Source organism: Planctomicrobium mucosum, assembly GCF_051466335.1.
Lineage (GTDB): Bacteria > Planctomycetota > Planctomycetia > Planctomycetales > Planctomycetaceae > Planctomicrobium.
Genome location: NZ_CP195793.1, coordinates 634,388 through 749,730 on the forward strand (window position 1 = coordinate 634,388; position 115,343 = coordinate 749,730).

Here is a 115,343-nt window from a genome sequence, read left to right on the forward strand (position 1 = left end):
TCTGAAACCAGACCCAACCTGCGGTCCCTAATGCCAACAGAGACAGAATGCCCCAGCGATGGCGCAGTCCAGCCTCCTCCTGTCCTTTTGTGCTGACAAGAAAAGGGCTCGCCAGAAACATGAAACAGGTTGTCGCCAGCAGAATGATTTCGGGAACGATCAGACCCGCTGCGTTGTTGATCTGTTCAATTGCCGTTGCCACTGAGCGAACTCCTCTTAGCCATCATTGTGTCTTGTGCCTGTGCGGCAGCCACGGTGTTTTCAATTGTGTTGTGCAATCGAACGCTGTCACGCGTCGGAGCATCTGTGGATGCCTGCTCTGTCGCTGCATCTGGCAGGTACAGGTTCGAAACAGCGACGATATCCGGCTTAATCAGATTCACCAGTGGTGCGGGTGTCACACCGATCCACAGGCAGCCAATTGCCAGAGGGAGGATTGCAAAGAACTCGCGAAGTGACATGTCCGAAGGACCTGCGTCATTCTTGGTGGTCTCTTTGAGTGGACCAAAGAACATCGTCTGAACCGCGGTCAGAAGGTACCAGGCAGCAAGAATGACTCCGGTTGTTCCGAGGATCCCGTAGAGAGCATGTTGTTTGAACATCCCAGCCAGCGACAGAAATTCGCCGGTGAACCCGTTGAGTCCAGGAAGTCCGATGCTGGCCATGGTAATGAAGACCATTGCGCATCCTATCAGTGGAAGGCGTGCTGCCAGTCCACCAAGGTCGCTCAAGCGAAGGGTGTTGTACCGTTCAGCGATCATTCCCACGATCAGAAACAATGCTCCCGTTGCCAGACCGTGATTCACCATCTGAAGTACGCTCCCTGTGACCCCTTCCGCGTTCAACGCAAAGAGACCGAGAGTGCAGAAACCAAGGTGAGCAATACTGCTATATGCAACAAGTCGTTTCAGATCATTCTGCACGAGGGCAGCGAGTGATCCGTAGATGATCCCGATGACGGAAATCGCACCGATCAACGGCACGCCGACTTGGAGACAAGCATCTGGAAACATGGGCAGGCACAACCGGAGGAAACCATAAGTTCCGAGCTTTGCCAGAATTCCGGAAAGAAGCACTGTGGCGCCGATTGGAGCTTCGGTGTAGGCCAGCGGCAACCATGTATGAAACGGGAATACGGGGACTTTGACCAGAAATCCGGCCGAAATCGCGAGGAACAATCCAGTCTGCATTTCCACGCTGAGCGGATTGGCTTTCAGGAACTCCGCAATCGCTGGGATTGATGTCGGAGTTGCCAGACCATGACTTGCAACATGTGTGATGAGTGTCACGACACCCAACAGCGTGATAAAGCTGCCAGCGAGTGTATAGAGGAAAAACTTAACGGCAGCCTGGCGTCCCGCATTTCCACCCCAGATCGAAATCAGGAAGAACAGCGGAATAAGCGTCAGCTCAAAGAAGGCATAAAAGAGGATCACGTCGAAGGCACTGAAAACACCAACAAGTCCTGCCTCGAGCACCATGATCGCCGCGAAGAACTCTGGAGATCGGGTTTTGACTGAATTCCATGAGATCAGAACAGCGGAGAGGATCAGCAGAGTTGACAATGCGATCAAAGCAACGCTGACTCCGTCTAGTCCGAAGTAAAATTCCAGTTTGACTGGTTCTGCTGCTTCTGATGCATTCGCTGTGTTGAGTGTCAACCACGAATGCTTGTACTCCACCTGTGGCTGGATCGGGCCGTTGCCGAGGTACGACTTGGGGAGTGCTGAATAACCCGTCACTAATTGGGTTGCCATCAGCGTAGTCGCAATGGACCCTGCGAGCGCGACCCAGCGGGCATTGCTGCCTGTCAGGGAGCTTCGAAATAGTGTGAGTGCTAACGCTGTCAGGAGCGGAATACTCAGGCAGAGAAACAGGATACTGACCATTGTTATGAAAACCTGTGTTTCAATCGCAGCGAAGTGAATTGTTCCCGGGGTACGGACCTGTCAGGGCTTAACGAATAATGTTCAGCATAATCAGGACACACACAATCACTCCCCCGAACATGCACAAGGCATACGTGGGAACAACACCATTCTGCAGCAATCGAGGCAATGTACTGAAGGCCCGTGGAATCATTCCGACGATGTCCACGATTCCGTCAATCACATAGCGATCAAGATAGCTAAACGCTTTTCCAGCACCTCGAAGTGGGAGCACAATGGCCCCGTGATAAATTTCGTCGAGGTAAAATTTGCTCAGTGAGATCTCATGCAACGGTCGCAAGTTGGTTTTCAAGCTGGTCGCAGTTTTTGGAGACTTGGCATACATGAACCAGGCTGCTGCTATTCCAGTCAGTGCAATGATAGTGCTGAGAAGCATGATGCTGATGTGCATTCCATGAGATTCAACATGTCCCAGACCCGGCGTCTGCTGGAAATAACCGGCGAAAAGGTGGGTTGGCCCCAATACCAGCCCGATGCCGATTGCGCAAACCGCCAGAATTCGGAGTGGCCACGCCATGATTGGAGTTGCTTCGTGAGGATGGTGCCCCGCTTCTTCCGGGAACTTTTCAGGACCCCAGAAGGTCATGAAGTATGCACGGAAGGTGTAGAATGCGGTCAGCAATGCAGTGAAGCTGGCAACAATCAGGATGGTCAGGAAGAACTGTCCATTGCCGCGGTGATGGCTTGCTTCGCTTAGGACAGCGAGAATTTCGTCCTTGCTCCAGAATCCAGCGAGAAGCGGGAATCCAGCCAAAGCTGCAGCACCAGCGAGGAAAGTCCAATGGGTGATTGGCAGTGCCTTGCGGAGACCGCTGAAGCGTCGCATGTCGATCACATCACCCATCGCATGCATCACACTTCCTGCCGCGAGGAATAGCAGCGCTTTGAAGAATGCATGTGTGAACAGGTGAAACATTCCCGCTGTGACAGCAGGTGTGACGAGTTCAGGAACACCCGCGCCAGCACCCAGAGCCATAAACATGAATCCAAGCTGGCTGACAGTTGAGTAAGCCAGAACACGTTTGAGGTCGTATTGTGTCAGTGCGATCAGGGCAGCGAGAAGTGCGGTGGCTGCTCCAATAGTTGTGATTGTCATCTGCACCGTCGGCGCCAATGCGAACAGCGGTGTGCAACGGGCGACAAGATAAACTCCCGCCGTCACCATCGTGGCGGCATGGATCAATGCACTGACTGGAGTTGGTCCTTCCATCGCATCTGGCAACCAGACGTGAAGTGGAAACTGAGCAGACTTGCCCATTGCTCCAAGGAACAGACACGCACAGATCGTGGCGATTGTTCCTGGGTTTTGAGCTGCAACTGCCGAAAGCAGTTCCGGCTGGAACAGGACAGTGTAGAAGTCGACAGAGCCGAAAGTTTTCCAGATCAGGAAGATTGCAATCAGGAGTCCAAAATCACCGATTCGGTTCACAACGAATGCTTTCTTGGCGGCTGCAGAAGCGCTCGGACGCTTGTACCAGAAGCCAATCAGCAGGTAGGAACAAAGTCCAACTGCCTCCCAGAACGCAAACAACATGACGAAGTTGCTCGAGAGAACAAGCATCGTCATGGAGAAAACGAACAACGACACCGCTGCAAAGAATCGAGGATATCCAGCATCCCCTTTCATATATCCGGATGCGAACATTGCGACGAGCAAGCTGACACCGGTCACCATCGTCAACATGATGGCAGCCATCTGGTCTGCACGCAGATCGATTCGTACGCTCATTGACCCGACTTCCAGCCATTGGTAGCCGGAAGCGATCACATTAGTGAAATGCGAATCGGCTTTGGCTGCTGCCGGAACGATGGATGTCAACAGGATGACCGAGCAAACGAACGACACGGCCAGCGCGATCCAACATGGGAGGTGGCTGGACGCTCGAAGGATTTTCGGTCCAAGGAATGCTGTTACCAAGGCTGCCAGAAGTGGGGCAACCGGGATCAGCCACAGGATGAGATGTTGAATCGATTCGGACATGAATGATCTTTGCCGATGCCTGGAAAGTGCGATCGTTTATTTTGTCGCATCTGATGCGGAACGGATATTCTTCGGGCGGGAGCTCAGTGGACCGGATGGGCCGGTGTCGCCGAGCGCCTTGTCGCCTTCAGACAATACAGGGGCACGTCCTGCAGGTGCGAGTGTTGGGAAACTTTCAGCAGGTGCTGATGGTGTTAGAGAAGGTGAATCTGGCGTTGGTGGAGCAACGTCCGCTTCACGGATCGATGACCAGAGATCAATGTCCAACGAGTGGTTCTGGCGGTACAACGCCAGGATTAATGCCAGTGCCAATCCCGCTTCACTTGCTGCAACTGTCAATACAAAAACAGTAAAGGCTTGGCCTTCAAGTGTGTTGTGCATTCGACCAAATGTCAGCAGCGACAGGGAAATCCCGTGCAGCATCAATTCGGATGATAGAACAATCATGATCAGGTTTCGGCGTGTGAGGAAGCCAATTGCTCCCAACACGAAAAGTGCAGCGCCGACGGCCAGATAGCGATTCAAATCCCCCGTCATAGTGTTCCCTGCTCCTTCCGCGGTGCCATGATGATTGCCCCGATACTGGCGATCATCAGGAGCGTTCCGCCCACTTCAACAAAATACAGGTAATCGCTGAAGAGTGCGCGACCCACCCCTTTCAAAGTTCCCAGTGGCTGATCAGCTTCCGGGTGACTGTATGGATTGGTGACAACTTCTTCAGTGTCTGCAACGAGAGTGCTGTCTGTCACTTTCAACTGCAAGGTTTCAATCGTCGAGAGCAATGCTCCCAGCAGAATGAATCCAGCAACGACTGCCAACAATGGATGGCGTGCTCGTGAATCGTAGATTGAAAGGCCACTCTGCTGTGACAGCATAATCACGAACAGGAACGTCACGATGATCGCTCCGGCGTAAACGATGATGGTCGCAGCGGCAATAAATGGAGCACTCTGGAGCAGGTAGAGTCCGCAAGAGGACAATGTTGCAAGAGCGAACCAGAGCGCGCTGTATACGGGATTGTGGCTGGTGACCATCAATACGGCACCGAGCAAGGCCCCCGTAGCGAAGACGTAAAAGAGGATGTCTTCAGTGACGATGGCTTGTTGTGGAGCAAAGTGAACTGCGAATGCGAGACCTCCAGCGAGTGTCAGCAGGAGTCCAGCCAGACGAGGAATCTTCAATGGCTTGGGAGCCATCGCAAAGATCCCTGCGGCGCTGAGAACCAGCGCGATCGTCAGCACAATGTTTTGTGAAACCCATTCCATTATTGAGCCCCTTCCGCACGTTGAGTTGGAGTCGGAGCAATGACACCAGCGGTCGGTGCTTTGGCAGCCCGGTCGTATTCGGCGACCTGAGTCGCAGGACTGAGTGTCGGCAGTTCAACAAACTCGGAAGCCGGTCCCAGTTTGCCGCGGGCAGTACGGATCGGGTCTTTCGGATTGTCTTTAGTCTGATCGTAGATGCTGAGGAGCTTCTCACGATCGAATGTCATTGATTCGCGAGAGTGACCGGTCATGTCGTAAATGTGAGTCAACTCGATGGCGTCGACAGGACAGGCCTCTTCGCACATTCCACAGTAAATGCAACGGAGCTCATCCAGGACGAACGACTTTGGAAACTTGTCGCGGTCTGGCCATTCAGGTGGAGCAGGGGATGCTTCAATCGTGATGCAGTGAGCGGGGCACACTGTCGCGCAGAGCATGCAGGCCACACATTTCACGCGGTCCTTCTCGTCTCGATTCAGACGATGAACTCCGCGGTACTGGTTCGGAAGGTCCGGTCGAACCTCCGGGTACTGTTGAGTGACCGGTTTTCGTTGCGTGACGTGACGAAAGGTGGTTTTCAATCCAGTCACAATGGCCGGAAGAAACATCGCTTCCCAGAAGTTCATCTCAGGTTCTTCAACCCAAGTCACGTCTTTGGATGAGATTGGCATGATCACTTAAACTGTTAAAGACCGGAGGCTCCGGACGTGATATTCACTGTAGCATCCGACTCTGTCAGGAGCCGGATGCTGCGCAGATCATTCGTTCTTTTAGTGTCCAACTAACTCTGTTGAGGGTGCCTGTCGGGCAGCATCATCAGTAGCTGATCGGCGAGTACGGACGGTGTTCGGCATGGAAGCCGGACGTGGACGCTGACTCATTTCATATCGCAAGGCGTTGACACTGATGACACCTGCGATGAGGACCAGTGCGAAAGAGCCTGGAAACAGCCACCATCGGCTGACGCCAAACTGCAAGACACTCATAGTCATCACAACGTTGGCGATGGACAGTGGAATCAAAACCTTCCATGCCAGACCCATCAATTGGTCGAAACGGAATCGTGGAATTGTCCAGCGAATCATCATGACAAGGACAATGACCAGCAGAACCTTAGTCAGCAGGACACCGATTTTCACGATCCATGCACCGAAGTATGCGGATGTCGGTTCGGCAATCCATGGGAAGTGCCATCCGCCGAAGAACAGGATCGCTGTCAAGAACGCACTGATGACAATGTGAGTGTATTCACCGATGAAGAACAGTCCGAACTTCAAGGCGCTGTACTCGGTGTGGAAACCCCCGACGAGTTCCTGTTCGCACTCTGCAAGGTCGAACGGCAGTCGGTTTGATTCAGCCAGAGCACTCACGAAGAAAATCAGACATGCCATCGGCTGGAACCAGAAGTTCCATCCCCAGAATCCGGCTGCAGATTGTCGCTCCTGAATGATTTCCAGACTGAGCGTGCTGTTGAGCAGAGCCAGGCCGATGATCGACAATCCAAGCGGAATCTCGTAGCTGACAACCTGTGCACTCGCTCGCAATGATCCGAGTGCCGAGTATTTGTTGTTCGACGCCCATCCTCCGAGAATCACCCCGTACACTGACAGGCTCGTGATTGCGAAGATGAAGAGCAGACCAATGTCGATGTTCGGTGCGATGATGAACCGGATCCAGCTGGGAGAGCTGTTGACGTCACCGAACGGGACGACTGCGAATGCGAGAAACGCAGTGAACATTCCGATGGTCGGAGCCATCACGAACAGAATTTTATCGACGTGACCGGGGATCACTTCTTCTTTGAAGAGGAACTTCAAGCCGTCTGCGATGGGCTGAATTAATCCAGCATATCCAAGGCGGTTTGGTCCCAGTCGGTCCTGCATCCAGGCAGAGAGCTTTCTCTCGAGCCAGATCAGGTAGCTACATGCTGTTAGAATTCCCCCCATGACGATACCGATCGCCAGGAGCGTTAACAGCGTGTCTTGTTGCATCAGACTTTGAATCAGTGTATTCACGCTTTCACCACCTGATTCTGAACTGCGGCCTGAGAAGGATTCAGCCGCACTCCCAGCTCACCAAGTTGTCCGGGGCGAAGTGCGACCAGACCAGGGATCGCTTCGCCGATTTCCTTTCGCAGATTCGCTGCGTGGAACAGGCCGGTACGACCTGTCAGCTCCCAAAGGATTCGACCATCTGGTCGGGCCTGACCCGGAGACCGAACCGACTTGTGGATTTCCTGTGCAAGACCTGCATGGTTTACGAATGAACCATCCCGCTCAGCGAACGACCCACCTGGAAGCAGATAAGCTGCCTCAGACGATACGGATGAAGGAAGCAAATCCTGAACAATCAGAGTCTTGACCTGCTTGAAAGCCCGCGCCTGTGAGTCATCGATCCAGCCTGCAGGGTCACCGCCGACGAGATACACGAGTTCGAAGTCGCCAGCCCCCGCTCGACCGACAATGTCCGAGAACGGAACGATTGTTTTGGCGAAGTGTTGGAGAACCTTCTCAACACCAACGCGGTTTGGAGCCTTCTCTGCACGGATCGTAAACTTCACCGGCTGAACAGGGCGACCGTGAACGTCTTTCGGATAGGTGTCATCCTCTCCCACGGTGTTGACTGGACCAAGGGCCAGAACAACGTCGTTTGAAACTCCCTTGAGCCATTTTGCCAGCAAATAGGCTTCTTCAACAGTCATCCACGGAGAGAGAACCGCCGCCACTTTTCGTGGTGTCTTCTTTGCTGTCTGCTCGACGGTAGAACGGAGCGATTTAAGGATCGAATTCCAGTCGCGTGAAACAGTTTGACCTGCTTCGCGATGCTCAGGCATCTTCAGGCGTTCTTCAGCTGTGAGATACTTCCAGCCGAATCGACCTTCGTCACACATGAACATCCCTTGAGCCTGCGGGTTTTCCCGTGGCTTCAGGCGATGGACAACATCATCGTTCTGGTCAATGTTGACGCTACAACCAGTGCTGCACCCGGGACAAACGCTCTTGGCAGAGTTCAACCACCAGACACGTTGTTTGTATAGGAAGTCCTTGCTGCACAGGGCACCCACCGGACAGAGGTCAACGACGTTGCCTGCCAGTTTGTTGTTAACAGGATTGCCGGGGAAGATGTCGATTTCTTCAGCGGAACCACGATTGATCACCAAAAGCTCAGATGTTCCGCTGATCTCTTTGGTGAAGCGGACACACCGTGTGCACATGATGCAGCGATCGGTGAAGAGGGTGATCTGTTCCCCGATGTAGTTCTTGTCGGGTTTGATGTTCTTCGGTTCTTGAAGGCGGCTGTAGCTTCGACCGTGTCGGAAGCTGTAATCCTGCAAGTAGCATTCGCCTGCCTGATCACAAGTTGGGCAGTCGAGTGGATGGTTCAGAAGCAGGTATTCCAAAGTCGCCTTGCGGGCTTCGATGACTTTGGGAGAGTTCGCAATGATGACGGTGCCATCTTTGACGGGAGTCTGACAGCCGGGAACGAGCTTCGGCTGCATGACAACAGTGCCGTCTGGCTTGGTGTCACCCACTTCGACCAGACACATGCGGCAGCTTGCCACCACCGACAATGACGGGTGGAAGCAGTATGCCGGAATCTCGACGCCACCCCGAGCTGCGACCTGAATGCAATTCAGCCGCTCGTCCGGTGCGATCTCGACGGGTTTATCGTTAACTAAAGCTGTGGGCATCGTGCTGATTTCAGTGGTTGGCCATCAGTTCCTGGGCGGGTGTGATCGACCGTCGACCTTCGCGGATGTACTCTTCAAATTCAGGGCGGAACTTGGCGATTGCATTCTTGACCGGCCAGGCTGCCCCGTCGGACAAGCCACAGATCGTGGTTCCGGGGATGATTCCCATTGAACCCGACACTTCTTTGAGCAGGTCTAAATCCTCAAGTTTGCCGTGACCAGACTTGATTCGATACAGGATTTTCTGCATCCAGCTTGTCCCCTCACGGCACGGGGTGCATTGTCCGCACGATTCATGAGCAAAGAAGCGGCATGAATTGAACAGGACATCGACCATGCTTGTTTGGTCGTCAATCACAACGATTGCTGCTGTTCCCAATCCCAGACAGCCAACGCGGCCTGGCCCAGCGAAGTCTAGCTTGGTGTCCAGTTCGTCTGCTGTGAGATATCCCATGCTGATTCCGCCTGGAATGACCGCTTTTACTTTGCGACCCTTCCAAACTCCTCCCCCGTGAACTTCGATGAGTTCACGAGCAGTCACTCCCAATGGGAGTTCGACACAGCAAGGATTGTTGACGTGACCGCTGATGCAATACAGCTTCGGACCGTAACTTCCAGCGTCTCGCGGATTGTTTGGATCCGGCGGAACTCCAATAGATTTGAACCATTCGCCGCCACGTTTGAAAATTTGCGTGACGCAGCAAAGTGTTTCCACGTTATTGACGATTGTGGGCTTTCGGAACAGACCTTCGATCGCCGGGAACGGCGGCTTGATTCGAGGCCAGGCCCGTTTTCCTTCCAGACTTTCGATTAGTCCGGTTTCTTCTCCACAGATATAGGCACCCGCTCCACGATGAAGCTGGATGTCGATATTCTTGCCAGATCCGAAAACGTTCTTACCGAGAATCCCCGCAGCACGGCACTCTTCAATGGCTGCCTTCAGGATCCGGTAGCTGTCACCGTACTCATATCGAATATACAGGTATGCCTGCTCAGACTTGATGGCATGAGCAGCGATACAGATCCCTTCGATCAACTGGTGCGGGTCCTTCTCCATGAGGATCCGGTTGTTGAACGTTCCGGGTTCGCTCTCGTCTGCATTCACGCAGAGATAGATCGGTCCGGGATGGTCTTTGGGAAGGAATGTCCACTTCAGACCTGTAGGAAATCCTGCACCTCCGCGACCACGCAAACCAGCGTCAATCACGTATTTGGCGACATCAGGCGGGGCCATCCCGAGTGCTTTTTGATAGGCCTCGTAACCACCATCCGCGCGGTAGCTTTCCAGCGATGTGGAATCCGCTTTGTGAATACGGGCCAGAAGGACGGGTTCAAATTCAGGCATGGACCGGGAGTAACCTTAATCAAGGGCAAAGCGGGAATCGGTCTGGGCAAGTTTGGCGTTCAATCGCCTGTCTCGAGTTCCCTGAAGCTGCTTTTGCTCCAGTATGTATGGTTGTTGTGCTACAGTGTTTTGATCAGTGCTGATGCCGACTCTTCAGTTAAATTCATATGACACTTGTCGTCCACCAGAATGCATGGAGCGCCTTCGCATGCTCCCAGGCATTCAGCGTATTCGACTGTGATGCGACCGTCAGCGGTTGTTTCGCCGGGATGCACACCCAACTCTTTGCACATGCTGCCGAGCACTTCTTCTCCACCTCGCAACATGCAGGAGATGCTGCGGCAGAACCAGACTCGCCGTTTTCCGTAGGGATTTTCTTCAGTGCGGAAAATGCCGTAAAACGACATGGTGTCCTGCACTTCAGACGGATGAAGTTCGAGGATCTCTGCGATTTCCCGGATTGCGGGAATCGACACCTCGTGAAGCGCATGATGCACAATATGCAACGCTGGTAGTGTCACAGCGCGCTTACTGGGATAATGCGGGATCTCTGCCCGAATCTGATTACGGATTTCTTCACTAAGCACTGGCATCTGCGATTCCATTTATCGATCGAGTTCCGCTGCGATGATGTTCAGGCTTCCTAACACCGCGACAACATCACTCAACATGTATCCGCGAATCATATGCGGCAAGAGTGAAAAGTGCACAAATGAGGGTGGACGAGTCCGTGCCCGATATGAACGAGTCGTCCCATTACCGACGATATAGTAACCCAGCTCACCGTTTGGAGATTCTGTGGCTGCGTAGATTTCTTCGAGAGGAACGTCGTAACCGCGGTTTGGCATCAACACCTCGAAGTGCTGAATCAAACCTTCAATACTGCGGTAAACAGCAGGTTTGGCTGGCAATGTGATGTCGCTGGCAGCGTCAATGTTCACTGGACCAGCAGGCAGGTTTTCAATTGCCTGCTCGATGATCTTGATGCTTTCCAGCATTTCACGCATGCGTACCAAGTACCGTGCGTAGCAGTCGCCTCCCTGCGAGCAGATGACATTGAAGTCGTAGTCTGCATAGGCGAGATACGGTTCATCTTTTCGTAGGTCGCGAACCACACCACTCGCGCGAGCGAGCGGGCCCGTCGCACCCATGTTGATCGCATCTTCCTTCGAGAGAACTCCGATTCCTTTGGTTCGCTCGATGAAAATCCGGTTGCGGGTGAGCAACTTGTCGAGTTCATCGTAAACAGGGTGGAACCCTTTGACGAACTTTCGAACTTTGTTGACCCAGTCGAGGTTCACATCGAACATCACTCCACCGACACGGGTGTAGCTCGTGTGGTATCGCTGTCCGGAGGCGTATTCGACGATGTCGTAGATGTGTTCACGTTGTTGGAACGCGTACAGGAATGCCGTGAAAGCACCCAAGTCCAGTCCGGTGGTACCGACGTTCAACAGATGGTCGTGAAGCCGCATGAGTTCTGCGAGAATTGTTCGCAGGACTTTACAGCGAGGGGTGATTTCAATCCCCAGGAGTTTTTCGACGGCATGATGCCACGAAATCTCGTTCGCCAACGGGGAGATGTAATTCATCCGGTCGACGATGGTGACGTATTGATTGAAGTCGAGAGACTCGCCAAGTTTTTCGAATCCGCTATGCAGGTAGCCGATGTCCGGAACCGCATTCACGACACGTTCACCATCCAGCGTGATCACAACGCGCAGAGTTGTATGCGTTGCGGGATGCTGAGGACCAAAGTTCAAGGTCCACAGGAAATCCTGCTGTGACGATTCAGGTGGTGCAGTGTCGAGCTGAGTGAGGGGCATTTCTGGTCAACTCTCTGCTCGGGTGATCACAGGGAAATTATGACGTTCACCCACTCCCTTGAGTGGATAGTCCTTTCGCAGTGGAAACGCTGTGAATTCTTCAGGCATCAAAATTCGTCGCAGGTCGGGATGACCACTGAAGACGATTCCGAACATGTCGTAAACTTCGCGTTCCAGCCAGTTGGCTGCTTTCCACAAACCGAACACCGATGTCAGTGTTGGATTAGGGAGGTTCACGAATGTCTTCACGATCAGACGTTCACTGGTTTCACTGTTGACGAGCACATAAACAATACCGAATCGATCGGTTGCGTCTGGATACTCGAGGTAATCGACGGCTGTTAAGTCCATCAGCGAATCGAACCCGCTGGAAGTTTTAAGAGCTTCCAAAACAGGAAACACGATGTCGACCGGAACGACCAGACGTCGATTGTCACGAAAAGTGGATTCAACAATCTTGTTGCTGAACTGCTCTTGGAGAGGATCAAGATCAAACATGTTTCGCTCCCGGTTCGATGACTGATGAGAAGCGGGGAGGCTGATAAACCTGCAGGTCGACCAGCGGTTGCGATTCACGGATTCGACGCAGTTCGTCGAGATCGAACGGTGCCGGTCCGTTTGGTGTATTCTGGGCAGCAAATTCGCGTCCCATCACCGACCCGGTATTCTTCACCTTTTGCTGCATCTCGATGATCGCAGCTAGAAGTTGTTCTGGTCGCGGTGGACACCCTGGGACATAAAGATCGACAGGGATAAAGCGGTCGACGCCTTGCACGACAGCATAGGTATCGAACACACCACCGCTGCAGGCGCAGGCTCCCATTGAGATGCACCATTTTGGCTCTGGCATTTGCAACCAGATTCGCTGCAGGACCGGAAGCATCTTCATCGCCACACGACCAGCAACGATCAGAAGATCGCACTGACGCGGACTGAATCGCATGACTTCTGCTCCGAATCGAGCCAAGTCGTGCCGCGATGCTGCTGTCGCCATGAGTTCAATCCCACAGCATGCAGTCGCAAATGGCATTGGCCAGAGACTGTTTGAGCGTGCCCAGTTGGCAGCCGCATCAAGTTGAGTCAGAAACACATTTTCCGGAAGGCCTACCGCCATCGAAAAACCCCTTTCCGCCACGCGTACGCGTAAGCCACCACCAAGGTTCCCATGAACACGAGCATCACACCGAAAACAGTGTTGCGGAGTTCAATGGGAATGCCAGCTTCGTCGAAGGCGCTGACTGCCCAGGGGTAGAGAAACAAAAGCTCGACGTCGAATACCAGAAACAGGATTGCGACGAGATAGAATTTGACATCAAACGGTTGACGAGCATTGCCGACAGGGTCCATTCCGGACTCATAGGGCATTTGCTTGACCGGTGTCTTTTTGCGTGGACCGATTCCGTGCGCAAGCAGCAGATTTGTGATCACAAATCCGATCAGGATGACCACGTAAATCAGGAGAGGCGGGATCGAAATCATGCTGGTTTGCACCGCTCATCACGAGCAAGTTGAGGACTGGTTTCGAGTGACTTTGATGGTCGTTCAGTTGGAAATCAATGGCTTATTCATGTCGAATATTCACATCATTTCAGCTCGAGATTTTCTCTAAGGTGATGTGATACAGAAACTAGTGATCCCTGTGAACGATGGTGTACGAGAGATTCTGCGTTCGGAAACTACTGAGACACAGTCTCAAGTTTGAAAGCAGCAACTGCCGATGTGTTCTCGCCGTACGAACTTCGGTCGAGCAGAATTTGCTAGTCCGATGGTCACCGGATACTCGCCGAGTCGCGACCCAATCTGAGACAATCAACCGCATCTACAGGGTGAAAAGCAGGACTTAGCGCTTTCACGGATGCTGTCAAATCGTCCCTGACTGACAAGGCAACACAAACAAGTCCGGTTTGATGGAGTCCCAGCGCCTCATGAGGGTCATTCCGCGCAAGTATTCACACCATTCGCAACGATGATAGGAGTCAACGTCCGAAGCATCAAGTTAGAGTTTATGGCGAGAATGGAACTGTGGTATTTACCGCATTTTCGGCCGTAACTTTTAAATTTCAATTACGTTACGGAATTCCAAATTTAGAGATTTTGGCAGCGGTCTACACCGAACTGGAATCCAGGCAAGTGATGATTTCTTTGCAGACAAAGCAGGGAGGATTCTTCATTTTCGGGGGTGTTTGCCAATGAGTTCCGACGCTTTGGGTGAAGCGGGTGGCTAATTGTGAGGAATCTGCGAAACATCCGTTCTGGAAATAGGTTGCGATTGATTGATCTGGAGAATATTTGTCCAGTATTCGACCGCGTTTGTCCAAGCAATCGGGTGATCGACGCAGACGGGGAATTCCCCGATAACCGTGTTGACCCCCGAAAGAGTCATTAACGCCTCAAGTCCGGCTCTGAGGATTGCTTGATTTTCAGCGTCGAGGTCCAACATCCATCCAGCGGGTTGGATCGATCCGAGGAGCTGTCCGTCGACGAGTTCCCAGATCAACTTAGCGGGGTGGTTCAAGCGGTCAATTCGAGTCACTTCCGCTTCAATCCGATTGGTGGCGGCGTACACGGAACTCACGATGAGACGGGTTTCAGGGAGAAATCGGGCTTCTTCGAGGAGATTGAGAAGTTCACGTTCGACAAAATGGTGGATCGCTTCCTCGATGTGAAGAATTCCAGCCCTCTTTCTTTGAATCTGACTTTCATCGATCGCAGCGCGTTTGCGAGTCAGCCGACGGAGTTTTGTGTATGCCTTGGGGAGCGTTCCCGAATGGAACCCCGGCCGAAGCAGGCGTAGCATTGTTTCGCCGTGACTTCCAATCGCTTCAGGTCCCAGCGTGCGTCTGCGATTCGCCCCATAGAGTCGCCAATTTTCTTTGAGTTCCCACACCAAGAAACCAAAAACCCCGGGGATCAGAAAAATCGTGATCCCTACGACCGACTGCGCCATTTTGCGGCCGAGGTAGGGGGTGAGTTGTGTGACGAATACGGGGAACGCAGGCAAAATCAGTTTGTGTGAGACCGTCACCACTGGAAAGTGCTTGATCGGATTGATCTGAGGTTCAACCAGCAAAGTGAAGATAAACACGATGACGTAAGAGACAAAGAACCAGACGACACCCATCGCCAGTTTAATTCCTCGCGTGATCGTGTTGTCGCTCGTTCGAAATCGAAGCCATTCATCGACGGTGTAAACGACCCGCTCCAATGAAATCATCAGCCATTCGAACGCGTCCAGAATCCATTGCACGACCGCTGCGAAGATGTGCATCTTCAATTCTTGCCACGCTCGAACGAGGAAGTCGATCGCCATTTCAGAGGCATATCGTCCTGCCGGAGAATTCCACAGCAGTGCGATGACCAGTAAGACTTCCATCGCTGTTCTGAAACTCCAGATGTTGTCACCCCATAACAGGGAGAGCGGAGTCAGAAGACAGACGAACAGGACCGGTTCAAGAACGTAGCTTCGCAGCACCGCAAAAGTGCGGCTCCCGAAGATGCGCTGCACGTATTCCGAGTTCAACAGGAACGAGGGAAGGTCAAGTACCAGTCCTCGCAGGAACGACCAGGCCCGTGACAGGACCGCTACGTTCCAGGCTCGAAAGTCTGAACGTTGGATGAGAAGAGAAATCCAGATTCCTAAGACCAGCACTCCGGTCCAGAGAGCCAAATCCGGTCCTGAGCTGACCTGTTCCACGACATCGTTGATGTGCGGCACTTCAACAGGATGAGGTGCAATTTCCAGTTCCGTATGAAGGGGATCATCAACGATAAAATGGTGAGGATCTTGCCCCTCAGGATGGCCAACGATCATCGCCTTCAAGTGATGAAGAAACTCCAGTATCAGGTAGGCTCCCCCGAATGGGATGAAGACATGCTGCGTCAGGAGTCGACCGACATTGGTTCCAAAGACGAGTGAACTGAGTGTTTGTGGCCAACGCAGGTAAATCGTGCCTCGGCGGTAAATTCCGTCGAGTGCAGTTTCGAGCTTGCGATCCGCCTGCAACATACAGTCACCAAATGCCAACTCCTTCAGCGAGGTGACATCGTTCAACTTCATGTCATTCTTGGAGATCGAGTCTCGCAGGTCTCCCAGATTGAAATAGCTTCTCTCGACAATTCGATCGAGAAGCTCTTCGACAATCTTTCGACGGGCTACTGTTTCAAGAATGTTCCTTGCGACAAATCCGACTTCATCGAACACGTTTTCGATGATGCCACGCATTCGATCGCGGGATCTGTGTTCGACTCGAGGGAGCACCCCTTCGAGAAGTCTGGAAAGTTTGGATTTCTCAGCGGGCGTAATCGACGCCGTTCCGAGTCGCCGTTGAACAGTTCGCAAATGGCGAAGTGTGAGCACGTCCTGCATCAGTGGAAGCGGTCGGCGAATGGGACGTTTTCCAAATGAACGAACCCATTCCACCAGATCGAGTCGATAGATTCCCCGTTCCTGTTCGGCACAGACCTTCTGCAGGTCGTAAAGCAATCGGGCTTCGTTCGACCAGAATCCTTCGGCGGCAGGTGCAAGAAGTGGCCGTAATGCATCTCGCCAGTGCTCTGCCTCTTCAGCAGAAAGGCTAAACACTCGTTGCAGCCGTTGTGCAAATCGAGCCAGTTCCAGTTCTGCGGCGTCGAGTGCTTCCTGCTCGTAGCCGATGGGGGCTCGCCTAGCTGTCCGCAGGTAGGAGAGGGACGCTTTGACCCCGTTTCCGGTAGCAGCTTTCGATTCCGCCTTTGCCATCAGCACTCTGAAGGCAGGAACGCTGACGTTAGTGCTTGTGAGTCGATGGAAACTTTCGGTGGGCGATGTTTGAGAGGTCGTTGAGCTCGACTCCGCTGCGATTTCGTCCAATATTGGATGAAATCGCTCGAAGAGTTGCTGGTGATCAATGTCGGTACTCAAGCTCTGGTCGACAAAGTCCCAGTCGCGAACTCCTGGGAAATAGATCGGTCTCAGGTGCGGGGCGAAATACTTTTGTTCGAGCGCCACCGATGCGAATTCGACATAGGTGTCCACTTCGTTGATCGGCTGGAAGAGCAGGTTCTCTCTCTGGAGGACTTCGCGTATTTCGCAGAATTCCACCGGGCCAATCTTCGCGATTCGCTCAATAGACCATTCTTCGTCGGCCGAAATCCGAGCGAGTTGGCGATCGAATGCGAGATGCACACAGGAATGGAACAGATAGCTCAGGTATCTCTTGCGGATCTTCGGCCAAAGAGATTGATCGAGTAAATCTTCTTCATCTGGCTGAGAAAGTAGAATCACCCGCCGAGGAAGATCGATCTCCGGATCGACATTGAGTTCGTTGAGTTCGGCGAACGCCAGCAATCGATCTCGGTCGATCGTGTAGCTGAAATCGTGTGGGATCGCGAAGCGAATTCCCTGCAGTCGACGGTCCAGGCGAACAACACGTCGAAGGACCCGGGGCTCGACGAGATGAGCTGCCGGTTCAATTGATTGCAACAGACGCTGTAATTCGCCTAAAGGCATTTCTATCCGTGACTACCGACCTGTCGACGCCGAATGGCTGAGATTGGATGACCAAGTAAATTATGACGAGTATGACGGGGTGCCGACTAGTCGCAATCAATTGGTTTGTCGAGTCTCCATCTGGTTTGACGAAAGCATACTCTTTATCAAAAGGGACTTCGGGAAATTTGGAAGAGATTTTCCCGGGTGAAGCGGTTACGGCAGAATGGTGCCGGAAGATGAAGCTGGAAATAAAGAAAGCCGAGACAAAAGTGTCTCGGCTTTGGATTCATGCGCGGATCAAAGAATAGACCGTCACATTAAGTGGCGGGGGCCGGATTCGAACCGACGACCTCGAGGTTATGAGCCTCGCGAGCTACCGGGCTGCTCCACCCCGCGTCATGAGATTCCCATGGTATCGAAGGATTGAAAATTGTCGACCCACTTTTTCGACGGAATTTTCGGCATCAAACGGGACTGATCGGTGAGGCCGTACAGCACTGAAAATCGCTTCGACTGCTACTTCTAACGTTGGAGAGTCCAACGTCTCGATGTGGAATGCCCTCAGAGCGTCGGCGACTACGGTTTGAGTTGTCCCTTGATGGTATGCAGCTTCTGGAGAGCAGCGAGCGGAGTCAATTCGTCGATGTTCAAGCTGCGCAGCTCGCCGAGTAGTGGATGTTCCGGTTCTTCGAAGAGGTTGAGCTGGCGTGAGTTCTTCTGCTTGCGTTCAGGGATCGTCACTTTGCCCACTTCGTCGTGATGATCGGATTCGAGAGTTTCGAGAATGACTCCCGCTCTGGCAATGACTTCTTTCGGAACCCCAGCAATTCGGGCAACATGAATTCCGTAGCTGCGGTCTGCGGCGCCGGGAATAATCTTGTGCAAGAAGACGACGTCTCCATTCTGCTCGTGGACCGCCACGTTCCAGTTGCAGACGCGTTTGAGAGTTTGCGGGAGTTCTGTCAGTTCGTGGTAATGGGTCGCGAACAGGGTTCTGCAACCGGACTTGTCGTGCAGATATTCTGTGATTGCCCAGGCGAGCGAAATTCCGTCGTACGTACTGGTTCCCCGACCGATTTCATCCAGTATGACGAGGCTGCGACTGGTCGCGGAATTCAGAATTCTCGCGGTTTCTGTCATCTCGACCATGAAGGTCGATTGTCCTTTACCAAGTTCATCGCTGGCGCCGACGCGTGCGAAAATACGGTCTGCGATGCCGATTGTCGCGGATTCAGCAGGGAGGAACGATCCCATCTGAGCCAGAATTGTGAGCAGCGCTGCCTGTCGAATGTAGGTACTCTTACCCGCCATGTTCGGACCGGTGATGAGGGCCATTACGGGTGGCGCACTCGACTGATTTTCTGACATCGAGACGCCAAGAATCACGTCGTTGGGAACGAATTCCCCGGATGGCTTCATGCGATCCAGAACAGGATGGCGTCCATTGCGGATGTTCAGGACCGGCTCATCCACAATCTGTGGTCGACAATAATTCGCGCTCACTGCAAGGGTGGCCAGGCTCGCGAGCACGTCCAACGTCGAGAGGACTTCCGCTGTCTGCTGAAGCTGTCGACAGTTTTCAGCCACATTGGCTCGCAGCGTGATGAAGAGTTCTTGTTCGAGGGCTTTAGACTGGTCCTCCGCGCGAAGAACTCGCTCTTCGTACTCCTTAAGCTGCGGAGTTATAAAACGTTCTTGGTTCTTCAGAGTCTGCTTGCGGATGTAGTCTTCCGGAACCTTGTGCATCTGAGCAGCGGTCACTTCGAGGTAATACCCGAAAACTTTATTGTAGCCGACCTTCAGTGTGGAGATTCCCGTACGTTCCATCTCCTTCGTCTGGTATTCAGCAATCCATTTTTTTCCGCCGCGTGCCAGATCTCGCAGCTCATCAAGTTCCGAATTCCAGCCTGGACGGATGATGTTGCCGTCCGTCAATGAAAGTGGCGGTTCATCACTGAGTTGCTGTTCGATGTCCTGTCGAACGTCCGCGCAAAGCTCTAGTCGGGCCTCTAGCATGGAAAGCAGATTTGAAGATCGCGCTGTCAGTTTGGCTTTCAGTGCAGGGAGAATGGCCAGAGTCTGCGCCAATGCCGAGAGATCGCGAGGAGTCGCCCGAAACGTAGCGACTCGAGCGGACAACCGTTGCAGGTCGTACGCTTCTTTGAGCAGGTCGCGAATGTCGCGACAGAGTTTGTTGTCGCGAACCAGTTCTTCCACAGCATCCAGCCGCCGTTCGATGGCGGAACGATCGGTCAGTGGATTCGAAAGCCAGTCTGTCAGAAGACGGGCCCCCATCGGAGTGCATGTTTCGTCCAGAATGCTGATGAGAGATCCGTCACGCTGCGCTTCGCGCTGGGTGCGAACAAGTTCGAGACTGCGACGAGTTGTTTCGTCGATCAATAAGCTTGAACCGCGCCGATAGGGTTCGAGTTTGGCAATGTGGCCCAGTGCGGAGCGTTGGGTTTCCTGAACATACTCCAGCAATGCGCCCGCTGCCGTGACGCATGCAGACTCATCATCTGTCAGGTCGAAACCTTCGAGCGTTTTCGTCTCGAAATGTTTGAGGAGGACTTCGCGACAGTGTTGTGCTGCGAACGACCAAGCAGGACGTTCGGTCACAATCGTTCCGTCCAGCTCCATCACGGTCGTGAAGATGGGCTGCGATCTTGCAGAATCGGGCATCAGGCATTCAGCAGGGCGAACACGTGCCAGTTCGTCCATGAATTCCGACTGCGGTCCAAATGGCCCAGTCTGGTCCCCGCTGGAAACTTCCATGCACTGAAATGTCCCCGTGGAGAGTTCCAGCCATGCAATTCCAATGCGATCCTTGATCGGGCAAACCGCTGCCAGAAAGTTGTTCTCTTTGGGATTCAGTAATCCTTCGTCCGTCAGAGTCCCCGGAGTCACAATGCGAGTGACTTCCCGTCGAACCATTCCTTTCGCGGTTTTAGGGTCTTCGACTTGATCGCAGATCGCAGCTCGATGGCCCGCTGCGATCAGTTTGCGAAGATACCCCTCGAGCGCATGAAACGGAAAGCCCGCCATTGGGACAGGATTACTCGACCCTTTATCCCGGCTGGTGAGTGTCAGTCCCAGAATCTTGGCAGCGATTTGAGCGTCTTCGTGGAACAGCTCGTAAAAGTCCCCCATGCGAAACAGCAGGATCGTTCCCGGCGTCTCTGCTTTGACCTCCAGATACCGTTGCATCATGGGAGTCAATTTTGCGTCGGAAGCAGACATCGTGCAGAGACTTCAGGGTAAGAGGGACAGCTGAACTGAAAGGGACTGGAACGCAGAGGGCGGTGATCGTTGCAAGAACTGCTTTAGTGCGAAGCGTCGTTCGAGTCTTGGTAGTGTGGGCTCAATTTTGAAAAGTGAATCAGCCAGTACACTGCCGCCACAAACACACCACCGATTAGGGTCGCTGCAGCCCAAATCGCTGGACCGACAAATACATTTCCCGGTCCCCCATACTCAGCTCGTTTGCTCGCAGCTTGATACACACCGATGCAGAAAGCGATCTGAATAATGAAGAGGCAAATGCTGGTAGAAATTGAAGTGACTAGCGAAAACAAACTGAATATGAACAGGTCGGGGCTACCCACGACGATTCCTCCTAGGAGCGGGAAGAGAGTCATTTCGCGTTCTGTTCGTTAAGGTGAATGGCAGTGAGGCAATGTCGCACTATTCCGCGAGCACGGGTGGAGTGATTCCAAAATCTTCAATTGTGAGCAGCGACTGGAATGGAATGTTGCGGGCAGCAAAATTCTTCGCACCCCCTTCCATGCGGTCGATAATCGCGAGAACCTGAATCACTTTGCATCCGAATTCTTCGACGCGATCAACTGCGAGTAGAGAGCTCCCGCCAGTGGTGACGACGTCTTCGACGATGGCAACCTTCATCCCGGGCTGAAGCGGACCTTCAACGAATTTGTTGGTGCCGTGCCCTTTGGATTCTTTTCGAACGAGGAATCCGAGGAGATCGCGGCTCTTGTCAGCAGCAGCCGAGAGGACGCCAGCCACAATCGGATCGGCACCAATTGACATTCCGCCGACAGCGTCAATTTCACCGGAGTCGAGCAGTTCCAGCAAACCTTCGCTGACCAGTTTCAGCCCGCGGGCGTGGAGAGTGATCTGCTTTCCATCCAGGTAATACGTCGCCTTTTTGCCAGAGGCGAGGGTGAAGTCACCGAATTTAAGCGCACGCTCACGGAACAGGTCGCACAAAGTTGCTTTATCGTACATGGTTCGAATCTCGTTCATCTGGGTGTCAATTGCGGCTTCATGCTAACGCGTTCGAAGCGAATTGGAAGTGGTCGATTTCAGGGAGAAGGCTCTTCGATTTTTCGATTTTGGGCGGGATATAAATCGATGTGCATGCCATCAATCTGGTAGGCAAGCCCTAGTTGTTCGCAGGCAGTCGTTAACAGATCGTCGATTGAAGCCTTTGAGAGTTCCAGCGAGATCGCTTGATTGAGATCAATGTTTGCCTCTTTGGTGAGGGCCTCGTGTCGATCGAATTCGATTCCTTGTTCGGAAAGTTTGTCGATCAGTTCCGAGAAAGGGCGGTTGACGATTTTGATGGTGAATTGTCGTTTGGAAAGGGCGGTGTCGATGAGAGATCCGGTCACTTTGCGCGCAGGACGATTTCCCAATTCGATCGCGAGTTGGTCGTGGTGGTCGAGAGTCGTTGTGACTTTCACTCGATCGCTCAAAGCGGAGAATTTCGCATCTGGGATTTGTTTCTGAATCAGGTCAAGGACTTCCTGTTTCTTCTTTCCTCTGTAAGCGTGTTCCTGCTCGATTCGCGGACCTAAGGTCTGCGGGACAATTCTGAGCTTCTCGCCGTTCACCCATTCAAATTCCAGGTCGTATTGTGAGAGAAGGATGAGCAGCCTTGTTGCTAAACTTCCACTGGTGACGCTTCCTGCTGCCACGAGGTCGTGCGGAATCGCTTCCGGGTTCTCAATAGTGACGCGATCTCTCGCTGCTGTACCGCTGAGGATTTCACGAGGGGAATCGAGATCATTCCATCTGAGTGAAGTGCGCGACAGGAGTTCTGCTTGCCGAGTAGCGGGGATCTTCTTGTTTTTTCGAAGCTCCTGCTCTGCGAGTGCAATTCGTGTTCGAATCTCAGCTGCATTATCAGGTGTGGTGACAAACAGGGTGTCGCCGGTTGTAACTACTTCGGCGGGAACGGGTTTCAGTAGTTCATTCAGTCCTGTGTCGAGGAATTCCGACTGGATATTGGAACTAATCAGAAATTGAGGGTCGATTCGTCTGTCAAGCAGAATAGCGACGTTTCGATCCTTGGAGATCGACTGCAGCAACGCTCGTAAAGGAGTGAAATCTCGGCTGAGGAGGAGCGGTCGATTGATCACCTTGGCGAATTCGACTCCGGCCCGGAAATTCACAGGTGGGGCAGAGAATGCTGACCACGTCAGGGTCAATACGACGAGAATAGTGCACGCGAGTGGCACCGGTCCGACAGGATCCGAGAGGTACCGAATGAGCTTCGACAACGGGTGTGGATTCGTACTGGTCAAGGTTCGACGACTCCCTGCCGCTTGGAATGTGATCTGCGAAACGGTACAGTTTCCGGAATTCTCACAGCCTATCCCGTTGAGCCGTTCTGAAACAAATGTCTGACGAAAGTTCAGCCGACATCCCCCGAATCCTGATTCTCTCTGGCCCCGCTGGTGCTGGGAAGACGTCGATTGTCAAAAAACTGATGGAAGCCTGTCCGGTTCCACTGGAAATGTCAGTTTCCGCGACAACCCGTCCTCCGCGTCCTAACGAAGTCGACGGGAAGGATTACTACTTCCTCGCTCGAGAAGAGTTTGAGACTCGCCGGACAAAGGGCGATTTCATTGAATGGGCGGAAGTCCATCGCAGCGGACACCTTTACGGCACGCTCGGTTCTGAAGTCGAACGAATTCAGAATGCCCAAAAGTGGGTGCTGCTGGAAATCGACGTCGAAGGGGCGCTCAGCGTCATGGACTTGTATCCAGATGCACTCTCCGTTTTTCTGCAAACTCCTTCCATTGAAGAATATGAGTCACGATTGCGGAGTCGGGGGACTGAATCGGAGGAAGTGATTCAGCGTAGGTTGCGGACTGCACGGGAAGAGCTACAATACGCAGTTCGCTATCAACACCGGGTGATCAACGATGATCTCGACCGCGCTGTCGATTCTATTCGGCAATTGCTCGCGTCGAGGGAGGCTGAACTGCATGCTCAATGAGCTGAAAGAAGACTCACTTGCCAAGAAAGTCGGCGGACGGTTCAAACTGTCTACGCTGATTCAGAAGCGGCTTGTCCAATTGAACCGAGGATCGCCACCACTGGTCGAGACTCAGGGCAAGCCTTCGATGGCAACAGTGATCGAAGAGATTCTGACAGATAAGATTTATCTGGATGCGAGTCAGAATGTCGTCATTGCCAAAGACGATGCTCCAGATTTGAATCGCTTGATGGAAGACGGTCCAGATCTGGACTAATTTGAATCGGATTTAATGCCTTGTTGTGTAACTTGTTATGCAGCAAGGTGTTTTTTCTAGGGTGTGACTCAGGTGATGTTGTCCGAAAGGCATCGTTACTTTCGAGTCTTTTTTGCTGCGCGACTGGCTGCTTCAGTCATTTCTTATCGCAACGTCACTTTGATCATCAAATCGGTCTAACTCTGTCGATGACTTCGTCCTTCGAGACATGAAACTCTTTGGATGAACTGATCGTTGCTTCAACAGCAATCATGTTGTCCTTGTTCTTCATCGCAATCGTTTCACCGACGCGATTCGTTTCCACCGACAGATAGGCAGAAAAAGAGCCCGGAATTTGTCTTTCCGGGCTCTTTTTATTGCTCAAGTGGAATTGCTTACGGTTCCTATTCAGGCAGTTCCTGGCCACGAGTTTCGGGTAGGAACGGCAATACAACCAAGCCGAGTAGAAACACACATGACATCGTCACCCCTGCGTATCGAGCGGTGTCGATCGTAGAAGCGTTTGGGAACACTGAGATAAAGAACGCGGTGAGTTGAGCCTTGGCGATCGGTCCTAAAGCAGCGACGAAACGTCCGACGTTGTAGCAAAAACTCGTGCCCGTCGAGCGTAGGCGTGTGGGGAACAATTCCGGGAAATAGATCGCGTATCCAGCGAAGAGTGAGAGCTGGCAGAAGCCCATAATTGGAACCATCACCCAGATTTGCCAGAAGTCTTTGAGGAACCAGAAGACGCTCGCTGTGCTGAGAAAGGCTGCGAGGAAGGCCAGAGCAAACGTTGGACGTCGCCCGATGCGTTGCGAGAGGACTCCGAACCCAAACATTCCGCAGAAGGCACCGATGTTAATGGCGACGGAACTGTAGCTTTGGAATCGCGTTGCTCTTCCTTTGATCTTCTTCGAGATCGATTGATGCTCTTCCCGAGTCGCGTCATCGAATGACTGAATCGCTGTCGCGTCGTCATGAACTCCCTTCAGGTAGTTCAAGCGATCAACGCGAGCTTGGTCACCTGCGGACTTGGCAAGTTCAATTTGCTCAGCGTATATCGCAGGAGCGAGTCGAGGGGCCTGGACAATTCGGATGAGGTCGGGAGTGTAGAAGCCGACGCACCAGAGTCCGACGATTCCGGAGCACCCGAGCACAAGTCCTAGGAGAGCATGTTTGCGGAGCTTCGGATCTCTGAACAAATCAGAGTACGATCCCAAATGCTTCTTGGTTGCTTCGTCCGTGCTGGCTCGCTTCCACGTATCAGGTTCCTTGAGGCGGCGACGAATAAAAAGTGCGAGGAGTGCCGGGACGGCCCCGATCAGGAACATGATTCTCCAAGGGCTTTCAACGAGTCCCTGTTCCTCGGCAATCCCCAGACTGAGGTTAATCATCGCGGCGCTGATGTTGCCGACAGCAGAAAGTGCCTGGAGCAGACCCAGTGTGTAGGGTCTGGCTTTCGTGGGCATCGCTTCTGCTACGAGAGCCACACCGACCGCGAACTCTCCACCCACCCCCAATCCAGTGAGGAAGCGGTAAAGGCAGAAATCCCAGATTCCGACTGCGAACGAGCTGAGTCCAGTGAAAAGCGAGTAGAGGAGAATCGTGAGGACCATGGTTTTTGCACGGCCAAAACGGTCTCCCAGAATTCCGAAGAAGAGTCCTCCAGTTGCCCACCCCGCCATAAAGATGGCTGTTGCATAGTCTCCGGCCTTGATTCGGGCCTGTTGTACCTGCTTGAGGTCGGGGAAGGAGTCTTTGGGGATCAACTCTTCCATGACTGCTGGACGTGCCAAGACGAACAGTTGCTGGTCGAGGCAGTCAAAGAGCCAACCCAAGGCAGCGACAACGAAGACAAACCAGTGGTATCGCGATAGCTGTAGATACCACGGTCGCGGGTCACTGAGCGAGGAGTCCTTTGAGGTGGAAGAGCTTGAAGAGTCAATATGCATACTCGGCGTCCATCTTCAGTGTCACCTGTCCGCGTTGATCTCGCACATCCATCAGGCTGGTTGCATGAGATGAGGAATGATCATTGTGACCTTTGATCAGTAATTCGCAATTCGCTGCACCAAGAAATCGAGGAAATCAAAGAATCTCTAGATTGCTGTGATGTCTCGGGATATCTGTCTGATTGACGTACCATTCGCACCTCTGCTGAGTTGTGAATTTCGCCTCGTCCAATCAGAATAAATCGATGTGAACGTCGGTTCAGATTGAACTGGATGTTGCGGGCCCACTATCAGCTTTGAAATTTGGATGCAGCACTTCATGCTTGCCAAACTTCTGACCTATTCGTTGTTTGGAATTGATGCGAGACCAGTAGCTGCCGAGGTGGATATCTCGCCCGCAGCGATGCCGAAAACCATCTTGGTCGGGCTCGCTGAAGCAGCGGTGAAGGAGAGCGTGCATCGCATTGAACGGGCCTTGGTCAATAGCGGGTATACGCGCCCGATTGATCGCATCGTGATCAATCTTTCGCCCGCCGATTTCCCCAAGGAGGCTGCCTCTTTTGATCTCCCGATTGCAATCGGAATTCTGGCTGCCAGCGGGCAATTGGTTTCTGATGCATTCGCCGACTATTCAGCTGTGGGTGAACTGGCGCTGGATGGAACCGTTCGTCCTGTTAAAGGGACGTTGTCCATGGCGTTGCAGGCACGAGCGGATGGTCGAAAAGGGTTGGTTGTCCCAGTTGAAAATGCCCGTGAGGCAGCGGTGGTGAACGGGATCGACATCATTCCAGTGGGAAGTCTGGCGGAGGCGGTCGGGTTCTTTTCGGGAGCCATCAACATCGATCCCGTCCCGTTTAGCTGGGAGGACACCGTCCGGGAACTGGGGAGCTATTCCATCGATTACTCGGATGTCAAAGGTCAGGAGATGGCGAAGCGGGCGGTGACGGTCGCCGCTGCGGGACGTCATCATCTCTTGATGATTGGAAGCCCCGGGACAGGAAAAACACTTTTGGCAAGTCGGTTAGGGACGATCATGCCCGAATTGACTGCAGAGGAGAGTGTTGAGACAACGCGGATCTACAGTGCTGTTGGTCGACTGGCAGTGGGTGAGTCGTTGTTGCTGACCCGCCCGTTTCGCTCCCCGCATCATACGATCAGTGAAGCGGGATTAGTGGGAGGAGGAACAACGCCGACTCCCGGTGAAATCAGTCTGGCGCACAACGGCATTCTCTTTCTCGACGAGTTGCCAGAGTTCAACCGGAAAACTCTCGAAGTGTTGCGTCAGCCATTGGAAGAGAGTCGAGTGACAATCTCCCGAGCAATCGGAAGTATGACCTTTCCGGCCAGTCTGATGCTTGTCGCTGCCATGAACCCTTGCCCGTGCGGGTTTCGGGGAGATCCGAAAAGGAGTTGCAACTGTTCACCGATGCACATTGAGCGGTACATGGCAAAGATCTCTGGGCCGTTGCTCGATCGAATTGATATTCACATCGAGGTTCCTCCGGTCCCATTTCGGGAGTTGTCGAATGAAGCGAACGGTACGGACAGTCGGTCGATCCGTGAACAAGTGGTGCAGGCTCGTGAGGTTCAGCGAGAACGATTCAAGGGTCAGAATGTCAGTCTGAATGGAACGATGGTTCCCAGGCAGATCCGCAAGTACTGCAAGTTGGCCAAAGAAGCAGAGGGGTTATTGCGAGTTGCGATGGAAGATATGGGGTTATCTGCCCGCGCCCATGACAAGATCCTTCGTGTCAGTCGCACAATTGCAGACCTCGACGGAGCGGAAACGATCGATGTTCCCCATTTGACAGAGGCAATCAATTATCGGGCACTCGATCGGTCATACTGGAGGACATGAAGAATCCTGGGGCGCTCCGGAGTCTGATGGCGGCACGTCTTCTTGGGTTGAGCACGACTCTTTCGAACAGCGGCCAGTCAGACGGAGGCGGTTCCTCGCGAAGAGTCCATAGCTTTTGTCCAGAAATTGTCGGATGCCGGGTAATCGCGTCGGTGCCATCGCCCAGCCGAAGCCGAGGATGGTGTAGACTCGACGAAAGACGTCGACTCCGGAGATGATTTTTCCATCCGGCAGGCGTCCATGGATTTCCGCCATTAGCTGCTCGAGGGAGTATCCGGTTGAACTGGCGTCAAAGCCCGGGGTAGAGATATCCGTCAGTTTGACGCGGCGGAGTCGATCCATTCGATTGATCATCGCTGCTTCGCGTTGGCAGAGTGGGCAGGCTCCGTCGATAAAGATTTCCAAGTCCTTCCCGTAGGGAAGTTTTTGGAGCGGTGCGGGAGAGGTTGGCTCTTGAACGAACTTCACCATGCTGGGACTCCTCAAAATCGTGAAGCGGCTCGCTATATTGATCTTAAGTGGTGATGACACGGTGTAGAGAGCGAAAACTCCGACAATCCGAAAAGACCGTGCTATTCGACCTCTGTGACGGTCAGAATTCCCTTCAGTCGACGGATCGCGCGCAAGTAGCGCATTCCAGCTGCCGCTTCGGAAAGGTTCAGAGTCGTTGCCACTTCGCCGTTACCGAGGTGCTCGATGTGACGCATCACAATGATCTCGCGATCCTGGTCCGCAAGCTTATCGAGGGCATCGACGAATCGCTGCTCAAGCTCTTTTCGAATGGACGCTGCTGCAGGAGTGATTTCATCATCGGGAAGTTGTGCGACGAGATCCAATGAGGATTGGTCGCCGAACTTCATTTGCGACGGTTGTTCGCGGTCGACAGTTCGCCGTTGTGCATGGTGCCGCCGATGGAGGTCGATCATCCGATCCTGCGCGAGTTGACGTAGCCAGAGATGGAACGGAATACGTGGGTCGTTGATGTAATCCTGAAGGCGTTTGTTCGCTTCGATGAGCACGTCCTGAACGACGTCGCTGGCATCGACTCGGCTGGAAATGCGTCGATCGAGTCGGAAGTGGACGAGCTTGCGCAACGCGTCACGATGTCGTTCGAGGAGAGCATTCCGCGCTTTCTCGCTCCCCTCTGCTGCAGCCAGCACAAGTTTCTGGGTCTTGTCGTGTTCAGGCCAGATCGAATTGTCGGACATTGCGAGAACATTCCTCAACTGCAAGGCGAAAGTAGAGGGAACTGCAGTAGTTGTGGGCGACCGATCCTTGAGGCTCTTTGTTGAACTCGAGAATGACTATCTCGAACTCATTGATTCTATCTATTCATTTTCAGCCGGAAGAAGAATTTTGTTCTGCAATGGAGGGAAATCAATCATCTTTAATGCGAAAACACTGATATTGCAGCATCGCCCGCTTGCCTTGATAGACCACTTCCAGCTCTGGAATGTTCTTTTGAATGTGACTCGTCCAGCTCTTGTCAATGTCCTCCCAGGAGCGAAGCGTGATCGTTTCCGGAATCGCAACTACTTCCAGAATTCCGGCGTCGATGAGGGATTTGATTCTCTCGGGTGTTACAAAGTCAGTGTAACCATATGTGGTTCGGTATCTTAAGATTTCGTTCCAGTTGACAAACAGGTGAGTAATTTTCTCCGATCGGAGTTTTTCCAGAATTTGCTCCGGAGAGTGCATTTTCCAAGTCCCATCGGATTCTAGATCTGACGTCCAGATTTCCAACAAGTTTTTGTCGAAGACTGTGTTGTATGCGTATGGGAACTTTGCATCGAACAGTTCTGCTTCGCCGACAAATAGAACTTTGGAGTTTTCTGGAAGATTCAGCCATTCGACGATTTTTACGGACTGGGTTTTTGTATCCGCTTCAGCTTTGGCGTAGGTCAAAAAGTAGGCGTTGTATCCGCACAAGCCAGATGAGATGAATCCAAAGTTGTAGAAGATGGCCCCTGCGATCAAGGCTGCGGGGAGCAAGCGAAGGACCGGGGACGGGCTCTCTTCGTCGAACACCTCTTGCTGCGTCGAAGTCCGTTTCTTGTTCGAAGACAGTTTCCGATTCGTATCGGTTTGAGAAGAAATCCTCAGCACTGCAGCGATTCCGATTCCTGCGAGTACCGCCATCACCGAATTCATGGGGACCCAGAAACGATCGAGACGGTGGGTCAGCACATACCAGCACGCAAATAGCACGATCGCGTAGCCAGCAATCGCAAAAGCCGATCGATTTCGGACCTTGAGGAAGGCGAGCGGAGCGAAGCCAAATAGAAGTGGTGACTGCCAGTCATTGCGATAGAAGACTCCAGCGAAGTCGCTCCAAGAACCGCGAAAGAGGCTCGCAGGATGAGCCGCCTGCCACTTTTTGTGCATCGCTTCGTTCCAGTCGATCCCCCCGAAGAGTCCGTAGAGCAGGGGATAGACGGGGTTTCCTGTTTCAAGCAGGTTTTTGGCCATCCAAGGACCAAATGCCACGACGACACCGATGCCGTATACAACCAGATGGGTGAGACTTGTTTTGAGTGACCGAGGCTTGCTGTTGAAATCAGAAACCAATACTGCGGCAGCAAAGGGAACTGCGACGAGTACCATTCCGGGATACTTGGTGCTCACTGCACTCCCAGCGAGAAGTCCAAGCACAAAGAGCAATCTGTTCCGTTTCTGAGATAAGATGCCGAGGTTTTGTTCTTCGTTCAGATTTGCCTTCCATTTGAGCCAGATCTGAAACGCGAGGACAGGCAGAATGACATAGCAGCAGAGAGCACCTTCCGTGTACGCGATAATGGAGATCCGGTATGTCCATGGAATCGTGATGTAAGACAGTGCTGCCAGCCAGCCTGCGATCGACCCAGCGACTCGCCGGGTGACGCAGAAAACACCCAATGTTGTCAGCGGTGCAAAGAACATGAGTACTGCCTGCCCCGCATAGGCTCCTCGTTGCCAGTCGCCTCGTATGACCATCCCCGTCAGCGAGAGCATTTCAGTGAGGAACGGGAAGCTGGTGTACACATCATGGGCAAGGAAGTGGACTTTCCCTGCCTGGAAGTATTCTTTAGGGCCACCGAGATGATATTCCTTCACATCGAAATCAGTCGGTGGCAACATCGAACCGAGGAGCATCGCACCGAGGAACGGTATGCCGACAAGTACGCAAATCCTCACCAACCATTTCGGAGCAGGTTCAGGCCATGTGTGGATGAAAGTTTGTTGCTTTTGTCGTCTGGATCGCAACGTGAGCCAGATCTCCCCGGCGATGAGAGCGATGAAGGTGAGTAAGTAGAACGGCTGGGAAAGCCAGCCAGCGAGTCCCGTTCCGAGAGCGAACAGAGACGTGGCCGCGAAGCCGATTCCGCCTGCAATCGCCAGTTCCTCTGTCCGGTCGAAGGAATTGTTCAGCTTCAATCCACGGAGAATCAGTCGGCCGAAAGCAAGTGATCCAATGACAATCAGCATTGCGACAGCGAGTACATCAATTCGCTCGATCAGATTGAAGATCGATGAATTTTTGTCCTGCGAGGGAGAGAGCAGGTTTTCGTACAGGTTTGGAAGCTCGAAAATCACATACAGCCGGTCGACTGTCTGTTTCGAGTTGGAAGCGTTTGGCAGTTCGGACGTGAAGAAAAGAACCCAGAAAAGCAATAGCCAGATCACGGCCAGCAAAGGGCCCAACCGTTGCAGTGGAGAATCGCTTCGGTGGAGCGGATCGGTTTTCATGAGGTTCGATTGTCTTTCAGTGTTGTTGGCCTCGCCAACGTAACCAGTGATCTGCAATCACAATGGCGACCATCGCTTCTGCCATTGGGATGAACCGCGGGAGCAGACAGGGGTCGTGTCGTCCTTTGGTGGAGATTGTCGCAGGATTACCTGCTTGGTCGACTGTGTCCTGTTCAATGGGCAAGCTGCTGGTTGGTTTGACGGCCGCACGCAGAATCAGGGGCATTCCGGAAGTGATTCCTCCGAGCATTCCACCGTGTCGATTTGTTTTTGTGATGATCTTGCGACCGTCGGATGGCTGATCTGTGCTTGTGAACACATCGTTGTGCTCACTCCCCTTCATTGTGACACAGCCGAAGCCGATACCGTACTCGACTCCGAGTACCGCGGGGAGGCTGAAGAGTGCTTTGGCAAGGTCAGCTTTGATCTTATCGAAGACAGGTTCACCGAGTCCGGCAGGAACTCCTGTCGCGACGATTGTGGCTGCTCCACCGATCGAGTCGCCCGCTTTGCGGCAGGAGTCGATCAGTTCGATCATTTTGCTGGCAGCGTCGTAGTCCGGACAGCGAACGATATTCGGTTCCCCATTGGGAAGAGTTTCGACCTGTTGCATCGAAACGTTCTCAGGTTGTGGAACCTCCGCTTGAATAGTACCGACTTGAGAGACGAAACCGATGACTTCGCCGCCGAAGGCTTGCGAGATCAGTTTCTTGGCGACCACACCGGCCGCGACGCGAACCGTAGTTTCACGAGCGCTCGATCGTCCGCCGCCACGATAATCCCGGAATCCATATTTGGCATCGAGCGTGTAGTCCGCGTGTCCCGGACGGTAGACGTTCTGAATATTGCCGTAGTCTTTGCTGCGCTGATCCTGATTCCGGATCAGAATGGCGAGGCTGGTTCCGGTCGTCCTGCCTTCGAAGACGCCCGACAGAATTTCGGGAAGATCATCTTCTTTCCGTTGCGTGACGATCTTGCTTTGACCCGGTTTTCTCCGATTCAGATCGACGAGGAGGTCGTCAACAGAAATGGGGATTCCCGAAGGGACGCCGTCAATAATGACGACATTTCCAGGGCCATGGCTTTCGCCGGCGGTTGTAATACGAAATGCTTGTCCAAATGAGTTTCCAGCCATGCCCGGATTATAGAGACCCGCGGAGGAAGGTTGAAGTTGACGACCCCTACGACTCGTGGAAGCGTGCATCGTTCTTAAATCGCCTTGGATTTTCCGCCTGGTGCAGAATGGATCCAGCGGATATCTCATCTTCGGTGTGGGTGCGATTGTGGCGATTGTGTCACTGGGGATGCCTTCGAGAGGCTGCTGTGAGAGTGGAGTTGGGTGTTGACGAAAGCCGTTGAGATCGGTTCAATGAGGATGTGATGTTTCGAGATATTTGAGGAGGTGAAATGAGAGTCTTCTTCTTGGTGTTCGCAGTCCTCGGCTTTTCGCTCTGTTCGATTTCACAGGGCGATGAGCGAATTTCATACGAACAAGGTGATCAGAGCGTCAAAATCCTCATTGGAGAGGACGTTTTTACGGTCTTTCATTACGGGACCGATCGGCGGAAGCCATTCTTTCTGCCAGTCACTGGTCCGGGCGGTTTTGATCTCCTTCGAAAAGAGCTTGAAGAAGCAGAAGCGGGTTCCATCTCTCGCAAAGTCGTGGTGGTTTCGGAACGGGTTGCATTGAAAGATGCAGCAGGTCGCCCAGCGGAATTGAAGTTCGGTGAGATTGTTGAAGTTTCCCAGATCGATGGGAATCAATTGAAGATCGTTGAGCCATCTGGGTGGCTTTCTCGATCGGATGTCGCTCCTCTGGGAGCAGTTGTCACCCGCTTGATCAGTGATGAAAAGAAATCCCCGACCGATCCTGTGACCGGAGATTCGTACGACCATCCACACCACAAAGGGATCTGGTTCAGCGTCGATGAAATTGACGGAATCCGCTATTGGATGGAAGGTGAACTTGTTCGTAGCCAAAGCGTGTTTGCAACCGAGCAGGACGGAAAGTCTGTGGTGCTGAAGCTGGAGAATCATTGGCTTGATCGAGAGGAAAAGCCTGTACTGATTGAAACGACCAAGGTCACCATCACTCCGGACCGGATGATCAGTTACGACGCGACGCTGACGGCAGCGAAGAATGACCTTCACATTGGAGACACGAAAGAGGGGCTCTTCGCAATTCGTCTCGCAGGAAGGATGTGCGAATCAAAAGGGGGCGGCCCGGTGACAACATCGAACGGTGTGACCGGAACACAAGATGCGTGGGGGAGGACTGCTGCGTGGATCAACTATGACGGTCCGGTCGATGGCAATGTGTTCGGCGTCACCATGATGGATGCTCCTGAGAATGCGTGGAAATCCCGTTATCATGTTCGCAACTACGGGCTGTTTTCAGTGAATCCGTTTGGCGATGCAGCGTACACATCAGAGTCGGGTTCGCCTCAACCAGCCCATTCCAGAACGCTGCAAAAGGGAGACTCTCTTCGCTTTCGTTATGGGCTTTGGGTGCACGGCCCAGATGTTAACGCCGAGAAGATTGAGTCGCAGTTCCAGTTGTTTGCCGAGTCGAAATGAGCAATAGACTTCGCAGCAGATTGGTAACCTGAAAAGACAAGCAGGGTGAGAGTTTTGGATTCTCTCAACCTGCTTGTCTTTCGATGATTCGCTTGTATTCAGTCTTAAGGACCGAACAAGGGAACGAGTGGATCTTCCAGCTTGATTGGATCCTGTGCGGGTGGAGCCTGTGCTGGTTCAGTGGGTACTGGATCGTTGCTTGACGTTGCTTCCGGATGAGTGAAGTACACACCGCCGACCGGTGAAGGGGACGCGAATGGCTCCGGGACCGTCTTCATAAGTCTCGACGTGTCGATTGCGTGTGCTCGGGCATCTGCTTGGTGTTTGGCGTCGCGATAGGCAGTCTGCTCCCAGCCACCTTCTGACATGTAAACAGAGTTGTGAGCCAGAATGGTTCCCTTGCGGAATTGCAGGTCGTTCAGCGACTTGTTGTATTGAACCAGGCTGTCGTAGTAGGCGACTTCCGCTTCAGCTTGTCGAAGCTGTGCTCGCAACAATTCATCGAGCAACATGACTCCCCCGCGGATGTTTGGTTCGAGAAATTTCACGTTCTCCCGAGCTGCGATCAAACGATTCATGTTCGTTTCAGCCGCTGCGTATGTTCGTGAGACCTCTTGAAACGCCACTGCTAATTCGTGGCTGATTTCTTTCTCTTGCTCGGCCAGCACCCGCTGCGATTTGGCGACGCGTAGTTCGTAGTTGCGTACTTGTGCCATCGCAGCCCGGAAACCGATCGCCCAATTGAAGTTCAAGCCGAGATTCCAGCCCGGTGTCTGACCTGCAGTCATGTTTTGAAAGTAGTTTCCGGTTGTTGGCTGGTTGTATCCGATGAGGTCGTCGCCGAATCCGTTGAGCTGATATCCCGAGACGAAGTTCAATTGTGGCTTGACCAGACTTCTGGCAGCATCCAGCTGGAGTTCCAAACTCTTAATGTTCCATTTTTGAGTGCGGAGCTCGACGCGCCGAGTCAATGCTTCTGTCAAGCTGGTGTACCAATCGGGAATCAGCTGCGCGGTTACGGGCTCGTCGAGCGGTCGCAGCGTCGATCCATCGTTGGCGCTCAGGCCAATCAATCGGCGCAAACGGATTTCGGTCGTGTAGATATTGGATCGAGCATTGATCGATGCCGCGTCGGTCATGAAGTACTGGTCTTGAGCTTGGGCGACTTCAGCTTTGGAACGGACTTCAGCTTCAAATTGCAGGTCGGCAATTCGCCAGGTCATAAGAGCTGATTCACGGGCGGTCACCGCCGTGTGGTAGGTTCGATACGCGTGGTAAAGATCCCAGTAGGCGTTCTCAATATCTCGTACTAAACCGTGAAGCTGGGTTTCGAATGTTGCGATGGAAATGTCTTCATTGATGCGAGCGATCAACACCCCCTGCGACACTCCGCTCACCCCTTGAAATCCTTGGCTGATCGGTCCAGCCACCCGGGTAAATTCAGTCCCGGCGCCTGCGAGCAATGGAAGCGAATAGCTGACTCCAGTCGCTCCAGCGTAAGAAGAGGGGTATCCAACGATCGGTGAGTTCGTTCCGAGATAGTTGATGTTCTCATAAAGAGTGATCTGGCCACCATTCGCCATCGTCTTCGAGAGTGCGGCCTGAAATGTCCCTGTCTCTTGAGTGATCACGGAGAACGGCGTGATCCCGAGATTGGAATTCTGGGTCAGACTGTTGCGCCCCCACACCATGCTGGAGTTGAGTTGTGCGTCGAACGCAGAAAGAGCCGCTTCAACACCGCGGTTGCCGAAGAGAACTCCAGACGCCTGAATTGCGGGGTCAAAAGCAGTCGGGGTGATGTTTGGATTGCTGAGTAGGCTATTCCCTGCCGTCAAAAACGCTCCTGCTGCGCGAATCACCTGGCTGTTTTGTAAACCGATCTGAATCGCGTCAGCGAGAGCGATTTCGCGAATCGGGATCTCGTCCGTATCCAGAATCGTCAGCGGCGGGGCAGTTTCAGTGACTTCACTTGGGAGCGGTTCATTGACTGTGGGGTAAGCAATGTCTGTTGCATGGGCGCGATACGCGGCACGTTTATCTTCACCGAGATACGTCACATCGTTTCGATCACGAACACACCCGGCCAGCAACATCGCTGTCATGGCTGTGATCGACGTGATCTTTTTCAAAATTTCGCAATTGCCCCTGCGCATCGAATGTCGCTCCTGGCGGCAAGATACCTTCAACACCTACAGGGACTATCGTCCTCCTGTGCGGCATTAGATGATCGATTCCTACAATCGCCAGGTTGGGTATTGCAGCAGCGTGTGTTGAAATTCATTTATTCTGCGCAGTCTTTTTATTTCATTTATTCTTTCTGCTCGTTGTTGTTTGATGCGCGTCGCGTCACTGGTTGGACGACGCTGGTGCGAATTGAATCGTGACGACGGACCAGCTGTTGTTTGGAGCTTCGACTGTGATTGCTGTTGCAAGATGAGGTTGGAAGCAGTCTTTTTTGCCGATTAATCAATTCGTGCATTGTTGTGAGTCGGTCACTCGGCTCAGTTCAAATCGCAACCAGATTTCTGAATGTCTAGTGCAATTAGTTTTTTGTTACTTCTGTCACACTAGTAGGTTGCATCTGAGTTGGTTTGTGGGTGATCTCGAAATTGGGAGATGGAAGTCGACGTTCGCTTGCCAGGGACGTTCTTTGATAAAATGTCGATGACGGTTTCTGATGCCAATTGAGCTTAACTTTGCAAAATCTGCAAAGTTATTGAGGACAAGGGCGTCTGAGCCGATGGCTGGGCTTTGCATTTGGTTAGAGCAACTCACGGTTATAAATTCACTGACACACTTAAGGCGTACGCGGCGATGGCTTCTGATCCAAAATTGATTGCGATGATTCCTGCTCGTTTAGGCAGCAAGCGATTGAAGCAAAAAAATCTTCGCGAAATTCAGGGGCGGTCGCTTGTCGAATTCGCTGTTGAACGCGCAATTCACTCTGGCGTTTTTGCAGAGGTGTGGGTGAATTCGGAGTCCGACGTGTTTGCCCCGAGTGCGGAGAAGCATGGCGCCAAGTTTCATCAGCGTCCGGAAGAACTCTCACGTGACGATGTGACGAGCGAAGACTTCGTCATGGAGTTTATCAACAAGCACGAATGCGATTACGTCGTTCAGGTTCACTCTATTACGCCGTTGCTGCAATCGAGTGAGATTCGTGAGTTCGCCGCCGTGCTTAAGGCGGGGAAATATAACACTCTTTTGAGTCATATCACGACGCCATTGCAGTCGTCGATGAATGATCAGCCTGTGAATTTTTCATACGAGCTGATGCCGATGACTCAAAACATCAGTCCAATTCAGATTATCACCTGGAGTATCACCGGTTGGAACGCTGCTGCCTATCGAGAGCGATATGAGTCCAAGAACTGCGCCACTTTCACTGCCCCAATTGGGTACTTCGAAGTGAAGAAATCGAGCGGATTAGTGGTGAAAACTGAGGAGGACTTCCAGTTGATCGAAGCAATTGCTCCGACAGTGAACGTATTTAACTAGAACCTGCAATGGACTAGAGCCTGTTATGAACTCTGGACGACGATCGGCGTGTATTTGAGCAGCAGTGTGACCATGGCCACCCAGTGCCATCCGGCCAAGACTTCTGCCAGTCGTTCGTAGTCACGTGCCAGCCTCCGTGATCGTCCTAGCCAGGCAAAGGTCCGCTCCACGACCCATCGACGTGGCAATAATACGAATCCTTTCTTGGCATAAGGGAGTTTCACGACGCGCAGTTCCACTCCCTGCTCAGCGGCAGCCTCTTCCGCGTTCTCGCCAGTATAACCTTGGTCCACATAGGCGACTTCAATGGCCTGATCAGTCGCCTCCTGCACAGCGACACATAAGTCGGAAACCTGGGCTCGCTCCTGTTCATTGGCTGGGGTCACTTTCAAGGCGAGAAGGTGCCCGAGCGTGTCAATGGCCACGTGAACCTTCGAGCCCTTCCGCCGTTTGCCGCCATCGTAACCGGCTCTGGCACCACTCTCGGGAGTGGATTGGATGACTCGCGCATCTAAGATCGTTGCTGAGGGGGGCTCATCGCGTCCCTGAGCCACGCGAGCCACTTCCCGCAGGTCATGAGCGATGTGCTCAAACACGCCAGCCTCCAGCCAACGGCGAGCCTGCTGATAGACCACGGGCCAAGGCGGGAACTCATGGGGCATGAACCGCCACTGCGCCCCGGTGCGTACCAGCCACCGCATGGCATTGAACACGGCTCGAAGGGAGTGAACCCGCTGCGGCGAGTCCTCTTTCACCAGCGCCAAATAGGGGGCTAAAAAGGCCCATTCGTCGTCCGTGACGTCACTGGGGTAAGGCATCCGGGGCTTGCTCATCCACGGAAACTACTTCAAAACCAACACTTAAGTCCATAACAGACTCTAGACGACGGTGAAACACCGAGTTTCTTGCGAATTTCAGGTTTGGCACGCCGTTTCGATGCTGTTGGAAGGCATCTTGCCAGCACACACAAACTCAAGATCGTGATCGAACGTTCAGAAATCGGGTTTTCTCGGCATTTCAGAGTTCATAACAGGCACTCGTGTCGCGGTGCCTGCTTACGCTGCTTGATTGTGATGTAATTTTGCAACATCAATATTGATGGTTGTTCGCAAGGGCTTTGTTAGTTTTTTGAAGAGCGTTTGAAGAGCGATTGTTTCTGATTGACATCGATCCTACGAGACCTTCCAATGAGAGCAGATCTGTTTTGGCCTCGTGTCACAGCGACTGACGAACTTAAGATGACAGGGGTTCTTTGTTTCTAATTTACGGGGTTTTGTTGGTTTCCGGTACCTTGAATTACTGGCGGAACCATGAATCCAGTGACTACGATGTCGGTGCAGGTGATATTTGATCTCCTGTGCCACACACACTCTGATTGCTGGATAGCGCCCAGTCTGGATCGAGTGAAACTTCCTACGTGAAGCACCGCAGAAAACCTTTGTTCAGCCGAGTTGTTCTGAATTCGGCTGGTTGGTGAAGTGCGGAGGCTCGGGTGAGGCAATTTCAAAATAATGAAGCAACTTGATTCCGGAGAGATTAGCCAATTTCTGCGATTAGCCACCAGAGCCGCCGAGAATGCGGGGAAATTGCTGCTCGAGCACCAAGGCCAATTCGAGGTACTTCGCTCAGAGGGGAAGGATCTCAAGTCGGCAGCTGATTTGGCTGCTGAAAACGCGATCTTTCAGGAATTGGATCCTACCGGAATCGTCGTCTTATCTGAGGAGACTCGCGCTGACGCGAACGCGATACTCAATGACCTCTGTTGGATTGTTGATCCACTCGACGGAACCCTGAATTACACGCGCGGGCTTCCGTTGTTTTGTGTGTCGATCGCTCTTTGGCGGAATGGTGCTCCCCTGCTGGGAGTGATTCACGATCCGATTACTTCGACAACGTATTCTGGAGTGGTTGGCTCAGGGGCGAGCGTCAACGGTCGTTCGCTGGCTGTGTCGGAAATCGCATCGCCTAGTCAAGCAATTCTTTGTACCGGTTTTCCTTCGGGAAGATCCTACAGTTCAGAGACGTTGCTTCCTTTTGTGGCGAGTGTTCAGCAGTTCAAAAAGGTTCGACTGCTTGGTTCAGCGGCATTGAGTCTAGCACATGTCGCAGCTGGTCATGTTGACGCCTATTGTGAAGACGACATCTGGTTATGGGATGTTGCGGCAGGTTTGGCGATCGTTCAGGCGGCTGGAGGAGAGATTCGCTTTGGCCCTTGGGGTAATGAGTTAAAGACCCGAGTTTATGCGACGAATGGGCAGCCAGGTATTACAAGTCTGTTCGTGACGTCTGGGAATTGAAAAGGGATCGAAATCGAGATGAAAGTGTGGTCCAATACAAATACCCTGGATGGGTATCTCGATGGTGTGGAATTCACCAAAGACAAGGCAGTCGCAGACGTTGCTCTCATCGGTGGAAAGCCGCTCGATCTTGTAGAATTCCCGGCTCTTAAAGGGATCTTTAAGACGGGTGTCGGAACAGACAACATTCCCTTTGAGGCAGCGAAGGCGCGAAATGTTGCCATTCGTCTTCCTTCCGCAGAGACCTCAGACTGGATTTTCGAAGAGACAGCGAATTTCGCTTGTTACCTGACTCTTCGCCTGATGTACGACTCAGCTGGTATTTTTGAAACTTGGACGAAGTTCCCTCGAACCAGCATTCGAAATCGAACTTTGCTGGTTGTCGGCGCTGGAAATATCGGTCGACGTGTCCGAGATAAGATGAGTGCGTTCTGCAATGTCATTACATATGACGCTGCGGTCGACCCGGCGAACGCGATGCAGGAACGATTTGCACAGGCGGATTTCATCTCGCTGCATGTTCCGCTGATCGAGCAGACGAAGTCATTGATCAATGCAGAAAAGCTGAGCTGGATGAAGCCAGGCGCAGCGATCATCAATACCGCCAGAGGCCCAGTCATTGATGAGCAAGCTTTGTTTGATTCACTCGTAAATGGGCACATTCGTGCAGCCATCGACGTTTACTGGAAAGAGCCGTACGAAGGAATTCTCAAGCAGATTCCATCCGATCGACTTTTAATGACGCCCCACATCGCAAGTACCTGTGATGAATTCTTGCAGGGATGTGCCAAAGATTTCCTGGAGTTCTGCAGTGAGTTCAAATAAATTCAAATGCGGTATCATTGGCTTTGGCAAGATGGGGCAGACCCGTGCTAAGGCGATTCATGAATCAGGCCACGGCGAGATTAAGAAGGTCTTCGATGTCAACCGTTTGCCCGACTGCGAATTTCCGTATGCCGACACGGAAGAAGAGATCATCAACGACCCGGAAATTGATGTTGTCTTCCTGTGTACTCCGAACTTCAGAATTCAGCCACTGACGATTGCTCTCCTTGAAGCAGGAAAGCATGTTTTCAGTGAGAAACCACCGGCCTTTAATGCTGCCGAAGTTGAAGAAGTCATCGAGGCTGAGAAGAAGTCCGGGAAGAAGCTGATGTACGGCTTCAATCATCGGCATCATGGTTCTATCAAACGCGCCAAGCAGATCGTGGACTCTGGCGAATATGGGCGAATTCTCTGGATGCGAGGCCGTTACGGAAAGAGCGTCGATCGAGACTTCTTCAAAGGTTGGCGTGCTGACAAAAATCTGGTCGGCGGCGGAATCTTCCTGGATCAGGGGATTCACATGCTCGACCTGTTCCTGCACTTTGCTGGTGACTTCCACGATGTTCAAGCGATGGTGTCTGACATCTACTGGAATGTTCCTGGGATAGAAGACAACGTTTTTGCCAATTTCCGTAATAACGAAACCGGCGTTGTGGCTTCGCTGCATTCCACGATGACACAGTGGCGTCATTTGTTCTCGCTGGAGATCTTCATGGAGAAGGGGCATATCGTCCTGAACGGCCTGAAGACCAGCAGTAATAGCTACGGCAACGAAGAAATGACGGTTGAAAGAAATCGTCATATCGGCCCAGCGATTGAATGGGGCGAAAAGCAGGTCTACTACTTCGAGAACGACACGTCTTGGCTGTCGGAAATTGCACACTTCTTCGACTGCGTTTCGAATGATCGTCCGATCCAGCAAGGCTGTTCGGAAGACGCGTTGCGTTTGATGAAGATTGTCGACCGAGTTTACGCTGAAGGAAATTGGTCGCGACAAAGTGGTGGAAATTAGCATTCCTGGCGGCATCGTGTTTGATCTGGAAATGAAACCGCTCCTGGGTTTGAAGTTGCCCATGAGCGGTCGCACACTAGGGCGTGCTCAAGTTCACGGGAGTAACGAATGAGATCGCTACTCGCGTTATGGAACTCTCCGACATTTACGACCTGGATGAACCTCTTTGTTCAGGCTGTCAATGTCCTCTTTATTATTCCATTGATTTGGAAGCAGTGGGGGGCGTTAGAGCTTGGTGTCTACATGATCATCACGTCGATTAACAGATTTAGTTATCTGTTCGCTGATCGGCTGGCGATTACCTTTTCGATGCTTGTTTCGTTTGTGGACGCAGGGTCGACCGATTTACGTCCTAAAGAGTTGCTTGAGAGCCGCGAATCGACTGTGGATTCGGATGAGAAGCCGGTTCGGGATTCCACGGTTTTCGGTCGTGTTTATTCGACTCTCGGCGTGCTGTTGTTGTGCATTTCGATCGTCGTTGGACTCGTTTCCAGCATTCTTGGATGGTTCTCGATACATCGCCTCGGAGAAAATTACGGTACCCTGCCTCGCGAGTGTGAGATTGCGTTCTGGCTTGGAATCATCGCAATTGTCTTTCGTTTGAATTTCTTTCGATACGAGATTCTGCTCACCGGTCTGAATAAGGTCGCTTTGCTCGCGAGATGGAATGCGATCTTTAATTTTGTGAGCGCGTCAGCGTGCGTTCTCGCTGTGATTGCGGGATTTAACATCGTTGTGTGGGCGTTGATCTTCAACGGGATGATTATCGCGAGTTGTGTGCGTAATTTGGTGCTTGCCAACACAACGACAAACGGTGAGATTCTGCGGTTCCCGCAGTTTCAGTTTCACCGGGAGGTGTTCGATGCGGTGTGGAGTCCCTTCTGGAGGGGACTGATCGGGCATGTTTCCTTTGTTGGCGCGGAACAGTTGGCAGTAACAGTTGCTCCTTTTTACTTGTCAGGTCTGAATGCGATTTCGTTTGGAGTCTACATTCGGTTCCTGTCGACGATGGGACCGATTGCTCAAGTTCCATTCACAAGTCAGATTCCTAGGATGGCGCGTCTGATTGCTCAGGGAAGTGTCGATCAGCTTCGTGCACTCGCGATCAAGCGAATCGCAATTGCAGGTTTTCTTGTGATTCTTGGTGGTTGGGCACTGGGGATGATGCTCCCTGTGCTGACAACAGTGCTGGCGAAAGACTTCGTGATGTTTTCGCCGCTCGCGTGGGGATTTTTGGTGTTTGTGATCTTTCAGGACCGCTTCCTGATTCTCTGCACTGCCACGATGGAGTCTGGGAATAAAGTTGTTTTGTACTGGAGTCGCTTCCTCTGCGTTCTCTGTAGTATCGCGATGTTTCCATTTGCTTGTGCTTACTTTTCCGTCTTTGGAGCAATTCTTGCGTTGTACATTCCTCGGGTCACTGTTGTGGCAGTGCGGCCGGTGATGTATGCAGCACAGTATTTGCAGATTTCCTGGGTTGATTTGATGACGAGGGCCTGGGCCCGTCCAATTATTCTTCACTTCGCGTTGTGGTTACTCGCGGTCTTGTTTGCGAATCCTGTCGCCAGCTTCGTGAAAGAGAGACTGTCGCAGTTTGTTTGAGCAACAGTTCATTGAGAGTGATGTCGTCGAGCTGTGGAGCGGCTTTGCTGATGAGGTCTGCATTGAAATTACTGTCGAGGTTATTTCTGTATCCGGAAGATACGTTCGACGCGATATTGTCTCGGACAGTTCTTCCACTTTTTCTGAGGCTTGATCCAAAGGTTCAGGTTGGAAGTGGTGTCACCTATGTTGGGCGCCCGATCATCACAGTTTTGAATCACGGCCGCGTCGTTCTTGGGGACAACGTTGTTTTGAATTCAAGACAGCAGATTTATCACACGCTCATGCCAAGTCGAGTGTTGCTCAGAAGTGTGCGCGGCGGTGTCATCGAGATTGGAGATGAGACTCGAGTTCACGGTTCAGCGATCACTGCTTACGAGAGCGTTCGGATTGGAAGGAAGTGTCTGATTGCCGGAGGTTCCATGATTATGGACTGCGGTGGGCACGGAATCTGCTTTCCGAACGTAGAAGATCGAATTCGCACTGGTGACAAAGACCGACAGCCAGATGTTGGGCGAATTTCCCCTGTCGTGATCGAGGATTGTGTTTGGATTGGAGCAGGCTGCATCATTATGCCGGGTGTAAAGATCGGTTATGGCAGCATTGTTGCCGCTGGTAGTGTTGTGACGAAGGATGTTCCTCCCTTGAGTATCGTTGGAGGGAACCCTGCAAGACTTCTCAGGAAGTACACAGAGCGGGAGGAGAGGGAAGTCTAGGCTTGCGAGTCAGGCATCGGAGCTCAAATAAGCAGCACAGCTGCGGTCGTTGATCACCGGTCTTCAGGAGAATGGGACAAGTAGAGGTGTGTTCGCTTCATGTTCAGTGATTGAATACACTGTGTGTATGGGCTCCTGAGTGATCCGTAATGCCGAACTGCTCTGGTATCTTTAGGTTCGAAGCATGCAGCAAATATTGACAATCTTGTTAGTCGGCTTTTTGGGAGGGATTCTCTATACCCATAAGGTTGGGCCGATCGTTGGTGTTGAGATCTTGCTCAGTTCGATCCTCGCGACCCCCTTCGTGGTGAGTAGCGTTCGGAGAAATCAGGTTTTCTATCTCGTTCTGATTTTTATTACCGCGTGTGCAGCGACGGCGGTCGCGATGTTCAGGTTTCCTGAAGCGAAGTTCGAGGCGGTGAAAAGCCTGCTTTCGTTTGCAGCATCGCTGTACTGCGGCTACATCCTGTTCCTCGTGATTCAGGGATTACCAAGGAAGCGAGTCTCGTCGGTATGTTTCTGGTTTGTTCTATACATTCTGGGGCTCTCAGTTGTTGAAGTGGCAGTCCCCGCTGTCCGTGAAATTTCACTCGAGATTTCGCGAACATCCTATGCAAGTGACGATTTCGTTAACTGGAATGCAATTCGAGATGAGAAGCTGCACGGAGGACTTCCCCGTCCCTTGATCGGATCTCAGGAACCGTCCTGGGTTGGGATCTCTGCTGGTCTCGCGATCAGTGGGTGGAACATGACACGGGCCAACTCGCAATACGGTCGTTTTGTTCTCATCTTTCTGGTTACGGCGGCAATGGCGATCATTCGTAGCCCATCCCTAATCATGGTGTTGCTGGCAGGGAACAGTTATTTCATCTTGCGGGAACTGCGCTACCCCAAAGCATGGAATGTGATTCTGGCAATCGTTCTGGTGGCCGGAGGGGCAGTTGGCGGGTATGCGATGAAGGATCGTGTTTTTCAAGTGATTAGAGGAGAAGACGGTAGCTTCAATGAACGAATTCGCTTGCCATTTGAGTTCATGATTTTAGCACTCAAAGAGACTAGCGGAATGGGGCTTGGCTTCATTGGGACACCCGGGGAGCTTGGTAATCCAGCTTTAGAGGGGGTACTGCCCATCGTCGTTGAAGCTGCAGAAAACGCGCAGGCATACGGAACTCTGGAGTTATTCTTTACTCGCGAATATCCGATTACAGCATCACACTTCCCTATGCTGACACATTGGTTTTTCCACGGGGTATTTTTTGGTGCGTTCTCTCTGATTTGGTGGTATTGTTTTTACGGTTCCATAGACCGAGACTTGGTTTTTTCTTTCTTCGTCTCCTTCGCAGTTGTTTCGTGCTGCGGTTATGCGTACGAATCGTTGCGTCTCTTTGTGACACAAATGTTCCTTGTTGGATTTCTTGTTAAATATCGAGAATCCGGTTATTCAGAGGTCATATGAAAGACAGTAGTAAGTTTCCTTACAACTTGCTGGTAAATCGGTTCTGGACACAGCAACTGCGATGGGTGATGCGGCGATTCCAGTTTCCGGAAATAGTGAGTCGATCTCGGGACTTCTGGAAAAGTAATAAAGGGATTTACAGCGGTCGCCGCGGCTTCATTATTGGGAATGGTCCGAGTTTACAGATGTCGGATCTGACTCAGCTAAAGGATGATGTCTGTATTGCATCCAATAGGATTTACCTCGCTTATCCTGAAACTGAATGGCGCCCGACGTATCTCACGTGCAACGATGGAATGGTGTGGCAGAAATTTGCTAAAGAGATGTGTGAGCATGCGAGTGAGGTAATTGTTACGTCAAACATTGATCCCCGGCTCGGCGACCCGGATAAGGCCATTTACTGCAGGATGCTTGGGCCGAGTATTCGTGCCAGGCACGGGTTCACTTTTGATCAGCTGAAAGGGGCCTATTTCGGTTGGACGGTGACCTATATTAATTTGCAGGTTGCAGCTCATCTCGGATTAAATCCGATTTATCTTATTGGCTGTGATCACTATTATGGTGGTGGACAGCATACTGGAACGCATACGGATCGATCTGGCGTCCCACATGACGGTATCGTCCGTCATTTTCATAAGGACTACCGCAAGCCGGGGGAGTTGGCAATCTCTGCGCCCATCGAGTTGATGAACGCCGCTTACGGAGTCGCTTATCGTGAAGCCAAAGCAAAAGGGATCGAGATCTACAACGCGACCCGTGGTGGCTATCTGGAAGAGTTTCCCAGAGCTGATCTTGATGAACTGCTGAATCAGACAGGCAAGTGAAACCGCGATGATAGAGTCGATTTCAAACACGGATGCTCTGAAAAAAACAATTGGGTATCTGAGTGATCAAATTCCGGATTGGGACGCATATCTTCAAAGTGATGGTCCCGGCCTGATTACTTTTTGCAACCCGTATTCCGTTCAGTGTATTCGCAAGTTCAAAGACTTCGAACAACTCATGGAACGGTTCGACCATGTGTTTGCAGACGGGATTCTTCTCGTCAAAGCGGCGCAACTGGTATGTCGAAAGGACATTGTTCGATTGTCCTTTGATGGCAATTCCCTAGCGTCGACGGTCTGGCAAATTTGCCGCGAACGCAATCTGGAGATCGCCCTCATCGGAGGTGTTGAAGGGATTGCGGATCAGGCTGCAGCCATTCTCCGTGCGAATGGAGTTCAGGTGGCACAGACTCACTCTGGATTCTTCTCCTCTCCAGAAGCGAGGCAATCGCTGATTGAGCGTCTGAAGGACTCGAACGTCAAAGTGGTTGTCGCGGGGATGGGAGCGCCCTATCAGGAGCGATTCGCCATCGATCTGGTCAATTCCGGATTTCAAGGGAAAGTCTTTACCTGCGGAGGCTATCTGGATCAGATGGTCAACGCTCAGGGGACTCAATATTACCCTGAATGGATCAATCGGTTTAACCTTCGATTCGTTTACCGTGTCTATCGGGAACCGAAGAGGTTGCTTCACCGTTACACCGTCGGCTATGCCGACTTCTATCGAGGCACCTTAGGGGCCTGTTTGAATCGTCGATAAGTGTTGCGGTGTTGTTAATTGAGTGTATAAGGCGAATTCAGAATGAGCAGCTCGAATCACTATCCAAGCCTAATTCGCGAAGTTGTGCTTTCAAATGGGAGGCGAACAACGAATTTTGGTTTTGGGTGTGCATCCCTTCTAAGGCTTGCATCAGGGCGTCAGCGTCGAGCCTTGATCGGTCGTGCATTCGGCGAAGGCGTGCGCCATTTTGATGTGGCTCGAATGTATGGGCTTGGAGCAGCCGAGCAGGAACTTGGATTTGGGCTCGGTTCAAATCGGTCTCAGGCGACAATCGCGACCAAGTTTGGATTCCCTGCAAAGGGAACCACGGCCATGCGGACCGCTGTTCAGTCGGTCGGACGGTTTGTGATCGGCAAGCTCAAGGGGTTGCGAAAAGGGGTGAAGAAAGGGTTTTCCGACCCTCCTCGCGATTATTCTTTGGCCGGTCTTAAGGAAAGTTTGGAGACATCTCTGTCTCAATTGAACGTTGAGCAAGTCGACGTGCTCTTCTATCACGAAGCCCGGAATTTCGCTGAAATGCCTGCGGAGACGACGGAGCAGCTGAAAGCTTATGTCCAGCAAGGGAAGATTGGTGGATACGGAGTCTCTACGTTTATCGATGAAGCCGGTCCGATTGCTTCGTTGGCGGAGACCTCTCCAGATTTTCTGTGGCAGGTAGGGATTCGTAAGCCGGGAGATTACTTCAACTCGCTTCCGGAGATGTCTACTGGCCCGTTTGGGGTCTTCGGCCTCATTGGAGGTCTTGCGCAGCCGGTGCATAAGCGTCTCAGTCTCTCTCCCGTAAGGCTCTCTGAGTGGTCAGAGCGGTTGGGGCTGAATCTCCGGGATTTTGAGGACTTCTCTATCTCAACGCTTGCGGTCTCGAGCGTTCTTTATCCAGAGTCGTTGATTATTTTTTCAACGACTCACCCGAAACGACTTAGTCAGACCCTTGGCTACTTGCAATCTCCGAAAGCATCCGAGGCGGAGTTCAAGGAATATGCTCAGTATTTGGCAACGTTGAGTGCAGGGGAGGCTGGGAAGTGAAGATCAGCTTGCATCAGGTCGACGCGATAGATCCGATCCAATGTGATGTTTGCATCATTGGTGGGGGAATCGCTGGGCTCGTGTTGGCTCGGGCACTCATCCATCGCAAAATTCATGTCACGTTGCTGGAAGCTGGCGATCTTGTTCCCACTCAGCAGAGCACTGATGTTTATCGAACAGTGCAGCATGTCGGGCGGTTTCATACCGGGACTCGTGAGGGACGATTTCGGGTTCTTGGTGGAAGCTCGACAAAGTGGGGAGGGCAGCTTTTACCGTATCCGGACGAGGTCTTCGAGGATTGGTGCGTTCAGCCGGAAGAGGTCTACGGATTTATTCCCGAAATTGAATCGATTATGGGGTGTAATCATCACCCGTATGATCGAAGTTTCGCTGCGGAGTTTGCCCCGAAAGCACTTCTGGATGTTCCAGACTGGTGTCGTATCAGGCATTCTAAGTTTGCTCCGTTTTCGAACAGAAATCTCGCAAACACGATCGGACCTGAACTTGACGCTTCGCCCTTCTGTAAAATTTATTACAACGCCAACGCTGTTCGGATGGACGGAACAGACGATCGTCGCGCTATCAGTCGAGTAATCTGCCGCGATTACGAACAGAGGGAAGTCGCGTTCGAAGCTAAGCAAGTTGTTTTGACAACAGGGACGATCGAAGCCTCGCGGTTATTGTTGGCGTCTGATGAAACAGCTTGTGTTAACGCCAATCAACAGGTTGGACGGCATTTTCATGACCATCTGCGATTTGTCGCTGGTCAGGTTGAAGACGCTGCGAATTCGACGAAATGGATTGAGGCGTTTGCTCCACGCTTTCTGCAGCAGACTCTGCATCCGGTGAAACTCGAAGTTGTGCCAGAGGTTGTTGCATCGAAACAGTGGTGCGATGTGATGTCGCATTTCACAATCGAAAGCGACGGGACGGCCATGGAGAAGGTTCGTCAATGTCTTCGTCTTCGACAGCAGGGAAAACCGTATTTTTCTGAACTCGTGTCGTTGGTCGCCAGTCCGAGTAACGTTGTTGACGCGATGCGAGTCGTTTCCGAGGCCAAAATCCGTCATCGACGTGTTCCGCCGAAAGGAGGGCGCGTTGATATCAATATCGAAGTCGAGCAGGTGTCGACACCGGGGAATCGTATTGAGCTGACCGAGAGGCGGGATTCTTTCGGAATGCCGACGGTGAAGCTGAACTGGAATATCAGCGATGTCGAGATTCGAACGATTTCTGAATTCTATGAGCTGTTGAAGTCAACATGGCGTCCCGCATGGGGAAATGTGAACTGGGAAGTGATGAATAATGGCTTGCCAATCGAGGACCGCTTCGTCGATGTCTATCACATGATGGGCGGGACAGTGATGGGGACTGACCCGGCGACGAGTGTGGTCGATTCCAATTTGAAGGTTCACGGTAAAGAGAATCTATTTGTAGCAAGTTGTTCAACATTTCCGAGCGGCGGTAGTTCAAATCCGACGCTAACCTTAATGTGCCTCTGCTTGCGGCTTGCGCAGCACCTTGCTCAGGGGCGAAATGAGATTAAGTTGGCAAATTGACGTTTTGAACCCTCTCAATTCGATTGATTCGATTCAGAACAGCAGAGCAGACGTTTCGGAAATTCACAAAGTGAATTTTACGGCGGCGATTGAGGAACTCCGATGAAAGTGATAATCACTGGTGGCGCGGGCTTCATTGGAAGCCACATTGTCGATGCTATTCTGAGGAACGGCCACATTCCGTTCGTCATCGATAACATGTCTTCTGGATCTCGAGACAACTTACCAGCCGGGGTCAAAGTTTACGAAGCGGACATCTGCGATCGGGATAGAATCGAGCAGATCTTCGCTGAGGTGAAGCCGGACGGCGTGAGTCATCAGGCGGCTCAGATGTCAGTTTCCCGTTCGGTCCGGGAACCACATTTCGACGCTGAAAATAACGTCATCGGTTTGATTAACGTGTTGGATGCGGCAGTTCAGCACGGGGCCAAGCGGTTTGTGTTTGCTTCCTCCGGCGGAGTTCTTTACGGAGACGTCACTGCTCCTGCTAAGGAAGATGCTCCTGCAAACCCAATTTCACCCTATGGTATCACGAAATGGGTCGGCGAGAAGTACCTTCAGTTTTACGCCAATGAATACGGAATTGACGCTGTTGCTCTACGCTATGCCAATGTGTTTGGCGAGCGTCAGAATCCTCACGGTGAAGCAGGCGTTGTCGCAATTTTTTCCGAACTGATGCTCAACGGCAAACAGGCGAAAATCAACGGTGACGGGCGATTTGATCGTGATTACGTCCACGTGTCTGACGTGGCCGCCGCGAACTTCCTGAGTCTGACTGCCCCTTTGAAGCAGAAGTTTCAGGCGTTTAATATCGGGACAGGCGTTAAGACTGACGTAAATCAGTTGGCCTCGAAGATTCGACAAGAGTGCATCAGGCTGTTAGCTGAAGCGAAGTCAGAAGTCGTCGTTCCGGAGCCGATTCATGGGCCGGATCGCCCTGGTGATCTTCGTTCCAATTTCTTGGACGCATCGATGATCGGGGAAACCTTCGGATGGAAGCCGACCATTCAGGTTGAAGAAGGGTTGGAAAAAACTGTTCAGTGGTTCGCGAACCGGGTTCTCACGAAATGACCGAATAGGACCGACTATCGAGGGATTTCAGATCCAATTGCTTGGTGTGCCTATTCGCAAGCAAGCGTCATGAGCACCTGGGAAAGGAGTCAAAAATTTACGCTTTATGGATTTGTGTTTTTGCGACTCTGTTCGTAGGGGCGATTGCATTCGTGCGATATGGAGCAGCAACGGCCTTGGGCATTGCAGTTGTTCTCTCGTTCGCTATTCCAACCTGGATTGAAGTTCCCGTTTTTGGTCTGCCAATGACTGCGCAGACGATTGTCGCCATCTTGGCACTGTTGGCTTTTGTTGTCACTTCACCTCGCGAGTTGCTGACGCCACTGACGATGTTGGATTTTCTCGTCGCTGGAATGGTGGGAATTCACTTCGCTTCTGATTTTCATCACGGATCCACTCCCTTGGTGGCTGGCTTGCTGGCCTATGGAGAATGGGTACTACCGTATGTCGCAGGGCGGTTTGCAGTCAGGTCCGAGAACGCAATTGAACCGATCGCCATGTGTGTTTGCGGCGTGCTGGTTCTTTTGGGAGTCGGTGGCCTCATTGAGATGATCGCGAAGATCAACCCGTGGGAGAGCTTGTTCGGAAATCGACCAGTGGAAGGGTTTATTCGTGAAGCGAGTCGTTTCGGATTCAAAAGATCTTTCGGTCCCACGACGCATCCAATTTACTTCGGGACGCTGATTTTGATTCTCACTCCTTGGCCGATTTCGTTTCTCTTTTGGGCCAGAAATGCTTCACAACGCACACTGGCAGTTGTCTATGCGGTTGCCTCACTTGGGATCTTCACAACATTGTCGCGAGGCCCGGTGGTCGGATGGGCAGCATTTTATGGTGTGATTCCAACCGTCTGGGTGAAATGGTATCGTTGGGTTCTGGGTATTGGGGCGTTGGTGTTAGTGATAGGTGTTGCAGCGAACTTTTCCAGCGTCTCGAAGCTTTTAGACGAATGGGGTGGCGAAAAGAGCCGCATGACCGAGTACACGCTCGATGGTGAGAAGATTGAAATTAGTACGTTTCGTAATCGAATAGTACTTCTACAAGTGTTCTGGCCTGCAATGAGCGAAGCAGGGTTTTTGGGTTACGGTTCCAAGGCAATGCTCACCTTTCCGCCGGATGTCCCTTACCTGCCTGCGGATGAACGAGCGCGTGAGTCGTTAAGGTATGTCGACAACGCTTTCGTGTTTTATGTGCTCAGATTTGGGTGGGGCGGTGCTGCAGTCTTCACAATTTTAATGCTCGCCGCGATCTTCACTGCGGTGTACATGTCGTGGGATCGCTCGATTGGAGTCTTCACTGGAGCAGCGGCATCGATGATTGTAGCGATGGGAATCTCGCTGTTATCCGTTTGGTTTAGTTACGACTTTGGATTTGAGCTTCTGTGGACGTATGGAATCCTCGCGGGACTTGCATCGAGTCGATGTTGATATCCAAGTGCGAGCATTGGGACTGACACGATCGCGACGAATAGACACATAAGTCGAAATGAGTCTGCGGTTCAACGAACTTTTATGATAATCCGGAACGAAAAGGGGAATGTCATGTATCATGAGCGGTATATTGAAAGTCTCGCATCCTCTCTTCGGAACACAGAGGTCAGCGTTTTTGATAAAGCTGTCAGCTTTGAAGAGGGAGTTGAATCGGCACTTTCGATCCTTCGAAATTTACAGAAATCCAACGGTAAGCAGCACATTGTTGGCAATGGTGCAAGCGCGGCTTTCTCCGAGCATATGGCTTTGGACTGGACCAAGAATGGGGGGGTCGCGACGACTTCCCCGTCGAGTTGGGTGCTGATTTCGGCGTTGGCAAACGATTTAGGTTTTGAAAATGCTTTCTCCACTTACGTGGATCGATATTCACATCCCGGTGATCTTCTCGTCACGATCAGCAGTTCGGGGAATTCCCTGAATGTGTTAAATGCCATTGACGCCGCCCGCACGATGGGTTGTCAGGTGATTACTCTTTCTGGTTTGAAAGAGGACAACAAGAGCCGTACTCGCGGAGATGTGAACTTCTATGTTCCAGCGAAAACGTACGGGATCGTCGAGTGTGCGCATCAAGTGTTGCTGCATTTGCTATTGGATGCGTTCATGGGAATTGAAGAGTGGAAGCGAGATGTTTGTCAGGATATGAACATCAAGTCGTTCCAGCTCTAACCCAGAAACCGAATTGAAAATCTGACAAGCTGCCTGAACGTCGTCGGTCGAAGTTTTCAGCGCTTCATCCGGCTCTTGCCCCTCATTCTTGTTAATGCGACCGCAGGTCGATGAGAATTTGTGAGGGTGTTGTTTTTGCGTTCGAATCTTTGTGAAATTTGACATGAGCATAATTGGGCTGTGCCGTTTTTACTTTATCCATGAGACTCCCGCAGACGTGCAATGCGGAATTGTTGTGGATGAGACACTTCATGTCATACCTCAGGTTGACTTTGCTGGTTTGACACTGACTCGGATCTGCGATTCTGAATCACCCATTGATACCGCTAAGGGACTTGCTGAGAGGTGCGAGAAGAGGCTCCCTCTCTCGTCGCAGGAAATCGCTTGGCTAAGTCCGTTTGAACGCCAGGAAGTCTGGGGAACAGGGATGACTTATCATAAGGATGTTGATCCAAGCCAAAGCGGGCTCTCTTTGTACGATCAATCGTATCTCTCGGATCGTCCTTTTTTCTTCTTCAAGTCTAGTGGGCACGCAACTGCGGGCTCTGGAGGAGTTGTTCGCGTTCGTCCAGACAGTTCCAACACGATTTCAGAGCCGGAATTGACAGTGGTGATCTCCAGTAAGAATCAGATCGTTGGTTACACCATCGGAAGTGACGTGACAGCAAGGGATATTGAGTGGAAGAACCCGCTTTATCAATCACTGTCTAAGAGTTACGACGGTTGCTGTGCCGCTGGACCTTGGATTCGTTTGTGCAGCTTTGAGGATCTTCGCAATTCCACCATACGGACGCGACAGGTGCGCGGGACTGAGGTCGTTTTTCAGGGCGAAACAAACCTGTCGAAGATGGTGAAGTCACCAGAAGTCATCGCCGACTGGTTCCTGAAAGGTGGAAGTCGAACTTATGGCTCAGCAATTCTTACCGGAAACGGTGTTGCGTTCCCAACTGATCTGACACTTCTTCCAGGGGATCTGATTGTTCACGAAATTGAGGGTCTTGGAATTCAGGAAACGAAAGTCGTCTAACGCCTTTTCTGGAGATTTGGGAGTTCGGACGGAATCCCAATGGTCGACTTCGTGCGAAGCCGGTTTTCTGAGATACCGGCTTCGTTTTTCTTTTCAATAGCTCATTCCTGAATGGCGTCATTCCGAAGTGGAATTTTCAAAAGGACTGAGATGGCCTGTGGATTCGAACTTCGGGTAGAAATGCCTATGATGTTGAGGTTTCGTCAGTTGTTTGAGATCCGGGGCGGTGATTCTGTACAGATCTGGGAATTCTGAGATCGGTGTCGATGCATCATTGACTTGCGAACAGCTTGCTTCCAGGGTGGTCATCGGCCTTTCGAAGCTGTCCGTCGTATCAGAGAGATACTGAACTGATTCTGGTTGAGAACGTAAGAGGTCTGTGGTTCATGAGGACCCGGGAGCGAGTCTGTGCGTAAAAAAGCATTCATTACAGGAATTACAGGACAGGATGGGGCATATCTGGCTGAGTTCCTCCTCAAAAAGGGTTACGAAGTTCACGGACTCCGTCGCCGCGTTTCGACCTTCAACACTGACCGAATTGACCACCTCTACAAAGACGCGACTGTTGACCATCGCTCTTTTCACTTGCATTATGGCGATCTGACTGATGCCACAAATCTGATTCGAATCGTTCAGCAGGTGCAACCAGACGAGATCTATAATCTGGGGGCACAAAGCCACGTCGCTGTCTCTTTTGAATGTCCCGAATATACCGCTAACTGCGATGCTCTTGGTCCGCTGCGATTGTTGGAAGCGATTCGGATTTTAGGGCTGGAGAAGAAGACTCGTTTCTATCAGGCGTCGACTTCGGAGCTTTACGGTCTGGTGCAGACCGTTCCTCAGAACGAGCAAACTCCTTTTCATCCGCGTTCACCCTACGGGGTCGCGAAGCTCTATGCATACTGGATTGTGAAGAACTATCGAGAGTCGTACGGGATGTTTGCATGCAATGGGATTCTCTTTAACCACGAGTCCCCGATTCGTGGAGAGACTTTCGTAACCCGTAAAATCACTCGCGCACTGGCCCGAATCAAGTTGGGAATTCAGTCCGTATTGACCTTGGGCAACATGGACGCGAAACGCGATTGGGGGCATGCCCGCGATTACGTCGAAATGCAATGGGCGATGCTTCAAATGGACGAGCCTGAAGACCTCGTTTTCGCGACTGGCCAACAGGAAACGGTACGTCGTTTTGTTGAAATCGCCGCAGCCTGTCTCGGCATGAACATTGCCTGGGAAGGAGTTGGCGTTGACGAAAAGGGAGTTGATCAAAACACCGGTAAAACAATCGTGCAGATCGATCCTCGTTACATTCGCCCAGCTGAAGTCGATACACTTCTGGGAGATTCTTCGCGTGCTCGTGAAAAACTGGGGTGGAAACCGAAGATATCCTTTGATGAATTAGTCAGGGAGATGGTCGAGGCCGATCTCGAATTGGCGAAACGGGATGACCTTGTCAAGCAGGCAGGATTTAAAGCGTTCGATTTTTTTGAGTGATTCAGTCATCGCAATTGTCGGTTCCAGCGAATCGGACTCTGGGATTGAACTCACTCTTTTATCTTCAACTCTGCTTGCGCCAACTCCATATCATGGTGAGTCATCATTTGAACGAGTTCTTTGAAACCGACCTGAGGGGTCCAGCTTAAATCCGTATTCGCTTTTGCTGGGTCTCCACAGGCAGCGTTTCGTTCGAAAGGGCGAAAGTGCTGTGAATCAATTTTGATGACCACTCTTCCCTGCGGGTCAACAGCCACTTCGTTGATGCCTGAGCCGCTCCATGTAATCGGGAGTCCGGCGTGAGCGAAGGCGAGTTCACAAAACTCCCGGAGCGAATGAGTTTTTCCAGTCGCGATGATGTAGTTCTCAGCTTTTTCGGTCTGAAGCATTCTCCAGAGAGCTTCGACGTAATCACCGGCGAATCCCCAGTCTCGACAAACGTCGAGGTTTCCCAATGATAAGTATTCCTGCTGATTGGTGAGAATGCGACCGATGGCACGAGTCACCTTGCGTGTGACAAATGCTTCCCCTCGACGTGGAGATTCGTGGTTGTACAAGATTCCACTGGCGGCAAACATGTCATAAGCTTCGCGGTAATTCATCACCGCGAAGTAGGCGTATGCTTTGGCGATTCCGTACGGGTTGTAAGGGTGAATGGGGGATTGCTCTGTTTGGCGCCCCTGTGTCGTCTTTCCGAAAATTTCGGCTGACGATGCTTCGACGAAGCGAGTGGGGAGTCGAAGTGTCCGAATCGCCTCGAGAAGTCGGACTGTGCCGAGTCCAGTGACATTACCGGTATGTTCTGGGGCGTGAATAGATTTCTGGACATGGGATTGTGCACCGAGATGGTAAAGTTCATCCGGTCGAGTCGTCTCGAGGACTGAAGCGAGCGAATGAGTGTTGCATAAATCGCCCAAAATGAGGCGAAGCAAGGTTCTGTTGGGGCCAGTTTGCTTCAGTAAGTGGCTGATTCGCGTTGTTTGCGATTCTGCCCGCACCATCCCCCAGACCTCGTACCCTTTACTCAGAAGCAGTTCTGCAAGATAAGAGCCATCCTGACCGGTGACACCAGTGATCAGGGCTCTTTTCGAAGAAGTGCTTTGAGTCGCTGTCAGATTGATCATGAAGGTCGGACAAGTTTAAGTTCGTGCTGGTTGACCCACGGTCATTGCGTATGGTCACACGAGTATCACGCGGTTGATGGATGGGTGCAAGTAGCCTTCATTGTTCAGTTGAACAGGCGGTGTCGATACGAAGTGTTTTGTGGTGCTTTGCTTTCAGCAGGACCGATAACATTGCGTTTTTTGTTTTCGTTCAGTGCGGGGATCGCCCGGGGAATGACCGGGACCGTTGGTGACTGTTCTCGTGTCCCTATTCACTTCTGTCACATCCTCTGAGAGGGGGAATCACGCTGTTGTTCCGGGATTGACGTTTACCGTCTATACTCGCTGGTTCGAACGAGATGCTCGCGGCCGATGATTTTGAACGTGATGGATCATTTCATGCCTCCACTGAATCCTGACGCTATTAATGTGATTCTTGCCACGGACTGTGGGAGTACCACGACCAAAGCGATTTTGATCGAAAAGATCGATGGCCATTATCGACAGACATATCGTGGAGAGGCCCCGACAACTGTTGAGGAGCCGGTGGCAGACGTAACCGTCGGAGTCATCAATGCGGCCCGGGAAATCGGAGAATTGGCTGGCCGAAGGTTAGTTGATGACGATGGCAACATCATTCGGCCTGCACGTGGGAAAGATGGCTGCGATCTGTACATCTCCACTTCCAGTGCGGGGGGAGGATTGCAGATTCTCGTGACCGGCGTCGTGAAAGAGATGTCGGCAGCCAGTGCGCAGCGAGCAGCCTTGGGAGCCGGGGCAATCGTTCTGGATTTGATCGCTTCAAATGATCGCAGAAAGCCACATGAGCAGATTCAACGTATTCGTGAATTGCGACCGGATATGGTGGTGATGGCCGGTGGAACGGATGGCGGAACAATCAAGCACGTGGTGCAGATGGCTGAGTTGATTGCCCCCGCGAAGCCGAAGCCAAGATTTGGTGTCAATTACCAGATGCCGCTGATCTATGCTGGAAATCAGGAGGCAAAAGAGGAAATCGCCCGGACGTTTGATGAATCTGTTGCTCTGTCTGTCGCTGAGAATGTCAGACCGACGCTGGAGAGAGAAAATCTCGCTCCTGCTCGCGATATGATTCATGACCGCTTCTTGGAACACGTCATGGCGCATGCTCCAGGGTATGACAAATTGATGGCACTGGCAGACGTTCCAATCATGCCGACGCCCGGTGCGGTCGGAGATATTCTTCAGGCGATTGCAAAGGCTCGAAACATCAATTGCGTTGGCGTCGACATTGGCGGTGCGACAACTGACGTCTTCAGTGTCTTTGAGGGAGAAGATGGAACTCCTGTTTTTAATCGAACCGTGAGCGCCAATCTGGGGATGAGCTACTCCATTTCGAATGTCTGCTCAGAAGCAGGGATGCCGAATGTGTTGCGGTGGGTGCAGCAGTCGATGGATGAACGGACGCTGCGGAATCGAGTGAAGAACAAGATGATCCGCCCGACAACCATTCCACAGACACAGGAGTCGCTGGAGTTCGAGCAGGCTGTTGCCCGGGAAGCGTTGCGTCTGGCGTATAAGCAACACAAAGAGTTTGCCACGACCCTCAAAGGGGTTCAGCAGCAACGTACTGTGGGAGATGCATTCTCACAGGAGAAGGGTGGGGAGTCGATCGTCGACAATATGAAATTGAATCTGCTGGTCGCTTCTGGAGGAGTGCTGTCGCACGCTCCTCGCATGGAGCAGACAGCCATGATGATGATCGATGCCTTCGAACCAGAAGGGATCACCGAGCTGGCGAAGGACAGCATCTTCATGATGCCTCATCTCGGAGTCTTGGCGTCAGTCCATCCTGAAGCTGCGATGGAAGTCTTTGAGAAGGATTGCCTGGTTACGTTGGGGACGGTGATCGCGGCAAAAGGAACGGGCAAGGAGGGGCAACCCTGTTTTCGCTACAGCGTGAAAAGTTCAACGCTCACTGTTTCGGGCGAAATGAAATTTGGTGAACTCGAGACGTTCGAGTTGCCGCTGCACGAGACTGCGAAAGTCGAGTTGACTCCGTCTCGGAATGTTGACTTGGGGCAGGGGAACGGGAGGCAGGTCGTTGCAGAGGTCCGTGGCGGAGTTGTCGGGTTGATTCTGGATGCCCGGGGGCGTCCGTTGTGGTGATGTTGCTGGGGTTGGTTTGTATCAAATTTACTCTCTCTTCGCTTTGTTGTGAGAGAGTTCAATTTGTGCTCGCGAGCGCAAGTCGAATCCTAAGAGTGCTTTGCTGGTCGTTTCTCGAATGGAAAACACAGTCTATGAGTTTCGTTTATCCACGATTTGTGGATTGTTTTCTTCGACTTGGCCTAGACGGTTTAGGGGGTGTTTATGTGTTCGGGTTTGCAGGGAACGCCTCCAAAAAGCAAAACCTTGACGAATTCCTTTCCATTGGGATGATTTGAATCTAGAATTCACCTGTCGCAATTCGACCTGAAGTTCACCGTCACGGGTGAACAGCATTTGAGCACAGACGTTCCTTCCCTGATTGTCACGCGATGGAAGGATGTTGCCGTTCCGATTCAGATCAAATCGAGTTTCTGAGATTCGTCATGACTCCCCGTCGGTGTTTGGCTATTCTCGGTCGTGATTGAACCGATCGTATCGGAAGGTAATCGAAGGGCGTGGTCGCCCTCATGAGTTGACCTTATTCAGTTCACGTGATGTTCCGTCGAACCTTATCCGGTCTGTGCAGCTCTTCTTGGCAAAATGCATGTCTCACGCTTCTACTTCGATTCATCTTCCCCATCCTGACGAAGCCCGACTCCTGTTTGGCCCAAGCGATTCCCACGTGCGCAAAATTCGCGATGCGCTCGGGGTGAGCATTGTGCTTCGCGGAGACTCGATTGTCGTCGAAGGGGGATCTGAAGAAGTTCGTAAATCGAACGAAATCTTTGGTCGCTTGCGAGAGATTCTGCGACGCGATGGTGTGATCAACGAGCACGCTGTGGTCCGTCTGTTGAATGGGACTTCGCAAGCGGGCGCTCCCACTGGTGGAACCGCAATTGATCTGTTCGAGAAGGCGAAGAAAGTTCAGGCCCGAACGCCAGGTCAGCAACGATACATCGATGCGATTCGCAAGCATGACCTGATCCTGTGTAAAGGACCAGCCGGATGCGGAAAGACTTACCTTGCCGTGGCAATGGCGGTGAACGCCCTTCGATCTGAGCAGGTCCGCCGAATCGTTTTAGTTCGCCCTGCTGTTGAAGCAGGCGAGAAACTTGGATTTCTGCCGGGCGATATGCTGGCCAAAGTGAACCCGTTTCTGCGTCCGTTGCTGGACGCCATGAACGATATGCTCAACTTCGAGCAGGTTCGACTTTACATGGAAAACGATGTCGTTGAGATCGTTCCACTCGCGTTCATGCGAGGTCGAACTCTGAACGACACATTTATCATTCTGGACGAAGCCCAGAACACTACAGTCACCCAAATGAAGATGTTCCTGACCCGTATGGGAGAAGGATCAAAGATTGTCGTCACCGGAGACGCAACTCAGACAGACCTGCCAGAAAACGTCCCTTCAGGATTCAATGATGCCATGAATCGTCTGCAGGGGATCGAAGGAGTTGTTCAGGTCGAACTGAGTGGCGAAGATATTGTTCGCCACCGGCTCGTTCGTGAGATTGTCAAGGCGTACGATCAAGGCTCCATCGCCGGAGCAAGTGGTAATCACCGTTGAGGGGGTTTCATCGTGCGTCCTGCATGATGGCCTGAATGACATGTTTGGGATAGGTCAGAAACGTTCTCGAATTCCTCGCTCAGTCACGTTGCGGCGTCCCGCGACAGTCTGGTCGAGGATGGTGGGGCTTATTCAGAACCGAGGGTTACAGCTCAGGCTTGGGATCGTCTTTGTTGCGATTCTATTGCTTGTTGTTGCACTTCAGAGTTGGCGAGCCCCGTTCACGTATCGACTCGGAGACTACGTTCCTCATGGGATCTGTGCGAAGATTCCATTTGAGCGAATTGACGATGACGAAACGGAGCGCGCCCGCGATAAAGCTGAGGACGCAGTCGCTTTCATCTTCCGCAATAACACCAGCCAACTTGCATCACTCCCGGTTGAGCTGCGCGCACAATTGGGGGATATTGCTCAGGCGGATTCCCTGGCGAAACTGGCGACCGAAACGCTTGAAGACTTCGGCCTGACCACCACGGTTCCAGCTACTGAAAAAGCAAGAGAAGCAGGTGAACGTTTCGGGACCACATCCCCCGAAGAACGTTTTCAGAAATTACGGGCGGCCGTCGTCGGTCCAGATATGAGCATGGCTCAGACTCGAATCGACGAAATGGTGGAAGAGTTCTCGCAGTTCATCGCACCGATTTACGAAAAGGGTGTGATCGATCCCAAGAAAGTTCCGCGCGGAGTCACCCCTGACAAGCTTCTGTTGATCGTACCTGAGAAACAGCAGGATGAAACCGGGAGTGAAGCACTACTCCCACAGGTTCGTCTGCAGGATCAGTTGAACGAAGCAGGGCAACTCGGAAGATCCTGGGGCAAGTTCCCCAGCCTGAAGAAGGACATTCAGCTGGCATTGTCCTATTGGTTGTTCAAGCGAGTGCAGCCAACACTCACGTTCGACCAGGTTGCGACAAAAAACGCGATCGCTAAAGCACGTGCGAATGTTGAAATTCGCATGGAACGCTTCAATGAAGGGGACACTCTGATTCGTCCCAAAGAGACGATCAATCCTGTCAATAAAACGCTATTGGCGGATGAGTATGAAGCCGCCGAAAAGGAAATCAGTATTTGGGCTCGGATTGCTCGAGCGGGAATTGTCTTCCTGCTGCTCCTCGTGCTGGCAGGCCTGAATTCCTATTACATTCTTTGGAACGAACCCAAGCTTGCAGCGGACGTCGGTCGACTCGTCACGTATTTGGCTGCGATTGTCATTACTGCGTTTCTGGGACGCCTCGTCTCATTTGATCCACTTCGAGCCGAAATCGTACCGTTGCTGACTGCGGTGCTGTTGATCGGCGTGGCTTACAACCAGTTTCTCGCAACCCTCACCGCGTTTTCGTTGTCCCTCGTCTTGACGATGTCGACCACTGGACGCCTGGAAGATTTCCTCGTACTCCTTGCCACATCTGCAGCGGCCATTATTCCGTTGCGTCGCGTCTCATCACGTGCAACTCTGATTAAAGTCAGCTTCTTCTCAGCGATCACTTACTTTGTGATCAGTTGTGGAGCGGCCGTGATTGAGACTCAGTCATTGACTGAAGTCTATTACAACACACAGTTCCTCGTGATGAGCGCCAAAGGGGCCTCATTGTGTCTGGTCGCTGGGTATCTCGTCGCTGGAAGCCTTCCGTTTGTGGAGAAACTCTTCGGCGTTGTAACCGACATGACGTTGCTGGAACTCAGCGATCCGTCTCATCCATTGCTGCAGGATCTCGTGAGGCTGGCTCCGGGGACCTACAACCACTCGGTCGCTGTCGCGAGTATCGCTGAAACAGCAGTCGAGAAAATTGGAGGAAATGGACTTCTGGTGCGTGTCGGTGCGTACTTCCACGACATTGGGAAGATGCTCAAGCCGCAGTACTTTGTTGAGAACATGCAGGACGGTTCTGTCAGCCGACATGCACAGCTAAATCCTGCAATGAGCACCTTGATCATTATTGGTCACGTGAAAGACGGCGTAGATCTCGGTGAGCAATACGGCCTGCCTGCACCCATTATCGACATTATCGAGCAACATCACGGGACCACTCTCGTTGAGTACTTTTTCCGTGAAGCAACCCGCATTGCAGAATGCACTCCGGACCATCGAACAGATGCTGAGGAATCTTCATTCCGGTATCCGGGTCCAAAGCCTCAGTCGAAAGAGGCTGGTGTTCTGATGATTGTGGACGCTTGTGAAAGCGCCTGTCGTACGCTGACAGAGCCAACCCCGAAACGCATTGAATCGCTGGTCAGCAATATCGTGATGCGACGATTGCTTGATGATCAGTTTGATGAATGCGATTTGCAGATGTCCGATATCCGGTCCATTCAGGATTCCGTGATCAAATCCTTGATCGCGGTGTATCACGGACGAATTCGCTATCCAGAAGTGACACGAGAAACGCAGACAGCTTGATGTACGAAATAGAAGTCTCCAACCGTCAGAAGTTGCTCAAAGTCGATTCGCAATGGATTCGGGAAATTGTCCAAAAAACGCTCGAAGCGGAGCAGGTCCATCGAGCTGAGATCGATGTGGCCATTCTGGATGATGCCGCCATTCATGTTGTGAACCGAGACCATCTCGAGCACGATTACCCGACAGACGTCATCAGTTTTTTGTATGACGCAGACGAGAGCCTTCATCCTGCGGATTCCGCACTTCGCGGGGCCGGTCTGGAGATCGAAGGAGAACTCGTTGTCAGCGCGGAGACGGCCATTCGGATCGCTGCAGAGATGAACTGGGATCCTCTGAATGAATTAACGCTTTACATCGTACATGGATTGCTGCATCTGTGCGGATACGATGACCTGACCGATGACGAACAGGTCATCATGCGGCAGAGAGAGCGGGAGATCTTGCAAATCTGGAATCTCACGCCACACTACTCTTATTAATGCTGTTTTGAGTGGTCGCTTTGCAGAGAGATCCGCTCGACTCAATGAGAATGACTCGTATCGCAGGAGATGAAGATTTCACAGCCAGGCTCATATTGCTACGTGGCAATTCCGAGCAACCTGTCTGGAGTAAAAGCGGCTCAAGGGCTGTCTCTCCGGTGGAGGTCTGTGAAATGGTCTGGGCAGGCTTCGGGATGGTTCCCGGATTGGAAGCTGTCGCTCATCTCGCTCCCTTTGATTGATCCGCAGGGGCATACCTCGTGACCTACGCAATTTTGGCGTCTGTCAGTTTCTTTGCATGTGCGTTTTTCGCGACAGTGTGTGAGTCTCTACGGAATTTCCTTCGCAGTCGACTCGCGTTCTACTGCCGACTTCATCGGAATGAAGTGAGATTCGGTCAGATCCTGCGAGACGATGATCCTGCACTGCAAATTTGTGAGCTTCTTAAAGTCGCTTCTTTTGTGTGTGCTCTCGTCCTCGGGACGGTTGCCCGATCAGCCTACTGGAGTGACCTCGCCCCCTATCAGATCTGGATCGATCTCGCCCTGGCCTTTGTTGCCTGCTGGTTGTGTTTCCGTGTCCTTCCCTGGACTCTCTCGAGGGTGGCGGCAGAGGCTGTTTTGTTTCACTGTTGGCCGCTGATTAACCTGTTCACGATTACGCTTCGGCCACTCCTGGGGATCGCGAGATTCATTGATAAGGTTGTCCATCGAATAGCTGGGAAGAGCGATCCGCGTACGGAAGATCTCGAAACGTTTGCGGAAGAGATTCAAAGCGTCGTTGATGAAGGGGAACGGGAGGGGATTCTGGAATCTCGCTCCGGTCGCATGATTCAGCGAGTGATGGAACTACGGGAGGAAGATGTTCGGTCCGTCATGACTCCCCGGACAGATGTTTCCGCCATTCAGGTTTCTTGTTCTCTGGAAGACGCGCGACGAGAACTGATCGAAGCGGGACACTCCCGGGTGCCCGTGGTCGATGGAAGTATGGATAACGTCATTGGTCTTTTGTATGCCCGTGACTTGCTCCAGTCGTTTGTAGAAGGTGAAACAGAAAAGAAGCTGAGCGAGATCGTTCGGCCTCCCTTTTATGTTCCTGAAACGACAACGATCAATTCGCTGCTCGATCGGATGAAGCTCGAACGGCTGCATTTGGCGATCGTGCTGGATGAGTATGGCGGTGTCACAGGGTTGGTGACGCTGGAAGATATTCTCGAAGAAATTGTGGGAGACATCGCTGACGAGTTCGATGAACGCCCGGAAGAGCTATTTCAGGTTATCGACGCGAACACACTTTGGGTCGATGCCAAAATGCATTTGGACGAACTGAACGAGGTGTTCGAACTGACGCTGCCAGATGATAAAGACTATGACACCATCGGCGGCTTTGTGTTCTCTGAAATGGGGCGAGTTCCCAAGCAGGGTGAGCAGATTGAATGGGAGCAGCTCCGGATCACCGTGATGGAAGTCACTGACCGCAAGGTTGTCAGGCTCGAGCTTTACAGCCCGGTTCCATGGCCAATTGATGTTTCCTCACAACGTCTTCCTGGACTCCGCAGCCCCGAATAAAGCGACTTCATCATTCGCGAGACTGTGGTTGAGGGGCAATTCAATGTCGATTCAATATAAAAGATCAGGCGTCCTTTCGAACGCCTGATCCCCGTTGACTTGGAGTGACAACTGACTTGGAGTGACAGCAGCGTGGTAGTGTTACGCTGAAGCCAGATCTTTCAGTTCTCCATTGCTGTCACCGAATTCCGTTGTCGGAATTCCCATATTGTTGATCATGGTGACAAACGCGTTGGCCAGTGGAGTGTCCTTCTTGTACTGAAGATGACGTCCGCCGACTAATTTTCCGTTTCCACCCCCAGCCAGCACGATGGGCAGGTTGTGGTGAGCATGTTCATCAGGGTCAGCCAGAGCGCATCCGTACATCAGCATGGAATGCTTCAGCAGGTTGCCGTCCCCTTCTTTTGTATCCTGCAGCTTCCCGAGGAAGTAAGCGAACTGTTCGACCATGTGTTGATCGATCTTTTGCAGAGCGCCGACTTTGTGTGGATCGTTCTGATGGTGGGAAATCTGGTGATGCCCTTCAGAGACGCCCAGTTCCTGGTAGGCTCGGCCGCTTCCTGAGTTGGCGAGCATGAGCGTAATCACGCGAGTCGTGTCCGTCTGGTACGCGAGAGCCATCAGGTCATACATTTGACGAACGTGTTCCGCGAAGTCCTTCGGAGCGCCTGGCTGAAATGGATATGGTGGAATTTCTTCGGGAGCCAGCGTCGATTGCTCGATTCGCTTTTCCACTTCGCGGACGCTGGTGAAGTATTCATCGACTTTGCGACGATCGTTCATCCCAAGCGATTGATTAATGCGTTTGGCGTCATCAGCGACGAAGTCAAGAATACTCTGACGGAAATGGTTCCGACGAGCGCTGGCTTTGGGATCAGACCCGTCACCAAACATTCGTTCGAAAACGGCCTGTGGCTTGGTTTCCTTGGCAACAGGAGTTGTTTCGGATGACCAGGCGATATTCGAAGAATAGATACATCCGTACCCAGAATCGCAGTTTCCTGCCATGCGGCTCGCTTCGAGACCGAGTTCCAGCGATGGCAATCGTGTCTGGTCACCGATTCGAGAGGCAATGTATTGGTCGACCGAGACGCCTGCCTTGATGTCAGAATCGGATTTCTTGGGATGGGTCGCTGTCAGGTAAACAGCTGAATCACGTGCGTGGTCACCCGGACCATCACCCAGGGCTCGGGCATTATTGTGCGCCAAACCGGAAGTGACGATCAGATTGTCGCGATAAGCTTCCAGTGGGGCGAGCGTTTTGGGAAGTGTGAAGCTGGTGCCGGTTTCCGTTGGAATCCAGTGCTCCATAATTGCCCCGTTTGGGCAATAGATAAATGCCACGCGATTGCGAACCAGCATTTCAGGTGCTGCCCAGGCAGCCTTGGGAAGCATGGCATCCAGAATCGGAAGTGAAAGTGCAGCGCCTGCCCCCTTGAGGATTGTTCGGCGTGAGATCGGTTTCATGGAAGTCTCCGTTGGGTCACGGGCTAAGGTTGGGGGACTGCCAGGGAGGCTGACAGTTACCATGAAATTAGGATGGATATTGGTTTTCGATTTTTCCCCGGAGTGGGTGTTTTCACCGGATCAGGGGAAGGCTCCGTAGTTGTTACCGTCTGCGGTCAGGGATTGCCTGAGACGGTCACTGGTGGGGCTTCGATCAATTTTCGGGACTGGAATGGTGCTGAATTAACGATCCCGTGGATGAGAACGGAGAACTGATCGCGCTGTTCCAGTTCAGAGATGATCTCGTCAATTTCACAACGATCATACCATTCAACACCTCTGCCAATCGCATAAGTCAGTAATTTTTCGGTCAGATTTCGCGAAAAATCGTTACGATTCCTACTTAGAATCTCAATCAGTTCATCTGGTCCGTTGAACTTCTCACCTGAAGGGAGTTCTCCAGAGGTGTCCAGGAACGACTCTCCATCCTTGGCGCGCCAGCGTCCGATGGCGTCGAAGTTGTCGAGTCCGAACCCAATGGCATCCATCGTTTTATGGCAAGATGCGCAGTTCGGATCTGTGGTGTGCAGAGCGAGAGATTCCCGGAATGTCAGGTTCGGGTTTCCTTTTGTGGTTGCTTCCAGCGTTGGGACTGATGGCGGTGGTGGGGGCGGAGCATCTCCGAGAAGAACTGCGAGGACCCATTCACCTCGCTTCACTGGAGACGTCCTGTTCGGGAAACTCGTGAGCGTCAGAACACTTCCCTGTGTGAGGACACCGCTGCGGTGTAATCCTTCCAACTCAACGCGGCGGAATTCCTTTCCGGTAATTCCTTCAATTCCGTAGTAGTTGGCAAGCCGTTCATTGAGGAATGTAAATCGCCCGCTGAGGAGGTCGAAGATACTTCGGTCCTCTTCGACGATCGAACCGAAAAACAGCTCTGTTTCTTTCCAGAGGTCGAGTCGAATATCTTTCGTGAACTCCGGGAAAATGGTCTTGTCCGGATTAACTTCAGTGGAGGTCAACTTCCTCAACCCCAACCACTGTCCCGCGAAATTTTTCACGAGTTGGTGTGTTCGAGGATCTTTTAGCATCCGCTCGGTCTGCTCTCGCAGCACATCTGGTTCGTGTAATCGATTCTGAGAAGCAAGCTCATAGAGGATGTCATCAGGGGGAGCGCTCCAGAGGAAGTAGGACAGGCGGGATGCGAGCGCGAAGTCGTCGAGCATTTCGACATTCCCATCCGTGCGGCGACCCCCTTCGACTCGGAAAAGAAAGTCAGGCGAAATGAGAATCGCCTGGAGAGAGATTCCCATTCCTTCCTCAAAAGTTGCTCCTTCAGCGATCGCCATCTCGACAAGTTTGACGTAGCGATTGACTTCTTCGGCCGAGACTGGACGTCGGAAGGCACGTGGCAGGAATCGAGTGAGATTTTCAGTGGCTGCCTGTGTTGCCGTCGTCGCTTCATCCGGCATGATCCGGGTGAACGGGATTAAAGATTTCTCGTCGTCTGTCAGATCGGTTGGGCCTTCGATTTCAACAGTGGCGATAAACAGGTTGCGGTCTTTGTTGACTTCTGCCTTTTCGTCCCAGAAATCGTTGTCAAACGCGACTTTGACGGTCTGGTGTCCTCCCTTCGAGTTGATCGGTAACTCGAAAGGCATCATCTCTGTCGTGTTGGCGACATCGAAGGTTTCCAGGTGTTCGCCGTCGAGCGAGACCACCAGATGGGCATCTTCGTTGCCCCCTTTGTCTTGCCTCGCCATGATTCGCAGGAGGTAAGAGCCGCTTCGAGGGAAACGGAATGTCGACTCCGCTGCTCCGGAGCTGACCATGCTGATCCCGGATGCCTCGGTTTGAGCGGCACCTGATGGCTTGAATCTGTCGAGTGGAAGTTTCTTCTTGAATGCGATTGGGCTTCGGTGGTAAGCGGCCGCGTCTGCAATTTCTTCAGCGGCTGCCAAGTATTTTTCAATCAGCAATGGAGGGACAGAGAGCACATCACCAATGTTGTCGAAGCCATGGCTGGTGTCATCTGAGGGGAAGCTGTCGGCAGGTTTGAAGTCGATTGAGAGGAGTGCATTGACCGTGTTGTTGTATTCAACTTTGTTCAGTCGACGAATCGTGACGCGCCCGGGATTGCGCTCTGCATTGCAATCCACAAAATAGAGTTGCTGATTCAACCAGTCGACAGCTTGTTGACGTTCTTCTTCAGAAGGCTGATCGGCTTCGGCGGGTGGCATTGCCCCGATCTCAACCAGTTTGACGAGCTTGGACCACATCGCCCGGTTCTCAAGGATGTCGTCGAGATTCTTGTAAGGATCGAGGTAGAATCCCCCTTCCATTGCTCCATCTGCGTGGCAGCTTGAACAGTATTTCATCACGAATGGCTGGAGGTCGGTTTCGTAGGCGACCGGAGCGAGTGTCGGCTTTCCTTCGGTGGATTCGTCCACTTCACCCGCGTTGGCCGCGTTCTGAATGAGCGTGCTCAGCGATTGATGAGAACGTGGAGCCCAGTTGAGCAGGAGAACAAGTACGAGCAGGGTGCTCGGGAACCACAATCGCATTATAATGGACCGTTTCTCACCGGGGAGGGAATGAATGAGAGCTGCAGCAAGCCGCGAAGAGTTCATTGGCCTAGTCTGTGAGTGTAATTTATGCCTGCACAGAGGGTTGTGGCATTTTTTGACGTGAGGCTTTCGCTCCACGTCAACTGCCTCATTCCGCACCTGAAGCCGGTCGTCGCAATACGGGCAGTGGACCAGCATGATGGCACCCGGCTTCTTTTCAGGGGGTGGGCGGGATCTCGGTTGGGGAAGGACTATACTTTGGGGAGAGCGGCACACGGTAATTGTAGGCGACTTTTGATGTCACGTCCATGCTTCGTCGCGGTCATTGCGAGAATTTCATGATGTATGGAACTCCGTTTTTGATAGGCTCGCGACTTGTTTAATACTATCGGATTCTGGTTTTATTTATGTCTGAATTAAACGTGACAGCTGGAGTCGAACGGACTCTGACAACTCTTCAGCAGTTCGCTGGGGAGCAGGGGATGGCATCTTTGTATAAAAAGCTGTTGCACTCGTTGCTCGAAAGTGAGGGGCGAGCAACGGAACTGCTTCGCGATGCTGGCGTGACAGTTGACGACGCTGAAAGATTGCCGCAGGAGCAGTCATCCGCGGAAGAGATTCCGTTTCCTGAGTGGAAGCGAACGTTGCTCCGCAAAGCAGACTCTGTGGCTCTTGACGCCGAGAATCAAGGCCCGACCGGAACGGAACATCTCCTCGTAGCAGCCTCCTTGCTTGATCCACAGACCGCTGCGATTCTTGCGAAACGTGGTTTGACGGAGCAGCGATTGCGTGAGTTGATCGCTACGGATATCCCGCAATTTTCCGGCTTGGACGAGGCAATTATTCAGGTTCGTCCCGCTGGCGCAGGTGCCATTGATGAGGCCAGTCTGTACCGCATTCTGGACGCCAGTGCGAATCGCGCCCGAGAGGGGTTACGCGTCGTTGAAGACTACGTTCGCTTTCGCCTGAATGATGCTCTGATCTCTCGAGAACTGAAAGCAATTCGCCACCAATTAACGGAATCGTTAAGGCATCTTGGGCAGGCTGCGTGGGTTCCGTTTCGGGATACCCTGAATGATGTCGGTACGCTTGGATCACTCGCTTCGGAGCGGCAGCGTGGAATTCTCACCGATGTGGTTCGGGCGAACCTGAAACGTATTGAAGAATCGCTGCGCAGCCTGGAAGAATTTAGCAAGTTGCTCGACTCCGCCGTCAGCCTAAAAATCTCCGAATGTCGCTATCGCATTTACACTGTCGAAAAGAGCCTCGAGTCGCTGATGCGAAACCAGATGCGACTTACTGATTGCCAGTTGTATCTCCTGTTAACCGCCTCGTTGTGTCGTTACGGCGTTGAAGAGACCCTGAAGCACAGCATCGAAAAAGGGGTTGGAATTGTACAGATTCGCGAAAAGGGGCTGACCGATCGAGAACTGGTGCATTACGGCGAACAGGTCAAGAAGTGGGTCGACGGGACCGGTGTGATTTTAATCATGAACGATCGACCCGATTTAGCGGCAGCGATCGGGGCAGACGGGGTTCATCTTGGCCAGGATGATTTAAGTGTCAGCATCGCGCGGCAGGTAATGGGTGGAAATGCATTGATCGGGGTCTCGACGCACAATCCGGAGCAGGCTCGAGCAGCGGTGTTCGATGGTGCGGACTATCTGGGAGTCGGTCCGGTCTTCGAGACGACGACGAAGAGTTTTGACGAGTACGCCGGACTGAACTTTGTAAGGTACGTGGCGGAAGATACTTGCTTGCCGTGGTTTGCGATCGGTGGAATCCATGGCGGGAATCTGGATGAGGTGATTGCGGCAGGAGCGACCCGCGTCGCAGTGAGCAGCGCGATTTGTCGATCTCCCCATCCGCGTGGAGTGACTGCGGAGATGGTAGAGAAACTCCGAAGGGCGACTTCGAGAATGCTGCCGTCTGGCAACTGAAAGCAAGTTTCTGTCGCAGCGATGTTTGCGTTTAGGTCAGCGTCGGCTGGATGAGAAAAGAAATCTCGCCAAAGGGGTGATGGTCTGGTATGATTATTTGCCTGAATGCGGGACGAACTTGGATGGAATTTTAGGAAGTCGAAATGCGTCACCTGTTCCTAATAGTGCTTACGACTCTTGCTTTGACCTCACCGGTTTCTGCTCAAGGGCTCGGGAAGGGACTCTTTGATCTTTCCGACTCAGTTGCCAAGCCAGCTCAGCAGGCTGAGACGAAGGTGACTGCTGTTCTGGCACCCGCCAAGGAAGCAGGTGTGGTGCTGTTGCAGATCAATCTTGTTCTGCCGGAAGGTGTTAACACCTATTCGATGGATCCGGAGCTCCCCAAGCCAACCAAGATCACCGTAGATCTACCGGATGGTTGGACTTCACTGGAGAAAGGCTTTCGTTCAGATCCCTTGCCCAAGAAGAGCTTCGATGAAGCATTCGGTAAGGAACTGGAGAAGTACTATGGCGAAGTTACTTTCTTCAAACGAATTCAGGTGCCCGCTGGGGCGAAGCTCGAGGCCGCTGAGCTCGAAGGGAAGATTTCATTCCTGACCTGCGATGCGGGAAGCTGTACGCCGCAAAATGCTTCGTTTAAAGCGAAGTTCGACGCGAAAGCAAAGCCTGCCGTTAAGGGAGAATTGGCCGAGGCTGAGGAAGTCACGCCCGCAGTGGAATCGCCGGCCGCGGTCGCCCCTGTGGAAGTTCAAGTGGCTCCATTAACAGCTGGATATGTCGTCGTCCCAACCCGCGAAACACGGGATGGAACTGTTGCTGATCCGGTCTCTCTGCAGTTCGAATTGTCCCCTGCCAATCCAAAGGCGGGTGACGTTGTGACTCTCGCGATCACGATGACGATCGCTGACGGCTGGAGTACTTATGGTCTGGTCAAAGCGAACGAGGAACAAATCGAGAAGCCGACAGTCATTAACTTCTCTGTGGAGAATCTCGTCGCTGTTGGAGGTCTGGTCTCTGTACCCGAGCCAGTCCTGCATTCGACAAAGATTGGAGATGAACTGCTCCACTCAAATGCCCATGAGCAGCAGGTGACATGGCTGCAGAAGTTCAATGCTGTGGGGGATGTTGCTCCAGGCGTCATCGGTACGATCCAGTATCAGATCTGCCAGACCGGAAAAGCCTGTATGAGCGTCAAGTCAGTGGAGTTTTCACTCGGCACAAATCAAAAGTCTACGGACATTCTGGCAGCACAACCGATCGTTAAGTCGTTCATCAGCCATGGTGTATCACCGACTGAAGAACGGGACGTCATGTCTCGATTGAAAGTGGCAACCGTTGCTGCTGGTGATTTTACTTTGCTGAGCGCCTTCGCCTCTGCATTTTTCGCAGGGTTGTTGATGAACATTCTCCCCTGCGTTCTGCCAGTTTTGGCGATCAAAATTTTGAGCCTGGTTCAACAGGCTGGCGAAAGTCGCTTTCGAATTCTGGCATTGAATCTGACCTACACTGCCGGTGTGCTCATTGTCTTCTTTGGATTTGCCGTCCTCTCCTGGGGGCTCGGTCAGAGCATGGCGTCGGTCTTTCAGAATCAGACTTTCATGATTGTAATGGCGTGTGTCGTCTTCTTGATGGGGCTGAGTCTGTTTGGAGTCTTCGAACTGCCTGTTCCGGGAATCATTCCTTCCGCTGGTCATCATCAAGAAGGTTACATCGGAGCATTCAACACGGGCATTATTGCGACCTTGCTGGGAACTCCCTGCATCGGGCCTTTTATTGCTCCAGTGTTCACTTGGTGTTTGACTCAGCCTCCTGCGACTGTCTTCACGTTATTTGGGATGATGGGGATCGGGATGGCATCACCATTCCTGCTCACTGGAGTCTTCCCCTCACTGGTGAAATGGCTGCCACGTCCGGGCGATTGGATGGTGAAGTTCAAGCAGTTTACCGGTTTTGTGCTGATGGGAACTGTCATCTGGCTGTTGGTGACGATCAAGATTGAGTGGCGTGTGCCAGTTCTGGTTCTTTTGCTCTCTCTCGGAATGATGGTGTGGATGGCTGCGAATTTCGCTGCCTCCTACGATCCGGTCTGGAAGCAGCGACGGGCGTATTTGCTGTCGTTTCTCGCTTCTGCTCCTGTGTTCTGTTTCGGGCTGTGGTTGATGGAAGAGTTTCGCCCGCTCAGCGCGAATGAAATGCATGTTTCGAAAATGCCGTGGCAGAATTTCTCCGAGGATCAACTGATCCGATTGCGAGAAGAAGGTCGGCCAATGTTGATCGACTTCACCGCCGACTGGTGTGTGATTTGTAAACTCAACGAAAAGGTCGCGATGGATCGTGTGGAAACAGTGAAGTTCGTCAAAGAAAACGGCATCGTGCCGATGATGGCAGACTTTACTGAAGAGAACCCGGAGATTCTGAAGTGGCTGCGCCAGTTTGGAACGGAGAGCGTTCCGCTCACGATTATCATTCCACCGGGCAAAGATAGCGACATCATCGTGATGGGAGGTCAGTTCACCCAATCGATGTTGTTAGAGAAGCTGCGCCAGGCGGTTGGCAGTCCGCTTGAGGATAAGTCGGACCGAGTCGCTCCATCGACCGCGATGGTTCAGTAGTCCAATTCACGGTGAGGGCTGATGGGATATTGAGGAGACGCTGCGTTGATGTGGCGTCTTCTGTCCCCTGAGTCTATGAATCGTCGACAGATTAATTTTCTGAATCTTCTGGATCCCGGGCGGGATTTTTAAGAGTCTGACAATCTGGGAATTCGATTCCCTGTCAAATTTGCAACACATGTCCTACTCTTCCGTACACCGTTTTGGGAGCACGGAATTGTATTGGTTTCTACCTCACGCGAATTTCTACCGTCGTTCGAGAGGCATCGCAGCACTCACACTTCTGGTGAGCGGCTTACTCACCATGACCGCGCAGGCGGGTGATGGGCTGAAGAAGGTTCAGCAGCGCGGCTCACTCATCTGGGGCGCGGATCAGGAAGGGGGCGGCCCGTTCGTCTTTCCCGCACCTGACGACCCGAATCGACTTGATGGTTTCGAAGTCGATCTCGCGAAAATCATCGCTGAATCAATGGGAGTGAAGTCCCAGTTTCAACAAGGGCAATGGGAGAAGCTTCCGGACCTTTTGGACCGTGGTGATATTGACATCGTTCTCAACGGCTACGAATGGACACCTCCACGTGCCGATCGATACGGAATTTCCCTGCCGTACTACATCTATGAACTTCAGCTACTCGCACGTAAAGACGATGCGTCGCTGAAATCCTGGGATGATCTCGGGAAGCCCGTGAATGGGAGAAAGCGTCGTGTTTCTGTGCTGGGCGGGACAGCAGCCAATGATTACATCGCTCAAAACTTTCCGAATACTGTCGACATCATCCGTTACGACGGAACCTCCGATGCCATGCGGGCTGTGGAACTCAATCTGGATGGGGTCGACGCCAATTTGCAGGACCTTCCGATCTGGATTTTCTATAAGTCCGGATTCCCCGAGTTGACCGCAGTGGGGCCGCCTGTCGGTCGCGGCTATTACGTGGCGATGGTCAGAAAGAATGAACCCGAACTCCTGGCGGCGGTCAACAAAGCGCTCTTCGAAGCACTTCAGGATGGGCGATTGCGAAAGATTCTCGCCAAGTATGGTTTGTGGAATCAGACGCAAATGATGCGAGCGCTCGAACTCAATCCTGCTGGTGAATTCACCGGGGACATCACTGCGTTACAAACTGAGGAACTCGAGTCAGGCGTGAGTGAGGAGTCCTTTGTCGCAGTGCGTGGATGGGGTGTCGTCTGGCAGCGTGGCTGGTTGTTAGCTCAGTCTGCGGGGATGACAGTATTACTCGCCTGTACTGCGATGCCACTCGCGATTCTGATAGGACTATTGATGGCGGTGCTGCGTCGTTACGGACCGTGGTATCTCGCCACTCCAGCGACCATGTACGTCGAACTCGTACGCGGAACGCCCCTGGTGTTGCAGTTGTACGTGATCTTTTTCCTGCTTCCAGAAGTGGGGATCTCTGTCAACGCGTTCTGGGCAGCCGTCTTCGGGCTGGCAATGAATTACTCGGCGTATGAAGCCGAAATTTATCGAGCAGGTCTGCAGGCCATTCCGAAAGGACAGATGGAAGCTGCTCAGGCGTTGGGGTTTGGAAAGTGGCTGTCCCTGCGACGCATCATCATTCCGCAGGCGACAAAAATCGTCATTCCGCCCATGACAAACGACTTCATCGCGTTGTTCAAGGATACCGCTGTTTGTTCAGTGATTACAGTTGTTGAACTGAGTAAGCAGTATTACATCCAGGCGAGAAGTACTGGGGCGATCGTTGAACTTGGACTGTTGACCGCTCTTTTGTATCTGGCGATGAGCTACCCGCTGTCGCTGCTTGCTGCTCGACTGGAACGCCGGTTGCGAACGGAGCGTCGGAAATGATTTCCCTGAAAAACATCGTGAAACGATATGACCACGTGGAAGTTCTCAGTGGTGTTTCCCTGACGGTTTCAAAAGGGGAAGTGTGCGTACTTCTCGGACCATCTGGAGGTGGTAAGAGCACGCTGCTGCGAACCATCAACGGGCTGGAGACGTTTGACTCAGGTGAGATTCAAGTCGATGAAATCCTGTTGCCTGCAGGGACGGGAAGGGTTCACGACGCCGCCGTCGATAAAATCCGCCTCCGAGTTGGAATGGTGTTTCAGCAATTCAATCTCTTTCCGCATCGAACCGTCATTGAAAATGTGACGGAAGCTCCTGTTTACGTCCTCGGAAAAGGTGTGGAAGAAAGTCGGGAGCAGGCGAAAAAGTTGCTCGATCGTGTGGGGTTGCTGGATAAGTGTGATGTTTATCCAAGTTCTCTTTCCGGCGGTCAGCAGCAGCGAGTCGCGATTGCGCGAGCGTTAGCAATGAAACCGGAAGTGATCCTGTTCGATGAACCCACAAGCGCGCTTGATCCGCGAATGACCGCTGAGGTGACGAGCGTGATGGCCGATCTGGCAAAGAGCGGTCAGACAATGATCATCGTGACTCATGCGATGGGCTTCGCCCGAAAAGTGGCGAATCAGGTTCATATTCTTCACGCAGGAACTGTTGCTGAGTCCGGTCCACCGGAACAGATTTTCAACAGCCCTCAAACGAGTGTGACGAAGGAATTCCTCATGGAAGCGAAAGAAGCGTGATGAGGATCACCGGAAGCTGAATGACCCGGTTTGCGGAAGATCGTCGAGTGACGCGAGGCCAAAGAGTTCGAGGAATCGGGGAGTGGTTCTGTACTGCTCCCCTTTTTCCGCATCGCTACGATCGACCCGAATGAGTTCGCGCCGGAGCAACGTACGAACCAATCCCTGTACGTTCGGCTTTTCAGTCGCTGTCAGAGATTCTTTGTCAACAGGCTGTTGATACGCGATGAATGCCAGAACCTCGAGTGCATCCTGAGCCAGCTTCACCTCTTTGGGGGTCTGTCCGTAGGCCTTTCCGCGGATCGATTCATAGTCGCTGCATAATCTAAGAGCATATCCTTCGGTAGAGGCTACCACCTGATAGGGGCGTTTCTGGCACTCGTAACGATTTCGAATTTCAGTGAGAAGGACTTCCACTTGTTCGTCAGTGTATGTACCTCCCAGTACATCAACAAATTTTGCAATCGGTAACGGGGCTCCTCCGACGAACAACATCGCTTCCACAACGTGTTCCGCCCTAACGATCTGTTCAGCCTCTTCGCCCTCGGAGTAGAGCGGAGAAATCTCCTCGACAGGTGTGGAGGGACGCTGCTCCGCGTTTGCGACCGGGAGCGGTGATTCCTCAAATTCTTTCGATGTGGGAACGAACTCATCGTTCCCATCGTTGATTGAATGTGAATCCAGCTGCTCAATCGCATTGAATTCCGCCTGGTCAGCGGATTCCAATGCTCGAAGATAGGCCGCTTCGATCTCGTCGAGTGAGAAGACCTCTTCTTCGGTGCTCTCTTCGATCGAATCGGTCTTCTCGACGAGTGGGGTTGCGGACGATCCTTTCACGACGACATGGAACGGCAGATCCGCACAAATCGCTTCGTGGAGAGTCGGGTTGTCTTCAGGGAGAGAGGACATAGTAGGACGAGGTGTTCAGATTTTCAGCGAGACACCGGCCGTAATGGTTCGTATTGTCGTTGGGAAGAGGACTCTGGTTGTGCGAAGGAGGTTGGAACGGTGTTCGCTTGCATTTCGGGCGAGCGGCCGCCACCGAGAACTGGAAACGACTGAATCAGAAAACTCGAGATCTGCTGGGCGTACAATTCGTTTCCGGAGAACGAAAGCCCTCCCGTTGCAGGTGAGAAGTAGATGCGAGGATCGTTCGATTTGCTGAAATCGACGAGTCCATCCTGTACCGGAACCTGCTCCAGGTTCCATTCTTTCAGGAACCTGCGCACTTCTTCCGCAAACGAGGAGCCGTTCTGGTCGATCGAGTTTCTTGATCGATCGACGCTCCAGGCGCTGGGACAGACGGAAATGATGAGTTGGCAGGAGTTTCCTTGAACAATTCTGGATAGTGGAACCAGAGCAGCCAGATCTCGGTGCATACTCTGTCGAACCGGAGCAGCGTGAATGGGCGTGGAATTGACATTCATTCCAGTAACTCGGCCTGCCCACGTAAACAAATAATCGAGGGTGACGAATTCTTCGCAGATCCTGTCGAGCATGTCGACGCCCTGTCCACACAGAGCGGGGTGGGACGCATAGGCGGGATTTTTGGATTCATCCAAGTGCAATCCCCCACGGACGTCCTGATCGTAGCTGAGATCTTCTTCACTGAGGCAGAGCAGGACGACGTCTGCCTGTAAGGTGGCAAGATGGTTGCGGTAGCGAAGCAGGTTGACCAGTGGACCTGCGTTGGGGCAGCCCGCATTGATCACTTCCACTTGTCTATTCGATTGAAGGTTCAGCGTCCGAGCGAGCCGCGTGGACAGTGTTTCATTTTCAGCGAGCGTGGACCCGAAAACGTTGTCGCTTCCTATGCAGATAACGCGGAAGACTCCGTTTGGTTTCGGCACAGAGACAGAGGCTCCGCGAATTCCGAGTTCATTGGTTTGGATTTGAATCGACGGTTGATTACTCGAGCGGCGATGGAGATCGATCAGTGGTTTGACGTCAATCCAGGTGGTGTTGTTTGGTTGGATGAGCTCGTTCAGATGCGTTATGTGCGACTCGGCTTTCCAATTTGAACGGAGTCGTTTCGCTCTCAGGGCGACTTCCACTGCGCAGACCATCAGCCCAAGCAGCATCAATGCTGCCATGAAGCAGATCACATTCCGCGTAATGCTGCGGACCATGCCACAGTGCCGTTCTTCTTCCATGAATCGGGCTCGAGAATCCCTCGGCACAAAACGAGTGCCGTATTTTAGGCTGAATTGCTGATTTTGAACAAGAGGATTCTGGCTTGCCGGTGGGGCTCAGCGTGGCAGCGGTTGAGTGCACAATCTCTGCTTTGATGTTTTGTAAGTAGTTTTTGGGTCGATCGTTACGAGTTTTGTTGTCAATCGTTTCTCTTGTTCGTCAGTACGATTGCAGATTGTTTGATGGAGAGACGCAGTCGATTTGTCGAAATTTGGATTCATTCCAAGAGCGGACTGGCTAAATTCGGTCGTGGATCAGTGCAAATACCGAATTGCGAGATGTGGATGATTCCAATGACGTGCTTATGGAATTGCTGGCCGGTTTGCCCGGCGGGTGTCCTTCAGAATTCGCTGATATTTCGCTGATGTCGAGGTTGCTCGAAGATCCGAATTGATTGAATTTCATTTTGAGCGTACTTTTCGGGGTTCGAAGCAAGCGGTGTGATCAGGGCGATGGAGGCTTGTCGCTGTCAGCAGATCTGACACATTTGTAATTGCTTCGCTGACGTGGAACGCATTTTTGGGATCGTATCGTGAACATTTTGGTGACAGGCGCTGCGGGGTTCATCGGATTCCATGTCTGCAAAGCGCTCTTGTCTCGCGGAGAGAAAGTCGTCGGGCTGGATAACCTGAACGACTATTACTCGGTCGAGTTGAAACAGGATCGACTGAATCTGTTAACTCCTTCGCCCGGATTTCGATTTGAGAAAGTTGATTTCGCAGATCGTGCTCAGCTTCGCGAATTGTTCTCGGGACAGCGTTTCGACCGAGTCATTCATCTCGGGGCACAAGCAGGTGTTCGCTATTCGTTGGAGCATCCGGAAGCGTATGTTGAAAGTAACCTCGTTGGCTTCCTGAATATTCTGGAATGTTGCCGCCACCAGCAAGTTCCTCATTTGGTGTACGCCTCCAGCAGTTCTGTCTACGGGTCGAACACATCAATTCCATTCTCTGCGCACGATGCCTGCGACCATCCGCTCAGCCTTTATGCTGCGACAAAAAAATCCAATGAACTGATGGCTCATTCCTATAGCCATCTCTACGGACTGCCAACAACTGGCCTTCGCTTCTTCACGGTCTACGGACCGTGGGGGCGACCCGACATGGCGATGTTTTTATTCACGAAAGCGATCCTTGCCGGTCAACCGATTAACGTGTTCAACCATGGCGAGATGAAGCGAGACATGACGTACGTTGATGATGTCGTCGAGGGAGTCTTGCGGGTCTGCGAATCGATTCCTCAGCCTGACCCAGGATGGTCAGGAACGACAGCAGACGCAGCGACAAGCAGTGCCCCCTATCGCATTTACAATATTGGAAATAATCATCCCGTTCGTTTGAAGGACATGATTTCCACGATTGAAGCGAGTCTTGGGAGGAAGGCTGTGCAGAATCTTTGCGAGATGCAGGCGGGGGATGTGGTGGCGACGTGGGCAGATGTCGACGACCTGATCGCTGATGTCGGGTACTCTCCATCAACCCCAATTGAAGTGGGGGTGGAGCGCTTCGTTGAGTGGTATCGCGAGTACTACCGTGTTTGAAAGTCGTTCGTTCACCGTCATTGGATTTCTTCTTCTTGTGTGACGGAAAACGGGAGGCTGTTCACGAAAAATTCATCTTCTGAACAGACACTGACACCAAGCAATTCGCACTGTATGCGATTGTCCGCCAAAGAGTTACACTTGCACTTTTCAATTCCGCAGAGTCACTAGGCGGCTATCATCGAATCCGCACAAGAACGCTCAAATCAGCTCATGAACGGTCCCATCCGTTCGACGGTCTTTCTACTCGCCCTTCCAGTGTTGGGAGAGCAGTTGCTGAATTTTCTGATTGGCTTTTTTGACGTCTGGCTTTCCGGGCATCTTCCAGGCGTTACCGGGACCGAAGGGACCGCGGCGGTGGGGGTGGCAGCTTACGTGGGCTGGCTGGCTTCGCTGATCTTTTCATTGGTCGCCACTGGGACGACCGCGATGGTCTCCAGAGCACGTGGATCGGGAGATCAGGCTCTGGTCCATCAAGTGACAAATCGCTCGATGTCGCTGGCAGCGTTGATCGGACTGATTGTGATGGTCTGCATGTTTCCGGCGGCACCCTACCTCGCGGGGGGGATGGGGCTCGAAGGAAACGCATTCCAGATCGCGGTCCGTTATCTCCGAATCGACGCTGTGGGGCTATTCTTCACAGCACTCAGTATGGTTGCCGGTGCTGCATTTCGTGGCTGTGCGGACATGCGAACACCGATGCTGATTTTCGGCGCCGTCAGTGTGTTGAATGCTTTGTTTTCAACGACGTTGGTCTACGGGATTGGTCCAATCCCAAGTTTTGGCGTCGATGGGATCGTCTTAGGGACATGCATCGCCCGTATCTCCGGTGGACTGATCTTTTTGTTCCTTCTTCGGCGAGGTCGTTCCGGTTTGAAGCTGGATCGAAAAGAATTTGGATTACGAGGCGAGACGATTCAGCGGATCTTGAGAATCGGGGCTCCAGCCGCTTTGGATGGAGTGATCATGTGGTCTGGGCACGTGTTGTTCATTCGAGCGATTTCTGGTCTGGGGGAACTTCAGTTCGCTGCTCACATTGTGGGAATGCGAGTTGAGGCGATTACTTATCTTCCGGCTGTCGCCTGGGGAGCCGCCGCTGCGACGATGGTTGGGCAATCTCTCGGTGCAGGTAACGCAGAACGGGCGATTAAGGCGGGGCACGAAGCTGCTCTGCAATGCTCACTGTTTGGCGTGGGGATTACTTTGTGGTTCGTGTTTGGGGCCGAGTGGATTTATACACTCATGCATCAAGATCCCGCTGTTGCCGAGGTGGGAGCATGGCCATTCCAGATTGTTGGACTCTTTCAGATCCCATTGATTCTGTCGATCGTCTACAGCTCCGCATTGAGAGGAGCAGGCGATTCGTTTTACCCCTTGCTTATCAACACATTCACCACGTACCCGGTTCGTTTGCCAATTTGTTACTACTGTGTGTACGTGCTCAATATGGGATTGATGGGGGCGTGGATGGCAATGAATATCGACATGCTGGTCCGTGGAATTCTCGCCAGCTGGCGATTTGCTTCCCAGAAGTGGATCAATACAAAAGTCTGAAAGTCAGCGAAGCAAGACTCTTCATTGCACCGTCAGAGACAGTGTGGCAGGCGGTATCAACCAGCGAGATCGCCTCTCGCGAGTGTGTGGCGTTGCGACTGCGATCAACACAGCGTCGAACAACCTTTTGCCTGTATGCGACGCCGCACTCCCATGCGACAGGGGCTATGGAGAGACCTTGAGGCCGACCGCTTTTCCGTCCAGCTGAAGTCGTGGATCGACATTGCCTGTCAGGTGCATCAGCGCCGTCGTCGCGACGTCAACCAAATAAACCTGCTCCTCGATTTTGCCAACTTGTGCAGACGATCCGCTGACTACCAGGAATACGGTTCGAATTTCTGGAATGTCCCGTCCTCCACCGTGATCTTTCAGGTAGCCGCCGTGGTCAGTACAGACGATGATGAGCCAGTCTTCGTGATCGATGTTTGGGCGGGAGCGAAGACTCTTCAAAACGGTCCCGATATGTTGATCGACGTTCGCAATTGACTGCACGTACTCCGGGACTTCCGGGCTGAAACCGAGGGTATGGCCAGCAGAGTCGACCTGATGGAAGTAGACAAACATCGCATCAGGATTTTCGGTCTGAAGGATGTTCGCTGCGTTCTTCGCCATTTGGCGGTCCATCTCGTCCTGCCCGTCAAATTCAGTGGGAGCCTCCTCCGAAACGGGCTGCAGATAGACTCGAATCGTGTTGTCGTTGTGAAGCTCCAGGTTCAGGGCTGGGACTTTGTCTGCGAAGTTCCCCAACAGGATATTTCGGCCAGTGTCCGTTGTTTGAAACCGAGATTCGACGGTAAACTCTCCTTGCGTAACACTGCTGATTGGCTTCTCAAGTTTGATTCGTGCTCCACCTCCTCGGTTCGATTTGGCGGGGAGATTCAGAACCTGAGTGGGATCAATCTGCTGAGTGGACTTCGCTGCGGTTATCGATGGCGATTCTGGTTCGCTATTAATGATGGTCGCGTCGAATGGTCCTTCAGTCAGACCAGCCGTCTCGTTGATGACACCGTTGTTCGTCGTTTCGAACGTGTATTCGGCGATCAATCCATCGCGAGAGCCAATGGAGGCGTGAAGGTTCTTTTGAAGTTCTTCTTCACTGAGTGCCCGATTCCAGAGACGCACATCATCGAGCTGGCCGCGAAATTGTGTTGCCCCTTCGCGACTGTCACGCCCAAGATAGAGCCAGTCGCCGCCGAGATCGAAGGCATCGAATACGTTCTCAAGTTCTCCAGCTAATTTTCCGTCCAGCCATAGCCGAAGGTGACCATCACGACGAGTTACTGCGATGTGGTGCCAGTTGCCGTCACGAGTGTCAATGTCGAGCTGGCTTGCAGGGACAAGCAGGCTGTTTGCTTCCCCGGGTTTACGTGGAGGTAACTCGACCCGACTGAGATCTGCCTCGGAAAGGATGAAGTCGTGAATCGGCTTCCAGGAGACAAGCGACACAGTAAAGGCGTCAGGACGAACCAGCTTTAGATGCTTGAAGAAATGTGGGAACAACTCATAGTTCATTCCCTTGAAAGTGTTGTCATGCACCCCGTGTTTGTCTGCCCAGACACCCGTGAGAATGCTGGACCAGCCCGGACCGCTGATGGTGTCATTTCCCTGATAGCGTTCACCGAGAATTTGAGCGGTGTTCGTGTAAGCACCAGTCTCGATCAGCTGATCGATGCTTGGAGTCGGCGCCTTTTCCAGCGAATCCGGTCGAACCCCATCAATGCCAAAGATGAGAACATGTTTGGTGCGCTCAGTGGCTTCTGGCTGGGCTGCTTGCAGCTCCGAGTTGCGCAGTGAGACAACGTAACTCATCAAGACAATCGCTGCTGTCAAACTGAAAGAGTATCGGCAGATGGATGTCGACATCATGGCAGTCTCCGAATCGCAGTGCGTGTCTGGTTCTGCGTCTTAATGAAGTGTGATCACACCACCTCTGTGGCATTGTCCTGAGTATTTCAGGAACGAATTGCTGAATGCACCGGAAGAATGAGAATGATTGCTCGCCTCAAAATCCAGCGATTGATCAGGATGATGTTCACGATGAATGTTGTCGACCCAAATGTCGAGAACAAGAGTGACATTTGGGTTCACTCTGAGCGATGACGCATTGCTTCAAACGGGCAATCCACAGCGCCGCGATAGCGTGCTCGTGGCCGGATGACAGCATCGGACTCGCATTGCTCAACCGCGTGCGAACTCCAACCGACGAGGCGGGCCGCTGCAAATAAGGGTCGAAATAGGTCGCGGTCCAGTTCCAGATATGTAAACAGGCGTGCCAGCGGCCAATCGACATTCGGCGGGATGCGCCGGGACGTCCACATCGCACGCTCAACAGCGTCGGCGAGTTGTTCGAGGTCGTTGCGCCCACAAGCGCGGGCAAGTCGTTCGCACTCCACTTCGAGGATGGCAGCGCGAGGGTCGTACTCCAGATAAACAGAGTGCCCGAATCCTGGAATGCTGCTCTCTACAGGTTGTGTTTCGAGCCATTCGACCGCGTTTTCCGGATCGCCGATCTCCTGTAGCACATCGAGAGGACGATCATCTCCCCCCCCATGTTCATTCCCGGTAAAAGCATCCAGAGCAGCAAGGATGGGGCTGTATTGATTGGAACGGACAGAACCGACCACGCGTGCAACAAAGCTCGACGGGCTGAATTCGTGTTCCGCAGCAACGATGAACACTCTCTCAAGAGCGCGTTCATAGAGAGCACTGGGGACTCTGCCCGTGATTACGTAATAGACATTGGCGATATAGCTGAGTTCCGGCTTCGGTTCGATGAGAGGAAGTCCGCTGCGGATGCGATGCCATGCTGCGATGAGCAGGGGAACGCGAGCGAGCAGCCGAATCGTTTGCGAATGCCCAGCTTGAAGCAGGCTTTCATGCGGCTGGGAGTCTGTCAGGTTGAGAAGACTGATTCCTGTGCGTAGCACTTCCAGCGATGAGTTGTGAACAGGGATCTGTTCGTAAACCTGCTGGATCATTGACGGGAGGTTTTGCTCTTCGGCAATAATGCTGACGAAGTCCGCAAATTGTTCCTCTCCCGGCAGTTCTTCAAACAGGAGGAGATGGGCGACTTCAAGAAAGCTGGCATCTTCAGCGAGATCATGCAGGCAATATCCGCGATACTGCAAACCGCCATCAATGCGGCAAATCTCGGTTTCACCAGCGATTACCCCCCTGAGTCCAGGGTGATAGAGCTCATGAGCCATGAAAATATCCCTCCATGGATGAATCAGACTCCATTCAATGACGGCATCCTAACTGAGTTTGTCCCTTCGTGTCACCTCTCATTGTTGAAAGAATGACAATCTTCCGTGGAATCTTGGGGATTGGCGGAGATTCCCTCAAGTTGAGTTGGGGTGAAGTCATGGGTGACCGTGACGGCTCAGGAGGTCCGGGTGTATTGGGATGTTTGCGTACACGATGATGGGCGATTCGCAGCAGCGCTGAGAGTCTTGAGTCTGTGTGAAGCGTCAACAGCAACTGCTGCTGTATTGGTCAGATATGCGCGTCCTTTTGACGGAATTGGCGCCCAGATTGGACAGATTCGCGCAGGAGAGAGAAGATAGCCTATAGAAACCCGCGCAGAACTAGCATGTCTTCAGATGAAAGTCGTTTCACATGTCTATGGAATATCGTTCATTAGGTGGATCTGGCCTCAAGGTTCCCGTTTTGACATTTGGTACCGGGACATTCGGCGGGACCACAGGGATGTTTAAAGCCTGGGGGACGTCGGATGTCAAAGAAGCCAGTCGATTGGTGGACATCTGTCTGGAAGCAGGACTCAACATGTTTGATTCTGCAGACGTCTATTCTCAGGGGCACTCGGAAGAAATTCTTGGGGAAGCGATCAAGGGGCGTCGGGATCAGGTTTTGATCTCAACGAAAGGGACATTCCCGATGGGGGAGGGTCCGAACCAACGTGGATCATCGCGGTATCACATCATTGATGCCGTCGAAAAGAGTTTGAAGCGTCTCGGCGTTGACCACATCGATCTCTATCAATTGCATGGATTCGATGCGCAGACGTCGACTGAAGAGATCATGATGACGCTCGATAACCTCGTAAGGTCAGGGAAAATTCGTTACATCGGCTGCTCAAATTACTCTGGCTGGCATTTGATGAAGTCCTTGGCCGTCTCCGAAAAATACGGACTTGAGCGATTCGTCGCTCATCAGGCCTACTATTCACTCATTGGGCGTGAATACGAATGGGAGCTAATGCCGCTCGGGCTAGATCAGAAGGTCGGTGGAGTCATCTGGAGTCCGCTGGGCTGGGGCCGATTGACTGGGAAGATTCGTCGTGGATCGCCACTCCCCGAATCGAGTCGGCTTCAAAATCAGACCGCTCTCGACAAAGGGCCACCGGTTCCGTTCGAACACGTTTACAACGTTGTCGACGCGATTGATGAAGTTGCCAAAGAGACTGGCAAGACAGTCACTCAGATCGCTCTCAACTGGCTGCTTCAACGTCCTTCCGTCGCGACCGTGATCGTTGGAGCAAGAAACGAAGAGCAGTTGCGGCAGAATCTCGGGGCGATCGGTTGGAACTTGTCCGCCGAGCAGATTGCGAAGCTGGATGCTGCCTCCGAAGTGACCCCATCCTATCCGGTTTGGCACCAGCGTAGCACTTCGCCTGATCGAAACCCAAAAGCGGTTTAAAGTCTGACACTGAAGATCTATGCAACTTCCACTCTTTGACCCGATCTCCAGCATGGGGGGCGGGTAGGGGGATAATCGAAGTCTTAAGATTCTCGCAGTTTGAAAGGGGCTTTTGCCTTCAATGGAGAGTATTTTCTTTATTTTGCCGAGCCGGTGAAACTGTCAGAATTCCGATGAACGGATCTTTCTTTGTTTTGCGATTTCACCGACACTGACGCTGAATGGCCTGCGAACGGAGACAAATGGCGGTTCTGTCTCGGAACTGTCTGATTCGTCAGGTGATGTTTGAATGCTGTGACGTGACTGCCTTGCATCATTTCTCATCGCTCACCATCAGTCACTACCCTTACACGCGATCTCAGTCGAATTAAGTCATCTTGCATCAATGTCGATTCAGTCATCCGGGGACCAGCAAGGCCCGCGCAGAATTACTGTGTGACTGAGTGACAGTACTCAGTGAGGAGTACATGTGATGTGGTTGTTGAAGGAGTTTTAGATGTCAGTCACTGTTGCTGTTTCCGGGATTTCAACCGCAGTTCCGAAGCATTCCATTCTCCAGACAGAAGCCGCTGCAATGGCAACTGAGCTGGGCGTTACCACCAAGTATCGCAAATCGCTGGATACCATGTATCGGATGGCTGGCGTGCAAAATCGTCACAGCGTGATTCTGGATTCTTCTTCAGCGGATGGGGCGAAGCAGTCTTTCTATTACAAGTCCGCTGGGCCCGAAGACAATGGTCCAACGACATCCTACCGGATGGCGAAGTATGAAAAATGTGCTGCCGATCTCGCGATCGAAGCGAGCACCAAAGCCATTGAAGCATCCGGCGTCGACAAAGCATCAATCACTCATCTCGTCACGATATCCTGCAGCGGATTTGCAGCACCGGGTGTCGATCTCGCTTTGATCCAGCGTCTGGGACTCTCCGCGGATGTCGAACGAGCACATGTGGGATTCATGGGCTGCCACGGAGCGTTGAACGGATTGCGCGTTGCACGAGGATGGGCTGCTGCTGATCCGAATGCCAAAGTTCTGGTATGTGCCGTCGAACTCTGCTCCTTGCACCACCAGTACACCGAACACGCGCAGCAACTTGTCGCGAATGCTCTCTTCAGCGATGGTTCGTGTGCATTTATCGTACAGCAGGAAAACAAGCACGACACCGATTGCCGCCTCGTTGCCCAGTCATCGCACGTGATTGCAGATACCGAAGATATGATGTCCTGGAAGATCGCGGATAACGGTTTCCAGATGACTCTTTCTCCGCGAGTGCCGGAAGTCATCGTGAACACCCTCAAGCCTTGGTTGTCAGGGTGGTTGGCGAAATGTGGCAAGACAATTGAAGACATTCAAAGCTGGGCCGTGCATCCGGGTGGTCCAAGAATTTTGACTGCGACGGTGGAGGCTCTTGGTTTGGAGTCAAACGCTGTTCAGCACTCCGAAGCGATCCTGGCGAGCTACGGGAACATGTCTTCCCCAACAGTCTTTTTCATCCTCGAGCGAATTCGCAAAATGAATGGCAAAGGGCCAACCGTCATTCTCGGGTTTGGTCCAGGACTGACGATCGAAGCCGCTCTTCTCGAGTGGTAATCGAGTGAGTGGAGTCTCGCTTCAAGGAGTTGGTGTTGATGCACCAACTCCTTTTTTATTGTTTCGCAACAAATCCGATCCACAGAAAGGATCGTAGAAAACTGCAGACGAGGAAGTTCATGAGCACGAAAAGCAAAAAGGTGACACATGTTTCCGTGTGTCACCTTCGCAGCAGTTGAGTGTGATGTCGATTTATCGAACGCGGCACTTGAAGGAGAGATAGCCTCCCGTTTTACCTTTCAGTGGCTGTTCAAATTCGAATGTCAGCAAGTGGCTTCCTTCGCCGTTGTCAGCGATGTCAATTTTCCCGTCCATGTTGGAATCAACCGAATCCTCAATGAATTCCAGACGAGGAGAGAGGTTGTCCACCACACGGACGCTGAACAGTTCCCGTTCACCGATGTTGTCGAACCGGATTGTGAACGTCACGACATCGCCTGGCTGAGCCGACGATTTGTCTGCAACTTTGATCAGCTGAAGCTCACCGGGTGTCCGTTTATCTTCAACGCCTGTCATATCCTGAACGGTGGCACGACCCTGAACGAGTTTACCGCCGATGTCTTTGGCCATGATGACCGGACGTCGTCCATCCGACCATTCAAGGGCTGCATTGATGCTCTCGCCGATGACGGCTGTATTCGCCAGTTCAAACTGTCCCTGTTGAATAAAGCGGATATCTTCGAAGGCATTTTGAAGCGTGTTGTGATTGGAAGCGACAATAGCTTGATGGATGTGGTCTTCGCCTTGCCTCAGGACAACACCACTGGCTCGTGACCGAGAGGCCATTCCCAGAGCTTCGTCTGTGTGAACCTTCTCATCCAAGGTGACTCGGGCGCCAATGCCGCCAGCAACAAGACGGTCTTGATGGCCAGCAACCTTGTCGATCGACATTCCTTGTTGCGGGAGCGTTGAGGACATTACTGCCCCAAAGCGGGGAGCGTAGATGCAAGCTTGTGTACTTGCTTTTACGTGGCTCTTTCCTTCATGGTCCTTGAACTCTGCTACGGTATCCTCGAGTTCAAGTCCACCACGGTTCAGGCCTTGATAGTGAACCGGTAGTCCATTGTCGCCACCATCGCAAATGAACTCATCACGAGAAAGTTCCGCGCCGGGAAAGGGGCGGGCACTGCAAGGGGCTTCGGTTGGGCATTCGGGGATAATCGCGAATGGTCCAGTGGAAAAGGGAGGAACGGGTTTGGCGACTTCTCCAAAGCCATTCCCGATCGGCTCTCTGGCAGGAACGTCGTGAACGATTGGTCCTGCTGGAATCGTCGGAGAAACGGTCGGTGCCTCAAGGACTTGTGCTGACGTCTGGATGACAGGGGCGGTCGCAAATGGATCGTCACCCCGAGTGATCATCGCAGCCAGATCCTGTTTCGGTTCAGGGAGCTTTGTCGAGCCAATTTCTTCCTGAACAAACGCATCGAAGGACTTTAATTCGCTGTCAGCTACTGCGGCCTTGGCAGTGGGTGACGCGTTCTGTGAAGGCTTCTCCGCTGATGCAATAGCCTGCTCCCTGTCGCCACGCTGAAACGTGTTTTTCACATACTTGCTGGCGGAGGCACAGGAGGAGGTGCAAAGAACTGCTCCGAGGAGCGCCAGTTTGGGCCAGCGTGCGTTCCAGAGGCTCTGGTTAACAGCGAATGTCAGCGGAAGACGATTCATGGTGACTACCTCTTTGTCGTTTCAGTCAGAGTTCATTTGCCTGGCAGAACCAATGGTGATTGGCTGAAAAACTCATCGGTTGTGGAATGAACATCTGGGATTCGTCCCCCAATTCTGATGATTGCGAGTGGCCGACCTCGCACGTCCGCAGCTTGCATCAGGTTTTCGTTGGGTTTGAGTGTCTCCAGCCGAATCGAATCTCCTTGCTGAAAAGGAAATGCACGGTTCGGATCTTCCAGATAAACAACTTTGGTGACCATTCGATCCTGCAACACGATTTCAATTTCGTCTGCAGTGAGATCTAGCGGAATCGGGAACTGTTCAGCGAGACCCGCAGGAGCATGAAGTCGATCGACGAGTTCGACCGAGGGGAACAGCTCGACTCCGGGGTATTCGGGCATGTCGCTGACCCGGAACCGGTAGGCGTAGCCCATTCCCATGCTGACCTGTGCAGGAGCTGGCATCGTCACGCCATTTTGCGGAGATCCCACGAAGAACGTGACGTTCCCAGTTGATGGAAGTCGTACTTGAACAGGCTGAGGTGTTCCGGCGTGCCCAGGCTTCGTCAGTGCCCCGATTCGCCCTGCAACCCCGACCGGTGACCGATGGTCAAAGATCAGTGAGTTGTCTTGAGCAGAAGCTGGAGCTGCACTCAGGGCGGCGATGGCCCCGATAAGACAGGCGATTGTGAGCAGGTAAGTTCGGGGCATGTTGAACACGAGTTGTTGGAAGACATGCGCCGGTGACTTCACACGGCAATGGGATGATCAGTACGAGCGTTGGACGTCAGGCGGTTCGATAAAGTAGGTCAGCCGAAGGGAACTTCGGCTGACCTCGATATCACTTTTCACAACTACTGCTGAGGAGCAGCCCATGCTGGCATGGAGAGTTCACCTTGCTGGTAGCTTGGGTGCTTCTCTGTGTACTGGATGTACTTGACAGGTTCAGGCATGTTGATGCCTGGTTCGTGTCGTACATCGATCAACAGATCTTTGACCGGAGCTGGAAGGTGAGTGTCGGTTGTGTTGCGGACTGTGTGGGACTTCAGACCTGCTGGTCGGCCGTATGGGATATGTGGCGGTCCAGGGAGTCCGATTGGCGTTCCGGTAATCGGGTAACCGTACATTGGAACACCGTTCACACCAGCGATTGGATCGTAAGGAGGCATCCCCGGGCCGGCTGGTCCACCGACCATCACCGCTCCTGGAACTCCGCCGCCCATGTCGTTGCCCTGATGTGCACCGACTGGAACAGGTGGAACAAACTGTCCTTGCTCGCCGCTCACCTTGGTGATGTTGCCTGGAGCCGCTCCACCCTGGCCGATCTGAAGACCTTCTGCACCGGGCATTTCGAGGTTCATGTTCCCCATGCGGATCACAGCCATGATTGTTCCACGGCGATCAGCTTCGGAAACTGGATCGAGGCCTGGTCCGAGGCGAGTCGAAACGAGTTCTTCAACACCAGCGATTGCCAGTTCCTGGAAACGTGCATCTGGCAGGTAGATCACTTTGGTCACAAAGTTGTTTGTTTCGACCTGATCGAGATCTTCGTCAGTAATACGAACTGGCAGAGCATTGTGCTGCAAATAAGCAGCAGTCTGTGGCAGTGTCGGATAGACGTGGAGTGAAGGATAGAGAACCAGACCTTCGCGACCCGGAATGCTTGTCAACTTCAGGCGGTATGTTGCCGCCTGTGGGAAGTTGTAGCGATCAGGAGCGGTGAGCTGTGCATCCGCGAATGCAGGCCCGATCTGCCAGCCAATGTTCATTCCCTCTGGTCCGAGGAATCGGATCTGGGATGTACGGACTGGTCCCGATGGAATCATCGCCATGGATGGACCTGGCATACCGCCCATGCCTGGTGGGCATGCTGGTGCCTGGAATGAAGCCTGCTGGACACCTGACGGTGGGAAGTTCATCAGAACGCCTGGTCCGGGACCACCGACCATTGGCCCGGGGTTTGTCAGCATCGCTGCTGGGGGGGCATGATATTCATTCTTCCGCATCATCTGCTGCCCGTCAGCGGCGCAGCCGACACAGACGATGAGCAAAGTGCCCAGTGCCAGGAAATAAAGTCTCATCGCTTATCCTCTTCCTAGTGTGTTGCTGCAATCTTGATTTCGTGGGTGGATCTCGTCGGAAATTCTGCAATTACAGGAATGACGTCCGAGACTCCTCCAAGGGAGGGCACTAGTGGGATTACCCGACTGATTTGACATCCAAAACACGTTGTCTCACGCCCCCGTTTCATGGGTGTGACAACATGTTCGAGACACGTTCATTTCAGGATTGAAGGTCCACTAGAAAGGTCCCGGTATGTTTGCACCGGATTGCGGTCGACCTGAATTCATTGTTCTGGCTAAAATTGCCGTCACTCCGAATTCCTGAGAGTCGCTGCCTCCAATTTGTTGTCTGGGAATGACATCCAAACCCCAACAACTTTTTGTCCTCCTCTGTATTCGGATCAATGCGACCGCAATCTTTGGAAAATCCGGTATTTTCGGAACGCCATGAAAAATCCATTCACTCTGATCGCCATTCTGCTTCTCCTCGTTTTGGGGGGATTGCAGCTCACAGCGTTGTGGCAGCAGGACACTTCTGCAGCCGACGAGAAAGGGGAGAAAGCGTCACAAGGTGATTCAGACAAACAGATTGCACCAAGCAGCCGTGACGCGGAGCAGGTCATTCAACAGGCCAGAAACCGACTCTATGAGCGACAGTCCGTACAAGCTGAGATGACCGAAGTCGCGACGATGGGCGAATACGTTTTCCGGTCAACGGGGACTTACGCGTCCGCTTCCGGGTTTCGCTACCGTCTGGAGCACACTGTTGAACTGGGAGGATTGAGGGGAGTTTTTCTTGAGGTGTGCGATGGTCAGGTCCTCCACACCCGTCGGCAGATCTCCGATGCAAAATCGAACATTGCCTCTACTGAAATCCCTCAAATCGAATTGACCCGCCGAGACATCCAGAAAATTCGTCGGGAAGCAATCGGACTTAAAGAGAGTTTGCAGGGCGCGGCGCTCAACGATGCGCTCCAGGCTGCCGAAGTCGGAATCGGTGGGCTGCCATCAGTCCTGGCGTCGCTTGAACGAAATCTGACATTTGATGCTGTGAAATCAGAAACGATTGAGGGGAGAGAGTATCTGGTGGTCCAAGGACGCTGGAAAAAGGACCGCCATGACCAACTCTTTTCCGGGATGGGATCCGCCCGGAGTCAGGTCGCTGGATTCTTGCCGGACCTTGTCCGGATCTACGTTGCCCGCGAGACCATGTTCCCTGAGAAGTTCTTGTATCTGAAGCAGGTCCCGAAGGATAAATCCGCCTTTCGGCCGATGCTGGCAATCGAGTTTAAGAATGTCGAACTCGATCAACCGATTGCTGAGAACCTGTTTGTCTACGTGGCTCCGCCGGGGATGGAAGAAAAAGACGATACCGCTGCATTTCTTGAAGGAATGAGACAGACTGCTGAAGCGGCATCAGCGCAAGGCCAAAAATCGACATCTAAGAATTAGAACCAATCTGAAAGCTCAGCTGCTGGGAAGTGAAGTCGATTTGATGTGCGAAGAAATGTTTGATGTCTGTGATGCAGAAGACAACGTCATCGGGCAACTCTCTCGAGCGGCGGTTCACGCCCAGAACCTGTTGCATCGTGCCGTTCATATTTGGATTTGGAACTCGAATGGCGAACTGTTGCTTCAGCTTCGGTCATCGACGAAGGATCAGTATCCCAGCTGTTATACATCATCCGCTTCGGGGCATCTCGATGCAGGTGAGGACTACGAACCAGCCGCTGTTCGCGAATTGAATGAAGAGCTTCAATTGTCCGGTGAACTGGTTTACGGGACGAAGTTGGCAGCATCGCCTGAGACCGCGTATGAACACACAGTTCTTTACCATCTGCAGACAGACGTGCCGGCGGTGCCGGATCCCGGAGAGATCGCTGAAGTTCAGTTTCTCTCGACCGTAGCAATCGCGACGATGCTGTCAGAATCGCCCGAGAAATTCACTCCTCCATTCCGTCTGCTCTTCGGGGATTGGTGGAAGCAGGAGCAAGATCAGCTGACTACGCGAATCGATTGAGAGCGGGTGCGTGGAACGCATCGACAGTTCTTGGTATGGTCGAGGTTGCCCCGAAGAGGAACCTTCCACCTAGGATCTCCGATGACGCGCTCATCCCCTTCTCGCCGTGATTTTCTTGCTGGGTCCGCGGCTGCTGCTGCAAGTGCCTGGGCATTTCATATTGTGCCGGCAAAGGCACTTGGTCGTGAAGGAGCGGTTCCTCCCAGTGAAAAAATTGGGCTGGGTGTGATTGGAATTGGGCCTCGTTGCAAATACGACCTCGTATCCATCCTGCCGTTCGAGGATGTGAAGTGTCTCGCGATCGCCGACGTTCAGGCATCCAGAAGAGACGCTGGAAAAGAGATGGTCGATCAGGCCTACAAGAATGCAGACTGTGTCGTCTATCGAGACTTCCGCGAACTGTTGGAACGCAAGGACATCGACGCGGTTCTGGTTGCAACCGGCGATCGGTGGCACGCCGCAGCCTCGATCTATGCAGCTGAAGCGGGAAAGGATGTCTACAGCGAGAAGCCGTGCGGCATCACCATCGGAGCGTGTCAGCGGCTCGCCGACGCGATGTATGCTCAGAAACGTGTCTTTCAGGCAGGGACCCAGCGACGAAGTGTGGAAAACTTTCAGACCGCCGTTGCGATTGCTCGTTCAGGAAAGCTCGGGAAACTGAAGTCGCTACATGCATCGGTTTACGTGCCAACTCTCGGTAATGACTGGCTTCCTGGGCAACCCGTTCCGCATCGGGATGTTGTTGACTGGAACCTTTGGTTGGGGCCCGCTCCCTGGCGACCATTCAACCAAGGGTATGTCGATGGCAATTGGCGAGGGCAATGGGATTTCGATTCCAGTGCCCGGCTGCTGGATTGGGGAGCACACACGGTTGATCTCTGCCAGTGGGCCAATGATGCAGATGAGACAATGCCCCTGGAGTACGAGCCGGGCGACAAGAACATAGTCTGTACGTACGCAAACGGCGTGAAGCTCGTGATCGATTTTCTGGAGACCCCGTTCGGAAATCGGGATCCGCACTACATCACTCGATTGGGGACCTGCCCGGTTCGATTTGTTGGAGACGATGGCTGGGTTGAAACAGGGGACTCGGGTGAAATCGTCGTGAATCCAGAGTCGTTGCAGTCTGAGATTGCTGATCCAGCCAAGCGAGTCAGGGGATTGGACGTCGGCACACATGCACGGAACTTCTTTGATTGCATGCGGACTCGGGAAAAACCTGTGGCGAATCAGGATGTCATGCGAAAGTCACATATTGCCTGTCACGCAGCGGCAATCTCATGGATTCTCCAACGCAAATTGACGATCGATCCAGTGAAAGAAGTCTTTATCAACGACGACGATGCCAATCGACTTCGTGACCGCGAGTTTCGCAACTGGGCAGTGTGATTTTACTGGCCTGCCCGACCGAGATCGGCGTTAAGCGGACCTCGTTTTCGGGCGAGGATCGCAGGAGTTTGTTCGATGGTTTCTCGAATGAGATGAGCCATTTTCGGGTGTGAGGGCTCGAGATCAGGTCGAAGACCTAGTGAAACAAGGCGTTCGCTCGCTGTCGGGCCAATGCTTCCGTTCACGCAGCGGTTCGCTGCGTCGAGCCATTCTTGTTTCACGCTGAGAGATTCTGCTGTCTCAAGCACATGATTGAGTTGCTGGGCACTCGTCCACAAAAGGACATCAATTTTTCCGGCGATGGTCTGGCGAATGGAATCGCGAAGTGGTTCGAGATCATCAGGTAGTCCCCATTTATAGACCGGCACCGGGAACACTTCTGCTCCTTGAGAACTAAGCCAGTTGTAGAAGTCTGTACTCGGGGCGCCATATTCCTGAACCGCGACCCGTTTACCGGCAAGTTCGACATGATTGGCGAGGATTTCCTGCTGCAGCTCTGTGGATGTGTTCGGTTCTGGAGCCCGGAGATCTGACTTTACTTTCAATTTTGAAAGTGCAGCGAATGGCTTCGGGCCACGAACAATCACCAGCGTATTGGCGAGGGCGGCTTTGACAGATTCTTCGAGACTCCGGGTCTTCAGCGTTTCGAAAAGAGCCTCGGTTCCGACTCCGGTCATAAACACGACCGCATCGAACTCACCGGCGAGAAGCCGATCCGCGAATTCGAACACAACGACATTCTCTGTCAGGTAGATCTCTTTCATCGATGGGGCAACGACGGCAATTCCCCCTGATCGTTCGATGAGACGAGCCATCTCTTCACGACGACGGCTTTCAAAAGTACAGATTGTGAATGGCGATTGGTTCATCGCATGATCATAACGATTCCTGGCTTCTTTCAGGTATCGAACGTGCGGGAGAGGGCCGCGTGAGGTTTGTCACTTGAGCGACCATGAGGAGATGCTTTGAATAAGTGCGGTGCTCAGTTCGGTGCGACGCCCTAGAACGTAGAGAGGCTCAAGATTCGCGACGAAGAAAGTGGCAAAAAAGAACCTATAAAAGCAAAAACGAGTCAAGTAAACCGGGGTCATGGGCGCTCGTCTGAGATATGCCCAACAAGGACAACCCCAGCCACTACCTGGTCTAGCTTCACTCGCTTTTGCAAGTGACAGTAGAGCAAGGGCCATGCCCCGCGTTCCAGTAAAAAAATGTTTTTTTTAACTGGTTTTGGGACAAATTCTTATGGCGATTCTCTTGTCAGAGTTGTCGTGTGTGAGTTTTCGTCTTGCACATGAATTAGGCATTTAAGCACTTAAGATGCACGCTGCCTCAACAATGATTAGAAGACAACTGGTAATCAGCGATAATCTGGGTAATGTGGTTTTGATGGATTTTTGTGCATTTGTATCAAGGTTTGACGTCGTCGACTTCCATCCCAAGCTGACGCATCTTTCGATAGAGGTTGGAGCGGTGAAGCCCGAGAAACTCTGCAGCGTCGCTCATGTTTCCTTGCATGCGTTTTACAGCTCGCTTGATGTACTCGATTTGGAAGTTCGAAGTCGCATCACCGAGACCTAGGCCGTCAGCGAGGTCCTCGAAGGCATTTTTCTTGGGGCTGAGGATGAAGGCGAGGTCGTCGAGTTCGACGCGGTCACCCGCAGCGAGAAACGCGATGCGTTCCATCAGGTTTCTCAGCTCACGGACGTTGCCGGGCCAGTTGTGCATTTGAAGCCGTTTTTCAGCGTCCGGTGAGATCGCCAGCAGACGTCGCTTCGCGTCGCGGCACGAGCGCTCAAGAAAAAATCTCGCCAGCGGAAGGATATCTTCCGGCCGGTCTCGGAGTGGCGGAAGATCGAGAGTAACGACGCTCAGGCGATAATAAAGGTCCTGACGAAACTTTTTGTCGCGGACAAGATCGACGAGATTTGCGTTTGTGGCAGCCAGTACGCGAACGTTGACTGGAATCGTTTGTGTCCCACCGACCCGGGTGATGGCTTTCTGCTCCAGAACCCGGAGCAACTTCGCTTGGCCCCCGAGGCTCATGTCACCCACTTCGTCGAGAAACAGAGTCCCTCCCTCTGCGAGTTCAAACTTCCCGACATGCATCGATTGTGCATCCGTAAACGCACCTTTCTCATGTCCAAAGAGTTCGCTCTCAAGCAGCGTTTCAGTGAGTGCTGCGCAGTTAACGGCGATGAATGGGCGAGATGACCGAGGCCCTTGTTGGTGCAGCGATGTAGCGGCAACTTCCTTGCCGGTTCCGCTTTCTCCCAGAATCAGGACTGGCAGGTCTGTTGCCGCGAGCCGATCAATCGTTCCTCGCAGGCCGTTCATCGCAGGGCTGTCTCCGATGATTTGTGATCGCCGGGTCATCTGCTCTGTCAGCTGCTGGTTGCTTCGAACCAGATTTTCGAGTTCTCGAGTGTTTGTGATCGCTGTGGATGCCTGAATTCCAAAGTCCTCGAGCGCAATCTGGTCGTCGGAATTGAAGTCCCCGCCGATTTTATTGATCAGTTCAAACGCCCCGATGCAATTTTTCTCCGCATCAAATAAGGGGACGCACAGGAGGTTTCTTGTTTTGTAACCCGATTTTTTATCGACGCTTTGATCGAATCGATTGTCGTTGTAAGCGTTGTCGACCGTGACCGGCTTCCGACTGTGAATCACGTCCCCGACGATCCCCTTGTTGTCGGGGAGAAACAGTCTCCCCCCTTCAACCCCCAATGCCGGGCAGGCGACAAGTAGACGTTGATCCTTGTCCCAGACAAAAATACTGGCACGGTCACACCCGAGCAGCCTCGATGCTTCTTCAGCGATCCGCTCAAGTAGACGCTGCGTCTGTTTTTCCCCCGCAAACGTCAGCGAGAGTTCGAGTGTCGTCCGCAGTCGGTCGATATGCTTCTGCGCATTCTTTCTCGCGGAGAGTTGATCGATTCTTCTTCCGAGAATGCGGCCGATGGCAAGAGCTTCGCCAAGTTCGTTCTGAGAAATACGTGGTCCTGACAGGAGCAGAATATGTCGATCCTGCGAAGGGGTTGGAACTAGCAGAGCAGGGCTCTGGTTTCGGTCCTCAGCAATAGCGCCAGCGTCGCGATCGATCACGTCTCCCAGTAAGGCTTTGGGGAGTGGACCTTCTTGTTCTCCGCGTGAGGCGACGACGGTCCAGTCTGTGTTTCGCACAATCAACGAACAGTAAGGAACGCCAAACTCGGCTGCGATATCCGTCAGGATCGAGGTGAGGTCGTTCGTGTTCAGAATTCGATCGCAGAGCCGGATCAAAGAGGCGGCTGGTGAGGTTCGCTGAAGCCATGGAAGTTCGTTCCAGGTCATCCAACGCAGCGCTTCCATCTCGATCCCCTTTTCTGTCGTCAACTGAATCAAAATTAAGGCATTGTTCCACGGATTGATGGCGCAATGCAATTGATGCTGATTGTTCAGAATTGAGGTTGTGACGTCAAGCCGATGACATTTTAAAAAGCAAAAAGATTCACGATTCTACGGGGAGTTTTCCTAGTCGGTCTGCACAGAGCCAGGTCGCGAACGCAATTGCGGCAGTCTCTACCCGCAGAATATGTGGAGAGAGAGCGATTCTCTGTGCGCTCCACGACTTGAGAAGGTCTTCTTCCGCGGGGCTCAGTCCTCCCTCCGGGCCGATCACAACAACGATCTGTTTCCGCTTGTAAAGGTTTTCTTCTGTGATGGTTGCGATAGAATTCCCATCAGGTGCACCGACCAGTAAGCAGGCGTCCTGCAAGTTGATTCGATCTGGAAGCTTAGTCAACGCACAGGTCTCGTCGATCTTCAGAACTCGATCCCGTCCTGATTGTTTGCAAGCTGCAATCACGGTCTGTTCGGCCTTGTTTATCTTGTGATCACTCGGCTTCACCACACTCCTTTCTGTGATGAGCGGGATCAGTCGATCGCAACCCAGTTCCGTCACCTTTTCGATCATCCAACTGAGCCGTTCTCCCTTGGGTGAGGCGACTGCGATGACGATTGCAGGTTCCTGTGCCGGGAGTATTGAGGGTGACCCGACGAGACGAACAACGACTTCGTTTCGACGGACGTTTTCGATGGCAGCGACGCACGACCGTCCTTCTCCGTCAAAAATAGAAATCTGATCTCCCGCTTCGGCTCGCATCACGCGAGATAAGTGATGTGCTTCAGGCCCTTCGAGCGTGACAGTTTCAGACCACGTACCGGGGGCATAAAAACGTTCAGACATGTTTGTGCAAAGCCCCTTGAATGAAAAGTGGTTCATGGATCGAACACGGAGTGTTGAGTGCGGGTCATACCAGAAGTGAAATCCGATTTCATTCGCCCGGCAGGAGCCTTCCCATCGGCACCTATGATGGATCACGCAGGCAAGGAAATCTTGTTTGAACCGTTTTAGAAGTGAAATCAGTTCAGGTTGATGACAGGTTGGAAAATTTCGATCTGCGATCAATTGACGCACCCGGCAAACATGCACATTCTAATCGATGCGGTGTAACAAGAGAGCTTTCTGCCAATCGGTTTGCACACTTCGCAAATTCAGACCCAAAGGCGATCAACACTCGGTACTCCGCGCGTTGGCCGACGCACGATGGAAATCGTTTCAAAAGGACCAGGGATGCAGTCGTCGGATCAATCCAGTTCAACAGGATCTGCTTTTACTCCTGCTGAAGTCGCCATGTTTCATGAACAAGGCTATTCAATCGTGCGCAACGCCTGCCCGCCGGAATTGGTTGAGCAGATGTTGGCCGTGACACGTTCCGATGTTGATCGACTCGTCGAACCGATTGAACTCGAAGCGGAGTTGAATTATCCGGGGGCTCCTGCATCGGTCGATGCGAAGGGAGGGAAGACTGTTCGGCGACTCAAACAGGCGTTGAGTCGAAACATTGTCTTTACGGATTGGGTGCAACATCCACCTGTGGTCACGCGTCTGAAGCAACTTTTCGGAACGGATGTTGTTTGTCCGTTGGCCCACCATAATTGCATCATGACCAAAGAGCCCCGATTCAGCAGTGATACCGGTTGGCATCAGGATGTGCGTTATTGGTCGTTCACGCGACCTGATTTGATCAGTGTCTGGTTGGCACTTGGACAGGAACACAAAGAGAACGGCTGTCTTCAACTGATCCCCGGATCACATCGTAAAGCGTTTCCTGCGAGTTCGTTCGACCAAGACCTTTTCTATCGCAGCGATCTCCCTGAGAATCAGGTCGAAATTCAGAATCGGGTTCTCGCGGAACTCAATGCCGGTGATGTGTTGTTCTTTCACGCGAAGACTCTACACGCCGCCACGCGGAACTTCAGCGAGCAAACGAAATACTCCGTTGTGTTCACTTTCCGGTCGATCGATAACTCGCCGGTTCAGGGGAGTCGGTCTGCGAAATCACCCGAATTGTTGATACATGTCGATTGAGTTGAGATCCTTCGACGGGGGCTGACTACTCACCAAAGAGGCGATGCCACCAGCTTTTCTTCTTAGCTTTTTCGCAGGTATTTATAAATCGAATCAAATCGGAATGCAGCGGGTTCACCGCTTGATAGCGTCGGTCGGGGTTTGTTTCGAGACAACGGAGAATGATCTTTTCGAGTGCTGGAGGAATCTCCCGATTCACCTGTCGGGGCGGGACGAAAGCTCCTTTCTCGATCGTGGCGATGATCTCGCTTGTCTTCGTCTCTGTGAACATACGTCTGAGAGTGCAGAGTTCGTAAAGAGTGGCTCCAAGAGCATAGATGTCACTGCGCTGATCGGCGATTTTCCGGAACTGCTCAGGGGCCATGAACCTCAGCGTTCCCGCCAGTGAGTCGTTCTGGCCATCGATGACCATCTCGCGGCCGAGTGCGAGTCCGAAGTCGGTGACCCAGATTTTTCCATCGTGATCGATTAACAGATTTGCGGGCTTGATGTCGCGATGCAGAATCCCGGAACGATGTGCAAACCGCAGCGCGGATGCGATCTGCAGTGCAATCTTCGCGATTTGAATCCACGAGTCTTGTCTAAGAATCCGCTTGCTGACTCTCTGATCCGAGTACGTGACGGAAGAGTTTTTCGGATGGTACTCTTCAATCAGGTCGTCCATTGAGACGATGCCATGATCGCGATTCCAACTGTCGATCAGTTTGTCGAGCCCGACTCCGGAAATGAGTTGCATGACGTAATAGTATCGGTCGTCCTGAGTGCCCAAACTGAAGACGGGGACGATGTTCGGGTGTTGGAGATGGGCAGCGATTCGAGCTTCGCTTTGAAATTGCTCTGCCCAACGAGAGTGGCTGGTGATTTTTGACGGGAGGAGTTTGACCGCGACTCTCCGGTTCAGCGACGGTTGTTCCGCTTCAAATACAACACCCATTCCTCCTCTGGCAATCTCGCGGATGATCCGGAATTCGCCGAGGTGGGAGATTTCAAACGTATTGGGGATCGAGGTCTGGTTTGTTGTTGTTCTGTGCGATTTCCAGTCTTCCATCGCTGCGACGATGGGAAGGAATTCTTTAAGGTCGGCCGCCAATGTCGGATGGCGACAGGAGAACTCGTCGATGCTTGGGTTTTTGCCTTCGCGAAGCAACTGCAGGAAGTCGGACGCGATTTCCTCAAGCGTCTCTCTTCCGGAAGACTGAGGCCGATAGGGGAGTCCGAGGAGTTCTGCGCCCGTGTCTTCGAAAGCTTCTGAATCGTCACTCATGACGTTGTCTGATTCTGGCTGATGAGGAACGCGTTCTGTGGGTGCAAGTCGTCATGGTGACTTTTCTGATGCTGCCCGTTAAAGGTTGTCTTTGAACCCGGGGAGTGCCTCGAGAACTTTCCGCATCCTGACGATTGCTCTGACGTATCGCAAACTGGCGGCTTGTTCGGAAATTCCCAAAGCGGTCGCAGTTTCACTATTGGTTAACTCTTCGAAGTGACGCAATGCCAGCACTTCACGGTCGAGTTCCCCCATTCCTTCCAGTGCGAGATTCATCTGCTCAACGAGTTCCTGTCGAACAACCGCCTGACTTGGAGAGGAATGAGTTCCGAGTAAATGTCGAGACAAGCCAAAGGACGATGATGAGTCTCCCCAACCTCCGGAAATGGAACGTTCACGGCGAGCGTCGCGGGATTGTGTGCCAAGGTGCCTGCGATGAATGTCGATCAGTGTTTGATTGACGATGAGTCGTAGCCAGATGAAGAACGAGTCTGTCGAGTCCTGCAGGAAATGCTCGATTCGCTTTTCTGCATCGAGATAGGCTTCCTGAAGCACATCATCCGGATCGACGCGGCCGATGAGTCGATGGTCCATCCGAAACGCAACAATGCGTTCGAGACGACTGCGGTAGTGAGCAAAGAGAATCCCCAGAGCCTGACGATCGCCATGAATGACGTCGTTGACGAGACGCTCAAGTTGAGAGTCGTTTTGCTCTTGAGACATGAGAGTGAAGAGAATGGCTTCGAGGCGACGATACGGATGAAAACTTCAGGTGGTTCTGAAAGGCGCTGGCTTGAGTCTATAAGACGGATCAACCGATGTCGTGGTTAATTCCACAGTACGGATGGCGAAAATCAAACAACAGAGAAGGAGACGCGGGGATTCCTGCGACTCGCAGCAGAAATCCCCGTGAAATCCCAATCTCATTTATCGCAGTTGCCGTCACAGTATGAGTTCATCTCAGCGACCAGCGATTGATGTCTGATCTGTCGCAATTTCCTGCCATCGGAGCTCCAATCGCTCGTGACATGCGTTAGGCACCATTCTACAGTGTGAACTCTGGGAGTCGCACAAGTTCGCCCCCTTTAAGCGCGGACTCATGGGCACAGAGACCGACGCAGGTCCAATTGGCGGATTTCTTCGCATTTGGCCATGGATCACGGTCATTCACGAGTGCATCGATGAACTCATGGACCAAGTGCGGATGAGACCCACCGTGACCGCCCCCTTGAATAAAGGAGAGGTGCTCGGAGTCATGGATTTCCGCAGGTTGAGTGAATCGGCGGATCGGTTCTGGAAGAAGGTGAGCGAAGTCTGGAACCTCGACTTTTTCTGCAATTTCGTGTTCGGGCTTCTTCGCTGTATGAATGACATGTGGCTCCCCTTCGACGAGCGACCATTCAAACGACTTCTTGGTGCCGTACACGTCGAAGCTTTCGCGGTACTGCCGGGCGGTGTCGTAAAGAAATCGCCAGATGTGGGCTGAGATGTCTGAGTCTTTGATCTTGATATGGCAGGTCTCGACAGAGAACTTGTTCCCGGATTTCTGAGCAATGTCGTCTCGCACTGTTCCTGAGCCGAAGCAACTGACGTACTCGGCGGATTTGTCGACGAGCCCGAGGATCGGGCTGACGACGTGAGTCGCGTAGTGCATCGGAATCATACGTTCCCAGTACGAGGGCCAGCCGTCCATGTCCTGTGGATGCGAGGCTTGCATGAACTGGATTTTTCCCAGTTCCCCTTTTTCGTACAGGTCCTTGATGAACAGGAACTCACGGCTGTAAACCACGGTCTCTGCCATCATGTACTTCTTGCCTGTAGTGGCAACGAGTTCGCAGATCTTGTCGCAGTCTTCAATTGTGGTCGCCATGGGGACTGTACACATGACGTGCTTGCCCGCTTTCAGGGCTGCCATTGTCATCCAGGCGTGATCCGGGATGGGGCTGTTGATGTGCACGTAATCGATGGCGCTGTCTGAAAGTACATCTTCAAAATTCTGGTATCGCTTTTCGATTCCAAATTCATCCGCCGATTTGTTCAATTCAGCTTCATTGCGACGGCAGACAGCAGCGACATTTGCCTGTGGGTGAGCCTGATAAATCGGGATAAACTCTGAGCCGAATCCGAGTCCAATCATGGCGACATTCAGTGGCTTCTGACTCATGGAAGTTTCCTCTAATTTAAATAGAAGTGCCTGTTGATTTGATGTTGCACAGTGTGCGCGGAAGTTTTCGAACTGTCCAGCGAGTTGCCTCGTCGGAATCCGAATCTGAGCGGCGTTTTTTCCTGTGATTTCTCCGGTAGTTATGCGGCGGAGTGTGTTAATCAGCGGAGAGAAATCGAATAAAAAAACGCACCGCGAACCCCAAGCGAGGATCGTGTGTCACCAAGTCATCATACGACTTGCGTAAAACCGCAAACTTCATCCAGAATGTGGTATTCCCGCACGGCGAAGGTCCATTCAGGCCGGATGAGTACTCAACTCGACATGCTTGCGGTAGGACTGTTAGCTCAGGTACTGCTGAGTCAGCGCTCTCTCTGGGGATAAAGCAGGCAATTATGAGCGACGTGAAAGTCGAGTTCGAAACGACCGGTGCCCCGGCGGGATCGTTACGTGAATTGATTTACGTTTCGCTCCCGTTAGTGATCAGCGCAGGCTCTCTGTCGCTGATGACTGCCATTGACCGAATGTTTCTGGCACGGCTCAGCGTGGATGCGCTCGCTGCCTCGATGCCATCGGCACTTCTCAATTTCACAATGATCAGTCTTCCATTGGGAATTGCAGGGTACACCAATGCCTTCGTTTCTCAGTATGAAGGGGCAGGGCGAAAGGACCGTGTCGCGGCGTCGATCTGGCAGGGCCTCTTTATTGCCATTGTCTTCGGGGTGTTGATGCTTCCGACCGTACTGTTTTCGGGCAGTATCTTTGGATGGATGGGGCATGAACCTCACGTCGTGGCTTTGGAAGTCCCCTATTTCAACGCGCTTTGTCCAGTTGGGATTCCGATGCTGGTGAGTTCTGTACTCTCAGCGTTTTTTATGGCGAGGAAGAAAACTTATGTCCTGATGTGGACGAACCTGGGCACGGGGCTGGTCAACGGGATTCTTGATCCCATTTTGATCTTTGGTTGGGGAAGTATTCCTTCAATGGGGATGAATGGGGCAGCGTACGCGACGGTCTTTGCCCAGTATCTCGGTATGGCGGCGCTGATCTGGCTCTTAATCAGGGAGGCGCAGGCTTCCGGCTATCCATTTGCAGCGACGTTTCGCCTCGAACGCGAACTGCTCATCAGGAACCTCAAGTTTGGATTTCCTAACGGCGTTCAGATGCTGCTGGATGTGGGGGCCTTCATGCTTTTCGTTGCGTTGACGGGGAAATTGGGAATTTTGAAGCAGGCGGCCACCAATCTGGCGTTCACCCTCAATTCACTCGCATTCATTCCAATGATGGGGCTGGGGACAGCGGTGGTGACATTGGTCGGTCATCGAATCGGAGAGGGGCAGAAAGACCTCGCAGCCAAAACTGTTTGGAATGCGTTTTACTTCTCAGGGGCGTACATGATCGCCTTTGCTGCCATTTATCTCTCGGTACCGGATGTGATTCTCACTCCGTTTATGCACGAGGGTGAAAGAGAACGATTCGAAGAAATGCGTCCGATCATTATTGTTCTGTTGCAATTCGTTGCGTTCTACACGTTCTTCGATGCAATGGCGATTATTTTCGGTTCGGCGATTCGCGGAGCGGGCGACACATTCTATTCGCTCGTCTTTTCAGTAGGCTGCGGTTGGATTCTCATGGTTCTGCCAACATGGTGGTTCGTCGAAAACGGCTACGGGCTTTACCACTGCTGGTTCGCGATCACTCTGACTGTGGTCGTCATGGGAATCGGATTTATGTGGCGGTTCATTGGGGGCAAGTGGAAGAAAATGCAACTCATTGAGACAGACCCTTTGAAAGGGCTGGAGTAACCTTTGAAGAGCTCTCGGAAAGCTCCCGAGTTGTCCGGTTTCCTGCGATCATTCATTTACCTTGAAGTTGTATTTTATTGTTGCTTGTGCACCATTTCTTGAAGTGGCAAGCACTTGGGTGAGAAGTTGAAAGGCTTGCTCGAAAAAATACGGATTCCAGAGTCGCCGACTATCAACGAATGCCGTACGATGGATGGAAATCGGGAATCTGGACGACTTCCTGTAAGGTGCCAGGTTTCTATGGCGAAGTTGGCTCAAGCCCTAACTCGTTATTGAGGGGAATTGTTGATGTTGCGTTTTGGATTGACTCTCGCGTTGGCGTTGTGCGTTTCGGCTCCCGTAGTCGCTGCTGACGGGTGGGGATCATTGGAAGGCCAAGTCATTCTGGATGGTAAAGTTCCAGAAGTTCCAGTCCTCGCGAAGAATGCGAAAGGATGCCCACCTGGAGAAATTCCAGATGAAACGAAGGTGTTCGATCCAGCGACGGGCGGAATCGGCAACATCATCGTTTACGTCACGAAGAAACCATCAAAAATTCATCCGGATTACGCGACAAGCACACCGGAAGAAATTGTATTTGACCAGAATAACTGTCAGTTCATTCCTCACTGTCTGATTGTTCAGACCCATCAATCAGTGAAGTGCATTTCCAGCGACTCAGTATCGCACAACCTGCACTCCAACCCGTTTTCCAATAAGGCTGAGAACTTCATCGTTCAACCAAACGATCAGGTTGGCAAGATTGTGAAAATGCCCTTGGTTGAGAAGAACCCTGTTAAAATCCAGTGCGACATTCACCCAATGATGACTGCCATCTGGCTGGTTGTTGATCACCCATACGCTGCGATCACTGACAAGGAAGGAAAATTCAAAATTGAAAACCTGCCTGAAGGTGAACACGAAATCCGCATCTGGGGTGAAAAGCCAGGCAACATTGAGCGCAAGCTGACTGTGAAGATCAAAGCTGGCGAAACCACCAAGCTGCCAGTGAACAAAGTCAAACTCTCGGCTTTCGAGAAGTAAGACTTCCGGTTTGTGGAGCTTCCTAGCAAAAGAGCCGCACGTGAAATGACGTGCGGCTCTTTTTTATTTGTGGGATGATGGACCAGCTTATGAAAGTAACTCGTTACGAGCCATAATGGCGGCCGCTTCTGCTGTTTGAGCGTCGTCAGCTGTGCAGGTCAGGTGCCCCATCTTTCGCCCCGGACGCGCTTGCGCTTTTCCATAAAGATGCAAGTTCACTCCGTGATGTCGAAGAACTGCCTCCCAGCGAGGAGGATGATCCTTTGGCCAGATGTCTCCTAACAGGTTGGCCATCGCTGCTGGCTGCTGTAATTCCGTAGAGCCAAGCGGTAAACCGCAGATCGCTCGAACTTGCTGTTCGAACTGACTGGTTGCATGTGCATCGATTGTCAGATGTCCAGAGTTGTGAGGACGAGGGGCGATTTCGTTGATCAGTAATTCGCCATCGAGAGTGAGGAACATTTCGACACAGAGGACACCGATGACATCGAGCTTGTCCATCACCACAGTTGCGATTTCCCGCGCCCGCCGAGTCAACTCAGGAGTAATCTGAGGGGCACCTGCCACAGAAATATCGAGGATGTGGTGCTGATGGTGATTCAGGATCGGCGCGTAGCAGGCGATCTCACCGGCAGGATTCCGGACGGCAATGACAGAGAGTTCAAATGCGAAATTGACCAGCTTTTCGAGAATCGCTTCTGCACCATCGAATCGGGACCAGATTTCAGCCAGATCGCTCTCCGGAGTGATCATCTGCTGACCTTTACCGTCGTAGCCCCAGCTTGCGGTCTTCAGAATCCCTTTCCCTCCAAAGGTGTTCAGTGTCGCATTGAGCTCTTCAAGGGAGTTGATTGCAGCGAACTCGGCTGTCGGAAGCCCGAAACCGCGAAGAGCTGTCTTTTCTTTCAGTCGGTTCTGAGCTGATTCGAGAACTTTCGGGCCGGGACGTACTGGAACAAACGTTTCCAGATAGAGGAGGGCGTTGACCGGAACGTTTTCGAATTCCAGCGTGACGACATCGACACGCGAGGCGAATTCCTTCAGACGTGGAAGGTCGTCCCAATTGCCCGCCCATTCCCGGTCAGCAACTTGCCCAGTTGGTGAGTGTCCCTCAGGGGAGTAGACCTGCACCCCGTAGCCAAGCTGGCGAGCGGCGATGGCGAACATTCGTCCCAGTTGTCCGCTACCAAGGACACCTAAGGTCGCACCTGGGAGAATGGCCTTCGTCATAATATGGAATCTTCCAGAACGTCGTTGGTCTGTTTATTGTTGTAGGCGTGCAGCTGTGTTCGAAGCTCAGGGCGAGAATTCGCAAGGATGCGTGCAGCCAGAAGTCCTGCATTTTTGCTGCCAGCGCTTCCAATCGCCAGTGTTCCTACGGGAATTCCTCCCGGCATCTGCACAATTGAGAGTAGAGAATCGAGCCCTTGGAGTGCTTTACTTTGGACCGGAACACCCAGGACGGGTAAAATGGTGTGGGCCGCCACCATTCCCGGAAGGTGTGCTGCTCCTCCCGCTCCGGCGATAATCACTTCAATGCCGCGACATTCCGCTGTTTTTGCGTATTCAGCCATCCAGTCAGGTGTTCGGTGTGCCGAGACCACTCGACATTCATGGGGGATGTTGAATTGCTTTAGGATTTCCGCAGCGGCCTGCATGGTTTCCCAGTCAGACTTGCTTCCCATGATGATGCCGACGAGTGGCGATTGTTCTGACATATTCCATTTCCGATCTGAATCAATGACACGATATCACAAGATGTGCCACGTCGGGTGTTATATTGCAATGTCGCCAACATCAAAGCACACACCAATTCTTTGGGGCGACGAAATCACCTGAAGTGTGCAAATGATGCCATTTTGCATCATTTGTGGTCCTGTTACAGGACGGATTCTATATCTTGTGTGTGATCGGCCAGCGGGGGGATCTCTAGTAAAACCGGCATATTTTCCCTGAATTTGCAGCATTTACAAAATGCTCTTTTCCCATCTTGCCATCATCGATAAACTCCACGTAGTCGTCGAAGCGACACAAGGTGATGGTATCAGTCCCATTGGCACAAAATGGGCTGTTGATCAGGAAAGGATTCCTGCGAAATGTCTCGACATGGATTTCGGTTCGTCCACGCAACATGCTTGTGTTTGGATGAGCATCTGATTGGCACAGGCCCGCTTTCCGCGGACGAACGATCGCTCGCGGAGGACGCTACCTTTGCAGCCTGGGAAGGGATTGTCGAAACCTGTCTCGATGCACAGGCCGAGTTCCTGATTCTCTCTGGGAATTCGTTCAACGCAAAAACAAATAGTCTGCGTGCGAGGGTCTCGCTCGAAAAAGGGTTTGAGAAACTCGCTGCTCAGCAGATCAGCGTCTTTGTGGTCCCCGGTACAATGGATCCTGCTTCCGCCTGGAAGCGGAATCTCCACCTGCCGCCCAATGTCACGATTCTAAATAGCGAAGATCAAGAGCCTGTCGCAGTGGTGGCAGACCAGCGGGTGCTCGCTTCCATATACATCGTGGCTTCTGCGAATTCAGATGAGGCAAAGTGGAGTGAGGCGGGGCCCGCGGCATTCCAGCGTCATCAGACTCCATTTCGAATTGGTGTCGTGGGGGTTGGGACTCCGATTCGTTGGGAAGAAGGTCAAGCGGTTCCATTGGAACATCATGACGGTGGACGGGCAGCAGCGACACTGGTCAAGACAGCGATCGAGCAGAAGACAAACTATCTCGCGCTGAGTGATGGATTTCCCCGGACCGAGTACATGAAAAGCGGAGTCGCTCACGACCCCGGATGTGCACAGTCACTTTCATCGGAAGTGACTGGATCACGCGGTTGCAGCGTGGTGAACGTCGACATCAGTGGCGAAGTGATGATCGATGCTGTGGCAGTCGCTCCGATTCGTTGGGAAGAGTTTTCCATTCAGCTTGAGTCACATTCCAATCAGACAGATCTGGTTGAGAAAATGGCGTTAATGTTGATGGAACAGGTCCCAGACAATGATGAACGACTCTGGATTGTGACCTGGCGTGTCTCCGGTGAAGGCCGGCTTGTTGAATCTTTGAGCCAGCAAAAGATTCAAGAGGAGTTGTGGAAGAAGCTGGAAGAGGAGATGGCTGGCGAACGATCGATTCGTCGGATTCATCGGTTGGAGAGCGGTGTCCGCAAACTTGGGGAACGAGCCCAACAAAAGGGGACAGCGACTGGTTCCGGTCTATTGCACGATTTTCAGACCATCCTCAATGAATCCCCAGACCTCCTCATTGACGAGGTGCGTAAGGAGCTTCTCGAGCTGGATTGGATGAAACAAAACGATGCCAAGGCGATTCGCGAAGCTGTGCAGCATCTGGTGAAGTCCGGGCTACTTCGTCGATCGCAGGCGATCGCGGGCAATTGGTTGGAATAGTCGTACAGCATTGCGGGTGATGCCCCGGCAACGTCGAAGGTATTCGACAAACTAGGATTGATGCAGATGCAGCTTCGAGATCTCGAAATCGACCGGTTCGGAGTGTGGCAGGATGTCACATTTCCGTTCAACCATCGGGGCGTCACAGTTCTTTACGGTCCCAATGAGGCAGGTAAATCGACTCTGATGCGGTTCATCCGCGGGGTGTTGTACGGCTACCTTCCTCATGATGAGCGTTCCGGGGGCCCAAATTCCGAGCCTGTCGAGTGCTCAGGAACACTACGTATTCATCATCAAGGTCAGGATTACCGACTTCGTCGAACTTCTCAGCCTGGAACTCGTGGTCGCCTCGAAATCAACGGTCGATTCGCCAAGGATGATGACCCAGTTCTCCAGAACATCGTCAGTCACACTCCGGAGATGATGTTCCAGAACATCTTCGCTATTGGACTGAACGAGCTTCAACAGCTTTCGGCACTGAATGGGGATGATGTCTCTCGTCATATCTATGGGCTTTCGCTGGGTGCTGAGGGGGAGCAAATCTTCAAGGCCCACGCAGGTCTGGCTGACTCTGAGCGGCAGATTATCGGCGTAAAACCACGTGACGGAGATTTGTTCAAATACGTCAATCAACTCGCTGCAATTGATCGGGAGCTTGCCCGACACGGCCCTGCAACTGACAAGTACACACGCCTTCAGACGAGTCTGCATGAGACTGAAGACGAATTGGACGAGCTGAAGAAGAGACAGGCGGATCTGCAGTTTGAACTTCGCGGTCGTCAATTCATGACTCGGGTGTGGAAACCGTGGACGAAACAACGTTCGATTGAGCAGAGTCTGGAATCGTTGCCAAAAGGTGACATTGACCGGGAAATTCTCAGCAAGTTCGATCAGCTGGAACTCGAACTGTCGCAGATCGACGATCGCCGAAAACAACTGATTTCGGAAGCGAAGCAGCATCAGGAGGAAGCGGATAACATTCCGACTCGTCCTGAACTTGAAGAGCATGCCTGTAAGATCCAGGCGTTGTTCGAGCGATCACGTCCGATGCAGGCATTGGAAAAGAAATTCGAAACGCTCGACAATGGCACTGATCCTCGGGATCAGACGATTCGCGAATTGATCGGGAAATTGGACGGCCGCTGGGACGAGCGTCGCGTTGAAGTCACGGAAATCTCTGCGAACACTTGGGGCAATCTCGTCGTACAGGCTCAGGGATATCGAAAGGCAACTCGGTCCAGAAAACGCCTGCTGAAGAAGTACAAGAGCCTCGCAGGGACGTTGCGTAAGCTTCAGGCGGAATGGCGGTCTCATACCAAGGAGTTGGGAGACCAGTCGATTGCTGAGGCTCGAAAAACTGTTCAGAAACGACTCAACGAACTCGAAGAGTTGCGAGGCCTGCGACTTCGGCGCGATCATCTGAAGAAGACGATGGACTTCTTCAATCGGGATATCGGACCGAAGATGGTGATTCGCGATCTTCCACCGTTTTTCTGGGTAGTACTGTCGTTCTTCATGATTGCTGGACTGATTCTGCTGTTCGGTGGAATCTTTGCTGCGTTGCGAGGCTATACCGGAATCGTTGCTGGCGGGAGAACGGCCTGGATCGTCGGGGGATCATTCGCATTCCTGGGCGTCGCAGCCATGTGTACGTTCTGGGCTCTCAAAGAGTACTTTGAGACAGTCGATTTCGAAGCCCCTGAAAGTGCTGCTGAGAAGGAAGCTCTTGAGCTGGAACTTCTTCGTCTGGAACAGTCGATCGATCGCGTTGTGCGTCGAGACAGCCAGATGGTATTCGGGCCACAGCCTCCCCGTGATCCATCCACTCCACCGGTCACAGAAGAGGATCAGATCAAGTCTCTTCGTCAGCAGTTGATTTCACTGGATCGGCACGAGCCACTTGGCGTGAAGATCGAACAGATCCGTCGCAGATTGAGTTTGATGCGAACTGCGTTGCAGGAGCGTCAGCGACTGCTGGGACGTTCACGGCGAGACTGGACAGACACGCTGCGTCGTATCGGCCTGACAGAAACTCTCAAGCTTCCGCAGGCGTTCGAACAATGCCAAATCATCATGCAGACTCGCGAGTTGTTGCTGGCCCGACAACTCCGAGAAGAGCGGGACACTTATCAGCGGGAAGAGCTTGAGACCTACTATCATCAGGTCAAGGAACTATCGGTTTTACTCGAAGACCGCTCGTTCAAGATTCGCGACTATTACGAAGTGGTTGCCAACTGGGATCGTGAGCTGAAGTTGCAGGGTGAGCGTCGTCGGGAGCGACTACGTCTCAAACAGGAGGCGAAAACCAAGCGTCAAACTGCCGCGGATCTCGTCTCGCAGATTGATCGACATCGGCGCGACCGGATGAGCTTGCTCAAGCAACTCGGCGTTGGTGAGCGTGGGGAAATCGTTACCAAACTAGCTGCGATTGATGAACGCAATACTCTTGAGTTCCAGCTCAAGGAAGTTCGCGCAGAGATTCAGAAAATCATCGATGCGGATCCAGAACTGGCGATCGTGGAACCAGATTTGATGAACTATGACGCTGCGTTGAATGCTGAGGCAATTGAGAAAATTCGTCATGAGCAACAGCGACTTGATGATAGTATTCGATCGACGAATAGCGTGCTCAATGGAGTCCTTTCGCAGTTGCGGGAGATTGAAGAAGACAGAACTCTCTCCTCCTTGCGATTTGATCGTGAGCAGATTCTGCATTCGTTGCAGGAGCAAACGGAGAAATGGGCAGCGACTCGTTTGACTGACAAAGTCATTGATCGGTTGAGACATCGGATTGAAAAGGATCGACAGCCCCACTTATTGCAGGCCGCATCCGATTATCTGAAGCAGCTGACAGTCGGGAAATACAACCGGATCTGGACTCGTCTTGGCGAAAAAGCTCTTTTAGTCGATGATGATCAGAAGCAATCGTTGCGAGTTGAGCATTTAAGTAGCGGCACGCGCGAACAGGTATTCCTTGCTGTTCGACTGGCAATGATTCGCGATTTTGCCCGAAAGGGGACGGAGTTGCCCATTGTATTGGACGACGTCACCGTGAACTTTGATCAAACCAGAACTGAAGCTGCCGCACATACATTGATGGAAGTTGCTCAACAGGGGCAGCAAATCCTGTTGCTGACATGTCATCTGCATTTCGCGCAGATCTTCCAGCAAAAGGGGCACGAACCGATTTGGCTTCCCGCTCTCAGAGCAGAAGCCCAACTCCAGCGGTAACGCACTTTGAATCGTTTGAATTCCGTCATGCTCATGCAACGGGTGCTCGCGAAATCACGAAATGGGCTTTGGCTCGAATCGTTGATTATCGTGGTCTGCTGCTGTCTGCTGAATGCGGGATGCATTGGAGCCCGCAACAAGCAGGCAGCATTGCCGAACAAGTTTGAAATCGAGTCGGGCAATCTCATTGTTCGATCGGATCTCAAAATTCGCTCTGACGATCCACTCATCCAACAGCTCACGACGATCCGGCATGAGTTGACCGAAACTCTGAAGCTTCCGCCGTCACATCGCCCGGTGGTGATTCACATCTTTAGCGATGAGAATCGCTACTCCAAGTACATGGAGGCACGGCATCCCAATCTTCCGCCGCGACGAGCGTTCTTTATCGGCTCACCGACAGAACTGGGAGTCTATGCTCATTGGAGTCCGAACGTTGGCGAGGACCTGCGACATGAGTATACCCACGGCGTCCTTCACTCCTGTTTGCGCACCGTTCCGTTGTGGCTGGATGAAGGGCTGGCAGAATATTACGAGACAGAATTGAATGTGCCCGGTCGGCTTCATCGCGAGCACACACAAACTCTGGCAATGTCTCTGAAGAATGGCTGGCGTCCGGATCTCTCGCGACTGGAGAAGATTGACGATGTCTCGATGATGGGGCTCTCAGAGTATCGAGAATCATGGGCATGGATTCACTACCTGCTGAACGATGCCCCGGGAGGGCAGGAATTGTTGGTGGACTACTGCAATTCGCTTCGAAAGTCAGACAAACCTCCTCGCTTTAGTTCTCAGGTCGCGGAGTATTTTCCGGATGCGAATGTCCGCTTGGCCTCTTACATCAATCTTTCTCTGACAGATCATGGACGCGTCATTCGTGCGAACGATTCACGGCCTCAGGTCACAGAGTTCGGCGGTCCGTAAGGTGTGGAGGGAAGTGATCTCTATATCGATCGCACTTTTGCGTCGGGACTGGTGGTTCGTTCTAGCTGAGTGAACCTAAAACAAAACGAGGACCATGATTCGAATCATGGTCCTCGTTTTGTTTTATGAAGAACGCGAGAGGTTACTCAATTGTTAGCAGTAGGTCTCCATTCGCAACTTGAGTACCCGCTTTAACCAGAAGTTGACCGATCGTTCCGTCTCGGTCAGCGTTAATTGTTGTCTGCATCTTCATTGCTTCGACGACGAGCAGTTTCTGGCCCTTGGTGACTTTATCACCCTGAGCAACAACCACAGAGACCACCATTCCGGGCATGCTGGCTGGCAAGTGAGTCGGGTTCGTTGCGTCAGCCTGAATGTTCTTCTGGACCTTCGATTCAACCGATCGGTCGTCAATCGTGACGTCGCGAGGTTGTCCGTTCAGTTCGAAGAAAACGGAACGTGTTCCATCAGGATGTGGGCTACCGGTCGTTAGAAACTTGATGAACAGCGTCTTGCCCGGTTCGATTTCCGCACCGAATTCTTCACCCGCCTGCATTCCGAAGAAGAACGCTGGTGTCGGTAGGACGCTGGTATCACCGTAATCTTGCCGATGCTTCACGTAATCCTTGAAGACACCCGGGTACATGACGGCGCTGAGCACTTCACGTTTCGTCGGTTTTCGCTTGAGGAGCGGTTCCAGAGACGCTGCAATAGCGTCGAAGTCAATCGGTGGAAGAGTCTCGCCTGGACGTTCCAGAAACTCTTTGCCTCCCTTGAGGATTCGGTCTTTGACCTCCTGCGGGAATCCACCGTCCGGTTGACCCATTGCTCCGCTGATCAGGTCAATGACCGACTCTGGGAACGCCAGTTCCTTGTCGCTGCTCAGCAAATCGGCGGGCTTGAGATCGTTTGCCACCATGAACAGCGCCATGTCTCCCACTGCTTTGGAAGTGGGGGTCACTTTCACGATGTCGCCGAACATCTGGTTGACTTCAGCATAGGACTGGCAGATCTCTGGCCAGCGGTCTGCCATACCGAGTGCACGAGCCTGTTCGAACAGGTTGGTGTACTGTCCGCCGGGCATTTCGTGGTTATAGAGGTCGGCCGTACCCGGAAGCACAACGCTTTCGAACGGCATGTAGAACTCGCGAACACCGCGCCAGTATTCCGCCATGCTGTCGAGTTCGTGAGTGTTCAGCTTTGTGTCACGAGACTGGTGGTGCAGTGATTCGCACAGCGTGTTCAGGTTGACTTGTGATGTTCCGCCTGACATCGGCGCCATCGCAGCATCGACAATGTCGACACCGGCGTTGGATGCCAGCAACAACGAAGCAGCCTGAATGCCGGCTGTGTCGTGTGTGTGGAAGTGAATTGGGAGTCCAACTTCCTGCTTCAGGGTGCTGACCAGCAGATGTGCCGCCTCTGGTTTACACAACCCTGCCATATCTTTGATGGCGAGGATGTGAGCGCCCATTTTTTCGAGCTTCTTCGCCAGATTGACGTAGTACTTCAGGTCGTATTTGTTGCGGTTTGGATTGAGGAGATCACCTGAGTAGCAGATTGCTGCTTCGCAGATGGCACCGGATTCACAAACA

86 protein-coding genes, 1 tRNA gene and 1 pseudogene (2 of these 88 running past the window's edge) are annotated in these 115,343 nt (G+C 52.4%); 43 read left to right on the top strand and 45 right to left on the bottom strand.

What is annotated here, in order from left to right; all coding sequences use genetic code 11:
* From SH668x_RS02695 to SH668x_RS02785, 19 genes are all read right to left on the bottom strand, one after another.
* On the bottom strand, window positions 1-202 hold the 5' end (the start) of the coding sequence (locus SH668x_RS02695; RefSeq protein ID WP_437187156.1) for an NADH-quinone oxidoreductase subunit N. Its footprint begins 1,304 nt before the window's first position; the window shows 202 of its 1,506 coding nt (coding positions 1-202); it begins with the start codon at window positions 200-202; its stop codon lies off the left edge, out of view.
* Window positions 186-1,889 (bottom strand): complex I subunit 4 family protein, encoded by a 1,704-nt coding sequence (locus SH668x_RS02700; RefSeq protein WP_437187157.1) that lies wholly within the window; start codon window positions 1,887-1,889, stop codon window positions 186-188. The genes SH668x_RS02695 and SH668x_RS02700 overlap by 17 nt, the downstream gene beginning before the upstream one ends.
* Before the next feature lie 67 nt (window positions 1,890-1,956).
* Entirely contained in the window at window positions 1,957-3,930 is a 1,974-nt protein-coding gene (gene nuoL, locus SH668x_RS02705) for an NADH-quinone oxidoreductase subunit L (RefSeq protein WP_437187158.1), read from the bottom strand.
* Window positions 3,931-3,966: 36 nt separating this feature from the next.
* Window positions 3,967-4,467, bottom strand: a complete 501-nt coding sequence (gene nuoK, locus SH668x_RS02710; protein ID WP_437187159.1) for an NADH-quinone oxidoreductase subunit NuoK — start codon at window positions 4,465-4,467, stop codon at window positions 3,967-3,969.
* Entirely contained in the window at window positions 4,464-5,195 is a 732-nt protein-coding gene (locus tag SH668x_RS02715) for an NADH-quinone oxidoreductase subunit J family protein (protein WP_437187160.1), read from the bottom strand. The genes nuoK and SH668x_RS02715 overlap by 4 nt, the downstream gene beginning before the upstream one ends.
* Window positions 5,195-5,866, bottom strand: coding sequence for a NuoI/complex I 23 kDa subunit family protein (locus SH668x_RS02720; RefSeq protein ID WP_437187161.1), 672 nt, complete (start codon window positions 5,864-5,866; stop codon window positions 5,195-5,197). Before SH668x_RS02720 ends, SH668x_RS02715 begins: the two co-directional genes overlap by 1 nt.
* A 99-nt stretch (window positions 5,867-5,965) precedes the next feature.
* Window positions 5,966-7,210 carry an NADH-quinone oxidoreductase subunit NuoH gene (gene nuoH, locus SH668x_RS02725; protein ID WP_437187162.1) on the bottom strand — a complete coding sequence of 415 codons (1,245 nt, stop codon included), beginning with the start codon at window positions 7,208-7,210 and terminating at the stop codon, window positions 5,966-5,968.
* The gene (locus SH668x_RS02730) at window positions 7,207-8,886 is read right to left on the bottom strand and encodes a molybdopterin-dependent oxidoreductase (RefSeq protein WP_437187163.1); all 1,680 of its coding nucleotides are present in this window, start codon (window positions 8,884-8,886) and stop codon (window positions 7,207-7,209) included. The genes nuoH and SH668x_RS02730 overlap by 4 nt, the downstream gene beginning before the upstream one ends.
* Window positions 8,887-8,896: 10 nt before the next feature.
* Complete coding sequence (gene nuoF / locus SH668x_RS02735) at window positions 8,897-10,231, bottom strand: NADH-quinone oxidoreductase subunit NuoF (protein ID WP_437187164.1); 1,335 nt, start codon at window positions 10,229-10,231, stop codon at window positions 8,897-8,899.
* Between the two features lie 119 nt (window positions 10,232-10,350).
* Window positions 10,351-10,824, bottom strand: a complete 474-nt coding sequence (locus tag SH668x_RS02740; RefSeq protein ID WP_437187165.1) for an NADH-quinone oxidoreductase subunit NuoE family protein — start codon at window positions 10,822-10,824, stop codon at window positions 10,351-10,353.
* A 12-nt stretch (window positions 10,825-10,836) separates the two neighbouring features.
* A complete protein-coding gene (gene nuoD, locus SH668x_RS02745) occupies window positions 10,837-12,057 on the bottom strand; it encodes an NADH dehydrogenase (quinone) subunit D (protein ID WP_437187166.1) in 1,221 nt (406 codons plus the stop codon).
* 6 nt (window positions 12,058-12,063) lie between these two features.
* A complete protein-coding gene (locus SH668x_RS02750) occupies window positions 12,064-12,555 on the bottom strand; it encodes an NADH-quinone oxidoreductase subunit C (protein ID WP_437187167.1) in 492 nt (163 codons plus the stop codon).
* Entirely contained in the window at window positions 12,548-13,171 is a 624-nt protein-coding gene (locus SH668x_RS02755) for an NADH-quinone oxidoreductase subunit B (protein WP_437187168.1), read from the bottom strand. The genes SH668x_RS02750 and SH668x_RS02755 overlap by 8 nt, the downstream gene beginning before the upstream one ends.
* Complete coding sequence (locus SH668x_RS02760) at window positions 13,162-13,536, bottom strand: NADH-quinone oxidoreductase subunit A (protein WP_437187169.1); 375 nt, start codon at window positions 13,534-13,536, stop codon at window positions 13,162-13,164. The genes SH668x_RS02755 and SH668x_RS02760 overlap by 10 nt, the downstream gene beginning before the upstream one ends.
* Window positions 13,537-14,278: 742 nt before the next feature.
* The gene (locus SH668x_RS02765) at window positions 14,279-17,545 is read right to left on the bottom strand and encodes a hypothetical protein (RefSeq protein WP_437187170.1); all 3,267 of its coding nucleotides are present in this window, start codon (window positions 17,543-17,545) and stop codon (window positions 14,279-14,281) included.
* A gap of 304 nt (window positions 17,546-17,849) precedes the next feature.
* Window positions 17,850-17,923 (bottom strand) — tRNA-Met (locus SH668x_RS02770).
* A gap of 180 nt (window positions 17,924-18,103) precedes the next feature.
* Window positions 18,104-20,746, bottom strand: a complete 2,643-nt coding sequence (gene mutS, locus SH668x_RS02775) for a DNA mismatch repair protein MutS (protein WP_437188507.1) — start codon at window positions 20,744-20,746, stop codon at window positions 18,104-18,106.
* Between the two features lie 465 nt (window positions 20,747-21,211).
* Entirely contained in the window at window positions 21,212-21,790 is a 579-nt protein-coding gene (gene pyrE / locus SH668x_RS02780; RefSeq protein WP_437187171.1) for an orotate phosphoribosyltransferase, read from the bottom strand.
* Between the two features lie 59 nt (window positions 21,791-21,849).
* Window positions 21,850-23,073: a hypothetical protein gene (locus tag SH668x_RS02785; protein ID WP_437187172.1), complete on the bottom strand. Its 1,224-nt coding sequence runs from the start codon at window positions 23,071-23,073 to the stop codon at window positions 21,850-21,852.
* 95 nt (window positions 23,074-23,168) lie between these two features.
* Here SH668x_RS02785 and gmk point away from each other — a divergent pair, with 95 nt between their 5' ends.
* Both gmk and SH668x_RS02795 read left to right on the top strand, forming a co-directional pair.
* The gene (gmk, locus tag SH668x_RS02790) at window positions 23,169-23,771 is read left to right on the top strand and encodes a guanylate kinase (protein ID WP_437187173.1); all 603 of its coding nucleotides are present in this window, start codon (window positions 23,169-23,171) and stop codon (window positions 23,769-23,771) included.
* Window positions 23,761-24,027 carry a DNA-directed RNA polymerase subunit omega gene (locus tag SH668x_RS02795; RefSeq protein ID WP_437187174.1) on the top strand — a complete coding sequence of 89 codons (267 nt, stop codon included), beginning with the start codon at window positions 23,761-23,763 and terminating at the stop codon, window positions 24,025-24,027. The genes gmk and SH668x_RS02795 overlap by 11 nt, the downstream gene beginning before the upstream one ends.
* Window positions 24,028-24,410: 383 nt before the next feature.
* Here the strand turns inward: SH668x_RS02795 and SH668x_RS02800 are convergent, their stop codons facing one another.
* Window positions 24,411-25,961, bottom strand: a complete 1,551-nt coding sequence (locus SH668x_RS02800) for an MFS transporter (RefSeq protein ID WP_437187175.1) — start codon at window positions 25,959-25,961, stop codon at window positions 24,411-24,413.
* Window positions 25,962-26,280: 319 nt separating this feature from the next.
* Here SH668x_RS02800 and SH668x_RS02805 point away from each other — a divergent pair, with 319 nt between their 5' ends.
* On the top strand, window positions 26,281-27,819 hold the full coding sequence (locus SH668x_RS02805; protein WP_437187176.1) for a YifB family Mg chelatase-like AAA ATPase: 1,539 nt from the start codon (window positions 26,281-26,283) through the stop codon (window positions 27,817-27,819).
* On the opposite strand, the gene SH668x_RS02810 is transcribed toward SH668x_RS02805, so the two are convergent.
* The 4 genes from SH668x_RS02810 to aroC form a co-directional block, all read right to left on the bottom strand.
* Entirely contained in the window at window positions 27,802-28,290 is a 489-nt protein-coding gene (locus SH668x_RS02810; protein WP_437187177.1) for a thiol-disulfide oxidoreductase DCC family protein, read from the bottom strand. The genes SH668x_RS02805 and SH668x_RS02810 overlap by 18 nt on opposite strands.
* 101 nt (window positions 28,291-28,391) lie before the next feature.
* Window positions 28,392-29,027 carry a sigma-70 family RNA polymerase sigma factor gene (locus SH668x_RS02815; RefSeq protein WP_437187178.1) on the bottom strand — a complete coding sequence of 212 codons (636 nt, stop codon included), beginning with the start codon at window positions 29,025-29,027 and terminating at the stop codon, window positions 28,392-28,394.
* A gap of 169 nt (window positions 29,028-29,196) precedes the next feature.
* On the bottom strand, window positions 29,197-31,545 hold the full coding sequence (locus tag SH668x_RS02820) for an ArnT family glycosyltransferase (RefSeq protein WP_437187179.1): 2,349 nt from the start codon (window positions 31,543-31,545) through the stop codon (window positions 29,197-29,199).
* Between the two features lie 16 nt (window positions 31,546-31,561).
* Window positions 31,562-32,680 carry a chorismate synthase gene (aroC, locus tag SH668x_RS02825; protein ID WP_437187180.1) on the bottom strand — a complete coding sequence of 373 codons (1,119 nt, stop codon included), beginning with the start codon at window positions 32,678-32,680 and terminating at the stop codon, window positions 31,562-31,564.
* Window positions 32,681-32,952: 272 nt separating this feature from the next.
* Between aroC and SH668x_RS02830 the strand changes: the two genes are divergently transcribed.
* Complete coding sequence (locus tag SH668x_RS02830) at window positions 32,953-34,122, top strand: PmoA family protein (protein ID WP_437187181.1); 1,170 nt, start codon at window positions 32,953-32,955, stop codon at window positions 34,120-34,122.
* A 104-nt stretch (window positions 34,123-34,226) separates the two neighbouring features.
* Here SH668x_RS02830 and SH668x_RS02835 read toward each other — a convergent pair whose 3' ends face one another.
* Window positions 34,227-36,275: a TolC family protein gene (locus tag SH668x_RS02835; RefSeq protein WP_437187182.1), complete on the bottom strand. Its 2,049-nt coding sequence runs from the start codon at window positions 36,273-36,275 to the stop codon at window positions 34,227-34,229.
* Window positions 36,276-36,936: 661 nt separating this feature from the next.
* Between SH668x_RS02835 and SH668x_RS02840 the strand changes: the two genes are divergently transcribed.
* Complete coding sequence (locus SH668x_RS02840; RefSeq protein ID WP_437187183.1) at window positions 36,937-37,620, top strand: cytidylyltransferase domain-containing protein; 684 nt, start codon at window positions 36,937-36,939, stop codon at window positions 37,618-37,620.
* A gap of 23 nt (window positions 37,621-37,643) precedes the next feature.
* Here SH668x_RS02840 and SH668x_RS02845 read toward each other — a convergent pair whose 3' ends face one another.
* The gene (locus tag SH668x_RS02845) at window positions 37,644-38,453 is read right to left on the bottom strand and encodes an IS5 family transposase (RefSeq protein ID WP_437186802.1); all 810 of its coding nucleotides are present in this window, start codon (window positions 38,451-38,453) and stop codon (window positions 37,644-37,646) included.
* A 678-nt stretch (window positions 38,454-39,131) separates the two neighbouring features.
* Here SH668x_RS02845 and SH668x_RS02850 point away from each other — a divergent pair.
* The 15 genes and pseudogenes from SH668x_RS02850 to gmd (SH668x_RS02920) all read left to right on the top strand — a co-directional run bounded on the left by SH668x_RS02850 (window position 39,132) and on the right by gmd (SH668x_RS02920) (window position 55,469).
* Window positions 39,132-39,917: an inositol monophosphatase family protein gene (locus tag SH668x_RS02850; RefSeq protein WP_437187184.1), complete on the top strand. Its 786-nt coding sequence runs from the start codon at window positions 39,132-39,134 to the stop codon at window positions 39,915-39,917.
* Between the two features lie 18 nt (window positions 39,918-39,935).
* Window positions 39,936-40,742 carry an NAD(P)-dependent oxidoreductase gene (locus SH668x_RS02855; RefSeq protein ID WP_437187185.1) on the top strand — a complete coding sequence of 269 codons (807 nt, stop codon included), beginning with the start codon at window positions 39,936-39,938 and terminating at the stop codon, window positions 40,740-40,742.
* Complete coding sequence (locus SH668x_RS02860; RefSeq protein WP_437187186.1) at window positions 40,729-41,754, top strand: Gfo/Idh/MocA family protein; 1,026 nt, start codon at window positions 40,729-40,731, stop codon at window positions 41,752-41,754. The genes SH668x_RS02855 and SH668x_RS02860 overlap by 14 nt, the downstream gene beginning before the upstream one ends.
* Window positions 41,755-41,862: 108 nt before the next feature.
* The gene (locus SH668x_RS02865) at window positions 41,863-43,356 is read left to right on the top strand and encodes a hypothetical protein (protein WP_437187187.1); all 1,494 of its coding nucleotides are present in this window, start codon (window positions 41,863-41,865) and stop codon (window positions 43,354-43,356) included.
* A gap of 521 nt (window positions 43,357-43,877) precedes the next feature.
* Window positions 43,878-44,072, top strand: a pseudogene (locus SH668x_RS02870) (DapH/DapD/GlmU-related protein); the annotation flags it as partial.
* A 196-nt stretch (window positions 44,073-44,268) separates the two neighbouring features.
* Window positions 44,269-45,528, top strand: a complete 1,260-nt coding sequence (locus tag SH668x_RS02875; protein ID WP_437187188.1) for a hypothetical protein — start codon at window positions 44,269-44,271, stop codon at window positions 45,526-45,528.
* Window positions 45,525-46,352, top strand: coding sequence for a 6-hydroxymethylpterin diphosphokinase MptE-like protein (locus tag SH668x_RS02880; protein ID WP_437187189.1), 828 nt, complete (start codon window positions 45,525-45,527; stop codon window positions 46,350-46,352). The genes SH668x_RS02875 and SH668x_RS02880 overlap by 4 nt, the downstream gene beginning before the upstream one ends.
* 7 nt (window positions 46,353-46,359) lie before the next feature.
* Entirely contained in the window at window positions 46,360-47,112 is a 753-nt protein-coding gene (locus SH668x_RS02885; RefSeq protein WP_437187190.1) for a WecB/TagA/CpsF family glycosyltransferase, read from the top strand.
* A gap of 42 nt (window positions 47,113-47,154) precedes the next feature.
* The gene (locus tag SH668x_RS02890) at window positions 47,155-48,159 is read left to right on the top strand and encodes an aldo/keto reductase (RefSeq protein ID WP_437187191.1); all 1,005 of its coding nucleotides are present in this window, start codon (window positions 47,155-47,157) and stop codon (window positions 48,157-48,159) included.
* Window positions 48,156-49,718, top strand: a complete 1,563-nt coding sequence (locus SH668x_RS02895) for an FAD-dependent oxidoreductase (protein ID WP_437187192.1) — start codon at window positions 48,156-48,158, stop codon at window positions 49,716-49,718. The genes SH668x_RS02890 and SH668x_RS02895 overlap by 4 nt, the downstream gene beginning before the upstream one ends.
* A gap of 102 nt (window positions 49,719-49,820) precedes the next feature.
* Entirely contained in the window at window positions 49,821-50,789 is a 969-nt protein-coding gene (locus SH668x_RS02900) for an NAD-dependent epimerase/dehydratase family protein (RefSeq protein ID WP_437187193.1), read from the top strand.
* A 176-nt stretch (window positions 50,790-50,965) separates the two neighbouring features.
* Complete coding sequence (locus tag SH668x_RS02905) at window positions 50,966-52,216, top strand: O-antigen ligase family protein (RefSeq protein ID WP_437187194.1); 1,251 nt, start codon at window positions 50,966-50,968, stop codon at window positions 52,214-52,216.
* 84 nt (window positions 52,217-52,300) lie between these two features.
* Complete coding sequence (locus tag SH668x_RS02910; RefSeq protein ID WP_437187195.1) at window positions 52,301-52,945, top strand: SIS domain-containing protein; 645 nt, start codon at window positions 52,301-52,303, stop codon at window positions 52,943-52,945.
* A 163-nt stretch (window positions 52,946-53,108) separates the two neighbouring features.
* Window positions 53,109-53,972, top strand: a complete 864-nt coding sequence (locus SH668x_RS02915) for a fumarylacetoacetate hydrolase family protein (RefSeq protein WP_437187196.1) — start codon at window positions 53,109-53,111, stop codon at window positions 53,970-53,972.
* Window positions 53,973-54,380: 408 nt separating this feature from the next.
* Window positions 54,381-55,469 (top strand): GDP-mannose 4,6-dehydratase, encoded by a 1,089-nt coding sequence (gene gmd, locus SH668x_RS02920; RefSeq protein ID WP_437187197.1) that lies wholly within the window; start codon window positions 54,381-54,383, stop codon window positions 55,467-55,469.
* 50 nt (window positions 55,470-55,519) lie between these two features.
* Here the strand turns inward: gmd (SH668x_RS02920) and gmd (SH668x_RS02925) are convergent, their stop codons facing one another.
* Complete coding sequence (gene gmd / locus SH668x_RS02925) at window positions 55,520-56,593, bottom strand: GDP-mannose 4,6-dehydratase (protein WP_437187198.1); 1,074 nt, start codon at window positions 56,591-56,593, stop codon at window positions 55,520-55,522.
* A 378-nt stretch (window positions 56,594-56,971) separates the two neighbouring features.
* Here gmd (SH668x_RS02925) and SH668x_RS02930 point away from each other — a divergent pair, with 378 nt between their 5' ends.
* The 6 genes from SH668x_RS02930 (at window position 56,972) to SH668x_RS02955 (ending at window position 64,720) form a co-directional block, all read left to right on the top strand.
* The gene (locus SH668x_RS02930) at window positions 56,972-58,720 is read left to right on the top strand and encodes a glutamate mutase L (RefSeq protein WP_437187199.1); all 1,749 of its coding nucleotides are present in this window, start codon (window positions 56,972-56,974) and stop codon (window positions 58,718-58,720) included.
* 586 nt (window positions 58,721-59,306) lie between these two features.
* Window positions 59,307-60,275, top strand: coding sequence for a PhoH family protein (locus tag SH668x_RS02935; protein WP_437187200.1), 969 nt, complete (start codon window positions 59,307-59,309; stop codon window positions 60,273-60,275).
* A gap of 118 nt (window positions 60,276-60,393) precedes the next feature.
* The gene (locus SH668x_RS02940; protein WP_437187201.1) at window positions 60,394-62,673 is read left to right on the top strand and encodes an HD family phosphohydrolase; all 2,280 of its coding nucleotides are present in this window, start codon (window positions 60,394-60,396) and stop codon (window positions 62,671-62,673) included.
* Window positions 62,673-63,152 carry an rRNA maturation RNase YbeY gene (gene ybeY, locus SH668x_RS02945; RefSeq protein ID WP_437187202.1) on the top strand — a complete coding sequence of 160 codons (480 nt, stop codon included), beginning with the start codon at window positions 62,673-62,675 and terminating at the stop codon, window positions 63,150-63,152. The genes SH668x_RS02940 and ybeY overlap by 1 nt, the downstream gene beginning before the upstream one ends.
* Before the next feature lie 50 nt (window positions 63,153-63,202).
* On the top strand, window positions 63,203-63,394 hold the full coding sequence (locus SH668x_RS02950; RefSeq protein ID WP_437187203.1) for a hypothetical protein: 192 nt from the start codon (window positions 63,203-63,205) through the stop codon (window positions 63,392-63,394).
* Between the two features lie 18 nt (window positions 63,395-63,412).
* A complete protein-coding gene (locus SH668x_RS02955; protein ID WP_437187204.1) occupies window positions 63,413-64,720 on the top strand; it encodes a hemolysin family protein in 1,308 nt (435 codons plus the stop codon).
* 141 nt (window positions 64,721-64,861) lie between these two features.
* Here SH668x_RS02955 and SH668x_RS02960 read toward each other — a convergent pair whose 3' ends face one another.
* Together SH668x_RS02960 and SH668x_RS02965 are read right to left on the bottom strand one after the other, a co-directional pair.
* Window positions 64,862-66,187: a DUF1552 domain-containing protein gene (locus SH668x_RS02960; protein WP_437187205.1), complete on the bottom strand. Its 1,326-nt coding sequence runs from the start codon at window positions 66,185-66,187 to the stop codon at window positions 64,862-64,864.
* Between the two features lie 155 nt (window positions 66,188-66,342).
* Window positions 66,343-68,733: a DUF1592 domain-containing protein gene (locus tag SH668x_RS02965; RefSeq protein ID WP_437187206.1), complete on the bottom strand. Its 2,391-nt coding sequence runs from the start codon at window positions 68,731-68,733 to the stop codon at window positions 66,343-66,345.
* Between the two features lie 410 nt (window positions 68,734-69,143).
* Between SH668x_RS02965 and SH668x_RS02970 the strand changes: the two genes are divergently transcribed.
* The 4 genes from SH668x_RS02970 to SH668x_RS02985 all read left to right on the top strand — a co-directional run bounded on the left by SH668x_RS02970 (window position 69,144) and on the right by SH668x_RS02985 (window position 75,853).
* Entirely contained in the window at window positions 69,144-70,676 is a 1,533-nt protein-coding gene (locus SH668x_RS02970; protein ID WP_437187207.1) for a thiamine phosphate synthase, read from the top strand.
* Between the two features lie 143 nt (window positions 70,677-70,819).
* Window positions 70,820-73,288: a cytochrome c biogenesis protein CcdA gene (locus SH668x_RS02975; RefSeq protein ID WP_437187208.1), complete on the top strand. Its 2,469-nt coding sequence runs from the start codon at window positions 70,820-70,822 to the stop codon at window positions 73,286-73,288.
* A 217-nt stretch (window positions 73,289-73,505) separates the two neighbouring features.
* On the top strand, window positions 73,506-75,113 hold the full coding sequence (locus tag SH668x_RS02980) for an ABC transporter permease subunit (RefSeq protein WP_437187209.1): 1,608 nt from the start codon (window positions 73,506-73,508) through the stop codon (window positions 75,111-75,113).
* The gene (locus tag SH668x_RS02985; RefSeq protein WP_437187210.1) at window positions 75,110-75,853 is read left to right on the top strand and encodes an amino acid ABC transporter ATP-binding protein; all 744 of its coding nucleotides are present in this window, start codon (window positions 75,110-75,112) and stop codon (window positions 75,851-75,853) included. Before SH668x_RS02980 ends, SH668x_RS02985 begins: the two co-directional genes overlap by 4 nt.
* Window positions 75,854-75,859: 6 nt before the next feature.
* Here the strand turns inward: SH668x_RS02985 and scpB are convergent, their stop codons facing one another.
* Both scpB and SH668x_RS02995 read right to left on the bottom strand, forming a co-directional pair.
* Complete coding sequence (gene scpB, locus SH668x_RS02990) at window positions 75,860-76,762, bottom strand: SMC-Scp complex subunit ScpB (RefSeq protein ID WP_437187211.1); 903 nt, start codon at window positions 76,760-76,762, stop codon at window positions 75,860-75,862.
* Window positions 76,763-76,785: 23 nt separating this feature from the next.
* On the bottom strand, window positions 76,786-78,006 hold the full coding sequence (locus SH668x_RS02995) for a hypothetical protein (protein ID WP_437187212.1): 1,221 nt from the start codon (window positions 78,004-78,006) through the stop codon (window positions 76,786-76,788).
* Between the two features lie 569 nt (window positions 78,007-78,575).
* On the opposite strand from SH668x_RS02995, the gene SH668x_RS03000 reads away from it, so the two are divergent.
* Complete coding sequence (locus tag SH668x_RS03000; RefSeq protein WP_437188508.1) at window positions 78,576-79,586, top strand: NAD-dependent epimerase; 1,011 nt, start codon at window positions 78,576-78,578, stop codon at window positions 79,584-79,586.
* A 213-nt stretch (window positions 79,587-79,799) separates the two neighbouring features.
* On the top strand, window positions 79,800-81,140 hold the full coding sequence (locus SH668x_RS03005; RefSeq protein ID WP_437187213.1) for an MATE family efflux transporter: 1,341 nt from the start codon (window positions 79,800-79,802) through the stop codon (window positions 81,138-81,140).
* A 165-nt stretch (window positions 81,141-81,305) separates the two neighbouring features.
* Here the strand turns inward: SH668x_RS03005 and SH668x_RS03010 are convergent, their stop codons facing one another.
* On the bottom strand, window positions 81,306-83,006 hold the full coding sequence (locus tag SH668x_RS03010) for an alkaline phosphatase family protein (protein ID WP_437187214.1): 1,701 nt from the start codon (window positions 83,004-83,006) through the stop codon (window positions 81,306-81,308).
* A gap of 218 nt (window positions 83,007-83,224) precedes the next feature.
* Window positions 83,225-84,346, bottom strand: coding sequence for a citrate/2-methylcitrate synthase (locus tag SH668x_RS03015; protein ID WP_437187215.1), 1,122 nt, complete (start codon window positions 84,344-84,346; stop codon window positions 83,225-83,227).
* Between the two features lie 418 nt (window positions 84,347-84,764).
* Between SH668x_RS03015 and SH668x_RS03020 the strand changes: the two genes are divergently transcribed.
* Window positions 84,765-85,799 carry an aldo/keto reductase gene (locus tag SH668x_RS03020; RefSeq protein ID WP_437188509.1) on the top strand — a complete coding sequence of 345 codons (1,035 nt, stop codon included), beginning with the start codon at window positions 84,765-84,767 and terminating at the stop codon, window positions 85,797-85,799.
* Window positions 85,800-86,295: 496 nt separating this feature from the next.
* On the top strand, window positions 86,296-87,390 hold the full coding sequence (locus tag SH668x_RS03025; protein ID WP_437187216.1) for a type III polyketide synthase: 1,095 nt from the start codon (window positions 86,296-86,298) through the stop codon (window positions 87,388-87,390).
* Window positions 87,391-87,582: 192 nt separating this feature from the next.
* Here SH668x_RS03025 and SH668x_RS03030 read toward each other — a convergent pair whose 3' ends face one another.
* The 3 genes from SH668x_RS03030 to SH668x_RS03040 all read right to left on the bottom strand — a co-directional run bounded on the left by SH668x_RS03030 (window position 87,583) and on the right by SH668x_RS03040 (window position 91,135).
* Window positions 87,583-89,055 carry a DUF11 domain-containing protein gene (locus tag SH668x_RS03030; protein ID WP_437187217.1) on the bottom strand — a complete coding sequence of 491 codons (1,473 nt, stop codon included), beginning with the start codon at window positions 89,053-89,055 and terminating at the stop codon, window positions 87,583-87,585.
* A 32-nt stretch (window positions 89,056-89,087) separates the two neighbouring features.
* A complete protein-coding gene (locus tag SH668x_RS03035) occupies window positions 89,088-89,765 on the bottom strand; it encodes a hypothetical protein (protein ID WP_437187218.1) in 678 nt (225 codons plus the stop codon).
* Window positions 89,766-89,908: 143 nt separating this feature from the next.
* Entirely contained in the window at window positions 89,909-91,135 is a 1,227-nt protein-coding gene (locus SH668x_RS03040; protein ID WP_437187219.1) for a hypothetical protein, read from the bottom strand.
* 429 nt (window positions 91,136-91,564) lie between these two features.
* Between SH668x_RS03040 and SH668x_RS03045 the strand changes: the two genes are divergently transcribed.
* The 3 genes from SH668x_RS03045 to SH668x_RS03055 all read left to right on the top strand — a co-directional run bounded on the left by SH668x_RS03045 (window position 91,565) and on the right by SH668x_RS03055 (window position 94,526).
* A complete protein-coding gene (locus SH668x_RS03045; protein ID WP_437187220.1) occupies window positions 91,565-92,569 on the top strand; it encodes a hypothetical protein in 1,005 nt (334 codons plus the stop codon).
* Between the two features lie 55 nt (window positions 92,570-92,624).
* Complete coding sequence (locus SH668x_RS03050) at window positions 92,625-93,137, top strand: NUDIX hydrolase (protein ID WP_437187221.1); 513 nt, start codon at window positions 92,625-92,627, stop codon at window positions 93,135-93,137.
* A gap of 81 nt (window positions 93,138-93,218) precedes the next feature.
* Window positions 93,219-94,526, top strand: coding sequence for a Gfo/Idh/MocA family protein (locus SH668x_RS03055; protein WP_437187222.1), 1,308 nt, complete (start codon window positions 93,219-93,221; stop codon window positions 94,524-94,526).
* A gap of 2 nt (window positions 94,527-94,528) precedes the next feature.
* Here SH668x_RS03055 and SH668x_RS03060 read toward each other — a convergent pair whose 3' ends face one another.
* From SH668x_RS03060 to SH668x_RS03070, 3 genes are all read right to left on the bottom strand, one after another.
* Entirely contained in the window at window positions 94,529-95,395 is an 867-nt protein-coding gene (locus SH668x_RS03060) for a uroporphyrinogen-III synthase (protein WP_437187223.1), read from the bottom strand.
* Between the two features lie 538 nt (window positions 95,396-95,933).
* The gene (locus SH668x_RS03065) at window positions 95,934-97,874 is read right to left on the bottom strand and encodes a sigma 54-interacting transcriptional regulator (RefSeq protein WP_437187224.1); all 1,941 of its coding nucleotides are present in this window, start codon (window positions 97,872-97,874) and stop codon (window positions 95,934-95,936) included.
* A gap of 139 nt (window positions 97,875-98,013) precedes the next feature.
* The gene (locus SH668x_RS03070; protein WP_437187225.1) at window positions 98,014-98,751 is read right to left on the bottom strand and encodes an RsmE family RNA methyltransferase; all 738 of its coding nucleotides are present in this window, start codon (window positions 98,749-98,751) and stop codon (window positions 98,014-98,016) included.
* Window positions 98,752-99,198: 447 nt separating this feature from the next.
* Between SH668x_RS03070 and SH668x_RS03075 the strand changes: the two genes are divergently transcribed.
* On the top strand, window positions 99,199-99,936 hold the full coding sequence (locus SH668x_RS03075; protein WP_437187226.1) for a phytanoyl-CoA dioxygenase family protein: 738 nt from the start codon (window positions 99,199-99,201) through the stop codon (window positions 99,934-99,936).
* Window positions 99,937-99,961: 25 nt separating this feature from the next.
* Here SH668x_RS03075 and SH668x_RS03080 read toward each other — a convergent pair whose 3' ends face one another.
* From SH668x_RS03080 to SH668x_RS03090, 3 genes are all read right to left on the bottom strand, one after another.
* Window positions 99,962-101,200 (bottom strand): serine/threonine protein kinase, encoded by a 1,239-nt coding sequence (locus SH668x_RS03080; RefSeq protein ID WP_437187227.1) that lies wholly within the window; start codon window positions 101,198-101,200, stop codon window positions 99,962-99,964.
* Between the two features lie 78 nt (window positions 101,201-101,278).
* A complete protein-coding gene (locus SH668x_RS03085) occupies window positions 101,279-101,923 on the bottom strand; it encodes a sigma-70 family RNA polymerase sigma factor (protein WP_437187228.1) in 645 nt (214 codons plus the stop codon).
* 322 nt (window positions 101,924-102,245) lie between these two features.
* Window positions 102,246-103,364 (bottom strand): Gfo/Idh/MocA family protein, encoded by a 1,119-nt coding sequence (locus SH668x_RS03090; protein ID WP_437187229.1) that lies wholly within the window; start codon window positions 103,362-103,364, stop codon window positions 102,246-102,248.
* Window positions 103,365-103,759: 395 nt separating this feature from the next.
* On the opposite strand from SH668x_RS03090, the gene SH668x_RS03095 reads away from it, so the two are divergent.
* Both SH668x_RS03095 and SH668x_RS03100 read left to right on the top strand, forming a co-directional pair.
* Window positions 103,760-105,169, top strand: coding sequence for an MATE family efflux transporter (locus SH668x_RS03095; protein ID WP_437187230.1), 1,410 nt, complete (start codon window positions 103,760-103,762; stop codon window positions 105,167-105,169).
* A 288-nt stretch (window positions 105,170-105,457) separates the two neighbouring features.
* On the top strand, window positions 105,458-106,192 hold the full coding sequence (locus SH668x_RS03100; protein ID WP_437187231.1) for a hypothetical protein: 735 nt from the start codon (window positions 105,458-105,460) through the stop codon (window positions 106,190-106,192).
* An 87-nt stretch (window positions 106,193-106,279) separates the two neighbouring features.
* Here the strand turns inward: SH668x_RS03100 and SH668x_RS03105 are convergent, their stop codons facing one another.
* Both SH668x_RS03105 and purE read right to left on the bottom strand, forming a co-directional pair.
* Entirely contained in the window at window positions 106,280-107,422 is a 1,143-nt protein-coding gene (locus SH668x_RS03105; protein ID WP_437187232.1) for a 5-(carboxyamino)imidazole ribonucleotide synthase, read from the bottom strand.
* Window positions 107,419-107,910, bottom strand: a complete 492-nt coding sequence (gene purE, locus SH668x_RS03110; RefSeq protein WP_437187233.1) for a 5-(carboxyamino)imidazole ribonucleotide mutase — start codon at window positions 107,908-107,910, stop codon at window positions 107,419-107,421. The genes SH668x_RS03105 and purE overlap by 4 nt, the downstream gene beginning before the upstream one ends.
* A gap of 378 nt (window positions 107,911-108,288) precedes the next feature.
* On the opposite strand from purE, the gene SH668x_RS03115 reads away from it, so the two are divergent.
* The 3 genes from SH668x_RS03115 (at window position 108,289) to SH668x_RS03125 (ending at window position 113,748) form a co-directional block, all read left to right on the top strand.
* On the top strand, window positions 108,289-109,593 hold the full coding sequence (locus SH668x_RS03115; protein WP_437187234.1) for a metallophosphoesterase family protein: 1,305 nt from the start codon (window positions 108,289-108,291) through the stop codon (window positions 109,591-109,593).
* Between the two features lie 66 nt (window positions 109,594-109,659).
* Window positions 109,660-112,824, top strand: coding sequence for an AAA family ATPase (locus SH668x_RS03120; protein WP_437187235.1), 3,165 nt, complete (start codon window positions 109,660-109,662; stop codon window positions 112,822-112,824).
* 27 nt (window positions 112,825-112,851) lie between these two features.
* Window positions 112,852-113,748 (top strand): hypothetical protein, encoded by an 897-nt coding sequence (locus SH668x_RS03125; RefSeq protein WP_437187236.1) that lies wholly within the window; start codon window positions 112,852-112,854, stop codon window positions 113,746-113,748.
* Between the two features lie 142 nt (window positions 113,749-113,890).
* On the opposite strand, the gene SH668x_RS03130 is transcribed toward SH668x_RS03125, so the two are convergent.
* Window positions 113,891-115,343, bottom strand: partial view of a pyruvate carboxylase gene (locus tag SH668x_RS03130; protein ID WP_437187237.1) — the end only. Its footprint extends 1,991 nt past the window's final position; 1,453 of the gene's 3,444 nt are visible here — the last part of the coding sequence; the start codon falls outside the window, past its right edge — the gene reads right to left on this strand; it ends in the stop codon at window positions 113,891-113,893.

Excerpts from the sequence above, each read along its gene's own strand:
- SH668x_RS02765 (WP_437187170.1), bottom strand. The coding sequence starts at position 17,545 with ATGCCTTTAGGCGAATTACAGCGTCTGTTGCAATCAATTGAACCGGCA.
- SH668x_RS02760 (WP_437187169.1), bottom strand. The coding sequence starts at position 13,536 with ATGATTTCGATCCCGCCTCTCCTGATTTACGTGGTCATCCTGATCGGA.
- SH668x_RS02970 (WP_437187207.1), top strand. The coding sequence starts at position 69,144 with ATGTCTGAATTAAACGTGACAGCTGGAGTCGAACGGACTCTGACAACT.
- SH668x_RS02950 (WP_437187203.1), top strand. The coding sequence starts at position 63,203 with ATGACTCGTATCGCAGGAGATGAAGATTTCACAGCCAGGCTCATATTG.
- nuoD (WP_437187166.1), bottom strand. The coding sequence starts at position 12,057 with ATGCCCCTCACTCAGCTCGACACTGCACCACCTGAATCGTCACAGCAG.
- SH668x_RS03060 (WP_437187223.1), bottom strand. The coding sequence starts at position 95,395 with ATGAACCAATCGCCATTCACAATCTGTACTTTTGAAAGCCGTCGTCGT.
- SH668x_RS03115 (WP_437187234.1), top strand. The coding sequence starts at position 108,289 with ATGTCTCGACATGGATTTCGGTTCGTCCACGCAACATGCTTGTGTTTG.
- SH668x_RS02960 (WP_437187205.1), bottom strand. The coding sequence starts at position 66,187 with ATGAAACCGATCTCACGCCGAACAATCCTCAAGGGGGCAGGCGCTGCA.
- pyrE (WP_437187171.1), bottom strand. The coding sequence starts at position 21,790 with ATGAACGAGATTCGAACCATGTACGATAAAGCAACTTTGTGCGACCTG.
- SH668x_RS02865 (WP_437187187.1), top strand. The coding sequence starts at position 41,863 with ATGAGATCGCTACTCGCGTTATGGAACTCTCCGACATTTACGACCTGG.
- SH668x_RS03040 (WP_437187219.1), bottom strand. The coding sequence starts at position 91,135 with ATGAGACTTTATTTCCTGGCACTGGGCACTTTGCTCATCGTCTGTGTC.
- SH668x_RS03125 (WP_437187236.1), top strand. The coding sequence starts at position 112,852 with ATGCTCATGCAACGGGTGCTCGCGAAATCACGAAATGGGCTTTGGCTC.
- SH668x_RS03065 (WP_437187224.1), bottom strand. The coding sequence starts at position 97,874 with ATGGAAGCGCTGCGTTGGATGACCTGGAACGAACTTCCATGGCTTCAG.
- aroC (WP_437187180.1), bottom strand. The coding sequence starts at position 32,680 with ATGGCTGGAAACTCATTTGGACAAGCATTTCGTATTACAACCGCCGGC.
- SH668x_RS02995 (WP_437187212.1), bottom strand. The coding sequence starts at position 78,006 with ATGGAAGAAGAACGGCACTGTGGCATGGTCCGCAGCATTACGCGGAAT.
- SH668x_RS03095 (WP_437187230.1), top strand. The coding sequence starts at position 103,760 with ATGAGCGACGTGAAAGTCGAGTTCGAAACGACCGGTGCCCCGGCGGGA.
- SH668x_RS03045 (WP_437187220.1), top strand. The coding sequence starts at position 91,565 with ATGAAAAATCCATTCACTCTGATCGCCATTCTGCTTCTCCTCGTTTTG.
- nuoF (WP_437187164.1), bottom strand. The coding sequence starts at position 10,231 with ATGCCTGAATTTGAACCCGTCCTTCTGGCCCGTATTCACAAAGCGGAT.
- SH668x_RS02910 (WP_437187195.1), top strand. The coding sequence starts at position 52,301 with ATGATAATCCGGAACGAAAAGGGGAATGTCATGTATCATGAGCGGTAT.
- SH668x_RS02730 (WP_437187163.1), bottom strand. The coding sequence starts at position 8,886 with ATGCCCACAGCTTTAGTTAACGATAAACCCGTCGAGATCGCACCGGAC.
- SH668x_RS02810 (WP_437187177.1), bottom strand. The coding sequence starts at position 28,290 with ATGGTGAAGTTCGTTCAAGAGCCAACCTCTCCCGCACCGCTCCAAAAA.
- SH668x_RS02885 (WP_437187190.1), top strand. The coding sequence starts at position 46,360 with ATGATAGAGTCGATTTCAAACACGGATGCTCTGAAAAAAACAATTGGG.
- SH668x_RS03010 (WP_437187214.1), bottom strand. The coding sequence starts at position 83,006 with ATGATGTCGACATCCATCTGCCGATACTCTTTCAGTTTGACAGCAGCG.
- SH668x_RS03030 (WP_437187217.1), bottom strand. The coding sequence starts at position 89,055 with ATGAATCGTCTTCCGCTGACATTCGCTGTTAACCAGAGCCTCTGGAAC.
- SH668x_RS03100 (WP_437187231.1), top strand. The coding sequence starts at position 105,458 with ATGTTGCGTTTTGGATTGACTCTCGCGTTGGCGTTGTGCGTTTCGGCT.
- SH668x_RS03015 (WP_437187215.1), bottom strand. The coding sequence starts at position 84,346 with ATGGCTCATGAGCTCTATCACCCTGGACTCAGGGGGGTAATCGCTGGT.
- SH668x_RS02800 (WP_437187175.1), bottom strand. The coding sequence starts at position 25,961 with ATGCATATTGACTCTTCAAGCTCTTCCACCTCAAAGGACTCCTCGCTC.
- gmd (WP_437187198.1), bottom strand. The coding sequence starts at position 56,593 with ATGATCAATCTGACAGCGACTCAAAGCACTTCTTCGAAAAGAGCCCTG.
- nuoL (WP_437187158.1), bottom strand. The coding sequence starts at position 3,930 with ATGTCCGAATCGATTCAACATCTCATCCTGTGGCTGATCCCGGTTGCC.
- SH668x_RS03025 (WP_437187216.1), top strand. The coding sequence starts at position 86,296 with ATGTCAGTCACTGTTGCTGTTTCCGGGATTTCAACCGCAGTTCCGAAG.
- SH668x_RS03105 (WP_437187232.1), bottom strand. The coding sequence starts at position 107,422 with ATGACGAAGGCCATTCTCCCAGGTGCGACCTTAGGTGTCCTTGGTAGC.
- SH668x_RS02890 (WP_437187191.1), top strand. The coding sequence starts at position 47,155 with ATGAGCAGCTCGAATCACTATCCAAGCCTAATTCGCGAAGTTGTGCTT.
- SH668x_RS02915 (WP_437187196.1), top strand. The coding sequence starts at position 53,109 with ATGAGCATAATTGGGCTGTGCCGTTTTTACTTTATCCATGAGACTCCC.
- SH668x_RS02975 (WP_437187208.1), top strand. The coding sequence starts at position 70,820 with ATGCGTCACCTGTTCCTAATAGTGCTTACGACTCTTGCTTTGACCTCA.
- SH668x_RS02840 (WP_437187183.1), top strand. The coding sequence starts at position 36,937 with ATGGCTTCTGATCCAAAATTGATTGCGATGATTCCTGCTCGTTTAGGC.
- SH668x_RS02755 (WP_437187168.1), bottom strand. The coding sequence starts at position 13,171 with ATGGCGGTAGGCCTTCCGGAAAATGTGTTTCTGACTCAACTTGATGCG.
- purE (WP_437187233.1), bottom strand. The coding sequence starts at position 107,910 with ATGTCAGAACAATCGCCACTCGTCGGCATCATCATGGGAAGCAAGTCT.
- nuoK (WP_437187159.1), bottom strand. The coding sequence starts at position 4,467 with ATGACGGGGGATTTGAATCGCTATCTGGCCGTCGGCGCTGCACTTTTC.
- SH668x_RS02700 (WP_437187157.1), bottom strand. The coding sequence starts at position 1,889 with ATGGTCAGTATCCTGTTTCTCTGCCTGAGTATTCCGCTCCTGACAGCG.
- ybeY (WP_437187202.1), top strand. The coding sequence starts at position 62,673 with ATGTACGAAATAGAAGTCTCCAACCGTCAGAAGTTGCTCAAAGTCGAT.
- gmk (WP_437187173.1), top strand. The coding sequence starts at position 23,169 with ATGTCTGACGAAAGTTCAGCCGACATCCCCCGAATCCTGATTCTCTCT.
- SH668x_RS02820 (WP_437187179.1), bottom strand. The coding sequence starts at position 31,545 with ATGAAAACCGATCCGCTCCACCGAAGCGATTCTCCACTGCAACGGTTG.
- scpB (WP_437187211.1), bottom strand. The coding sequence starts at position 76,762 with ATGTCCTCTCTCCCTGAAGACAACCCGACTCTCCACGAAGCGATTTGT.
- SH668x_RS02930 (WP_437187199.1), top strand. The coding sequence starts at position 56,972 with ATGCCTCCACTGAATCCTGACGCTATTAATGTGATTCTTGCCACGGAC.
- SH668x_RS02900 (WP_437187193.1), top strand. The coding sequence starts at position 49,821 with ATGAAAGTGATAATCACTGGTGGCGCGGGCTTCATTGGAAGCCACATT.
- SH668x_RS03085 (WP_437187228.1), bottom strand. The coding sequence starts at position 101,923 with ATGTCTCAAGAGCAAAACGACTCTCAACTTGAGCGTCTCGTCAACGAC.
- SH668x_RS03020 (WP_437188509.1), top strand. The coding sequence starts at position 84,765 with ATGGAATATCGTTCATTAGGTGGATCTGGCCTCAAGGTTCCCGTTTTG.
- SH668x_RS02740 (WP_437187165.1), bottom strand. The coding sequence starts at position 10,824 with ATGCCAGTGCTTAGTGAAGAAATCCGTAATCAGATTCGGGCAGAGATC.
- SH668x_RS02750 (WP_437187167.1), bottom strand. The coding sequence starts at position 12,555 with ATGTTTGATCTTGATCCTCTCCAAGAGCAGTTCAGCAACAAGATTGTT.
- SH668x_RS03090 (WP_437187229.1), bottom strand. The coding sequence starts at position 103,364 with ATGAGTCAGAAGCCACTGAATGTCGCCATGATTGGACTCGGATTCGGC.
- SH668x_RS02845 (WP_437186802.1), bottom strand. The coding sequence starts at position 38,453 with ATGAGCAAGCCCCGGATGCCTTACCCCAGTGACGTCACGGACGACGAA.
- SH668x_RS02715 (WP_437187160.1), bottom strand. The coding sequence starts at position 5,195 with ATGGAATGGGTTTCACAAAACATTGTGCTGACGATCGCGCTGGTTCTC.
- SH668x_RS02965 (WP_437187206.1), bottom strand. The coding sequence starts at position 68,733 with ATGCGATTGTGGTTCCCGAGCACCCTGCTCGTACTTGTTCTCCTGCTC.
- SH668x_RS02935 (WP_437187200.1), top strand. The coding sequence starts at position 59,307 with ATGTCTCACGCTTCTACTTCGATTCATCTTCCCCATCCTGACGAAGCC.
- SH668x_RS03050 (WP_437187221.1), top strand. The coding sequence starts at position 92,625 with ATGTTTGATGTCTGTGATGCAGAAGACAACGTCATCGGGCAACTCTCT.
- SH668x_RS03070 (WP_437187225.1), bottom strand. The coding sequence starts at position 98,751 with ATGTCTGAACGTTTTTATGCCCCCGGTACGTGGTCTGAAACTGTCACG.
- SH668x_RS02880 (WP_437187189.1), top strand. The coding sequence starts at position 45,525 with ATGAAAGACAGTAGTAAGTTTCCTTACAACTTGCTGGTAAATCGGTTC.
- SH668x_RS03120 (WP_437187235.1), top strand. The coding sequence starts at position 109,660 with ATGCAGCTTCGAGATCTCGAAATCGACCGGTTCGGAGTGTGGCAGGAT.
- SH668x_RS02805 (WP_437187176.1), top strand. The coding sequence starts at position 26,281 with ATGCTTGCCAAACTTCTGACCTATTCGTTGTTTGGAATTGATGCGAGA.
- SH668x_RS02815 (WP_437187178.1), bottom strand. The coding sequence starts at position 29,027 with ATGTCCGACAATTCGATCTGGCCTGAACACGACAAGACCCAGAAACTT.
- SH668x_RS02940 (WP_437187201.1), top strand. The coding sequence starts at position 60,394 with ATGGTGGGGCTTATTCAGAACCGAGGGTTACAGCTCAGGCTTGGGATC.
- SH668x_RS02795 (WP_437187174.1), top strand. The coding sequence starts at position 23,761 with ATGCTCAATGAGCTGAAAGAAGACTCACTTGCCAAGAAAGTCGGCGGA.
- SH668x_RS02830 (WP_437187181.1), top strand. The coding sequence starts at position 32,953 with ATGAGAGTCTTCTTCTTGGTGTTCGCAGTCCTCGGCTTTTCGCTCTGT.
- SH668x_RS03080 (WP_437187227.1), bottom strand. The coding sequence starts at position 101,200 with ATGAGTGACGATTCAGAAGCTTTCGAAGACACGGGCGCAGAACTCCTC.
- SH668x_RS02850 (WP_437187184.1), top strand. The coding sequence starts at position 39,132 with ATGAAGCAACTTGATTCCGGAGAGATTAGCCAATTTCTGCGATTAGCC.
- SH668x_RS03055 (WP_437187222.1), top strand. The coding sequence starts at position 93,219 with ATGACGCGCTCATCCCCTTCTCGCCGTGATTTTCTTGCTGGGTCCGCG.
- SH668x_RS02835 (WP_437187182.1), bottom strand. The coding sequence starts at position 36,275 with ATGCGCAGGGGCAATTGCGAAATTTTGAAAAAGATCACGTCGATCACA.
- SH668x_RS02855 (WP_437187185.1), top strand. The coding sequence starts at position 39,936 with ATGAAAGTGTGGTCCAATACAAATACCCTGGATGGGTATCTCGATGGT.
- SH668x_RS03035 (WP_437187218.1), bottom strand. The coding sequence starts at position 89,765 with ATGCCCCGAACTTACCTGCTCACAATCGCCTGTCTTATCGGGGCCATC.
- SH668x_RS03075 (WP_437187226.1), top strand. The coding sequence starts at position 99,199 with ATGTTTCATGAACAAGGCTATTCAATCGTGCGCAACGCCTGCCCGCCG.
- SH668x_RS03005 (WP_437187213.1), top strand. The coding sequence starts at position 79,800 with ATGAACGGTCCCATCCGTTCGACGGTCTTTCTACTCGCCCTTCCAGTG.
- SH668x_RS02985 (WP_437187210.1), top strand. The coding sequence starts at position 75,110 with ATGATTTCCCTGAAAAACATCGTGAAACGATATGACCACGTGGAAGTT.
- SH668x_RS02720 (WP_437187161.1), bottom strand. The coding sequence starts at position 5,866 with ATGCCAATCTCATCCAAAGACGTGACTTGGGTTGAAGAACCTGAGATG.